Raw genomic sequence first — 115343 nt, 5'->3', positions numbered from 1 at the left:
TTTCGCTCTATGCCGACTATACCTACCGTATGTTTTGCCGATTCGCATCACGGCTATGTACCGAACTGAACATCCCGTATGCCGAACCCGACAAAGTCGGGAACAAAGCCCGTTTATATTTTCTGGATTTGGTACATCAGGCTACGGTAAACAAGCGTAAGGTTATACTTCTCATCGATTCGACCGACGCATTCCGCCCATCGGACGACGCATCCAATTACAGTTGGCTCCCCGACGAAGCCTGCTGCATACTCACTTGCAAAAAAACAGCCGAAGAGGGATACGAAAAGGAGATTACAATCTATAAACCAGAGGCTCAGGTGATGTCTCTTCCCTTTTTAACCCGGCAAGAGGCGCTATTGCTTCTTCAGGAGCAATGCCGGTTGTATCACAAGAGCATACCCGACTCCTTAATCGACCTGATTCTATCCAAAAAATACACCGGGGACGAACCTCTCGAATGGAGTCCCGACGGATATTATGCCTATTACAACCCCCTATGGATAAAACTCCTGGTCTGGTATCTGGTTTCGCTCGACGAGGCCGACTATGCCAAGGCCCGATACTCCGGCAGCGAGACCGACAACGAAAAAAGACTGGAGAACTACCTGCTCCAGTGTGTGCAGGAAGCTCCGGTCTTCCCCTCACACCTCATCATTCAATCCATCATTCCCCGCCTGCTGCACGACGTGGACAAAAATTTCTTATGGAACATCCTGTTTCTGCTCGCATTCTCCTACCGAGGCCTGAGCGAAACCGACCTCAAAGTGCTGCTGGGGCCATCGTGGAACCCGCTCGCATTCTCCAACATACACCACTATCTCAAAGACATACTTGTCCAAGACTACGAGTCGGGAACCTGGTATTTCACCTACCAGCACATATCACAAATGCTCAGCAAACTGCCCTCTCAAAGGACCAAGCAAGCCCTGTTTTTCAATCTGTCCCTATACTACCTCGGCCCGGGCAAGAACCGCCCCCACGCATCTCAAAAAGAGGTCTATTACTGTCTGATGGCCAATCTGCCCTTAACCGCCGCATACACTTGCATCGACCCCGACCTGAGTAACGAAAATCTGGAAACGACGGTTACCGAAATAACCGAAAACATCAAATCAGATGCTCCGGCAATGCTGCCCTGGGTTATCAACATGTTCTGCCTATCACGGGATCAAGCCCATCAATACAATCGAGAACGGGTTAACAACGATGATTTTTGGGAAATGATGGAATCGTACGGTTACACCCGATTATACCAGATAGCCATAGAGTACCTGTATCCGCAACTGAACTGGTGGAGAAAGGAGATTGCCTTGCAGTTTGCCCAAGGTATCGAGAACAGCGTCAAAGCGTATGCAGACCGCCACCCCGAAAACAGCGATGCCTGGAAACTGCTCAAAGAGCTTTATTACAAGATACTCGATTCGGCCGAAGCCATGGGAGATTTCCAAACGACCAAAAAGTACGCCCAGCTTATCGATTCGCTGGAGGCTGATAAAAAAGAGATACCGGACAGTATAGGCGACCAAATGAAAGGCCGGGCGGCCCTGAACGAAAAAGACTACGCACTCGCCGAAAAACTGTTTACACGTTCCTACTCGAAAGACAAGCAGAATTACCAGGCCTCACCCCACGACATTCAACTCGCATACAATATATTCTCCAGCTGCCTGCACTTGCTCGACCTGTATCGCCGCACGTCCAACCGGGACAAGCAACGGAGACTGATTGAAGAGGCTCAAACCTATATACCTCAGATTTCGGCCCGCACCGAGTTTCTTGACACCATAGCCGCTTTCTGTCACCTGGCCGGGCAAGCCTACGTCGATATGGACGACAGCAAAAAAGCTTTGCCATTCCTTATCCAAGCCATCGAGATGCGTACCGCCCTGCACGAACAGAACTTGCAAAACGACCACTACACCATCGAATTGGGCATTACCTATGAAACATTGGGCACCTACTACGAAGACCGCAACGAAAACAATCGGGCCTTGACCTGCTACCAAAAACAATTCGACCTGTTCCAGAAAGTTCTGATTGCAGACCCTCAAAACATGGAATGCCGGCACTTCTTGTTAATTGCCGCCTGCCACTTGTGGGATATACATAAAGAGGTATCGGACGAGCCTGACGAAAAGTGGGAAGAGCTGAACAACACCCTCGTACAATTAGGTATCACCACCGACTCTACGATATGGGAGCCCTATGAACTGCAACACGTCGGCCAGGCCTATTTCTTCTTATACCAGATCTGGGAAAAACAATCGCCCGAAGAGCAACTGTATACCCCGCAGGATATGTTCACCGCCCTGCTGGACGGTTGGGCCCTTCTCGAAAAATCTTTTATCCAAACCCAGATACCCCGCTTCATCGTGCTCGGCCTCTTCTGCCTGTACTACCGGTTGGAGATTGCCGTCAAATACGGCTTTGACCAGAAAGAGGTACTCGAGCTGTTGATCAACTCCTATTATACCTATCAAAGCCCGGAGGTATCTGCCGACATTCCATTGGGACAAACAATCGTTACAAGAATCGAACGAGTGCTCTCCATGTTGCAGAAAAAAAAGGCAACACCCTTGCAATCACTCTTCTCCTCGGCCTACGAAAAAGGCGACTATGCCGAAGCGATTGCCCGCTATGACGAGATACAAAACCCGTCTGTCCACGAGCAAATGGTCTATGCCCTCTGCCTGTTGAGAGCCAACCTGAAAAAGAAGGCCGAGCTCATATTCAACGACATCCGCCAACAGGCCACCGAGCGGGATGTCCGGTTGCTGGCTACCCTCAATTTAGGCACATGCCTCTTGTTGAACGGCAAAATGGATGAGTTTCAAACGCTGTTCAAAGAGCTCACCGAGGTCGAGAAACAACGGGAACAGGCGCAACTGCTGCTCCATGCTTATCGCCTATATGCCTCCTCTCTCGAAGACAATCGCCCCTGGTACAAACGCTGGTTAGGGTCACGACCAACTACAAACCGTCCCCCCTTGTCTTTGCCCAAACCTTACGGTTGGGAAAAGATATAAACCGACAAATTGCAACCCGTAGAGCAAAGCCTATGTAAAAAGATAATATCCAATATATTACAATCGGTTACAACTTCCTGCTCCATCTATTATGGAATCAGGGATATCAGGTGAATATACCCAACCGCAAACCCTGCTTGTAATTGTTTTGTAATAAATTCGTCGGGTTATTACCCAGAATTTGAAAAAAAATTGCGAAATTTGCCGATTGTATAACCCTTATGACAGAGAACAAATATGAAATTCTCAGCACAACAAATAGCAGATTTTCTGCATGGTGAGCTGGTGGGCGATGCCTCGGTCGAGGTGAGCAACCTCTCCAAAATCGAAGAAGGCACCCCTGGGACACTCACCTTCCTGGCCAATCCCAAATACACGCATTATATCTACCAGACTCATGCCAGCATTGTGTTGGTACATCGCGAGTTCGAGCCCGAGCATCCCATCGAGGCCACGCTCATCAAGGTAGACGACCCCTATGCCTGCCTGGCCATGCTGCTCAACCTGGTGAACGCTTCGCTCACGGCCAAGCAGGGAATCGAACAACCCAACTACGTAGCCGCATCGGTCACGCTCCCCGACGATATTTACCTGGGAGCCTTTGCCTACATTGGCGAGCGGGTAAAACTGGGAAAGAATGTCAAGATATACCCGCAGGTATATGTGGGCAACGACGTCACCATCGGCGACAACGTCACCCTCTACCCGGGTGTGAAAATCTATCACAGCTGCGTAATCGGCAACAACTGCACCCTGCACGCAGGCGTTGTCATCGGAGCCGACGGTTTCGGGTTCGCTCCGCAGGCCAACGGCGAATATGCCAAGATTGCCCAGATAGGCAACGTGATTCTCGAAGATAATGTCGAGGTAGGTGCCAACACCACCATCGACCGCGCCACCATGGGCTCGACCATCATCCGCAAAGGGGTGAAACTCGACAACCTCATACAGATTGCCCACAACGTAGAGGTGGGCGAACACACCGTTATTGCCGCCCAGGCCGGTATCGCAGGGTCGGCCAAGGTGGGCAGCCACGCCATGATAGGCGGCCAGGTGGGTGTGGCCGGCCACATCAGACTGGGCGACCGCATTCAGGTGGGAGCTCAGTCGGGTATCCCCAACCACGTCGACGACGATGCCGTCATCATGGGTTACCCCGCCGTCCCCTCCAAAGAGTTTGCCCGGCAGGTGGTCTACATCAAGCGTCTGCCCGAACTGACTCGCACGGTCAAGGAGCTCTCCAAAGAGATAGAGTCGTTGAAAGAACAACTGAAAAACAAATAAAACTCAATATCGATGAAACAAAAAACCCTCAAAAACAGTTTCTCGGTGAGCGGAAAAGGATTACACACCGGTTTGGAAATCACCGCAACCTTCCTCCCCGCCCCCGAACATCATGGATATAAGATACAGCGTATCGACCTCGAAGGGCAACCCATTATCGAAGCGCTGGCCGAAAACGTAGTAGAGACCAGCCGGGGCACGGTGATTGCCGAAGGCGATGCCCGTGTAGGCACTATCGAACACGCTATGGCTGCCCTGTATGCCGCCGAAATTGACAACTGCCTCATTCAGGTAAATGCCCCCGAGCTGCCTATTCTCGACGGCAGTGCCGCCGTGTATGCCGAAGAGATAGAACGCTGTGGCCTCGTAGAGCAGAATGCCGAACGGGAATACTACCTGATTAAATCGAAAATCGAGTTGCACGACGAAGAGAGCGGTTCGTCGATTGTCGTTCTGCCCGACGATGAGTTCAGCATCAATACCCTCATCTCGTTCGACTCGCCCATACTGAGCAACCAGTTTGCCAGCCTCGACGACCTGCACGACTTCAAGAAAGAGATTGCCGGTGCACGCACCTTTGTCTTTGTGAGAGAGGTAGAGCCCCTCGTAAAGCACAACCTCATCAAGGGTGGAGACCTCGACAACGCCATCGTCATCTACGACCAAAAGACCTCGCAGACCGAGCTCGACCGTCTGGCCGACCTGCTGGGCGTGCCCCACAAGCATGTAGACGAACTCGGCTACATCAACAACAAGCCGCTCGAGTTTGACAACGAGCCGGCCCGCCACAAACTGCTCGACATCCTGGGCGACATCGCTCTGGTGGGCAAACCCATCAAGGGCCGCATCATCGCTACCCGTCCGGGGCATAAAATCAACAACCAGTTTGCCCGCCTCATCCGCAAGGAGGTACGCCGTCAGGACATCCAATGCCCGGTCTACAACCCCAACAAGGCTCCGCTCATGGACATCAACCGCATCCGCCAGTTGCTGCCCCACCGCTACCCCTTCCTGCTCGTCGACAAGATTATCGAGATGGGTACACGCCACATCGTAGGTGTGAAAAACGTATCGGGCAACGAACCCTTCTTCCAGGGCCACTTCCCCGCCGAGCCCATCATGCCGGGCGTTCTGCAAGTCGAGGCCATGGCTCAGACCGGTGGTCTGCTGGTATTGAGTACCGTCGAAGAGCCCGAGCGCTACTCGACCTACTTTATGAAAATCGACAATGTCAAATTCCGTCAAAAAGTAGTTCCGGGCGACACCATCATCTTCCACCTGTCGCTCATGTCGGAGATACGCCGGGGATGTGCCTACATGAAAGGCTATGCCTTCGTAGGTGAACGCATTGTAACCGAGGCCGAATTTATGGCACAGATTATCAAGAACAAATAAATACTAAAACGAAAAAACATGAAACAACCGTTAGCATACGTCCATCCCGATGCCAAGATTGCCAATAATGTGGTAATCGAGCCGTTTGTTACGATCGATAAAAACGTAGTCATCGGCGAAGGGACTCAGATAGGCTCCAATGTAACCATTCTGGAAGGCGCACGTATCGGCAAGAACTGCAAGATATTCCCGGGAGCAGTCATTGCGGCCATTCCCCAAGACCTGAAATTCAACGGCGAAGATACCATTGTAGAGATTGGCGACAACACTACCCTGCGTGAATGTGTGACGGTAAACCGCGGTACCGCCGCCAAAGGCAAAACCGTAGTCGGCAGCAACTGCCTCATCATGGCCTATTCGCACATCGCCCACGACTGCGTCGTAGGCGACAACGTCATCATCTCGAACGCTACCCAGGTAGCCGGCGAAGTGGTTATCGACAACTATGCCGTCATCGGCGGGGGCACCCTCATCCACCAGTTCAGCCACATCGGTGCACACGTGATGATACAGGGCGGCTCGCACGTCAACAAAGACATCCCCCCCTACATCAAGGTAGGACGCAACCCCATCTCCTACGCCGGTATCAACTCCATCGGTCTGCGCCGTCGCAACTTCAGCAACGAGACCATCTGCAACATCCAGGAGATTTACCGGTACCTCTACCTGTCGGACATGAACAACAGCGACGCTATCGAACGCATCGAGGCCGAACTGCCTGCCACCAAAGAGCGTGACGAAATCGTCATGTTTGTGCGCAACTCCAAACGCGGTATCATCAAAGGCTATCTTTAACAGCCTGCACGATAAAGCAATGGCAGAGGCCGACCTCATAAAAATGTTGGGGTCGGCCTCTGTTTTTTCAGCCCTGTCGTCTATCGGCAAACGGCTCTTATCTCACCTTAAAAGGTCAATCGTACTCCCAAATCACCGGTTTGAGGAGCGACCAGACTCAAACGGCAATCATAGCTATTCCGCTTATTGATAGTGTTTTTCCCGTACCGCTACTCATAAACATCACTTCGCCCGTCTGCAAATCGACAATATCTTCCGAATAAAATTTTAAAATTCGATAATATTTTAATGAAATAATTTTACAGTTCGAAACTTTTAAATATATTTGCATATTGTAGAATAATATGATGGGGTATCCGAAAACCATTGAAAGAGTAGGAAAAACGAAAAAAAGAAACCATGAAAAAGATTTTCTTAGCGGCAGCTTTGGCAGCCCTGGTACTGACAAGTGTGAATGCACAGGAAAAGTACAAGCCCGATGCCATGACCGTATCCACCGAGTTGAGCTACTCGCCCGGCGGTGCTACCGATGGTGGCTTCAGCCTGCCCGAGTATGGTGCCAAAGTGCGTCTGCACTTGAACGAAAAGATGGCCGTGCGCTTGAAACTGGGATTGAACACATCGTCGCAAAAGACAACCGACTTTACCCCCAACGGCACAAACGACGACATAGAGACCTACCACCGCAACACGCAAACGATATTCTCTATTATGCCCGGCTTTGAGTATCACTTTACCAAATATGAAAGAATATCGCCTTATGTCGGAGGCGAAATCGGATTACTGTCCTCTACAACTAAAGAGACGACCAGCAGCTCAATCAGCGAAAATAAGACCATAATCAAGAATCCGGGACTGGGATTCGGCATCAACGTATTCACCGGTGTCGATGTGTACCTGTGCAAAGGCCTCTACCTGGGTTTCGAGCTTGGTCTGGGGTATGAATCGCTGGATACCAAACGTACCCTAACTACTACCATATCAGAGAACGGGACCACCGAAGACAAGGGAAACCAAGCTATACTGCAAACCTCGTTCGGCTTCCATGCCACCCCGTCGCTGCGCGTAGGTTGGTGCTTCTAATCGATCAGAAAGAGCTTATCGACTTGTATATCAACAGCGAGGCATATCACCACGATATGCCTCGCCTCTTTTAAATACATGTATCGCCCTACCCTCGAGGCCGACAGCTGCCGAAATATAAGTGTTGCCCCTATATTTTTACTGCCATTATTTGGTAAGCGAAAGTTTTTTACTACTTTTACATATCCAAAAAAAGAACCTAATTACACAACATCATGATCTATAAATTCAGAATTGTTTCGGACGAAGTTGACAATTTCAGACGGGAAATCTGCATAGACTCCGATGCCACCTTTCTCGATTTGCACGATGCCATACTCGACTCGGTGGGCTTCACCAAAGATCAAATGACCTCGTTTTTCATTTGTGACGACGATTGGGAGAAAAAGACCGAAATCACGCTCGTAGACATGGGCAAAGATTCCGACGAAGATACTTGGATTATGTCCTCGACCCGACTGAGCGAGCTGATCGAAGACGAGGGCCAACGGCTGGTTTTCGTATTCGACTACATGACCGACCGCATGTTCTTCATGGAGTTGAAAGAGATTGAGCCGGGCAAAGACCTCGATGCCCCCATCTGCACCCGCAAAGAGGGAAATCCCCCGCAACAGACCATGGACTTCGAGGAACTGGAGAAGAAGAATTCCGCCAACAACACATCGGACCTCGACGAAGATTTCTATGGCGACGAAACCTACGACCCGTCGGAGCTCGACGACGAAGGCTTTGCCGACCTGAACATGGACGACGATTACACGCTGTAAACGATTCACCCCCCCCGGGGCAACCGTATAAACGCATTACAGGGCTGCTTCGCTATCGCGCGAGGCGGCCCTTTCTCATACCCCACGAGAGACGAGACGCTCCGGCTCGGTCCCCCCCGCTACTCTACGATAGTGGCGGCGATGTGGCGCACCCCGCCATCGTTACGGAACTCGCACAGATAGATACCCTGCCAGGTTCCCAGGTCGGGGCGACCGTCGCGAATGGGAATCGTCAGCGACGGGCCCAGCAACGAGGCCTTGATATGGGCCGACATGTCGTCGTCGCCCTCACAAATGTGGCGGAAGTAAGGAGCACCGTCGGGGACTGCCCTGTCGAAAAACGAAGCGAAATCGCGACGCACGTCGGGGTCGGCATTCTCGTTGATGGTCAATGCCGCCGAAGTATGCTTGATAAACAGATGGAGCACACCGGCTTGCGGCAACTCGGGCAAGCGGGTAAAAATCTCTCGCGTTACCAGGTGATAGCCTCGCCCGTAGTGAGGCAATGTAATCTCTATCGTTCGAACCATAATACAATTTTTTACAAAGGTAATGAAAAGAAGAGAGAGAGAAACCGCCCCCTACCGCATGAGAGAGCAAAAACAGGAGAACAAACAGGAAAGAGACGCGACACCCCTCAGCGGCCCGTCTCGTGGAAAAACCGATACTTAATCCAATAGTAGAAACGCTTGAATACGTTCGAAGGCTCGGGTTTGAAGTGGACGGTTACATCTACCTCATCGCGATTGAAAAACAGAATATAGGTCGACGACACCAGAGCCACATGATACTCAAACTTCTCAATCCCGTAGATATTCCGCAACAGAATCGTGCGGAAGGGATTGTCGTCGCTCATCTGTGCAAATGTGATGGAATCGTCGGTCATGGTAACGCCATACAGCGTCCCGCAAAGAGTCATAAACTCATCGAGATTCAAATCGGATAAGGTTTTAGGCGGGCTCGAATACTTCTTATACAAAGCCTTAATGACACGTTTAGAAATCATAGCACCACAAGAATATGAATATAAGCACTTTTTCCTTGGATAAATATAAGAAAGAATAGGTATACGCCCTAATTCCCATTAAGAATTCTTCTTCTAATTAACATATAGATACATAACAAAACAAATATTAGCCATTCAAGCGTTAATAAATGCTTATTCTCCCTTCACTTCTTGACTCGCCAAGCGGCATAGCACCAGCACAAGACCAAATAAATAGGACCTGCACTACGAAAACAGATTGGTCACAGTTGATCGTACACCTTTCGATCGACAAAAAAGGAAGCGTGCGGATGACTATTTATTCCACACCCAAAACGAAGAGCAAAAATATTCGGTCACGACAACCGATCTTTGAGCGACTGAAAATCGTAACTGCCAGGCGACTGATAGATACGCAGCCCGAACTCACGAGTGATGCCCAGGGTATGGTCCATAAGGTCGGCGGCTATGCCTTCGTAGATTTTCCACACCTTTTCCGACGAAAAGAGATAGAGCTCTACGGGCAATCCCTTCTCGGCCATGGGCAGATAGCGCACCATGTAGAGCATATCGGGGTTCGACTTTCCCATCTGCCGGATATAGTTCTCGAGATAGACCCTGAAGAGCAGGGTATTGGTGACTCGCAACTCCTCGACCAGAAACCGGTTACCGGCCGCACGGGCATCGGCAATGGCCTGCAACCGCTGCGATACGAACTCGCCAATGAGGAAATTGGACTCGAACTGGTGCAGCTCCTCCTCATCGAGAAAGGTAATACTATTCACATCGAGCAGAATCTGCCGCGTGATGCGGCGGCCGCCACTCTCGAACATGCTGCGCCAGTTGGTGAACGAACCCGAAACCAACGCATAAGGGGGTATGGTCGTGGTCGTGTTGTCGAAGTTTCTCACCTTCACCGTGTTGAGGGTAACGTCCTGCACGATACCGTTGGCATTATGCGCCGGGGCGGTAATCCAGTCGCCCTTGTGCAGCATGTTGTTGGCCGACAGCTGTATACCGGCCACAAAGCCCAGAATCGTATCTTTGAATATCAACATGAGTACGGCTGCCGAGGCTCCCAATCCGGCAAACAACCGGGCAGGCGACTCGTCGATGATGGTACCCACGATACTGATAAATCCAATTGAGAAGAGTATCACTTGCAACGTCTGAATACCGCCCTTGATGGGGTAGTGGCGCAGCTCCTCCTTCTCGTTGAAGATGTCGAGAAAGGCATTGAGCATGCCGTTCAGGAAACGGAGTATCAGCGCAATGATATAGACCTTGCAGATGCGTTCGGTCAATACATACCAGCTACCCTCCGGCTCGAATGCCGAAGGCAAAAAGGCATAGAGGATAAAGGCCGGCGCCAAGGCTGCCAACCGGGCCACCACCTTCTTGTCGTACAGATGGTCGTCCCATTCGAACTTGGTACGGCGAATAACCGGCAACAACAGTTTGTTGATGAGCAGCTTGCAAACCACATCGCACACCACGGCAATGAGTACGATCAAAATCACATAAATCAAGGTATACCCTATCTCGGTGGTATCGAACATGAGACCGGCTACGGCATGCAACGAATTTTCGACAGACTCCAACATAACAATCACTTTTTCATTCTACAACCGGCTGGACTTCACTCTTCTTGCTCTTATCCTTCTTACCGAACGAGAAGCGATACCCTACCGTATAGGTAAACCCAAAGGGCGAACCCTCGGGACCGAAGCCCGGGATAAACCAAGGCTGAGAATCGGCATTCTTCTTGTAACTGAACATCATGCGGTAGCGCACGGTCCAACCCATATAGAAGTTCTTATAGACCTGAACACGCAAACCGCCCAACAGTTCGCCCCAGTGGGCCCACGACTTCTGCCCGGTCATGCTCAGTTGCTCGGTCTCTTCCCAGTACGACGACTCCATCGTGATGTTGTCGATGTCGTAGGTAAAGAACGAAAATCCATATCGCACACCGATGTAGAAGAAGCTCATCTCCTCCTTGTTGTAACCGAAGTTGTAGTTCATGCCTATGCGGTTGTAGAGCGATGGCTTGGTGCGATAGGTGAAATTCAGCTCCTCGGGGGTATTGTCGGCATAGCCCAACCCAATCTCCCACACCGGGAAGAATCGATTATGCAGGTCGAGCTCGGCCGCTATCTCGTAGTTGCCGTAACTCTGACCGAAGAGTTTGGTCACCCCGTCGAGTATATTTACATTCACCGTCAAGCCGTTGAAGAGAGGATAGATATACCCCTTGATTTTGGGCTCCTCGGGCTCGGGGGCCACCACACTGTCGGGTTGCGTAGTCGCAACCGTATCGCGCCGGGCCGTAGGGTCGACCGGCGTAATGCGACGTTGGGCCACCGACGTCAGGGCCACCAGCAGGAACAATATGAACAGTTTACTCCTCATCGGGTTCGGGGGTTTGAACGGTATAATACAGGCGCACGCTCTCTACGTCGTCGTTGGTAATCTCGTGCACGATTACGGCTACCGAATCGAGCACATGGCGGGTATAGCGACAAGTCTCGATGCTGAAGTTATACATGGCACCGCAGTCGATCGAAGCAAAATAGGGATAGGCTCGATAGACAAACGTGAGCGTGTCGTTGTTGCGGGGCGACGCGAGCGACTGTTGCAAATAGCGAATGACATATTGCGTGGAGTCCTGGGTAAAGCGCAACGGCAGATAGACCTGACTGACCGCGACGGCCGAGTCGAGCAGCATCGAATCGTTGGGCTGCCCAATCCCGTATATCGAAATCGAGTCGATGGCCAGGGCCTGCTCGTTGATATTGTAGGCATAGAACTGAGCCCGCGGTATGCTGTTGCGGTTTTCCACACAACCGTCGCTGCCGCAACTGCCCAACAGCAGCGCGTAACCACACAGCCACAGCCACCAGGCGGCCCGGGATCTTCTCAGAAGCGCTCCCATTTCACCACATCGTTAAACGGTTTACGCTTCCGCTCCGTTTCGGCAGCATCGGCCGGATAGCCTACGGGCAGAAGCACAACGGGTTCCCACGAGGGGGGCAGATTCAACACCTCGCGACAACGGGCCACGTCGAAGTTGCACACCCAGCAGGTGCCCAGCCCCTGCTCAACGGCAGCCAGGGCCAGATGCTCGGTAGCAATGGCGACGTCGACATCGCAGAAGTCCTTGCCGTCGGAGGCCCGTTTCCACGAAGCCTCGTGATTGCCGCACACCACGATGCAGGCCGGAGCCGCCGCAAACCATTCGCGCGGGTAGCACTCGTACAGCGCCTTCAGCTGCTCGGCCTCGCGCACCACCACAAAGCACCACGGTTGAAAATTCACGGCCGACGGTGCCAGCCGGGCGGCTTCGAGCATATATTCGAGTTTGGCACGTTCGACCTTGGCCGGAGCAAAGGCGCGCACCGACTTGCGGGCCTTCACCAACGCAAGCAAATCGGGATATTTATTTTCGTTCATACTATTCAAAGAGTTTCGACAGATTCGATTTTATTTCAGCTCGCTCTCTATCTGGTAGTTGTTGCGTTCGCTCGAGTTGCGCGAAATCAATTCGCCCACAAAACCGGCCAGGAACAACTGGGTGCCCAGAATCATGGCCGTGAGAGCCAGATAGAAATAGGGCGAGTCGGTCACCAACCGATAGGGCAACCCGCTGTACAGGCAATAGAGCTTGTTGGCCCCCACCACAATCACGGCGATAAAGCCCAACACAAACATCAGGCTGCCCAGCAACCCGAAGAAGTGCATGGGTTTCACCCCGAAACGAGAGAAGAACCACAGGGTAATGAGGTCGAGATAACCGTTTACAAACCGGTCGAGCCCGAACTTGGTCTTGCCATATTTACGGGCCTGGTGATGGACCACCTTCTCGCCTATCTTGTCATACCCGGCATTCTTGGCCAGGTAGGGTATATAGCGGTGCATGTCGCCGTAGACCTCGATATTCTTCACCACCTCCTTCTTGTAGGCCTTCAATCCGCAGTTGAAGTCGTGCAGATTCCTGATGCCCGACACCTTGCGGGCCGTGGCGTTGAAGAGTTTGGTGGGTATGGTTTTGGAGAGCGGGTCGTAGCGTTTCTTTTTCCACCCCGACACCAGGTCGTAACCGTCGACCGTAATCATGCGGTAGAGTTCGGGTATCTCGTCGGGGCTGTCCTGCAAATCGGCATCCATGGTGATGACCACATCGCCCTCGGCCCGCAGGAAACCGGTATAGAGCGCCGGCGACTTGCCGTAGTTGCGACGGAACTTCACCCCCTTGATGCAGGGGTTCTTCTCGCGCAGCGACTCGATGACCTGCCACGAGTTGTCGGTACTGCCGTCGTTGATAAACCAGATTTCGTATGAAAACTTGTTGGCGGCCATTACCCGCTCGATCCACGCTGTCAGCTCGGGCAGCGATTCGGCCTCGTTATACAAAGGTACGATTACCGAAATATCCATATTCCTATTGTTTTGTATGATTTGACTTTGCACGCAGTTTCACGAGCCACGCTATCGCAGCCGACAGCAACGACCCGAAAAACAGATTCACCCACATGCGCTCTACCACCACCGACATCGGCGTGGGCACGTTGCCCTTCTCGAGCCCCTCCTTCATCGCATCGAGCAACGAGGGGTCCTTGGCCATCAGATTCAGAGCCTCCATCAGCTCGACGGCCGACTGGAACTGAATCTTGATGTACTCGGGGTTGATATAGACATAATAGATATACTGGGCCAGACTGCTGATGAGCGACGTGAAGAAAAAGAGCATGATACCCATCATCCACAGTTGGGCGAAATAGGCCTTCGTCCCGCTCATCACGTCGTACTTGCGCATGGCATAATAAACCACTACGGGGATACACAACAGCATGAGCAGAGAGACTGCATTACAGAAAAAGGAGTCCATGCTACACACCTCGAAAACAAACTTGACCACAAAGTAGAGCCCCATATACACGCCCCACTCCATGGCAAACTGCACGATACTTTTCGGCTCTTCGTTTTTTACCATCAGAAACTCTTTTTTCGAATATTCGTTAGCGTACAAAGGTATCACTTTTGCGACAATATTCATAGACGACAGTGCCAAAAATCGTTGCACCGCATTCAAAATAGCCGGCCCCGACCGCTCCCCCGAAACCATAAGAAAACCTAAAAGCGGCGAATGACTTGGCAAATCGAGCCATTCTCACTACCTTTGTGGCCCTTTTATAAAGAGAGTATGAAGAGACGATATGTAATGATTATCACCGCCCTATGCGCCGCCTGCTTCTCGCTGATGGCCGACATGCCCCGGGACTACTACCCCAATACCCTCGAGGGGAAGAGCGGTGCCGAACTGAAGACCGAGCTGTACAACCTGCTCAAGAACCACACCCGCATCGCCTATGGCTCGCGCAACTACGACGGGGCCTGCACCTGGACCGTATTCAAGCAGAGCGACGTAAGGCCCAACGGTAAAGTGTGGGACATGTATTCCAACAACACCTACAGCTTCTCGAGCGGAGCCGCCAAAGGGATGAACATCGAGCACAGTGTGCCCAAAAGCTGGTGGGGCGACAGCAACTACGACGATACAACGCCGGGCTATCCCTACCAGTACGACGCCAGCTACGACCTGCACCACCTCACGCCGGCCGATGCCAGCGCCAATATGGCCAAAAGCAACTACGCTTTGGGCGAGGTGATTACCCCCTCGTTCGACAACGGGGTGAGCAAGATAGGCACCGGCTATGCCAACGGCAAGGCCACCAACCTGTTCGAGCCGGCCGACGAGTACAAAGGCGATTTCGCCCGCATGTATCTCTACTTTGTCACCTGCTACCAAAACTACACCTGGCAATCCCTGGCCAACACCATGTTTGCCCAGAACGCCTACCCCACCCTCAATGCCTATGGCCAAACCCTGCTGCTGAAGTGGCACCGACAGGACCCCGTGAGCCAGAAGGAGATCGACCGCAACAACGCCGTCTACAGTTTCCAGGGCAACCGCAACCCCTACATCGACTACCCCAATCTGGTGGAGTACATCTGGGGCGACTCAATCGGCTATGAGTTCAGCTTCTCGGGCGGACAGACCTCAACCCCGGCCATCACCGTATCGAGCAACCGCATCGACTTCGGCTACATTGCCGACGGCACCTCGAAACATGCCGAGGTTTACCTCAAGGGGCGCAACCTCACTTCGCCCGTCACAGCCCAGATTCTCAACGACGATCGCGGCGAATTTACCATAGCCTCGACCTCGTTTGCAGCCGATGCGCTCAACACGACGGGCATCAACCTCACCGTCACCTTCTCGCCCCAAACTACCGGGGCACACAACGCCACGCTGCGCCTCACGAGCGACGACCTCGAGTCGGCTACCGACATCGCCCTTTCGGGCTCGGTACTCTCGTCGCAAATCACCTATCTCGAGATTGTGGGGTTGAAATCGTCCTACAAAAAGAGCGACAGCCCCGTGACCCTGCAACTGAACACCGATGTGGCGGTCGAATGGACCATCGACGGACAAAAGGCCACCCAATTCAACCCCGCCAACCTTACGCCGGGGCTCCATACGGTCCAGTTCTCCACCTCGGCCTCGCGAGGCAAGATGCGTGTACAAATTGTCGAATAACCCTAAATGGAACCGATTATGAAAATAGAGCAATATATCCGTTATATCGTAGCCTCCCTGATAGCCCTGTCGCTGCTCTGCGGCTGCAAGGAGGAGAAAGAAGAGAGTCAACAAACCGCGTTCAACCTGCGGGTAGATGAGTCGGTAGCCTTCAAACTGCCCAAGTCGACCACCTATACCCTGACGACCGACAACCCCATTATCGACTACACCCGGTCGGGCAATGTGCTCACGGTCACCGCACTCAAGGAGGGCAAGGCCCTGCTCACGGTGGTACTCGACTCGGGCGAAAGCCGCAACTACACCTTTACCATCACGGCCAATGCCTACCAGATAGGCTTCACCATCAACTCTACCCCTCGCGTGGAGTCGTGGACGGGCTCCTCGCTCGAGACCGAAAAGACTGCCGGTCTGCAGGTGAGCTGCGAACCGGGTCTCGACATCACCGGCTCGACAGCCAGCGCCACCACTCGCTCCTACGCCTTCCTCTACCCCGAGACGGGCAAACTGCTGCGCTTCTCGGCCGAGGGCGACTTCACCCAAAAGGGCTCCCTGAGCAACGCCATTGTGGCCACCCGCGAAAGCCACAACGACCCGGTACAGTACGAGAGCTGCACCGCCACCATCGAAAAGGTGAACAGCGAGGGCAAAATCTGGTTCACCCTGCAATTTGCCGATCGCAGCGACATCCGCATCGTCACCGAGATATTCTAAATTTCAACTATAATCCTAAACAAGCGGCCCCGACGCCAATCGTGCGTCGGGGCCGTCTCCTTTATATAACTACCTCTCTCAAAACAAATGCTATTTCGAAACCGGCCGGTCGTTCCGTACCGTCCTGTTCAACCGTTCGACCATACGCTTCAGGTGGGCTTCGTTCTCTTCGTCGCTAATCGTGGGGTCTTTGGTGAAACGCCGGCAAGGCAATTCGGGACAACCCCCGCAATTTGCCCGCCCCTGCTCCCGGCAACAGCGGTAGACGGGGCACTCGTCGTCGCCGGTATACGACAACCAAAAGACCTGCCCCTCGATGGCCCGGCATCCCCGGCACGATGCCGGATAATTACCGCACTCGGCACATACCGCGCCACAAGGCGAAGGGTTGGCCACCTCATCTTTCCACAGCCACCATTTGCATTTGTTCCTGTCGGGGTGCTCGGTATTGACAAAATAAGATACGGCCCGGTAGAGATAAAGCTGACAACGGTCGATGGTGCAACCTCGCAAGCGGCACTCCTCGACATACAACTCCTCTCCGCTCTTCCCGCGCAACGACTCTATCGAGGTATATCCCATGGCCAAGAGCTCTTGCTCGGTCCGTTTCCCCACATTAGGTATCTGACGCAATTCGGTCATAACTGTCTATTTTTATTCTATCCGTCTATTCCACTCGTCCGAAGTGATTAGCATAAAATGTTCAGTACGCACATCGCCCAGCGGAGAGACTTTTCCCGTCTCAGTATGGTGGTAAGTAAACCCACACTTCTCCATCACCCGGCGCGACTTCATGTTATCATCGTAATAACCACACCACACCCGCCGTATCCCCAGGGTCTCGAAACAGCGGTGCAACAGAAAGCGCACTGCCTCGGGGATAAGTCCTTGTCCCCAATAGGGACGACCTATCCAGTAGCCGATTTCGGCATCAGCAGCCTCCATGGCGGCACTGTGCACTCCATCGCCAAACATGATGCCCACACTCCCCACCGGCTCACCTGTCGTCTTAAGCACTACGGCATAGGTCTCTGGAGCCGAGAGCACACTACGGATAATCTCCTGACTGTTCTCCACCGAAGTATGAGGAGGCCATCCGGCCACAGGCCCCACCTCCGGATCGCTGGCATAGCGATAGAGCGACGGAGCATCGGCTTCGCTCCAACGGCGAAGCACCAGCCGCAAGGTTTCGAAATATAGATCATTGTCCGGCATTATTTCAAGCATGTAACGTTGCACAATGGGCAAGCATGTAAAACTCACTATTCCGTCTTCCTCCCCATAACAATACAACCCGTAGTATGGACCGATTCGTACGATATGTCTCCAAACGAAGCTTCGCTCAACAGATGAACAATCTCTTTTCTGGAATATATGCGAACGTCTCCATCACGTCCAAAGCGAATAAACAGGTTCATCAACTGCCTCAATGGGAAACCGACGTGATAGTCGCTTATCAACAGACGGCCTTCAGGCCTCAGCACCCGACGGAACTCCGAAAGGGCTTTTGCCGGAGCAGGATAGTGATGAAATGAATCGTTGCATATCAACAGGTCAAAAATGCCATCATCAAATGGAAGATATTCAGCATCGCCCCAAAACAAGCTGGCCTTTTCTCCCAATTTCGAACGGGCTGTATCGAGCATCTTTTCCGATATATCAATACCATACAAATTCATGGCCGGACATCTGGAGCGAATTAAATAGAGCATCTCTCCAGTTCCACACCCTACATCCAACAAACTACTTATTCCCTGTAACGAGACTACTCGTTCCAATATCGAGCGATACAGTCTCCTCGCATGGGCTCCATATCGAGTCGTATCGTAAACGGCAGCCTGATGGTTAAACGAAATTCGGGAATTTTCCTTAGCGTTCATTAGATTATCATCGACAGAATTTTTCCCGTTACTTCTCTATCTTCACCTTGGCAATCATCTTGCGAATCTTACCCTCGCCGATAACCGGGGCATGAGCATCTTCGGGGAAGAAGACGGCCACCTGTCCGGGCACGAGGTGCAGCCACGAGGTGGGGCGGTCGGCATAGAGTGCGCAATCGCCCTCGGGGTCGTAGGGTTTCACCTCGTCGATCACATCTTCGAGCGCCTTCCACCCCATGGTTTCACGACCCTCGAGCAGAATCTGCACATCGATGTAGTCGCGGTGTACCTCCAGCACCTGCTTTTCGGCCGGCATGCACTCGGGGTTGACGTTGTTGATGAAGAGGTTGTCGCCGTCGAGTTCGATGCGGCCGCACGGTGTGTGCAGGATGTCGTGGCTCTTGACGTAGTCGAACAGCATCTTGAACCGCGGATGAAGCGCCTCGATACGGGCGGTATTCTGTAAATTGGTAAGTATCATAGCTTTTTGTTTTAATTTGAGTTTCAAGTTTCGAGACCGGCTACTCCATGTTGTCGGTCTTGGGCCGGAGGAAGTAGAGCTGCAAGGCCAGTGCCACGGCTACCACAATGGCCAGCATGGCAAAGCCGCTACCCAGGTTACCGCCGTCGGTCCATCGGCCCAGCAGGCTGGTAATGAAGGCTCCGGCAAAAACGCCCACCATATTCATAATACCGTAGGCCGTGGCCTTCTGCTTGGCCGAGACGAACTGGCAGAGGATGGGCATGTTGTTGGTATCGAACATGCCATACCCGATGCCGAAGAGGAGTCCGGCGCCCACCACGGCCACGATGCTGTGGCCATAGCCCAGCAGGAGCAGCGACGGTATGGTGAGGCCCAAACCGATGGCTCCGGTGTAGACCCGACCCCGCAGATTCTTCTGTACCCAGCGGTCGGAGAGTGTTCCACCGATAATGACACCCAGAAACGACGACACGGCTATGGTGATGGTCGAGAGCGGACCGGCCTGCGACATGGGCATATCGAGATTCTCCTCGAAGAGCGTGGGCAGCCAGTTCTTGGTAGCCCATCCCGGGAGACTGGGAGCGGCGAAATAGAGCAGAATCACCCAAAAGGCGACGCTGCTGAAGAGCGACTTCAGACTCACCCACACCGGTTCTTTGGCCGGTGCTGCCGTCTCGGGCACCGGCTTCTCCAGATTCACATCGGGCTTTTTATCCCGCAGAAAGAGGGTCAACACCACGGCATAGGCGATGCCGATGATACCGAACCAGTGGAAAGTCGTGTGCCACGAATAGGCTGCGGCCACCGTAGCACCGAAACCGCCGATAGCCTGGCCGGTATAGAGACCCGTCATGTGAATGCCCACTGCCAGCGAGCGCGATTTACCCGTGTGATAATCGGCTATGAGCGAAAGCCCCGCCGGAATATAGAGAGCCTCGCTTACCCCCATGAGGGCCCGAAGCCAGAAAATCTGATTGAAGGTAGTGGCAATACCCATGAGGTAGGTCACTGCCGACCACACGAACAGGCTGCCCACAATGAGCCATTTGCGGTTCAGCCGGTCGGCGATAATGCCCGACACGGGGCTCATGAATCCGTAAATATAGAGGAAGATGGCCATAAGCCAACCGAAGTTGGTGGCCGACTGCAGCTCGACAATATCGACCTGCATGGCATCTTTCATGGTACTCAGCATCTGCCGGTCCATATAGTTGAGCAGAGCGACACCCCACAAAAGAGCAACAACAATCCAAGGATAAATTTTTGAGGTCTTCACGATAAAGATTTATAAACAAACTATTAAAAAAAAGCTACGACCGGGAAGGACAAGTAGTCCCCTCTTGTGCTCCCGGTCGTGCTCAATTATCTATTCAGCATTTCCTGGCACAGTTCATACCCCTTGGTCATCATGCGGGGGATATGGAACGGGCCTTTGAAGAGATTCCCCTTAGCGGGCTGGGCCACACTGCCATCGCGATGCAGGTATCCAAACCACTCACCATACAGCGCGTCGGGGAAATGGGCGTATGTCCAGTCGCTTATCTGCGTGTGTAACTTCAAATATTTTTCATCGCCGGTCACCTTGTAGGCATAGAGCGTGGCGATGATAGCCTCGGTCTGGGGCCACCAGAACTTCATGTCCTGCGAGTAATCTTGCGGCGGATAGTTCTTGCAGTCGCGGAAGTTGATGATACCGCCGAACTGCTTGTCCCAACCCCACTCCCACGACCATTCGAGTATGGTGAGGGCCAGACGGGCGATTGCCTCGTCGCCACCCCGGTCGGCTGCCACGTCGAGCAGGAACCACGAGGTCTCTATGCAGTGCCCGGGATTGATTACCCGGCCGTTGATGGTATCGATAAATTCGCCACGGGGACCTACCGTCTCGAGCAGAGCCTTGAACTCGGGGTGCATGAAGTAGTGCTCCAGCGCATAAAGCGAGGTGGCAATCTGCTCGTCGAGTTCGGGATCGTCGATTACCTTCTTGATGCGCGAAGCCACGTTGATCATAATCATCGTGATAGAGTGCCCTTGCGCCTCGACCGTGGGCAGGTATTTGGGCTCGAGTATGCCGGGAGTCGAAAGGAAACGGCGCATGGCCTTGAAGAGGGCGAGAGCCTTTTCGGCATACTCCCGGTTACCGGTAGCCAGGGCATACTCGGCCATGGCTATGGCGGCGAAACTTTCGCTGAAGACGTAGCGGCGTTTCCGCAACGGAGTACCGTCGGCGGCCACCTCGAAGTACATGCGGCCGTCGCTGTCGAAACAGTGGGCCTCGATAAAGTCGAGCGTACTCTTGGCGGCATCGAGCCACTCCTGGCGTTTCTCTATATGATTGTAGGCATAACTGCACGTAAAGGCAAAGCGACCTTGAAACCACACCGACTTGGTGGTGTCGATGAGGCTGCCGTCGCGGTCGACACAAGTGTACACCCCGCCGTTTTTCCGGTCGAGGCCATACTTGAGCCAGAACGGCATGATGTTGTTCAACATGTCGTTTTTATACCGCTCGGCCCAATAGCTCAGATAAATTCGAGTATCCATTGTCATCGCCTCCTATCAAAACTTGTTGCAACGCTCGAAGAATCCGATAGCCTCCAGTTCGGCCTTCATGCGAGCCTCTTCTTCGTCGGTCATATTCTGGAACGGCGTGCGGTTCTTGCCCAGGTCGAGCCCGATCAGTTTCATAATGCGCTTACCGGCCACGATGTTGCCCCGGTAGTGACAAATCACGTTGATGACGTCCTGTGCAAAGTTCTGGAGCTCGCGGGCTTTCTCGATGTCGCCGGCGTTCCAGGCATCGATAATTCCTACCAGATTGATGCCGTTGTAGTTGGTCGTACCGCCTATACCGCCCTGTGCGCCGCCCATAGCCAGCGAGGGGAGTATGGTTTCGTCCTGCCCGTGCAGCATGTCGTATTTGCCGTTTTTGTAGAGGCGGCACTGGTTGTATTCGTAGATACTTTCGTAGGTATATTTGATACCGGCGAAGTTGGGAATGCGGCCGTCAACGGCCTCGAGAAACGAGGTCATGGGCAGATAAGCACCGTTAAAGGCCGGTATGTGGTAATAGTAGAAGGGAAGTTGAGGTGCTCCGGCAGCAATCTCCTCGCAATATTTCACCAACTCTTCGATGCGACCGATTTTCGGGAAGGGAGGCGCCATGGCTCCAATACCCCAAGCCCCAAGTTTCTGGGCATGCTCGGCCAACCGTTTACTCTCTTTCACACAGCAACTGCCTACATGTACAATCACCTTGAATCCGGCGGGGGCGACTCTCACCCACTCTTCGGCCAGTCGCATGCGCTCCTCTTCGGTGAGCATGTAGCCTTCGCCCGACGAACCGTTGATAAATACACCTTTCAGGCCGTTCTTCACCAACATGCGGGCATAAGCCTCGATGGGCTCTAAATTCACCTCTCCTTGTTCGTCAAACGGCGTAAACGGAGCATCGATCAATCCTACTATCTTTTCCATATCTTTTATTAGTAAATTATTTTATTAACTACTGGCAAATTTAGGATTTTATATTTATTAAAACAAGTAGAACGAAGAAAAAATATCTTTCATTTCAAATTTGCTCCTTCTGCTCAGAGGAGTATACCTTTCCCGCCGGTACGACAGACGTAGCGCCATCGGTATCGCGCCACTCAAAAGCGCCTATTTGTGAACTCCTTACACCAGGTTTCACCTCGCCACATACCATTATCAAGAGCGAATCGTCAAGCAACAGCACCCCTCCGGCTCGGTTCAGCCCCTCGACTGAGGGCGAGACCGACCAGTCGCCACGGGTCGTATTATAGATAAGCACCTCGTTATTAAATCGATACCATTCGATTGGTTTCTTCATGTAGTCGGCGGGAGCCCTGCCTTCCATGGCTTCTTTAAATATTTTATAATCTACGCCTCCCGTCAACAGCAGGCAATTACCGACAACAGCCCCGCTCCCTCCCGAGATGGCATACCGTCCACCGTCGGGCGCGACAGGGAAAGGCACAGGATTGCCCCACTGCCGGGTCGCCACATCGTAGGGCACCATATCGGCAGGAATCGTACAGGTGCGCGTCGACGGGTCGTAACTGAAACCTCCGGCCAGATAGAGCTTGCCGCCCGCAGCCAGCAGAACGGGTTGCACCCGATTCGGAGCCGGATAGTCGGGAAGCCGGGTCCAGACCCGACTCTTCAGGTCGAGGGCATAGAGGGCACGACCGCCATCGGACTGGTTTCCGCCCGTTACATAGACTACCCCGTCGACCGATGCGGCAGCTCCGTTGTCGATAGCCACAGGCAACGGCGGCAAATCACGAAAGCCCCACGCGGCCACGCTATCGGGCCCCGGTTGTGACTCGATGAGGAAAGCCCGCGTCACCGCCGAGTCGGCATCCATACCACCTACGCATACCAACCCCTCGTCGGTCTCGGCCGCGGCCCCGTAGGCCAATGCCTGAGGCAAATCGGGCAACACCCGCCAACCGCTGTCGGGCCGAGCCATATCCAAGGCATAGAGGCTGCTGTAAAACCGTTTCACACCCCCATCGGCCGCCGGCACATCGGGGAAATTGCAGCCGCCACCTACCACCATATAGTTGCCCACCATCCCGGCAAAGGGGGCCGAAACGCCTCCCGGCACAGGATAGTCGGGCAAACCTACAGATTCACGACTGCCGCCCGTCGAGCCGCCGCAGCTCGCCAATACGAGCCACAATCCCAGCACTACTCCACATTGTATCGTTTTCATAAACAAGCCAAATTTTCGACCGATTACTCTCATCTATAATCAAAGGAAAGGAACAACCGGAAACTCCATCCTCCCACCCTTCGACCCTGTCGGCCGTATCTTATATTTTCCCAAATATACACTTAAGCATCAATTTTTGCCACTTATTCCTAAAAAAAGTTTAGTTACTTAAGATTTAAATCCTACATTTGCATAAATGATAATCCCTTTGTTGAAACCATGAACCTGCTCTCCGAAATCGAAAAAGGCACCCGCAGTGCCGCCATGAAGAAAAAAATCATAGGATACTATCTTTATAACCAGTCGTCTACCCTGCCCGACCTGGCCAAGGAGTTGAACATAAGCGTACCCACGGCTACCAAGTTTGTCTCCGATATGCTCGACGACGGCTACATCATCAGCTACGGCAAGATGGAGACTGCCGAGGGGCGTCCTCCTACGCTCTACGGACTGAACCCCGATTCGGGTTATTTCATCGGTGTCGACATCAAAAAGTTCTCTATCAACTTTGCGCTGATGAACCTCATCGGCGGAATTATCGAAACCCGCATGGATGTGAAATGTCAGTTGGAGAATACCCCCGAAGGACTCGAACTCCTATGCGACCATATACGCGACTTTTTGCAAGCCATCAACATAGACCAGAAAAAGATACTCAACATTGGCATCAACATCTCGGGCCGGGTCAATCCCGAGTCGGGATACAGCTTCTCGCAATTCAATTTCGAGGAGCGTCCCCTGGCCGAGATTATGACCGAACGAGTAGGTGTGGCCGTAAGCATCGACAACGATACCCGGGCCATGACTTATGGCGAGATGGTCAAAGGGGTAGTCAAAGGTGAGAAAGACATCATCTTCATCAACCTCAGTTGGGGACTGGGCAGCGGACTCGTATTCGACGGCAAGCTGTACAAAGGCAAATCGGGATTCAGCGGCGAGTTCGGCCATTTCGGAGTCTTCGACAACGAACGGCTGTGCCACTGTGGCAAACGGGGATGCCTCGAGACCGAAGTCTCGGGCGAAGCGCTGTATCGGGAGTTGCTGCACTGCGTGCACGAAGGCAAACAGTCGATTCTCTCCGAACGAATCGAGCACGACGAGGCGTCGCTCACTCTGCCCGACATTGTCGAGGCAACCAACCGGGAAGACCTGCTGTGCATCGAGCTCACCGAAGAGATAGGTCAGAAACTGGGCCGGTACCTGGCCGGGCTCATCAACCTGCTCAACCCCGAGCTCGTGGTTATCGGAGGCGTACTCGCCCAGACCGGCGACTACATATTGCAACCCATCAAAAGCGCAGTACGCAAATACTCGCTCAACCTGGTCAACAAAGACTCGGCCATCGTCCTCTCCAAACTGCAGGAGAAGGCGGGTGTCGTGGGAGCCTGCATGCTGGCCCGCAGCAAAATGTTCGACTTCGGCAAGGAGTAATCTCTACCCTTTTTATTTGTCGCTTCGGTAATAAATTCCTATCTTCGTGATAAGAATATTATTACTGTACTCGATACCATGAAAAAGAAGAGGACTACCTCGGATACCCCTCACCAGAAAGAGACTATCGTATTCAAGGGAGATGAAGACAAAGAACCCATAGAGTCGGCATTGGACGATTTTTTCGACTTCGATTGGGATCCCAAAAAGGGAAAGGAGACTCACGTCAGCCCGTTGCATGCACAGATATGCGACTCGCTGGACACCCCCGTTTCGTTCGAAACGCAACGTACCCAATATGCCATAGACCGGGTGAAAGTGATAAATATCTCGACCAACGTCGTTGCCATCAACTACGACGATGACGAGGAAATCAGGTGGGACGACACCATCACGTTCGAGCTGCTCTCGCCCGAGGGAAGAACCTATGCCAAGAACCACCTGTCGTGCACCTTCTGGACCGAATTGGATACCCCGCTCCTCTCTCGATTCTCCGTAGAACTGAACGACGACCCTACCGGAGAGTGGAAAATCAGAGCCTTTTCGCCCACCTGCGAAGAGGAGTTGTCGCTCTCGTTTGTAAATCTGCCCCACCAATACGACGAAGTTTTCGAGATAAACAACTACCTGGTTTTCAAACCAAGCGAGATAGTCGACCCAGAGAGTACACCCCCTGCCAACTACATCGGCATCGCCCCGAAAGAGGACGAAAGCTACACCATAGGGCTGTGTTGCATAGGGAAGGACAAGGAACCCGCCTCCTACGAGTATGAACTGAAAATCAAGAACTCCACGGGCATCACCACCTACTATACGACCGGGTTCTTTACCAGTCAGCCCGACAACGAAAACAACCTGCTCTACATCATGCAAGAGTCGGTCGACTTCGACCAGTACGAACCGGGCGACTATACCGTGGAGATTTGGGCTTTCGGCGACAAAATCATCGATGCCCCTCTGCATATAGGCAAGGAGCAGACCGGCGAATACAACCTCTACACCATACAGACCCGCCCCCCTGTGGGCAATATCAAAGAGGCGTCGGAATCCAAACCGGGAGAACGCGATGCAATGGATGCCCTCCAAGAGATGGTCGGCCTCCGCTCGCTCAAGCAGAGTATAGCCGACCACATCAACTACGTGAAGCTGCTGACCGCCCGCAAAAAGGCGGGACTGAAAGCGACCATCCCGCCCCTGCACATGATTTTTACCGGGAACCCGGGTACCGGCAAAACGACCGTGGCCGACTTTATGGGCGAGATATTCCACAAGATGGGGCTGCTCGAGAAGGGGCATGTCGTCTGCACCAACCGCAGCAAACTGGTAGGAAAATGGATTGGCGACACCGAGCAGAAGACCGAGGCGGCCATCGAAGCGGCCAAGGGCGGCGTGCTCTTCATCGACGAGGCTTACAGCCTCTACACCAACGACAAGGATGGCGACCGGAGAGACTATGGTAACCGGGTAATCGAAACGCTGCTGCCCAAACTCTCGGACAGCAACTTCGGCACCATCGTCATTCTGGCCGGCTATCCGGCCGAGATGGAGCAGTTGATGGAATCGAATCCCGGCCTGAAATCGCGATTCCCCTTCACCTTCCATTTCGAAGATTATTCGCCCAAAGAGCTGCTCGAGATTGCCGAGCTCACCATACGCCGCGAGGGATACACCCTCACCGACGAAGCTCGCGAAGCCCTCTCCCAGCTCATCAAAGCCGAAAGCAAGAAACGCGACCGCCACTTCGGCAATGCCCGTTTCGTCAATCGGATTATCCAGTCGGAGATTTTGCCGGCCATGGCTACCCGGCTCAACAAAAGCGGAATTTACGATTCTCCCGGCGACAACCGGCAGGCACTCATCACCATCGAGCGAGACGATATACCCAAACATGTCGACGAGAAATCGCTCGTCGTCACCGAACCGTTCGACGAAACGGCCATCGACGAGGCTCTGGCCCGGCTCGACCGCATGATCGGGCTCACCCAGGTCAAGGCTGCCATTCACAACTTTGTTACGGTAGCGCGGCTGTTGCACCGGAACGGAAAGAACTTCTTCGGAGAGATTCCGCTCAAATGGAGTTTTGCCGGCAATACCGGCACCGGAAAGAGTACCGTGGCCCAGATTATGACCGATTTGCTGAAAGCGATGAATATCCTCGACAACGGCAATTTTACCGAAATCAAGGGCGAACAGCTCTACAACGTGCCCGACTACAAGGTCGACGAAGTGCTGAAAGAGGCCATGAAGCGATCGCAACAGGGGTTGCTCTTCATCGACGGCGACTCTCCCAAATTCAAAAATGCCGCCAACACCTTCGACAGCGAACAGTTGCGCATCAAACTGGCCGAGTATACCTCGACCCTGCCCGGTGCCCACGCCCTCATCATTGCCGAGAATCGGGCTCCCCGCCAAGAGCTGGTAGAGCAACTGATCGACAACGGAGCCCCCGAGGTCGACCACACCCTCATCTTCGAGGATTACACCCAGGACGAACTGTTCGAAATTCTGAAGCAGATGCTCTCCGACAAGGGATTTGCCATCGGCCCGGAGGCCGAGGCCGTCATGCGGCGCTACATCAGGCATCTGGCAGCCGACCGCCGCTCGTGCTATGCCAACGCCCGCACGATGAAAATCATCTCGCGCACCATCATGCAGAATACCTACCTGCGAATCAGCCACACACACGAAGCCCCGGCCGAGGCCACGGTACTTCGGGACGACGTGACCTGTTTCGACGTCGACGGGCAACGACCCCGCCACACCATAGGTTTCTGCTGACGGGCAAAGCTATCGGTTCAGATACGAGGGGTTACGCTTCAGCCACGCGGCGGCATACTCGCACGAGGCCCGCGGTGTGAGGTTTTGCGACAGGGCATAGTCATACGCTGCCTTTACCAGGACAGCAGCAATGCCTCTGCCTCCAATCTCGGGGGGAACGATGGTGTGCTCTATATCGAGGCAACCGTCGGTAATCACATACGACACATAGGCTCTGACGCCGTCGACCGTAGTCTCGAAAAGACATTTCGGTACATCATGTACAATCTCCATAGCTCTGTCTGTTTAGTTATACAAATATATATACCCGTTGAGATAAGTCGCAAACAAGAGCCACAAAAAATAGGGGACAAAGAGCCACGATGCCGCCTTGTCGCGCGGATAGGCCCCCACGATATAGATTAGCGCGAGCACATCGAGCAGCAGAATATCGACCAGCCCCAGCAACGGATACCTGAAGGTAAAGAAACAGAGACTCCACAAGAAGTTGAGCACCAACTGCACACCCCATATCGTGAAGAGCATGCGGTCGCGGGCCCGATCGATCAAGCGTCCCAACGAGACGCCCATACACACATACAGCAACGTCCAGGCTATGGGAAAGGCCACACCGGGAGGGGTAAGCACCGACTTGTCGAGCCACGGATACCACTCGACCATCGACCGGGCCTGAAACAGACTGCCCGCAAATCCTACCCCCAGACACACCAGTACCGGGAGCAGATAATAGACGATTCTTTTCATCTTTGCTTGTTGTTAAAGAGTTTATCTCTTCAACAAACCGGCGGGCGTAAAGTTTGGTTACAGAAACATCGTCAGCAGCGGAATGCTCACCACCGAGAGCAGCGTGGTGATGAAGGTGCCTTCGGCCATAATCACCTCGCCCCGCTTGTATTTGATGCAGAACAGCGTGCCATACGAGGCTACAGGCATAGCCGACAGTACCACATTGATGTCGGCTATGGTTTCATCGACACGGAATACACGCGAGAGGCACAGGATGAGCAACGGTATCAACATCAGACGCAAAGCCGACATCAGATAAATCGAGGGGTTGCCGAACATCCGGCGGATGGGGACTTGCGCAATCGACGAACCGATAATGAGCAGCGCAGCCGGGACCGTGATATTGCCCAACAGAAGACAAGGTGTGGTAATGACCCGCGAAGGAATCCAGCCGGTCACCACTATCAGAATCGAAAGATACGACGCAATCATGGCCGGACTGTACAGCGTACTCCAGTCGAAGCGCATCTTTCCCTGGTCGCCCGAAATGAAAAGGGTTCCGAAAACAAAAATCAGCAACGTACTGGGGAAATTGAGTATACAGGCATAAAATACGGCACTGGGACCAAAAATCGAGGCCACGATGGGGTACCCGATGAAACCCACATTGCCAAAGGCCAGCATGAAACTGTATATGCCCCGTTCCATAGGCTTGACCGGCATATAGTGCGGCAACAGAAACGCCGCCCCAATCAAGAGAATATAGGTGGCAAAACCGACAACGAGCAGAGGCAGAATCAGGGTCTTGTCGGGAAGCGTGTCGCCCATCACCGACGAGAGTATCAGACAGGGACAAGTGACATTGATTACCAAGTTGGACAACTTGCGGTCAAAATCCGCATCCATCATATTCATCTTGCTCAAAGCATAACCGACGATTACCAGAATGAACAGGATAATCATCTGTGTGATTATAGCCTCCATCGTATACTCTACCTTAAAAAATACCCTATAAAAGAAAAAGGCACCCGTTTCTGGTGCCTTATCTTTTGAGCCTCTTGTCGGATTCGAACCAACGACCCCGAGATTACAAATCACGTGCTCTGGCCAACTGAGCTAAAGAGGCAGGTGGGTAAGCTATCTACATCGCGCCGCTACAACCGGCTACCCTTGCTGCGGTCAAGCCCTGGGGGATTCACAAGGAGCTGGCCGTATAGGACTTACCCGGGCACAAAAGTAGATATTTTTTCGCAGATAGCAATAGTATTGTACAAAAAAATTTACCACTTTCTCGTATCTTCCTAAGAACAAAACATTTAACTTAGGCCTAAGTCTCTCACATTTTTCCACAGTCCATTTTATCGAGGACATTTACTCCGATTGTTCAACAAAAAAATCTACATTTGTACTCCCGAAACCCGACGATGGTTCGGGACATAAAACCGAAAAACCATGCTACAAGAGATTAAAAACCGCATATTGGCCGGTGGGGAGATTACTCCCGACGAGGCCATCGACCTGGCTCTGCATGCCGACCGCACCGAACTCTACGCCGCGGCCGACGAAATCCGCCGGAAGTTCTGCAACCGCACTCTCGACAGTTGCTCCATTATCAATGCCCGCTCGGGTCACTGCCCCGAAAACTGCAAGTGGTGTGCCCAGTCGGCCCACTACAACACCCGCATCGAGACCTACGACGCCATACCCGAAGAGGAGGCCATGACGATGGCCCGGCTCCACGAGTCGCAGGGCATCAGGCGGCTCTCGCTCGTGACCAGCGGCCGCAGCGTGCAGGGCTCCGACCTCGACTACTTCTGCAACCTGTACCGCCGCATGGGCCGCGAAACCCACCTGCAGTTGTGCGCCTCGATGGGCCTGCTCAAGCGGGAGGAGCTGCAAAAGCTGAAAGAGGCCGGCGTGAAGCGCTACCACTGCAACCTCGAGACCGCCTCGTCCTACTTTCCCGAACTCTGCACCACGCACACCTCGGAACAGAAAAAGGAGACCATCCGCGCAGCCCAGGAGGTGGGGCTCGAAATCTGCTCGGGCGGTATCATCGGCATGGGCGAGACTCTGCAGCAACGCATCGAGCTGGCCTTCGAACTGAAGGAGCTGGGCGTCTGCTCCGTACCCATGAACATCCTCAGCCCCATACCGGGCACCCCGCTCGAACACACGGCCCCCATCAGCGACGAAGATATACTGGTGACCATCGCCATCTTCCGCTTCGTGCTGCCCCGCGCCTTCATCCGCTTTGCCGGTGGCCGGGCACGCCTCTCGCGCGACACTCAGAAACAGGCCCTGCTGGCCGGGCTCAACGGTCTGCTCATGGGCGACATGCTCACCACTCTGGGGTCGGGCGTCAACGACGACAAGGCCCTGATTGCCGAGGCCGGATACGACCCGCTGTAAAAAGCGACAGACGGTCATAACAACCGGGGCTCCCCACTCTGCCCCGCACCGCATAAAAAAGGCTGTTGCCCCTCGCGAGGCAGCAGCCTTTTGCCGTTTATTCAAATTCAATCTCTCGGGGTATTCCCCCGCCGTTCAGTCGCCCGGTTCCAGCTGGAAAATCTGCTCGACCGGTTTCTGGAATACCTGGGCAATCTTCAAAGCCAAGATGGTCGAGGGGACAAACCGCCCCGTCTCGATGGCATTGATGGTCTGCCGGCTCACACCGGTAGCTTCGGCCAGTGCCTGCTGGGTCATGCGAAGCTCGGCCCGTTCGGCCCGTATCCTATTCTTCATGGCTCAACGATTTTTTAAGGCGCCACAACTTCACCTCATACACTACCAAAAAGACCAGCAAGACCGTGAATATATTCCCGATCATGACACACAGATAGTCGAGTTCATAGAAACAGAGAGCCGACACGACCACAAAGGCCGTATTCAAATAAAGCGCAACCAGCAACGAGTTGAGCCGCACCTGAGTGATGAGCTCGTCCTCAATCGGCTCGCGCGAACAGACCACAAACAGACTGCCCACGCTGATGCCTATGATGGCTATGTTGTTGAGGAGACCGATCATCACATTCGATGTCAACACCCGATACAACCCGCTGGCGGGGTCTATCCCCTTCAGCAAATAGGTGGGGAAACCGTTGCAACCGTCGACAAACATCATAAGCCCGATAATAAAGGTGGGAATGAGAATAGCCCAACCGACTTTCTTAAAGCTGTGGGGCAACAGAAAAATCTTTTTCATAAGCATGACTGATTTCGGTTTGTAAATAGATGGATTTCTCTCTCGCCACAAATGTAAAGTTTATTTTACATTTTGACAAACTTACACGACAAAATTATTATTAAAAAAATTTAACCCGGAATAGTTCCTGTGCGGGTGATGTAAAGGAAAATTCACCTCTCCCCCTGTGTTTTCTGCAAGAAAATATAGAGGAGTGACGTAGGCAGTGACGTAGGGTTTCCTCTTCTGCGCTTCCTGCAAATGCCAAGGAGTTACATTTAAACTCTCCCCCTGTGTTCTCCACAAGGGGAATATAGGGGGAGCGCCGCAGGCGAGGGGGAGCCTCTTCTGCGCTTCCTGTAAATGCCAAGAAGTTACAGTTAAACTCTCCCCCTGTGTTTCCCGCAAGGGGAATATAGGGGGGAGTGCCGTAGGCGAGGGGGTTGAGAGATACTGTGACCGAGAGATTTTCAACCCCTCCGTCACTACGTGACACCTCCCCTTTCTCGGCTATCGCCAAGCAGAGGAAGAGGAATCTATCCACTACTACCGGCAATCCAAAGGGCAGGAGAACTATCTTCATTTCTCCCCTGTGGCACGACAGTGATATAGGGGAGAAACCGAGGGGATAGCCCCGAGGAGAGGGGTTGAAAAAGTGGGAATAAAGTTTTTATATGAGTGTATTCAACCCCTCCGTCACTGCGTGACACCTCCCCTATATTCTCCTTACGGAGAACACAGGGGGAGGAGTTTTAATGTATTCCCTGTCAGCCTCCTTTTTTATTCCTTTTTTTCACCCCCTCTCGGCGTGGCACCTCTCCTCTATTGCCGATGCGACATAGAGGAGAAACTTAAAACTATCCATTTATTATTCTTATGAGAGTCTGGTAGTGAACGGAAAAATATTCTTTTGTCTATTTCCCCGCTGATTTTTACTGTTCCCATGAAAAAAGATAAAGGCGAGAAGGATTTCCCGCAAGACCTTGCACTTCCGACCAAATGCTTAACAGTCTTGCAATAACGGATAATGTCGGCGTTGTGTGTTTTTTTTGTGTTTCAGGTAGATAGATAGGATAACAAGATTGGTAGCACTCACGACGATTGCGTCACTGAGCACAATCAAACTTTGCAAAGATAGGACTTTATTCTTAATTGCAACTATTTTTATCGTTATTTTTTTTGCAAAAAAAAGATTTTTCATTCGGTTTTTATCTTCAGACTCAATGACAGAATGGATTCCATGACGATTTTACCAAACATACCGCACAACCCAAACACACGAGACCATGCCCCACCCTCCCCTTTTTCACCACCGACCGACAGAGTCATTTGCCCAATCGCTACTTTTGTCGTAAATTTGAGTCCGTTTAACATCAGACTATGATCAGTTACTTACAGATAGAGAATCTTACCAAATCGTTTGGCGACCGCATCTTGTTCGAAAACATATCGTTGGGCATCGGCGAGGGCGACCGCGTGGGACTCATTGCCAAAAACGGAGCGGGCAAAACCACTCTGCTCAATATACTGGCCGGGAAGGAGGATTACGACAACGGGCAAATCACCTGCCGCAACGGATTGCGGGTAGGCTATCTGGAACAGTCGCCCTCGTACGCTCCCGAGCTGACAGTCATCGAAGCCTGCTTCCAATCCGATAACGAAACGGTGCGCCTCATCGCCGACTACGAACGGGCCCTGCAGGCCAACGACCCCGACCGGCTGCAAGAGCTGCTCGACCGCATGGAGCATGCCAAGGCCTGGGACTATGAACAACGGGCCAAACAGATACTCTCGCAACTCAAGATTACCCACTTCGACCAACCGATACGGGAACTTTCGGGCGGCCAGTTGAAGCGCCTGGCGCTGGCCAACGTGCTTATTACCGAACCCGACCTGCTGATTCTCGACGAGCCTACCAACCACCTCGACATCGATATGACCGAGTGGCTCGAGGAGTTTCTGCGACGCTCCAACACCACACTGCTCATGGTCACCCACGACCGCTACTTCCTCGACCGGGTGTGCAACCAGATTGTCGAAATCGACGACCACACCCTGTACAGCTACAAGGGCAATTACAGCTACTACCTCGAAAAGCGCGAGGAGCGCATCGAGATACACAATGCCGAGATAGACCGCGCCCGCAACCTCATGCGCACCGAGCTGGAATGGATTCGCCGCCAGCCGCAGGCCCGGGGCACCAAAGCCAAATACCGCATCGACGCCTTTGCCGACCTGCAGGAGAAGGCCCGCCGCGAAAAAGCCGCCGGGCAGGTGCGGCTCGAGGTGAAATCGTCGTACATCGGCTCCAAGATTTTCGAGGCCAAGGGTATCACCAAGAGCTTCGGCGACCTGAAGATTATCGAGGACTTCAACTACACCTTCACCCGTTACGAAAAGATGGGTATCGTGGGCAATAACGGTACGGGCAAGTCGACCTTTATCAAGATGCTTATAGGCCAGGTACAGCCCGACCGGGGCCGGTTCGACATCGGCGAGACGGTCAAGTTCGGCTATTACAGCCAGGAGGGCATGCAGTTCAACGACCAGATGAAGGTAATCGACGCCGTGCGCGACATCGCCGAGGAGATTTCACTGGGCGACGGCCGCAAGCTCTCGGCCTCGCAGTTCCTGCAACACTTCCTCTTCACCCCCGAGACCCAGCACAACTACATCTACAAACTGAGCGGCGGCGAGCGGCGGCGACTCTACCTCTGCACGGTACTCATCAGCAACCCCAACTTTCTGGTGCTCGACGAGCCCACCAACGACCTCGACATCGTCACCCTCAACGTGCTCGAAGACTATCTGCGCAACTTCAAGGGGTGTGTGATTGTCGTCTCGCACGACCGCTATTTCATGGACAAGGTGGTCGACCACCTGCTGGTATTCCGGGGAAATGGCGTACTAAAGGATTTTCCCGGCAACTATACCGACTATCGCGAATGGCGCGAGGCTCAGGAGCAGAAGGCCCGCAACGAACAGGCCGAACGCGCCCGCCAGGAGAGCAAAAAGGCGGCCCCCGAAAAACGGACCTCTGCCGAGAACAGCCGCCGGCGCCTCTCGTTCAAGGAGAAGAAGGAGCTCGAGCAACTCGAAACAGAGATTGCCGCACTCGAGGAAGAGAAGAAGAGCATCGAGACCGCCCTCTGCAGCGGTACCCTCGGGGTAGACGAGCTGACCGAAAAATCGAAACGGCTGCCCGAGGTCAACGACCTGCTCGACGAGAAGACCCTGCGCTGGCTCGAACTGAGCGAAATCGAGGGATAACCACCTACACATACACGAAGCGGGCACGGCACCGTCTCACTGGAGAACGGCCGTGCCCGCTTGACGTATATATCCAAAGAACCTCTTATCGTTTGAAATAGATATATTTCGGCTCACTGGGCTCATAGGATTCGTCATCCCACAGGGTACTCGTAATCATCAAATCGGCGCTGTACCGGTTGCAGGCAATAGGCACATTGTGCACCCGACACTGACGCAACAGCATCTGTATATCGGCCTCGTGCGGTTGCGGGTTGAGATCGTCGATAAGGAAGATGGCCAAGTCGACCTGATGGCGCACCACCAATGCGGCTATTTCGGCATCGCCACCCAACGGACCCGAGTTCATGCAGGTCACATCGGCCGGGATATGCAACTCATCAAAAGCCTCCTTAACCAAATGTCCCGTCGTACCCGTACACACCAGATGATGGTGCGACAGCAACTCGGCATTGTGTTTCACCCACTCCACCATATCGGCTTTGCGGTTATCATGCGCAACCAGCGCAATGGTTAATCTCTTTTTCATAGCTCCTTACTTTTAAGATTGAACACTTTGATATTTTCTGTGGATAGACCGCTGGTGTATCATCAGCACCACGACGGCTATCACGAATGCAATGAAATCGGATATGGGCATGCTCCACCACACCCCGTTGGTCGACCAGTAATCGGGCAATATCAGCAGCAACGGCAGCAGGAAAAGCAACTGCCGCGACAGGGAGAGAAATATCGACACCGGCGCCCGCCCTATCGACTGGAAGAAGTTGGAAATCACAATTTGACAACCCACAAAGGGGAACATGGCACAACAGATGCGCAACCCCACCACCGACAAGTCTACCAACTCTTCGCTCGTAGTAAAGAGGGCCACGATGGCATGGGGAAACAACTCGCTCAAGATAAAGCCCACGGTCATTACCGACACTCCAGCCGTGATGCCGTAGCGCAACACCTTGCGCACCCGGTCGTACTGCTTGGCACCGAAGTTGTAACCCACGATAGGCTGCATGCCCTGAGTAATACCCATCACAATCATCACAAAGAGCATGAGCGTGCGGTTCACGATACCGTAGGCACCGATGGCCAGGTCGCCGCCCGTACGCTGCAACGCGTTGTTGATGAAGATCACCACCACGCAGGCACACACGTTCATCAGGAAGGGCGACATGCCTATCGAGAAAATCTTGCCTACCACCCGGGCCTTCAGCCGGGCATAACGGCGGTCGAAGTGAACGAAACTGTTTTTATTGGAAAAGTGCACCAGCACCCACACCATGGCTACCGTTTGCGAAGCTACCGTGGCCAGTGCAGCCCCCCGGATGCCCCAACCCAGCGAGAAGATGAAGATAGGGGCCAATATCACGTTGCACCCCACCGTAAGCAGCGACGAGAGCATGGCCTTGCGGGGATAACCCGTGGCCCGCATCACGTTGTTGAGACCGATAAAGACATAGGTAATGGGGGTACCCAGCAGAATCACCTGCATGAAGTCGCGGGCGTAGGGCAACGTGTCGTGACTGGCACCGAAGAAGAGCAGAATGGGATCGAGAAACAGGAAGGTCAACCCACCGAAGCAGATGGCATTGACAATGCACATGAACAACACATTGTGCACTACCTCGGTAGCCCGCACCTGGTCGCCCTGCCCCAGGAAGATGGAGCTGATGGTGGCACCGCCTATACCCACCAGCGTACAAAAGGCAACCACCAGGTTCATCAACGGGAAGGTAATGGCCAGACCGGCGATAGCCAACGCCCCTACTCCATGGCCGATAAAGATACTGTCGATGATGTTGTAGAGCGATGTAACAGTCATCGCGATAATAGCCGGCACCGAATACTGTACCAACAGTTTACCGATAGGCTCGGAACCGAGAATCAATGGGGAAGTACGATCTGTCATAGTTTTTCCTAATTTCGCAATTATGCCAACAAAAACAGAACCCGATGAGCAAAGCCCTGTTGCAGGCCCCGTTCTATCTTTGTCTCTCCGCGACAAAGGTACAAATTATTCGGCACCCTTGGCATGAACATAAGTATTTTATAACAAATCGGTATTTTTAATAAAACACACAGAGTGCAACAGTTGTTCGCAAACCGCACATGACACACTCGTCTACGACATTATCCCTCTCGCATACACCCCACGCACCATCGCGGTTCATTAAAAAAATTAAATTCTCCGAAAACAGAACTGTTTTTTGCAACTCCTTGTTATATTTGCGAAAGGAACAGGGAGTCTCGGTCACGTACGGCACGCGGCGACAACCCGCAAGAGCCTCCGTTCCAATCTGTTATCCAAACCGTTAATTCGAAAAGAGACAATGAAAAAGCTTTTATTATTGGTTATCATAAGTTTAGCTCTGTTCTCCTGCGAAGGTCCCATGGGTCCGCAAGGTCCGCAGGGAGTACCTGGCGAAGGCATGTACTGGAAATACTACACCTACACCGTGAAGTCGCAAGACTGGGAACTCGTCACCACCGAAGACGGGCTCAACACCTACTACATGTATGTGTTCCAAAATGCCGACATCACCGACGACCTCTACCTCAACGGCTACGTGCTGGGCTACCTGGTACAATCGCCCGGCACCAACGACGAGGTCATCACCCCCCTGCCCTACACCATACACCGGGGCAGCACCGACGCCCAGAGCGGCCAGGAGATGCTCTGGACCGAGACCTATACCTACGACTACATGCCGGGCAGCGTGGCCTTCTATGTGCAATACAGCGACTTTGCCCAACAGCGCCCCGAGGATATGGTATTCCGCCTGGTGCTCAACAATTAGGAATCCTGTAAAACAAAGACAAATAAATCTCATTTCGAGGCTGTACCCGGCAAACGAGTGCGGCCTCGAAGTGTATATGGGCCCTGCCGCTCCTTATATTACTTCCTCCCCGGCTCAATTCAAAATCAGTCTCTCGTTTTTGGCCGGCTATCGAAGCCGGACATAGAAGGACCCACACCGGCCAATAAAAAGGGGAATATCCACTCCCATCCGGCCATACGACCAAAAGGATAACCCAGATAACCAAGACAATAAACATCCACCCCAATAAAACGGCTGCAGCCACCACATTTTGAGAAACTTTGCAAATTCGCGGTCCTTTTTGGTTCTTTGTTTGCATCTGTTTGGTTTCTGTAAAGATTATTATCTATCTTCGCTATTGATATGGCAGTACAAACAGATTTACCTCAAATAGCAGCCCTGAAGATGGCTGCAGAAAAGCGTTTCGGTCACAAGATAGAGAGCCGATCCGACTTTACCCTTTTCGGTGCAGAGATTGAACGTATCACCAACGAACATCTGGCCGACAACACCCTGCGCCGCCTTTGGGGGTGCATCAAAGGGTATAGCACCACCTATACCCGCACGCTCGACGTGCTATGCCGTTACATCGGGTTCAACCACTGGGAGGCATTCTGCAGCCATCTGAAACAGGACTCCAAAACCGAATCGGACATTCTGCAAAGCCATCACTCCATCCGGGTCGAGGAACTCGCCCCGGGCGACCGGCTACGCATCGGGTGGCTGCCCGACCGCGTGTGCATCATCGAATTTCAGGGCGGTCGCACCTTCAAGGCCATCGACTGCAAAAACTCTACCTTGCAAAACGGCGACAGCTTCGAGTGCAGCATACTGATGAAACACTATCCGCTCTTTGTCGACAATCTGGTACATGGGGGCGAACTGTGCCAGCGATATGCCATGGGCCTCGACAACGGGCTGACCATTCTCGAGAAACTGTAATCCGGGTTTTCCACCCGGTAACGGCATCGCACCGCTCACCGATTATTGCCTGTCCGCCAATTTCTATTACCATATTTTTTTCAGACTCTCATTATAATCGCTATATTTACTCCCGAACTACAAATAGCGAATCATGAGGATATATTCCAAGCCTACATACCTGGAAACGGAGCCAACCGATACATCCATAACCATTCTCGGGGTAATCAGCGAAGGGCGCATGTTCCGCATCTACAAGGCGCAGAAAGGGACCAAGTATATTATCCTCAAGACACCGGTTGCCGACGATTCGATGCTGCTCGAGATTCTTCGCCGGGAATACGAGCTGTCCTGTAACCTGAATCACCCCTGCATTGTCAACACCCTGGAGTTCAACCCCAGCACCCCCGTGGGGCCGGCCATTGTCATGGAATATATCGACGGCCTGACGCTCGACGAATTTGTAGCGACCAATCCCACTCTGGATGAGCGCAAATCGGTGCTCAACGACATTCTCGACGGGATGGACTACCTGCACCACCGCGGCATCATACACAACGACCTGAAGCCCGACAACATCATTGTCAACGGCAACAAGGCGGCCCGCATCATCGATTTCGGGTTCTCGGCCAGCGCCGACAGTGCCTACAAAGGCTACATCGGCGGCTCCGACGGATACACCGCCCCCGAGATTCTCAACGGCACCGGGTCGGCCGGGACGACCTCCGACATCTTCACGCTCGGCCGCCTGATAAACCTGATTTTCGGAGGCCGCAAATATGTGCATATAGCCCGCCGGTGCAGCCAGACAGACCCGTCGGAACGGCCCCGGAACATACAGGCCCTGCGTGCCCTGATCAAACGCCGGGACCGCCAGCCGGTTATCGTCGCATCGGTCGCCGCCGTGCTCATCGTGGCCGCATCGGTCACGGCATCCCTTATCCATCGGCACAACGAAACGATGCAAATCGAGCAACGCATCACCCAAGGCATCGACTCGGTATATCAGAAAACGGCCGATGAAATCAAGGCACAGACCCTGCAGGACTCTATCCAAACCGAAAAGCAGATTGTCGAAAAAGTAGCCTCCTATACCCAGGAGACCGAGCAGGCCCGACTCGCCCAAAAGCTGCAACGCCGGGAAGTGCTCCGCAAGCGTTTCGAAAAAGAATTCGCCCCCTATTACGAACCGGCAATTGCCCAGATAAAAAAACAGAAATACAAGGAAATGGCTATCATGTACGCCGGTCCCTATTACAGATTCACGATGCCCTACCTGAAATCGATTGTGCAGAAATATCCGCCACACCCCGACGGCACAGTGGCCGAAGAGACCGATGTGGCCTTTGCGGTATACACCCGCCAACATCACACCATCGACTCGCTGTGCTCCTCGCTACCCACCGTCAACACCCTCCCACCCGCGCAGCACGACTCGCTCGTACGCATAATGGCCCGATTGGGCAAGAAGCTGGGATTCTGACCGCCCGCAAACGGAACGAGCCCCGACCTTACAGCCGGAGCCCGTCCCCTCTTTTCACGACGTTGATATTAAATTATACAACAATCCCCTGTGAATAGCAGTAAATATTTAAAAAGCGACACATTAACACCCGTAATTCTTTCATTTCACAAATGGAACAATCCATACGCTATTACATGAATTGTATCCACTTCACCAGCTTGTTATTGGCATCGAAATAGAAGTAGCAATAATCTTTGTTGTTATTGACCTCATAGTGGTAATCGCCAAAGATGTTATACTCTTTCTTCATGTCCAGGAACTTCAAGGAGTAGCATTTGAGTCCACCTTTATTACCCATAAAGACGAACCGGCTCGTACCGATTTTGGAGGCATACTCTTCCACGGCCGATTTCGGCATACCCTTATAGAAGTCGTTGAAAACCATAGACTCCGCTGTTTTGTTAATGATACATCTGGTTTTACCGTCCTTCGTAGCCAACACGGCACATATAATGGGCTTGTTCACACTTCCCCGACAAATACCATATGCATCCATGTCCTTCATACGAACCAAAAAGATTTTCCCCGAGACAAAAAAATTAAAAGACTGGAGCACATTTTGTGATTTCAAATATTGCAAGGTCTCCCCCGAAAAAGTAGGTATCAGCCGCACCGTCTTACCCAACTCGCCAAAATCATCGATTTCCCAAGTCATTCTATCGCAGAGTATCGGTTGGCCGTTAACGATAAGAGCGTCTGTGGGCAAACTGATAGGAGTTGTCCCTTCAATAATATCAAAATCGTCGTATGCGAACAGGCTTATCGAAGTTAACAGCCCCACCAGCAAAAACAAAATTTTTTTCATAACCGAATATTTAATGTGTATATATCAATCTGCATAACTCTCCGGCACCCCATCGCCCGCCGAGGCGTGAACACCCGGCATCCACGGAATTGTCTGCCGGGGCTCACTCCTCGAGATGCGATGAAAAAAGTTAGTTCATGTTTTGTGCAGCCTGAAGCATCTTCTGGTTAATCTTATTGAACCGGCTTAATTGAGCAGGAGACAATTTGCTCGTAGCATCCGCCATTTTCTGGCTGACCTCCTGAGCCTTGCTCATATAACTCGTATACTCCGACACGGCACTCAAATCGCCGGAACTGGCCTTTTTCAGTAACGAGATGTACATATCGACATACTCTTCATACGAATCCAGCAGGGAATCCCAATCTTCACCATCGCTATCGCTGGAAACTGCTGCGTCGCTGGAATCACTATCCGATACAGTGGCATTACTTTCCCCTCCCAAGACAATGCTAGTAGGAGTTTCATCAGGGGTAAACTGTACAGCATTCTTAAAGCGTTCTCGTGCTAATTCATCATTACCATAATTTACTTCAAACACGAATACGGCCGTATCGCCCATGTTTCCCGTAAGGAATTTCTTAAATTTAAGATCATCTTCACTTCTCATACTCAAAGCGTCAATTCTTGACCCACTTTCATCGACAAGATTAATATAAACCCCTCCTAAGAAAGAAGACTGAAAGTGAATATCACGGGCATCCACATCTTTAATTCCGTCTTGTATCAGCTTCAAAGTAACCTTAAGACGCAAGTATTGATAGTATTCTTTTTCCGTATAAGTCAACTCGGCAGGTTGATCTACTACTTCCACATATTTTGCCACCTCTCCAGCAGAAAACTCAGTAGTTGTTGGAGTAATGTTTTTGGGTTCTTCTCCAGATCCCGAACAAGATGCCATCATAGCCACAATAGCGGCAAGTCCAAATACAAAAAGAGTCTTTTTCATAATAATTTTGTTTAATTTGATAATTTTATTTAATACAAATAGTTATTTAGATTTTGTCTTTACTGCCTTTATATTACAGATTGGGGATAAATTACCCGTGACACGTCATCAAGCATCTCACGGTTCAAGCAGATTTCTGTTCGTCTTACCAATTCAGCAAGGTACGACCCTCTTTGTCGGTGAACTTACCAGCCAAAATCATAATCCAGTCGATGAAGGTCCAGATACCTAATCCACCGAGCGTGAACAACATCGCTATGGCCGTTCCCGTTTTCCCTACATAGAAACGGTGTGCACCCAGACTACCTAAAAAGAAACAGAAGAGGAAAGCAACCAAACGGCTCTTCTCACTGGCTCCCGACTTTACATCGCTATTGATTCCCGTAGGTGTTCCACATTTGGGGCAAGCTACCGAACCTTCTTCAAGGTTAGCTCCACATTTTTGACAATACATAGTTTTTAATATTTAAGGTGAATACTAATAAATGTTGATTTTTCTGCAAATATCTATATTCACCCTTAAAAAACCATAGCCCTTTTTGGGCCTACTTTTAGGGCTACGAATCATATCTACCTCATTTTCAACAATAAATACATCCAAATACATAGTCCTATCCCGGGAACATGCAGGACCTCCCCCCGGGTGCAGAGCCACGCATCCCCTACCGCGCGGCACAAGGCAGAAAACAAAAGCGCCCTGAAAGTGTTGTAACTTTCAGGGCGCTGCCTATTGATAAAACGATTATTTGCTTAACAAGCCTTGAAGCTCATGTCGAGCCCCTTCACCGAGTGGGTGAGCGCACCCACCGAGATGAAGTCGACGCCACACTCGGCATAGTCGCGTATGGTGTCGTAGGTGATACCGCCCGACGACTCGGTTTCATATTTGCCGCCGACAATTTTCACCGCCTCGCGAGTGAGCTCGGGCGAGAAGTTGTCGAGCATGATGCGGTCGACGCCGCCCACGCGCATCACTTCGCGCAGCTCGTCAAGATTGCGCACCTCGATTTCGATCTTCAGGTCTTTGCCTTTCTCTTTCAGATAGTGGTGACAGCGGGTAATGGCGTTTTCGATACCGCCGGCAAAATCGACATGGTTGTCTTTCAACAAAATCATGTCGAAGAGCCCGATGCGGTGGTTCACCCCGCCGCCTATCTTCACGGCAGCCTTCTCGAGCATGCGCATGCCCGGCGTGGTCTTGCGGGTGTCGAGTATGCGGGTGTGCAGCCCCTCGAGCCGTTTCACATAACGGCGGGTCATGGTAGCGATACCGCTCATGCGCTGCATCACGTTGAGCATGAGGCGCTCGGTTTGCAAAAGCGATTGCACACGTCCCTCAACAACAAAGGCGACATCGCCGGGTTTCACCTCGGCTCCATCCTCGATATAGACGGTCATCTTCAACTCGGGGTCGAAGCGGTGGAATATCTCGCGGGCTACCTCCACACCGGCCAATACACCGGGTTCCTTAATCAGCAATTTCGATTTTCCCATGGCCGTTGCGGGTATACAACACAAGGTCGTGTGGTCTCCGTCGCCTATATCCTCGGCAAATGCCAGGTCGATCAACTCGTCGACCAACTGCTCGGTAGTTTTCATATCTTTCTGTTTTTATATTTTTTAAGCAACCGCAAAGATAACACAAGGGAAAGAGCAAAACAAGTTTGATTTTACTCTTTGTTTATAGTAATTTTGCAGAAAATTTACAAAACAGCATGAAAATATCGCTACTGGTCGTGGGTAAAACGGTGGAACCGTACTTTGTCGCTGGCATCGAGGAGTACAGCAAACGGCTCGCGCACTATGTGCCGTTCGAGACGATTGTCATCCCCGAACTGCGCAACACCAAAAGCCTCAGCACCGACCAGCAAAAGGAACGGGAGGCCGACCTCATCCTGAAGGCCTTGCAGCCCGGCGACTACATCGTGCTGCTCGACGAGCACGGCAAGGAGTTCACCTCGATGCAGTTTGCCGCCTATCTCGAAAAGAAGATGGCCAACGTGGCCAGACGGCTGGTCTTCGTCGTGGGGGGCCCCTACGGATTTTCCGACCGCATCTACCAGACGGCTCACGAAAAGATTTCGCTCTCGAAGATGACCTATTCGCACCAGATGATTCGCCTCATCTTCACCGAACAACTCTACCGGGCCATGACTATTCTCAACAACGAACCTTATCATCACGAATAAGCATGAAACGGTTTTTCTACCAATCAATCCTCACCGCAGCCCTGTTGCTGGCCTGCACCGCCCCGGAGGCCCATGCCCGGGAATACAGCAGTCAGGTGGGCTCGTTGTGGAACTTCACCGTGTCGAAACAGTTCGGCCGGGTGAACCTGCAACTGCAGCAAAACGTATGGACTCTGGGCAAATACTACGAGCGCTACATGCCCATCTTCACGGTATCGTATACCGCCATACCCAAGTATTTGAAATTGAACGTGCTCTACTATTACATGAACCAGCAGACTCCCCCGGGCACCTACAAGAACCGCAACCGGTACCACCTGGGGGCTACCTTCTCCTACCCGGTGAACCGGTGGTCCATGTCGCTCAGCTCGCGATTCGAGTCGACCTACACGGTGGGCACCAGCAAACCGGTGAACAAGTGGCGGAACAAGTTGCTCTTCAGCTACGCCATCCCCGACAGTCGCTGGACCCCCTTCTTCCACGCCGACATATTCCTCATGCTCAACGGCAGCCACGCCGGTGAGTTCGACCGGGTATGGTACGACGCCGGAGTCGAATACCGCATCGACAACAAAAACGCCATCGAGTGCAAGGTGCGTGAGGAGCACCTCATCAGCACGGCTCCCCAGCAACTCAACACCTTTATTTCATTTGGCTATAAGCTGAAGCTGTAAGCAGAGAGGAAGAGACATCACCCCTTAATCGACCCAGAAGAGGTCGCTCATCACATCGTCGGAGGTGAAGATACCCTGGCGGGTAATACGCATCACACCGTTGTCGATAGCGAGCCGTCCGCCCCGCAAGTGCGGCTGTGCCTGCTCGAGACAATATTGCAGACGCTCCTCGCCGAAGTCGGCCCGCAACCGTTCCAAATCGAGCCCCCAGCAGGTGCGCAGCGAGGTAAGGATACGCTCGTTGTAGAGGCTGTCGCGGCTCTCGCACTCCTCGTCGCAGGCCGTTCGCCCCGACTCGACAGCCTCGACATACCTGCGCAACGAAGCGGGATTGATGCGCCGCACCCGACCGTCGTAGCTGTGAGCCGCCGCACCAAGCCCCAGGTAGGGCACCCCGGTCCAGTACGAGGTATTGTGCCGGGCATACCGCCGGTCGCGGGCAAAATTGGAAATCTCGTAGTGCTCATATCCGGCAGCGGCCAGCCGGTCTATCAGTTCGTCGAACATCCGCAGCGACAACTCCTCGTCACACTCCTTCACCTCGCCCCGCTCGCGCATGCGCCACAGGGCCGTGCCCACCTCATAAATAAGACTGTAAGCCGAGATATGCGACACGCCCAGCGATACCGCCTGTTGCAGATTGGCCTGCCATCCCTCGAGGGTCTGGCCCGGCAGTCCATAGATGAGGTCGATGCTGAGGTTGTCGTAGCCGGTCGCCTGGCAAAGCTCCACCGCCTCGACAGCCCCCCGGGCCGTATGGCGCCGGCGCAGGAAGGCCAGGTCGGCATCGGAGAAACTCTGCACACCCATACTCAAGCGGTTGACCGGCGTATCGGCCAGCGACGCGACAAACTCGGGAGTCACATCATCGGGATTCGCCTCGAGGGTCACCTCGCTGCACGCCCCCCAGTCGACCACCGTCGAGAGGGCGTCGAACAGTCGGGCCCGCTCGGCCACCGTGAGCGTCGAGGGTGTCCCCCCGCCCAGATAGACGGTCGACACCGGCTCTCCCCCCAGCTCGTCGCGACGCAACTGCAGTTCGCGGCACACCGCCTCGACATAGCGCCCGCGCCACGACGAGTCGGTCGACGAAAAGAAGTCGCAATAGACACAGCGACTCGTACAAAACGGAATATGTATATAGATACCAGCCATCAAGGTGCAAAAGTACAAAACTTCGATTCACAAACAATGTTTTGTAACATAGTTTGCACCGTTGCTTTTTCGGAATATAATTTCTAATTTGCGAACGCTTTGTTTCAAACGCGCCACAAGCGTTCTTGTTTTATCAAAAAACTTTAATATCATGAAAGTTTACCAATCTCACGAAATCAAAAACATCTCCCTCTTGGGAAGTAAAGGCTCGGGTAAGACCACCCTCGCAGAAGCTATGCTCTACGAGTGTGGTGTAATAAAACGCCGCGGGACCGTCGAAGGTAAGAACACCGTATCGGACTATTTCCCTGTGGAAAAAGAGTATGGATACTCGGTATTTTCCACAGTTTTTTATGCCGAATTTTTAGGAAAGAAACTAAACGTGATCGACTGCCCGGGAGCCGACGACTTCGTGGGTAGCGCCATCACCGCCCTCAATGTAACGGATACGGGAGTCATCGTCATCGACTCGCAATACGGTGTCGAGGTAGGAACTCAAAACATCTTCCGTACAGCCGAAAGCCTGAATAAACCCATTCTTTTCGCCATGAACCAACTCGACGGCGAAAAGGCCGATTACGAAAACGTAATCCACCAGATGCGCGAGACATTCGGCAACCGAATCGTTCAAGTGCAATACCCGCTCAGTTGCGGACCGTCGTTCAACGCCATGATCGACGTACTGCTTATGAAAATGTATAGCTGGTCGCCCGAAGGCGGCAAGCCCACCATATCGGACATTCCCGAAAGCGAAATGGAAAAAGCTCGGGAACTGAATCAAAAACTGGTCGAAGCCGCTGCCGAAAACGACGAGACCCTGATGGAGAAATTCTTCGAGCAAGGCTCCTTGACCGAAGACGAGATGCGCGAAGGTATCCGCAAGGGATTGGTAACGCGCAGCATCTACCCCGTATTCTGTGTGAGCGCCCTGCGCGACATGGGTGTACGCCGTATGATGGAGTTCCTCGGCAACGTGGTTCCCTTCGTATCGGAGATGCCCAAACCCGTGAACACCGCAGGCGAAGAGGTAGCCCCCGACGCCAACGGCCCCACGAGCCTCTTCTGCTTCAAGACAACAGTCGAGCCCCACATCGGCGAGGTCTCCTACTTCAAAGTCATGTCGGGTACGGTACACCAAGGCGACGACCTCGTGAACGTAGATCGTGGCGACGGCCGCGAGCGGTTGGCCCAGCTCTTCTGCGTGTGCGGCCAGATACGCACCCCGGTCGAAGAACTCCAGGCCGGCGACATAGGCGCTTCGGTCAAGCTCAAAGACGTGCGCACGGGCAACACCCTCAATGCCAAAGGCTGTGAATATCACTTCGACTTCATCAAATACCCGGCTCCCAAATACCAGCGGGCCATCAAGCCGGTCAACGAGGCCGATGCCGAGAAGCTGAGCGAAATCCTCACCCGCATGCACGAAGAGGACCCCACCTGGCAAATCGAGCAATCGAAAGAGCTGAAACAGACCATCGTCTCGGGACAGGGCGAATTCCACCTGCGCACCCTCAAATGGCGTATCGAAAACAACGACAAACTCGCTGTCGAATTCATCGAGCCGCGCATCCCCTATCGCGAAACCATTACCAAGGCAGCCCGTGCCGACTACCGCCACAAGAAACAGTCGGGTGGTGCCGGACAGTTCGGCGAGGTTCACCTCATCGTCGAGCCCTACTACGAAGGTATGCCGGCTCCCGACACCTACAAGTTCAACAACCAGGAGTACCGCATGAACGTGCGCGACACCCAGACCATCGACCTCGAGTGGGGCGGCAAGCTGGTGGTTTGCAACTGTATCGTGGGCGGTGCCATCGATGCCCGCTTTATCCCGGCCATCGTCAAGGGATTGATGGACCGCATGGAGCAAGGCCCCCTCACCGGCTCGTATGCCCGCGACGTGCGTGTTTGTATCTACGACGGTAAGATGCACCCGGTAGACTCGAATGAAATCTCCTTCCGCCTGGCCGGCCGCAACGCCTTCAGCGAAGCCTTCCGCAACGCCGGGCCCAAGATTCTCGAGCCCGTTTACGACGTAGAGGTGCTCACCCCGTCGGATGTCATGGGCGATGTGATGAGCGACCTGCAAGGGCGCCGCGCCATCATCATGGGTATGGCCAGCGAAAAGGGTTTCGAAAAGATTACCGCCAAGGTACCCTTGAAAGAGATGTCGTCCTACTCGACCGCACTCAGCTCGATTACCGGCGGCCGCTCGTCGTTCTCGATGAAATTCGCCTCGTACGAACTCGTTCCTTCCGACGTTCAAGAGAAGCTGCTCAAGGCCTACGAAGCTGAACAAACCGACGAATAAAGCCCCGTTTTGTTAAATAATTAAAAAGCCACTGGTTTTTCCCAGTGGCTTTTTTGCATATAAACACTTATTTGTTAAATTTGCGGGAAAGTGTTAAACAATAAGCTTTTATAGGTTTTCATAAAATAAAACAAAAATAGCGGATTCGGTGTTTATGTAATAAATTTGTGCAAATGATGTAAAAAACACAAGCACCGCACCCGTTCAACCGGAAAAAACAAAGAGGCAAACGCAATGAAAAAGTCAACAATCTGGCTACTGGCCATCATTATGGCACTCACGTTTATCGGGTTGCTCTATATACAAATCATGTATATGGAGAACATGATAAAAATGAGGAACGAGCAATTTACCGAAGCCGTTAAACGGAGCCTGTATGCGGTATCGACAAGCCTCGAACTGGACGAAACGCAACGCTATCTGGACGAGTACCTGGAAGAAGAGGAAAAGAAAATGCTCTCCTCTTACGAACAGAGAAACGACCAGCAAGACATCACTACGCACCATCAGTTCTCCATCGTGTCGCCCGACGGTTCGGTGGCGAGCTTCTCTTTCCGCGAGCAGACGAGCACCATCATCACCCCGGCAGCTCCGCAGCCCAAGGACCACAACACCCTCATCAGCACCTACCGCAACATGCAAGAGGCCCGCAAGGGACAATACCTCTACCAGAAGGGACTGCTCAACGAGGTGATACTCAACATGCTCAGCAAGGCCAGCACGCGGCCCGTGATGGAGCGTATCGACATCAAGAAACTCGAGACCTACCTGAAATCGGAGTTTGAGAACAACGGGCTCAACCTGCCGTTCCAGTTTGCCATCTACAACAAGAACGAAAAGATTCTTTACAGTTCCAACCAGTACGATCCCAAGATCGAAGGGAACCTCTTCACCCAGGCCATCTTCCCCAACGATCCGCCGGCCCGTATCAACTACCTGAAGGTCTACTTCCCCACCAAGCGGAACTACATATCGAGCTCGGTCAAGTTCATGATACCCTCGTTTGCCTTCACCTTCATCCTGTTGGTAACCTTCCTGTTTACCATCATCGTAGCCTTCCGCCAGAAGAAGCTCACCGAGATGAAAAACGACTTTATCAACAACATGACCCACGAGTTCAAGACCCCTATCTCGACCATATCGCTGGCGGCCCAGATGCTCAACGACCCCTCGGTGGCCAAGAGCCCGGCCCTGTTCCAGCACATCTCGGGCGTCATCAACGACGAGACCAAGCGGCTGCGCTTCCAGGTCGAGAAGGTGCTGCAGATGTCGATGTTTGACCGGCAGAAGACGCTGATGAAACTGCACAACGTCGACGTGAACGACATCGTGACCAGCGTAATGAGCACCTTCAAACTGAAGGTCGAGAAGTATGGCGGCGTAATCGACGCCGACCTCGAAGCCGAAGATGCCATCGTATCGGTCGATGAGATGCACTTTACCAACGTCATCTTCAACCTGCTCGACAACGCCGTGAAATACCGCCGCGAAGAGGAGCCCCTCTCGCTCTTCATCCGCACCCGCACCATCGGCGACAAGGTCGAGATTTCGATTCGCGACAACGGTATAGGCATCAAACGGGAAGACCTGAAAAAGATATTCGACAAGTTCTATCGCGTATCTACCGGCAACCGCCACGACGTGAAAGGTTTCGGACTGGGCCTCGCCTACGTCCACAAAATCATCACCGACCTCAAGGGCGACATCCGCGTAGAGAGCGAGATTAACCAAGGTTCGACATTTATAATTACACTACCACTAATAAAAAACAAATGATTATGGAAGAAAGATTGCGTATTCTACTCTGCGAAGATGATGAGAATCTGGGCATGCTGTTAAGAGAGTATCTGCAAGCCAAAGGCTATGCCGCCGACCTCTTCTCCGACGGTGAAAGCGGATACAAGGCATTCCTCAAAGGCAAATACGACCTGTGCGTGCTCGACGTGATGATGCCTAAAAAAGACGGATTCACACTGGCCCAAGAGATTCGTACCGTAAACAGCGAAGTCCCCATCATATTCTTGACTGCCAAGTCGCTTAAAGAAGACATCCTCGAAGGTTTCAAAATCGGTGCCGACGACTATATCACCAAGCCCTTCAGCATGGAAGAGCTCGTGTTCCGTATCGAAGCCATCCTGCGCCGCGTAAAGGGCAAGAAGGGCAAAGAGGTGACCATGTACAAGATCGGACGCTTCACCTTCGATACCCAGAAACAGGTTCTCGCCATCGACGACAAAAGCACCAAACTCACCACCAAGGAGTCGGAGCTGCTCAGCCTCCTGTGCGCTCACGTCAACGAGATTCTCGAGCGGAACTTCGCCCTCAAGACCATCTGGATCGACGACAACTACTTCAACGCACGAAGCATGGATGTTTACATCACCAAACTGCGTAAACACCTCAAAGACGACCCGTCGATCGAAATCATCAACATCCACGGCAAGGGCTACAAACTCATTGCCCCCGATGTAGAAGCCAAAACGAAATAAACCTCGTCTGCACAAACTCCTGAAAAGGCGGCCCGCAAAGCCGCCTTTTCTTATGTCCGACAACCTGGTCCGGAGCCGACACGACACACCCCGGCCATCAATTCATCGTCTTAAAATTTGTTTCTACCTCGGGGGTACACTATCTTTGCAACCAAACCACATCAAACGAAAAAGAAACAGTCCATGTTACGTATCCTTACATTCCTATACCAGTGGCTCATCGCCATGCCTATCCTGCTCGTACTCACCCTGCTCACCGCCATCATCACCCTCATCGGGTGCCGCCTGGGCAAAGGCAACGTCTGGGGCTACTACCCCGCCCACATCTGGTCGCGGCTCTTCTGCATCTTCTCGCTGGTACGTATCGAAGTACGCGGGCGCGAAAACATCGACAAAAATACCTCCTATGTATTCGTGGCCAACCACCAGGGAGCCTACGACATATTTCTCATCTACGGCTACCTCAACCACAATTTCAAGTGGATGATGAAAAAGAGCCTGCGCCACATCCCCTTCGTGGGGAGCGCCTGCGCCGCCGCCGGCCATATCTTTGTCGACAACTCCACCCCCAGCGGTGTGAAAGAGACCCTGCAACAGGCCGAAGCCACCCTGCAGGGCGGCATGTCGCTCGTCGTATTCCCCGAGGGAGCCCGCACCTGGACCGGTGCCATGCGTCCCTTCAAACGCGGAGCCTTCCAGCTGGCCGTAGAGTTTTCGCTCCCCGTGGTACCCCTCACCATCGACGGAGCCTTCGCCGTGATGCCCCGCACCACCTACAACTTCAAACCGGGAAAAATCATCCTCACCATACATCCGCCCATCTATCCCGATAAGAATCAAGGACATGACCTCGACCGGCTGATGAAAGAGTCGTATCAGGTAATCGAATCGGCTCTCCCGTTGAGAGGATGAAGTGTAAAAAAATATTAAACACGAGAAAATTTGTGCCTCTAATGATGGCCATATAAAAATAAAATTGCAACTTTGCAGTCGCAAAACAAAAACAAAGCTTGTCCGGTGGTGTAATGGTAGCACTTCGGATTCTGGTTCCGCCTGTGAGGGTTCGAATCCTTCCCGGACAACAAAAAGCCACCTTCTTTCACGAAGGTGGTTTTTTTGTATACTCCCCTTTTGTTATAAATCGAAGATTTTTCCGTATGTTTGTAAGTAGAATATGATTTCAAAATCTTTTCGTCATGCGACAAATCATCACCCACTTTACCGACGATGACCTGTATAAGTTTACCATGTGCTGTGCCGTAATCGACAACTTCCCGCGAGCACAGGTGAAATATACCTTTACCGACCGCGACAACACCGTCTATCCGGCCGGATTTGCCCAGGCTCTGAGCGAACAGATAGAGATGCTCGACTCGGTCATCATCACCGACGAAGAAATCGAGTTTATGAAACGGCAGTGCCGCTATATCCCCACCTGGTTCTACACCTACCTGAAGGGCTTCCGCTACAACCACGAGTGGGTGAAGGTGCGTCAGGACGAGGAGGGGCACCTGCATGTCGACATCGAAGGCAGTTGGGCCAACACCATTCTGCTGGAGGTAAAACTGCTGGCCATCATCTCGGAACTCTACTACGCCATGACCGGCCAGAACCAACACTTCGACTACGACGCGTACTACACGAAAACCAGCGAAAAAGGCAAACGGCTATTGGAGGCCGGGTGCGTATTCAGCGACTTCGGTACCCGCCGCCGGGCCTCGTTCGAGAGCGAAGATACCGTGGTGCGTGCCTTGAAAGCGTGCGACCACAGCCAGCAATGGCCCGGCCGGTTTGTCGGCACCAGCAACGTATACCTGGCCATGAAGCACGACCTGCTGCCGGTGGGCACCATGGCTCACGAATTTATCTGTGCCATAGGGGGCATGTTCGGCCCGCAGATGGCCAACCACATGGCCATGGACTACTGGCGCAACACCTTCCGCGGTGCGTTGGGTACCTTCCTCTACGACAGCTTCGGGTGGAACATATTCAGCATGAACTTCTCGGAAGACTTTGCCAACCTCTTCAAAGGACTGCGCATCGACAGCGGCGACAACTACGAGCAGCTGATGAAGATTGTGGAGAAATACCGCTCGCTGGGCATCGACCCCAAGAGCAAGCAAATCATCTTCAGCAACGCCCTGAATACCCAGCAGGCCATCGAGATACAACAGTATGCCCGGGACTACTGCCAACCCTCGTTCGGGATAGGCACCCACTTTACCAACGACTTCGACGGCATAAAACCGATGAACATCGTCATCAAGCTCATTGCGGCCAAAATCACCGAATCGTGGTCGTTCTACAACGACACCTGCAAGATAAGCGAAGACGACGGCAAGCACACGGGTAATGCCGAGGTGATTGCCCGGTTCATGGAGGCGCTGCATATGAAATAATTTGGGGAGAATCGGATTCCCCCCTGTTATCCCAGATAGCGCAGAATAGATACAACGAGGGGTTGTGTACGTGAACTTGCGTTCCGTCACAACCCCTCGTGCCACACTATCTTCTTACTTACTCTCTGTCTATCGTACCGAGGTGGCGGTCAGACTTCGCTCGCTGGTCCCGGTGGTTGTAGAGCCGGAACCTACGGTATAGTCGAAGTCGCAGGTGTAGTCGCGGGTACCGTCATGCAGCGTGCGAACCTCGATTTTCAACCCCTTTATGTCGGGGAACTCACGCTTTATATCGTCCATGCGGAACGAAGCTACCCCCCACAGGAAATGGTCCAGGTCGGGATCGTCCATGCGGTTGTGCCGCAAGTTGAGGTGCAGGTAGCCCTCCTCGTCGAGCGCGGCGGCTTCGGAATAGTCGCGCACCAGATTGATCATGTGCTTCTCCCTACCGAGACCGCGCGTTTCGAACTGTACCGTCAGGTACTTTTCGCTCGTCCACATGCTCAATATGTTCATCGGGTCGTTGCCTATGCTGTCGGTCGTTTCGGGAGTAATAGGTATCACATTCTTCACCAATACCGAGTCGATGTCGTTAACCACAATGTAGTAGTCGTACCCCTCGCGCTGCCCGTCGAGAAAGGTGAAGTTGACAATCACCCGCTTGCCGTTCTTGGTCAGGTAACTCGGCAACCGGTCGCCGTTCGAGGGGAACATGGTCTTTTTATCATCGAGCAGGATATAGGGCGAGTGTCCCTCCTCGACCACCATATCGCCCACGGCATAGGAATAGGGCACGTAATAACCATCTTCGTCATCGCCGCAGGAGGTCAACCCGCACGACAGGATTACACCCAGCAATCCGGTCCACAGCATGTGTTTCATTTTCATATCTTCTTGTATTTAATTTTATTCGCTTTTATGGGATAAACGGGCACGACCTCCAAATACTGCACCGGCTACTGTTAAAAAGTGAAAAACAATTTTTCTATCGCCTGCCATGCAGTATTTTTACATCATTGCATTTATTCAATAACAGGATTCACCCCATGAACGAAGCAGAGCTGGTAGCGCGTTGCAAGCAGAAGGAGCCCTCGGCGCAAGCCGAACTCTACCGACGGTATGCCGGCGAGTTGTTTGCCCTCTGTATCCGATACGCCGGCAACCGCGAGACGGCCAAAGACCTGCTTCACGACGGATTCCTCAAGGCGTTCACCTCGCTCGACAAGTTCGACTACCGGGGCGAGGGTTCTTTGAAAGCGTGGTTGAGCCGCATCATGGTAAACACGGCGCTGGAAGAGGCGCGGAAACAGGCGCAGCATTTCGATGTCGACCTCGACGAGGCTCCCGAGGTGGCCGATCCCGACTCGACCGACGACGGCCTGGTGCAACAAATCGCCCCCGAGGTCTTGCTCCGCTTCATTGCCGAGCTGCCCGACGGTTACCGCACGGTATTCAACCTCTACACGTTCGAGAACAAGTCGCACAAGGAGATTGCCCGCCTGCTGCATATCAACGAGAAAAGCTCCTCGTCGCAGCTATACCGGGCACGCACCTTATTGATGAGTCGAATAAAAAGATATTTGGCACAACATGGAGACGAATAAAAACAGTAACGACTGGCGAAAGAGCTGGCAAAAACAGCTCGACCACTATTCGGTCACGCCCCCGCCCGAGGTGTGGGAGGGGCTGAGCGAAGAGCTGGCCCCCCGGGTGCGCGTGGGCCGGCGGGCCGTGCTGTGGGCTGCCGCGGCCTGTGCAGCCATTCTGATAGGATGCTTCGTCGGGCTGCAATATCTCTCGCCGGGAATACCCGCCCACGAGACTCCGCTGCAAACGGCTCAAGCCGACCGTCCAACAACGGGCCAACCCACCCCCGCCCTCTCCAACGAGCCCTCTGCCTCCAACCCGGCAACACCGCTCTATACCCAAGCCCAATCGCCGGCAAACGGCCACACGGCTCGGGCAGCCTGTCGGCCTGTCACTCCCGCCGCTTCCCTGCCGACAGCGGAGAGCGAACCGATAGCCGAATTACAACGGGTCATACCCGACACCACCTCCACAACCGGCCAACCGGGCTACGAGGCAGAAGCCCATGAACAAACGGCACAACCGGCAACACCATCGCCGCGTACGCGCAAAGGCTACTCGCTCTACCCCCGCTCGAGCGAGAGCGAACAGACCGCCTACCGCCCGGCCCGCACACAGACCCGCACACAGACCCGCACAAGCGGAAGCTGGACCGTAGGGCTCTCGCTGGGCAACAGCCTCATTACCGCCGCCGACAACCGCAGCGGATTCGGTAACCTGGCCCCCTACGCTACGGCCGAGATGGCCAGCCTTCCTTCGCCCGAAACGGGCGTGACGCCCAACGGCAAGGAGGCATCGGCATCACCCTACCAGCAAATCATGCTGCAAAATATCAACGCCCAACCTACCACCGACGTGAAGCACCACTTCCCCATCTCGGTAGGCGTCACGGTGCAAAAGTCGCTCAACCCGGCTCTCGCTCTCGAAACGGGACTGGTATATACCTACCTCGCCTCCGACCTCATGGCCGGCGATGCCGCCTACTACACCCAGAAACAGCAGTTGCACTACCTGGGTATCCCCCTGAAGCTGCAATGGAATTTTCTGCGCAAGCGCTATTTCAACCTCTATGTCATCGGGGGCGGCATGGCCGAGAAGTGCATCTATGGCAGCCTGTCGTCGCACTACGAAGCCAACGACCGCCCGTCGCTCAATCAGGACGAGCGGCTGAGCATTGACCCGCTGCAATGGTCGGTATCGGCAGCCGTCGGCATCACCCTCAAGCTGGCGCCTCACGTCAACCTCTACGCCGAACCGGGCGTGGCCTACTACTTCGACGACGGGTCGCAGGTCTCGACCATCCGCAAAGAGAAACCCTTCAACCTCAATCTGCAGGCCGGTCTGCGATTCGACTTCTAACCAACTGTTCGTCAACGGCGAACCTCTATCCGGCGTCATAGCGCCCGACCCCGTTGTGCCCTGTCATCGCCCGACCGATAAAAATTTTTCCGCTTTTTCTGTTACAAAGCCGATTGCCGTTCGTTACATTTACAGAAAACAAAAAGAGAAACCCAAGTCGTTCAAACCCCGACAATGAAACAGGAACCGCTGCTATCGGCTTTCACGCGTTTGCGAGACAATCTGCTGTCGATGTCGCGCCGCATTCTTCAAGACGAAGACGACGCCTCCGATGCCATACAGGATGCCTTTTGCCGCCTGTGGCCCCTGCGGGACAAGATTCGGGACGAACAGGAGGCCTCGGCCCTGACGGTCACCACCACCCGCAACCTCTGCATCGACCGGGCCCGGCAAAAGTCCCGTTTCACCGAGTACGACCCCGACCAGTGCGATAGCTGCGACGACGAAACGACTGCCGAGAGCGACGCCGTATCCGAGCGGTTCAAGGCGGTACGGCAACTCATCGACAGTACCCTGACCGAGAACCAGCGGACCATACTCGAGATGCGCGACTTCCGCGGACTCGAAATCGAAGAGATTGCCCAAGAGCTGCAGATGCAACCGACAGCCGTACGCATGAATCTGTCGAGAGCCCGCAAGACCATACGCGAACAATATAAAAAACAATACGACCATGACCGGTAAATCATCGACACACAGCACCCGCACCCCTCACGACTGGGAGCAGCTCATCGAGCGATACTACGCCGGCGAAACCTCGCTGCACGAAGAGAAGGAGTTGCGAAAGTTCCTCTTCTCGGGAGAGGCCGACGACCGCTACGACGACACCCGGGCCGTACTCGCCTACACCCAGATGGGCCGGCGTCAGACGGCTCCCCGCGTGCATGCCACCCGGCACCACGCGCTGCGGGTCTGGGCGGCTGCCGCCTGCATAGCCCTGATGCTGGGAGGCGGAATCGTCTACTACACCACGGCACCACGCGATACCTGTGTAGCCTATGTCTATGGCGAAAAACAGACCGACCCCGAAGCGGTAATCTCGCAGATGCAACAGTCGGTATCGCAGTTTGCCTCGACCGATGTCGCCGTAGAGAGTCAGCTCGACGCCATCTTCTCACCCCTCGAATCCATACCTTAAACATGCTCGTTATGAAACGGTTATACAAAATACTCATCACTTGTCTACTGCTCGTCGGCACATCGGTTGCACAGGCTCAGGAAGGTCTGGCCATCGCCCCCCTCTTCGCGGGGCAGTACAACCACGACAAGCAGGCGGTTGTCGTCCTCATCAAGGGGGATAAACTGAAGGAGTACCACCTCTCGCTCTTCCGCAGCATCGCCATTACCGACCGCCCCGACGACGTGGCCCTCTTCGAAGCGGCCGTGCGAGCCGACAGCTCCAAGGCCAACAACAGCGAAACGGTGAAATCGGGCAACAACACCATAGCCGGCTACTACCAACTGCCCCCGGCCTCACCGGGCGAAGAGAACCGGTTTATCCTCTTCCGCAAGCTGTCGCCCGACGATGCCACCCTCATCTACCTCGAGGGCCACACGCAGCTCGACCGACTCATCAAACTCTTTATCAACAAGAAACAATAAAAAAAACAATATCGATATGAAACCTATTCTTACGCTCTTGCCTGCGCTCCTGCTCGCCCTGCCTGTCGTGGCGGCCGACATCGAACGCGACACCACCGTCTACTTCAACCAAAAAGAGATTCAAATCAAAGACTCGGCCGACATCGTATCGGTCAAGGTTTTCGAAGGGGATACACCCTACCAGAAATTCTACGAGTCGCGCTACGCCGACGGCAAACGGCAAACCTCGTGGGAACTCTCCGAGTCGGTAGCGTTCCCCTTCTCCGACCTCATCACAGGCAACAAGGCGAAGAAACGCAAGCGCTTCGACCCGCACTGGTCGGGCGTAGGCTTCGGCTTCTGCAACGGCATGGGTAACGGCATGCGTTTCCTCAACAACCCCAACGGCATCTCGCTCGACTTCTCGGGTTCGTTCGAAATTTTCTGGAACTTCATCACCGTCTATACTCCCATCAGCGGCAACAACTGGGGATTCGTCACCGGCTTGGGTATCGACTGGCGCAACTACGTCATGAACGAAAACCGCTACTTCGTCAAACAGGAGGGGAAAATAAGCGTCGTGCCCTGCCCCGAGGGTGCCGACCTCGACTTCTCGCGATTGAAGACCGTCGACCTCACCGTGCCTCTGCTCTTCGAGTGGCAAACCCACAAATTCCTGCACGGCCCCATCTTCTTCTCGCTGGGTCCCGTCATTGGCATCAAGACTTACAGCAGCACCAAAACCAAATATACCACCGCCGACGGCCAGAAGATACAACTCTTCGAAAAGGGCATCAAGCCCAACCCCATCAATCTCGACATCATGGCCCAGGGCGGATACGGTACCTTCGGCTTCTACGTGAAGCTCTCGCCCTTCAACGTCTTGCAGCAGAGCCGTGGTCCCCAGATGCGCAGCTTCTCAGCCGGCGTGATGCTCCACTTCTGATACACGACATTCATACTCATACGACCCCGACCGGATAGAAACCGTCAGTTTCTGTTCGGTCTTTTTTCTACATATAAATGTATATTTATTATATAATACGATAAAAATACGTGTATATATTCAAATATTCCCGAAAAACAGCCGCTAATATTTGCATTATTATTACATTTGCAAACGAAATCAGAATAAAACCGACATGAACGAGAAAACCAAAATACCTGCGCCCCTCATCGCTATCATCCCGCTGGTTGTACTGGTGGCCCTGCTGGCCATGGTCATCCCCATCTTCGGGAGCGATGCCCTGATGGGCGGCAGCCAAGTGTCGCTGCTCGTCGCCTCGGCCGTATGCGTGGCCCTGGCCATGGGACTGTATAACTACAAATGGAGCGTACTCGAGGAGGGCATGGCCAAAAACATCAAGAAGGTGACCCCGGCCATCATCATCCTGCTGCTCATCGGGGCCATCTCGGGCACCTGGATGCTCAGCGGCGTGGTGCCTACGCTCATCTCCTACGGCCTGCACATCCTCTCGCCGCGCTTCTTCCTGGCTTCGTGCTGCATCATCTGCGCCATAGTCTCGGTCATCACGGGCAGCTCCTGGACCACCATCGCCACCATAGGTGTGGCTCTGCTGGGCATAGGCAAGGCCATGGGATTCGACACCGGATGGATTGCCGGCGCCATCATCTCGGGGGCCTACTTCGGCGACAAGATTTCGCCGCTCTCCGACACCACCGTGCTCGCCTCGTCGACCACGGGTACCAAACTCTTCACCCACATACGCTACATGCTGGTTACCACCGTGCCGTCGATAGTCATTACCCTCGTTATCTTCACGGTGGCCGGACTGACGATGAGCCACACCGACAGCGCCCAGAGTGCCCTCTTTGCCGACACACTGGCCCAGAAGTTCAACCTCTCGCCCTGGCTGTTGCTGGTGCCTCTCATCACCGGAATCCTGATCGTAGTCAAGCTACCGACCATCATCACCCTCTTCATCTCGTCGGTTGTGGCCGGTATCTGCATACTCATTTTCCAGCCCCACGTTCTGCTGCAAATCGCCCAGAGCGATACCCTCGACTTCGCCACCGGCTTCAAAGGTCTGATGACGTCGGTCTTCGGCAGCACCGCCCTCTCGACGGGCCACCCCGAAATCGACGCGCTGGTGGCTACCCGGGGCATGCGGGGCATGATGGACACCATCTGGCTCATCATCTGCGCCATGTGCTTCGGGGGAGTGATGTCGGCCAGCCACATGATAAGCAGCATCACCAACCTCTTCGTGCGGTTCGTACACAAGCCCAAGAGCGCCGTATGCTCGACCGTTGGGGCCGGCCTCTTCTTCAACGCCTGCACGGCCGACCAGTATCTGTCGATTATCCTCACGGGCAATCTGTTCAAGGATCTGTATCACAACCGCGGGCTGGAGAGCCGGCTGCTCAGCCGCACGGTGGAAGACTCGGTGACGGTCACCTCGGTGCTCATCCCCTGGAACTCGTGCGGCATGACCCAGGCTACCGTGCTGGGTGTAGGCACGCTCACCTACCTGCCCTACTGTTTCTTCAACCTGCTGAGCCCCCTCATGTCGATACTCGTAGCAATCACCGGCTTCAAGATAAAACAGGGTATTGCGGCCCAATTCGCCCCCAAAGCGAGCGAAACGGTCAAGGGTGCACCCGATGCCGGCCATGTGCTCGTGGGGTAAGCACGCGGCGTCCAAAACAAGCAGAAAGAATTCGGGAAAAAACAGTTACTCTTTACTCTCGGGGAGTGTCGTGCTGCTCAAAATCATGTCGGCCTTGTCCACATCTTCGGCAAAGACATTGAGCCGGATGGCCCCCACCGACGAATTGGTCAGCGGCAGCACACTCGAGAAAATCTCGTTCGACAGGAAACAGGGCACACCGTTTGTCTCCAACACATCCTTCACGATATTCGCTTCGACCGACGAGTCGAACGTACGATACAACACAATCTCTTTTTCCATAATGGAGCGTTTTAGGTAGTGTTACAAATAGGCGGCATACAAAGCGACAAGCCCAAACGGCTTCCTTTTTGGCTAAGATAGTGAAAGAAAAACGCAAAAGCAAATAAAAGCCGGGAATTTCGCCGGAACAACGCCTCGACACCTGCCTGATGATTTTGAAGATATAACGCCCCTCCGCACAAAAATCCCTACCCGCCTACCGGTTTTCTTCCAACGAGTGCCACAGATTCTGCACCGCCCCGGTATACTCCTCGACCGACCGCGCCTTCAACACCCGCTTCTTCAACCGCCGGTCCACGTCGGGCAACAGATACTCCCAAAACGTAGCCATGCGGGCGAGCAACTGATGCACCCCCTGCAACACCCCGGCATAGCGGGTGAACACCTGGTCGTGCAGCCGGGCCACCCGGGCGTAACCATCGGGCGGCATTGCTCCGTCGCCGGCATAGGCCTCGGCCAACCAGGGACGAGCCAGCAATCCCCGCCCCACCATCAGGCCAGAGAGCCGGGGGAAGCGCTGCTCGATGCTCCTCATCGCCTCGACCGTAGTCAAGTCGCCATTATAGACCAGCGGAAGGTGACACGCCTCGTAGAACCAGGCAAAGCCGTCGAGGTCGGGCTCGCCCTTATACTGCTGCCGCCCCACCCGGGCGTGGAGCGTAATCTGTCGCACCGGCGAGCTCTCGAGCAGCGGCAACAGGCGCAACGACTCGTCGGGGCTCTCCCACCCCAGCCGCATCTTCACCGAGAAATCTATCCCGCCATACCCCTCGAGCGGGCGCAACAGCCGCTCCACCTCGTCGGGGAAAGGCAAGATGCCCGACCCTTTGTGCCGCTTCGCCAGGATGGGAAACGGGCACCCCAGATTGAGGTCGATACGCCGATACCCGCAGGCCGCTATACCGTCGACCAACCGGCACAACTCGTCGGGCTGCGAGGCTATCAACTGCGGCACCACCGTCATACCCCGGTTATTTTCGGGAGCAATATCGCGCAAATCCTTCCGGCGAAAATCATCTTTCTCGATGCGGACAAACGGCGTGTAAAAGGCAGCCACCCCACCGAAAAGCGAGGCATGAGCACAACGGTACACCGCATCGGTATACCCTTGCAACGGGGCAAAACAGACGGGCAATGACATGATGGACAAAAGTAGTACAAGCCGAATAGAAATCAAAATTATACGGCACACTTATCGAGCGGCCCGCTCACATCTCCCGCCCCATGCACCCGGATACAAAAAGAGAGGGCTGCATCGTCTACGACGACACAGCCCCCGCTTGGACTTTATGGCCTTATCCCGCGGCAACCCGGCTCCGAAGCCAGGACACCCGTCGGGGAAAAGGCATTATCGGCTTAGCGATTCAGCACCTTAACCGTGCGAACCACTTTACCCTCTTTCATCACCTTAACCACGTAAACGCCCTTGGCCCCGAGCGTAATGCTCATGTGCTGGCCGGCAGCTACCGTAGCCTCTTCCTGAGCCACAAGCATACCCGAAACATTGTATACGCCTACTTGATAAGCACCGGCTTCGGCAAACTCTACAAAGAGGAGATCTTCAACCGTATAGGTGCGCATCTCATCGGCTACGCCATCTTCTACGGCATCTTTCTGATCGACCAGGAATACCGGATAGGACTTCGTGTCTGAGCCGAGCGTATTCTCAAGCGTCAAGGTAACGGTATAATCACCGCTCTTGCTGTAAGTCAGCTTCGTAGAACCTTCGGTATCGGTACCGGTCGATTCGGAGAGCTCGCCACGTTTGGCAGTCCACGTCGGGAGAGTTTCTACCTGGAAAGCAGTACCGGCAATAAACGGACAACCCGAGATGTAGAGCGGTCTTTGCGGAGTTTGCACACCCGAACCTTGAGCCGTCGAAGCTACCAGTTTGAACGAGCAGGCTTTTGCACCCTCTTTCGAACCTTTCGACAAGAAATAATTCTGGTCGTTGGCATCGGTTTCAAAATCCCAGTAAGCGATTACCTTGTCGGGCAGGTCAGAAGCATCGAGACCGGCTTTCACTTGATTCACCTCTTCTTGAGTCATGCCACCGTCCCAAATCAACAGGTCGTCAACGATACCGTTGTTGGTAACCGGTTGTTCACCACGACCACCGGCGAAGCAGAACCAGTCGGAAGCCGAAACATCGTAACTTGCCTTGGGAACCCAATCCTCGGTTTTTCCACTTGCAGAAGAACCGTAGGTCCAGGTAGACTCTTGCAGAACACCATTCAGGTAGAAGAGCGAGCGGAATTGACCTTGATCGTTATACTCGAAGGTAAGAACTACATGGTTCCAAGCATTGGGCGATACAATCGTATTGGGGAAGGTATAGTTCACGGCAACCGGAGAAGCATTACCGTCGCCACGAACCGTATAGGCGGTAACCCGGCCTTCGCTGGTAATGTTAGACCACATCCAGCCCCAGTTGTTTACAGGCCATCCACCCGCACGGTTCTCGATGCTGAAGAAGGCAGAAGACTCGGGCAACGTAGTAAAGCGAACCCAAGCCGATACCGAGAAGGATTTACCACCTACGATACCTGCTTCATTCAGGTTACCGCCAATCCAGCTGTCGTTGATTTCGATACCGCGCGACGAGGCACCATCGGCTTTTCTACCGGTATAACCCAGTGTGAGCGTTTGGTCGAGGTCTACCTTCACTTCGGCGGCCGAAGTCTCTTCGCCGTCAACCGTCAGCGTATAGATTTCGGGCAGAGCACCTACGGACTCGCTCGTAATCTGTACATAGTAGCCGAAAGTAGATGTTTGACCGTTGCAAGTTACCTGCAGGTCATAACCACCAATCTCAGAGATACCGTCTTCTACCGAGAATACCGTCGTATTGGTAGCTTGTTTTACAGTCTCGCCGTCGCTGTTGAGCAGTTTCCAGTCGGCAGGATCGTGACGAGGATCGACGTAAGAGATTTCGAAGCTCTCGTTCGGTTTGATTGTCGTCTTGTCGATTTGAATGTCGTCGGTCGTCGTGTACTCACCCATATCCATATACTCGCTCCAGGAGATTTCGGAATCGCTCTTCATGTCGACCGAAACGGCAGCAACACCCAGACGGATGCGGTCAGAACCCTGCAAGTTGGTAGGAATCGAATAGTACATACCGGCCCACGACGTAGTGATACCCATAAAGATAGGCTCTTCATTCTCTTGTTGAGCATAGAGCTTGAACATCGAAGCGTTTACATCGAGGTTGTAAACCGGCTCGCCCAGAGGCTTGGTATTGTTCATTTCGAAGATGACCTTGGCATCTACGCCCTTGTAGTGAGAAGCCAGCACTTTGGCTATCTTGATGACAGGAGCGGCAGGAGTAGTCATCTCGTTACGCGTAATCGAGAATTCGCCCAAGTAGAGTTCCAGATTCTCGGCGTTCTCAAAGTGGAGAGCAACCATGGCAATATTCCGGTTGGCCAGCGAAGCCAAAGTACCACTGATTGTAAAGGTCTTCTCTACCCACATTTCGTCGTCGGCCTCGCTATCGGCAACCGTCAATACCTTGAAACCAGACTCACGCAGAATTGTGGTCTCGTCACCAACGGCAGAGAGAGCCAGATTGATGTCGGCCTGACCACGGATCAATTTGTAACGAACCGTAATCTTATCGCCCGAAGCCAGCGTGAAAGCCGTCTTGAAGAGGTGCAGATATTCATCGGCTGCCGAACCGAAGATGCGCAGACACGAACCGCCTACATAAGCATCGTCGAAGGTAAACTTGGCATCCAGGCCATTGGCAACCACCTTGTCGGCCGTTTTGCCCAAGAACTCGGAAGCAAACCAGAAACGCCAGGTAGGCAGATAGTCTTGTACACCAATGTTGTACCACTCGTTGTCGTTCTGACGTTCGCCCATCCAGTTGAAGAACTGACCGTTACCCAGGTTGAAATAGGTGATGAACGGCTCGGTGGCCAAATCCCAGCTGAGCGAGCTGCGAGCGGTCATAAAGGCCGACATACCGAACCAGCCTTCGTTGGGGTGGTGGCTGCCACGATCGAATACCGCAATCTTGTCAATCGGGTTACGACGGCCGTTCGAGAAGAACTGCTCGATTACATTTTGATAACCCAACTGTTTCGACATATCGGTACTGCCATAGTTGGCACGGTCGGCCCACAACATGTTGAAATCGTGAGCGCCCCACAAACCGATAGAGACATTGTAGTCTTCGAGCAACGTCCAAGTCGAGGGGTCACCACCTTGCATGTTGAAACCGGCATACAAGTCGAGCAAGCTACGGCCGGGAGCCTGGCTATTGATTGTAGCCTCATTGAACGTGCTCAACGGAGTTCCCCACCAGTTGTAGTTCAAGAACAGTGACGTACGGATGTGCTCTCCATCGCCAAAGGTTTCGTTGTTGTGAGAACCGAGACCCTGGTCAAAATTGATCTGACCATTATCGTTCGTACCATCATACCAGAAGTTCTCGGCTACGGGGTTTCCTTGTTCGGTCAAATATTTGTGTACCTCTTCGTTCAGAGCGCGCACATTAGACAGCATCGTCGTATTCGAAGTGTTGAACTCCGAGTTGTAACCGAGACCATCTACACCGTGATAGTGAAGGAATTTGGCTACCTTCTCACGAATGGTCGCATTCTTGGACATGTTATCCAAAGCGGTAGCCCAATCGGAAGACAAACTGCCCCAGGGAATAGAGGCCACACCCGATACTCCTACACCGTTTTTATGGGCGGCATCGGCAAAACCACCGGGCACCCAGCCTTGCGGAGCGGTCCAGTTGCCATAGTGGGTAACATACGACCACATACTGAATACTTCGGAATCGAACTTGCCGTTAGGCCGTGCATTCGGGTTACCTCCCGAAGCGGTACCTATGGGAACCCAGAACACCAGGTTCTTGTCGGTCTCTTCGGTCAATGTTTCGTTAATCTGCGTGTTGGCATTGCGGAAACGAGCTTTGGGTTTCACACGCGAGATGTAAAAGTTTTCATCTTCAAACAGGTATTCTCCCGGAGTCCATTGGGAAGCATACTCTCCAAGACCTTGGCTATTGGGCCATGTCATGTACTCCTCTTTCAACTCTTGTGCATTGGCCGTGAGCGAAAGAGCCAAGATTCCGGAAAACAAAAATAGATTTCTTTTCATGGAAATTGTTTTTAGGTTAATAATGAATTATGTAATCTCAGTTTTCTTTTTCTTTGATACCAAGAGATTTGAGAAGGAGGAGAGTATAAGTTCATACTCCCTTCCCTCCCAAACCTTTTTTACTTAGAGCAATACCGGTATATCAACGACCTCGATCGAGAACACCTTACCGCCTACATTACCCGAAAGGTTGTAGGATACGGTCGTCTGTCCGGCCGACGTGGCAACAGTCAAACTACCCGACGTCACTTCAACTTCAGCGCCATCGATGTTAAGGGTAGCACCGGCAAGCGAGTATTGACCATCGTAGCTTCCTCCATTATAAGGAAGGGTCAGCGTAATCAGGCTGTATCCCGATGTAGGAGCTACAAGCACTACCAGATTACCCGATTCGTCATAGATAGCCGAGTTCTGTTGATCGATATCGGCAGCCGTCAGATTCAGATCTACCGGCAATGCAATCACCTGTACCGTAGCGACATCAGACGTTACTCCGGCAACCTCGGCCGTCACATCGGACGAACCAACGGCAAGACCCGTAATTGTACCATGCTTGTTATCGCTGCCGGTCTGTTCGGCCTTAACTACTTCGGGATTCGTCGATTTCCACGTGACATCATAGGGGTTGTCGCCACCCGAGAGGGTCTTCGCGTCGATAGCCCATTGTACCGATTGGCCGGCAAAGATAGTACGGGCATTACCCGAAACCCACAGTACCGAGTGGATGCCCTCGGTAACGGTTACCGGAACTCGTTTTTCCTTACCGTTGGAGGTAAGAATCAGTTCGGTTTCACCCAGGGCAAGGCCTCGCAAGGTAATCATATTGCCATCGTATGCCCCTACGGAAACTTTGGTAGGATCGGCAGCCTTGACCACCGGTTTATGATAGGCATAAGAAGTAGCCGGTATTACACCCGTTGTCAACAGCACGGTACCCCCCACAGGCATGGAGATGGGATCTTTGTCGACGGTAATTTCGTCGACCGGATAACGGGTCTTGAAATCTTTCACCCGGAAGGTGGCAACGAATACCGTATCGGGAGTTATGCAATGAATCTCGGTATCACCCTCTTCTACACCGGCACGCACCGAAAGCACGGCATCGAAACCTTCGTTTTCCACATATTCGTTGGTCTTGCTGGTAATCACAACCGAGCTGCCCGAAGCGATTTCCCAACGGTAGGCACTGTAGGCATTCTCGATGTCTTCCTTCAAACCCGACTGCACGTTCATGGCAATGCGAATCGTGTCAGACGTATTTATATCCATCTCCTTCTCGTAGGTATAGGCAAAATACATCGGCAGGATTTCCTTACCGGGACGAGTCTCCAGGTAAGGCATATTGGCATAGGCTTCGCCGTAGAATGTGGCGAATATTTGAGGAGCTATCGTAATTGTACAAGAGCCCGACTTCGCCGTCGAGGCGTCACCCAGCGTGACGGTTACTTTTCCCTCACCCGACTCACGAGGCGAAACGAAGTGAACCGTTACAATACCTTTCTCGTAATTGATGGTAGTCATGGGGTCATAAGCCGTAACACCCTCGAGTGTAACCTGGGGCTCATAATCATACAGCAAGGTCTTGGGCGAAACGGCAAACATAACCGAGTCGTGCAGCATGTTGTAACTTTGTTTAGTGGTCATCTCGGGCATAGTGCTGTCGTTGGCGACACAAGTCACCCCTTCGGGCAGGTTGCGCAAGACGGTAACCGAGGTAATGGCATACTTGCCATTTTCCAACGTAGCTTTCAGAGTCGTCTCTCTCTCCTGTCCACCATTAACGGCTACAATAGCGCTATCGCCCAACAGCTTGGCTACAGTCTCGTCGGCAAGCGACCAAGCGATGGGGGTATTGATGATTTTTCCGCTCACATTGGTAACCTTGGCCGAAATCTTCACCGTATCGCCTACCCGCAAAGAGATGTCCATGGGATTGAGGGTGATATACACCTCGGTCGCACCATCGAGCGTGGCCTCCTCTTCACAGGCAGAGAAAATGGTAACGCCAAAGAAGAGAGCCAAAAATAATATAATGCTATATCGTTTCATTGTTCCTAAAGATTTATAGATTAAAAGTTGTGCGGTACTACCAATAAATATTCGTTATCGGGACTCTGATCGCCACGAGTTTCGTTAGCAATATCCCAGAAGACACGTGAACCACCCCAGTTGGGCTGACCAAGAGCCTGTACGAGCGAAGCGATTTCCAACGTATTGTTCGTAGTTTCTACAATAGGGATACGACGCAACTGCAACTCGGTATCGACATTCTGGTCTTTCAAGTTGTTCACCTTGACCGGGAACAGACGGGGATAACCCGTACGGCGGAAGGTCGTCCACGCCTCGGCACTCATGGGGAAGTTGGCGATATATTTTTGCGTAATGATTTTTTCGAGTTTCACCTCATTGTCATCGCTTTCGTTCCACTTTACGCACACGTTCACACGACCGGCGATATTGTTCTCTCCATTATAGGGATCGACGTAATCCACATCGTTCACTTCGGTTTGCTCCAGATACTGGGTGATTACCGACTCGTCGGTGATGCCGTTTTCCTGGAAGCAAAGGCGTATACCGGCTTCGTAAAGTTCCTGAGCCGTACGGCCTCTCGTATTCCAACCTCTCAGAGCGCCCTCGGCCATCAGGAACAGGCTCTCAGTACGTTTGAAGAAAGGCTGGTGCATATATTGGAACTCACCCGTAAGAGTGGCAAAAGGACCGTAACCGCCCTTGTCCTTACCGGTGGTATTGTTGTTACGCATGTTGATGCCGGCACGAACTCCATACACATCGATGGGAGCGGCAATACCCGACGACTTGTCTTTAATCGTATAGGCGTTGGTATCGAACCAGCGGGTAAGCAAGGGGTGATTGCAGCGTTTGAGAATGTTCTCCAACGAGGCACCCAGGCGAATATCGTTCCACGAGTTGCCAAGTACATACCACGAACAGGCATTTTGCTCTTGATAGTAGGCGATGTCACGGGCATCGGTCTCGCTGAGGACTCCGATATCGTCGGTTACAGCCTGTTCAAATTTCTGCTGTGCCGTACCGGCATCGTATTTCACGATGTTCATGGCCATACGCATCTTGATGCTGTTGGCAAACTTCACCCACATGCGCCAGTCGCCATTAGACAGGGTTCTGATGGTCAAGTCTTCGATCTTGGCAATCTCATCACGCGAGGGCTGACGCTCCTTCAAAATACGGATAGCCTCGTCGAGGTCGTTGAAGATTTGTGCGTAAATATCCTCACCTTTTTCATAGGTCAACGGCGGATTACGTTGCAGGTTACGCCAATCGTTAAACGGTGCGGCACCATAGAAATCGACGATTTCATGACCTTGATAGGCTTGAATAATCAGGGCAACGGCACGCCATTCGGGTTTGCCCAACTCGGTGGCATGGTGAATGGCATTGTACGACTGTGTAAAAATCGAGTTATCCATCGGGCCACCCAGATAGTCGTTGGGATAGGTGTAAAGCGTAGGCAGAGCGCCACCGAAGGCGAAGGTACCTTTGGTCGTCGTCCAATATCCGGCGTAGTTGTCGATATTGTTGGACCGTTGGTATTGATAGGCATGAGGTTGCCAGCTACCGCCCTTGGTGTAGCTGATCATATAGGGGATGGCTCCACGAAGCTCTTGTTCGAGCACAGTAATATCGGTGGCACCCGCACCCTCTTCATTAGCGTTGTCCATGTCTTCCTGACGTCCGATCATCCAGGGATACTCCTCCTGAAAGCGGTCGCCGCAAGAAGTGAAAAGACCGACTGAAAATACGGATTCAACCACGAAGAATCCGATTGCATATATTGTTTTTCTCATCTTGATATTATTTAAACCCAAATTCATTATAAATCAAACTTCAAAGTCAAAGCGAAACTGCGCGTCGTAGGCAACGTGTAGCAGTCGATACCCGAGTAACCGTTGGCAGCCGATACCGATATGTCGGGATCGACGGGCGAATTCTTATAGATAAAGAAGGCGTTCTTTACCGAGAATTGCACCGTCATGCCTTGTCGCTTGCCGAAGAGGTTAGGCATGTCGTAGCTCAACGAGATATCGCGCATGCGCACGCTGGTTGCATCGTAAACGTGGTCTTCCATGGGGAATGCACCGATAGTCATGTAGTAGTTCTCTACCGACACTTTGCGACCCGAACCGTCGGGCAACTCCTTGAGGACATACTCCTTGCCGTTTTGCATCACGCGCTCGCCATTCAGACGATCTTGCGCCGAACGCTCGGAGAGGCCGTACAAGTCGTAATCGGCCTCGGTCAGCGACATCACCTTACCTCCGATACGTCCCTCGAGCAAGAAATAGAGGCTCAGGTTCTTCCAGGTGAAGGTGTTGTTCCAACCGAAGTTGATGGGCGAAGTCATGTTACCTACATAGGTTTCATATTTGCCCGAGGTCATCACGGGAACGGCATTGGCATAGTCGCCTTCGTCGTTGACCTTGATATAACCGTTTTCGTCACGAGCGAAAGAGTTTACATAAATATCGCCATAACGGCCGCCTTCTACATATTTAATCTTGAAGGCATTGGGGCCCATCTGTACTTCATAGGGAGCACCCGTTTCCGTTTTGTAAGTTTCCAGGATGCGGTTATCGTTCCAAGCGATGTTGAATCCGGTTTCCCAACGCCAGTCGCGGTTGATGTTCCACCGGTAAGCGGCCTGGAATTCCAAACCGTAGTTGCGAATCACACCCGTATTGACAGGCTTGGACTCACCATTGGCCGTAGTCACATACAGGAACTGATTGCGAAGTGTAGAGTTGTAATAGGTCAGGTCGAAATTGAATTTGTTTTCAAACATCCATACATCGAAACCCGTCTCGAACGAAGTGGTCGTTTCGGGCAGAGGATTGTCGAACAACGGCGGACGAGTACCTACGGTTCCCGTACCGAAGTCAATAGACTGACGGGCAAACAGGGTATTGGGAATGGGGTTACCCACAACCGACCAGCTGCCACGCCATTTCAACTGGTTGAGCCAGTCTCGGCGAGGCAAGAACTTGTCGAGAAGCACGTTGACACCGGCCGAATAGTAGTCGAACGATTTGTAACCGCTGCCTTGCGTAAATTGCTGGAACGACTGGGCCCACTCCAAACGATAGCTACCATCGAGGTAAACCTTGTCGAACAAACCGAGAGATGCCGTAGCGAAAACGGCCGTACTCCAATCGTTGTTGTTCCAGCTGTCGTAGGCCGAAGTGGCACTACCGTTGGGGTTGTTGGGACGGCTGTGCTTGCTGTTCTGAGGAACGAAGGCATTGGGGACACCGCACGTATCGATAGCGGTAGTAATGTTCGTATTCCGATTATAATGACGGGTAAAGCTGGTACCCACGGCAGCATTGATGTCGATCTTATCGGCGAAACGGTCGTTCCAGGTAAGCATGTGATCGTTATAGATATCGCTCGAGCGAGAATTGCTGGAGTAATATTTACCGCCCACATAGTCAAATGCGGTTCGGAACATACCGGCATACTCTTCGTTCAAGTTGTTGTTTATCACATAGTCGACACTGAAACGGGTCTGATATTTAATGTTTTGCCAAATCTTGGCATCCAAAGTGACATTGGCCAGCAAACGATCCCGTTTGGCCACATCGTTATTCATGTTGGTCACCCAATAGGGGTTATTCAGATACTGGTCGTACCAGTACCAGGTTTGCACCGGCTGTCCGGCCAGTTTGGGGTTACCGGTCTGGGGATTGCTCACGATATCATCGGCGGCCGTACCCGTGTGTTGGTAATTGTGTTTGAAATAGCGCATATCGATGTCGGCCGGCGTACGATACAGAGCATAGAGGGCACTCAACGCCTTACCTACAACCGGGCCGTTATCGGTTTTCTGGTGAATCCAGTTCAAGCTGGTATTGATGTTGATTCGCTTGTCGAACAGGGAGAAAGTCTCCTTGAACATCACATTGTGACGGCTGAACTTGTTTCCGGGAAGCAGACCGGTTTGATAGGTATTGTTGTACGAGAAGTAAGTACGGAAGTTTTCGGTACCACCACTCAACGTCAAACCGTTATTGGTCGTCAGACCCATGTTGAAGAAGTCCTTCACGGCACTGCGAGCCGTATTCATCAGATAGGGAGCCGAGGCGATTTCATCGGCCGAACGGGTTCCGATTTTCGGGCCCCAAGCCGACCATTGATTGTTGTCGCTGATACCATAGATCTGTTGTACCTTGGGATACATGGCGATGGTCTCGACCGAAGTGGAACTCGAGATATTTATCTTCACGGCACCCGCAGCACCCGACTTGGTGGTAATCACGATTACACCGTTGTTGGCGGCACTACCGTAAAGGGCGGCAGCATTCGGGCCTTTCAGAATGGTCATGCTCTCCACATCCTCGGGGTTGATGGTCGACAGCAGGTCGTCGCCGCTGCGGTTACCACCCAGAATCATGTTGTCGGTAGCCTGCGTACCCATACCGTCTTGCATAGGCACACCGTCGATCACAATCAACGGCTGGTTGGTACCCAGAATCGAGGTGGAACCACGCAGTACAATCTTAGAAGCACCACCACCGGCACCGGTGTTATTAGGAACGATGGTCAGACCGGCACTCTTACCTTTGAGTGAATTGATGAAGTTCGTCTCCTTGATACGAGTCACCTCTTCGCTTTTGATCGTTTGAGTGGCATACGTCAGGGTCTTGGACTCTCTCGATATACCCATGGCGGTTACAACCACCTCGTCCAATACGCGATTCTCCTCCTTCATAACTACATTGTACGAAGAAGCTCCCGCCAACGAGAGTGATGTTTTCTGATAACCCACATAACTAAAATCGAGAACAGCGTTGTCGTTCGGGACCTCGATTGTATAGACACCGTCGATATTCGTAGAGGCACCTGTTGACGTTCCTCTCACCAATACGCTCACGCCTATTAAAGGTTCGCCCGACTCATCGGAGACTACACCCTTGATCTGATGCTTGCCCGACTGAGTTGTCTTCGCTGTTGCCACTCCTGCCCCCTGGGTCATCACACTGGCAACAACCGGGAAAAAAAGAGACAAGAAGAGCACCAAAAGCCCAAATTTACACTTGTGATTTTTTTTCATGTTTTTTAGATTTAAATACTTAATTGATTCTATATTCCACTATTTTCTTCTTTTCTGGGTTTCTTTGTTCATGGTATTTGCTTTTCCATAGTATCATTATGCAAAAGGTTATTTCCAGTATAGTTTTTCACATACTACACTATATTATTAACCCTAAACAGACTCTTTTCCCTAGTGTTATTTGTTTAATTTCCTTCCGTACTTTTAATATTCATCAATTTTACAGGTAGTAAAAGCAAGAATAATTTACTGATATTCATATAATTTATACTATTGAAAATATCTAAAAAAAAATCACACTTATATACTTTAATGTACCAACACTAAAATCATTGCCTTGATACATATACAAAGATATTAAACTTTGATACAATGGCAACAGATAACTTTCTGACAACGAAATCTGTTCTCGGTTTGGCGGAGCGAGTAGTGAAATGTCCCCCCCCGAGATATTAGTTCTTAATCCAATTGATGGTCAATGGGGTGGAGGTGGTAGTGGAGGGAAATGGGGTGCCTATGTTGACCACATGACAACCAATGACCTCCAAAATTACCAATTGATACCTAAACTTTCTGTTGGTCAGTCAATACTATTCCAATTTACCGCCCAAGATATTGGTGAAACCATTACAATTCCCATTACTCTGTTCTGCATTGACAACTATAATTATATGTTGAGACACATGTTTTATTGGAATGGTGATATGGTTAATGCCGAACTGGATTATAATCCAAATGGCCAAATATCATTTAGCCTTGGTGGTACAAGTTTTCAATAAACGCCTCCTTTGCCATATTTCTAATAAACCCAAATCCAAGAATTAAATCCTTGATACTTCTTGTTTCCCCTCGTGGCGGGAATGGTACCAAATAATGGTATTTATTATCCCAATATCCTCCCGTTACGAGGATTAAATCCTGAAAACTGAAAATTTCTGAAAATTTTTTCTTGAAATTGATAACATTTCGCCGTTTTCTTGTATAATTAGCAACATCGTAACAGATACGCCAATGGCTGCCCGAACAAGGCAGCCATTTTTAGTATAGACTCAATGAAAAAATAATTTGAAAATGTTATCAAATTATAACTCATTGATAGTTAATATGTTAAATAAAAGTATTATATTTATATAACAAAATAATGTTATCAAATTACAATTTCAAAGGCGAAGACTATAGAATGAAGATTTACAAATCATTCGATGATATGAGAGATGCTCTAAAAGATGAGACTGGATTTAGAGAGTATCTTGAACAGGCAAAATGGAGAGGCACACCAGTATGTCCTCATTGCGGCTGCATATCAGCAGAGCATTACAAGTTTGAAGACCAATGGAGAATTCAAAGGTCTATACAAATGCAAGCATTGCCGAGAGCGTTTCACAGTCACAACCAAGACAATGTTTGACGGAACACATATTCCTTTGAGAAAATGGTTTGAGGTAATCTTTATGTTCCTCACAAATAAAGTTGGTTTGAGCAGTATGTACATTCATAGGCATATTGGTGTAACACAGAAAACCGCTTGGTTCATGCTCAACAGAATACGACAGAACATGAACAAGATAATAAAGTTCAAGGACATAGTACAGATTGACGAAACCTATGTGAGTGTCAAACGCAAGAAAGGTCAGCACTCGCAAGGACGAAGCCTTAAAACCAAAGTGCCGGTAGTCGGATTCCGTTCCGGTTCAATGGTAAACACCTTCATAACAAAGGATGCCACAAAGAAAACCTTGCTACCTCTGATAAAGGAGATTGTAGAGAAAGGTTCAACCGTCGTTACTGACGAATGGGGTGCATACAATGGCTTGAACAAGCACGGATATACACATGAAAGAGTCAATCACTCTCACGGTCAGTATGTGAACAAGTCAGGATTCTCAACCAATGGCATTGAAAACTTCTGGTCACACTTGAAACGAATGATATTCGGAATATATCGTAAAGTGTCGGCAAAACATCTGTACTGGTATTGTGCTGAATGTGCATACCGATACAACACAAGAAGCCTTAAAGACGGCGAAAGGCTTATACTATTTGTATCCGAAGCAATAACCACATTGACATACAAGGAGACCACACATCAAGAGATGTTTGCTTTCTAATTCGTACTTTTGTTCTCGCAACAGCCCTGCCCATATTTGCGTGGGTGAGAAATAAGGTATATATTTGTACCGAAATATTGGATAGAACACGAAAGTGTTTGAACCTTATTCCTTTCAGACGAATCTGGTAAATTTTTCTTGGACGGGAATAAGTGCCACCTCTCACTATGCTATATGGTGCAGAGGCTGTTGCTTATTTAGTCCAAAGGCTTTACCAGAGCCTGTCTGAAGAAATAGCAATGGCTCTCTGCACTTTCTTTTGTTCCCCAATCAGCCACAAGGGGAAGCCGAAAACCTTATCAAAGAGTAGGCAAAAATAATAACATAAGTATTATGGCGTATCTGTTCAGATGTACCGCAAAACAGAGTGTTTGTGGAGGTAAAGTTCCAAAGGGAACAACCGTTCAAGTTGTAAAGCAATATAGCACAACTCCCAATACGGAAGAAATTCGTGCTGCAATAAAGCAACAGCTTGGAATTGAAACAAAAGAAATGTTCTCTCCGAGCTATTTCAATATTGAAAAGATAAAGTAAAAGCCTATGCGAGACCAATTCTGTAACGAATGCGGTCTGTCCTATGATATTCCACACCTTGTTGCTGAAAGGTTGCTTGGTGTGGAATATCTGCATAGGATAGAAAACCGCTACGAACAAATGCGCAAGTCTTATGACTGTACTTGTGCAGAATGGCAAGGCGTGTTCACAGAGGATTTGAAACCATTTGGTGGATATGATGACACCACCTCCGTGACCATTCCGATTGGCAACTCCCAATCAGGTGCTGACATCAAGGCATTGCATAAGGGGGCTATCGGTGTAGACTTGCCCACTTGGTTCAATGTTAAAGACAACAAGCATATAATGATTGTTGCACAAGACCCATTGAGGAACAACAAGTATTATGGAGAATGTTATGATGCAGTTATTTCAAGCCCATTTGGCTTGCACTCATTGGAGCATAGACAGAATGCGAGGGGTGGCAAAATGATGGACTTGCTCGTAAAGAGACTGGTAACCAATGAATATGGCATTTATTTGACTGATGCCAACAAGTTCTTTATCTATGACCACAAGACAACCGATGAGTTCTCCGATGCTCATATAGACAAGTATGCAGAAATTATTAGACAAGAGATAGAGATTGTCAAACCTACTGTAATCGTGTGCCTTGGCAGAAGTGCTGAAAGGATGTGCAAGAAAATGGGACTGCGGAACATCTTGGCATTGCCACATTTATCTGGAACTGCTCGTGGTGCGATTGTGAGAAAATTCCCAAGATTAGAAGAGATTGGAGCCACAGCGGAGAACATTGCAGAGGAATATGCAAGAGAAATTATTAGAAAAATCCAATGACTTGAACGGAAAATCCCACAAACCATTTGCATGGAATGTGGGAGAATACTTATAACTTTGAACTGATTTTTAGTGTTGGTACATTAAAGTATATAAGTGTGAAAAAAATTTGCTTTTCATCTTCAAAAAAGACAGAACTCCCATAATACAGACACCCCCGCTCTTCCTCCCGCGACACCCGTTTGCCCGACGACAGGCAAAAAGTTCGGCCTCAACCGCCGCTGTGGTATTAAAAATTCCATCGCCTGCTTTTGTTAAATATGGCTAACCCACCCCCAGTGACAGGCGAGTTTGACCTATCTTTATGCCTCTCAATAATCGATACCGCTTCATGTTCAAAAAAACTGTAATTCTCATCACAACAGCAGCCCTCTGGAGTGCCGGAGTATCGGCCCGAACCTTCTCGCCCGAGGCGGCTACGGCTGCCCGGCAACAAATAGAAACGCTCTTGCAAGACAAAAAGGCGACGGTGGGTGTAGCCTGCTCAATCGACGGAGACGACTTTGCCCTCAACGACACGGTGCGCTACCCGCTCATGAGTGTATTCAAACTGCATGTGGCCGTGGCTGCCCTGCAACGCATGGAGACCGAGGGGACCCGGCTCGACGAAGCTTTGACCATCGACTCTACCCAAATGCACCGCGACACCTACAGCCCGCTGCTCGGACTCTATCCCTCGGGCAACTTTCGCATCTCGTATACCGACCTGTTGCACTATGCCCTAGCCTTGAGCGACAACAATGCCTGCGACATCCTCATCGACTATGCCGGCGGCATCGGGGCGATAAAGCATTGTATCGACCGGGCGGGCATCACAGGGTACGACCTCGCCGAGACCGAGGCCTCGATGCACGCCGATATACCCGCCTGCTATCGCAACTGGGCCCACCCCTCGTCGGTGGTACAACTGCTGCAAAAGATTCTCGACGGCTCGTTGCTGAACGAGGAGCATACCCGCTTCATGCGCACGACCCTCGTCGAGACCTCGACAGGGCTCAATAAAATCAGGGCAGGCCTTCCCCCGGAGATTGTTCTGGGGCACAAGACCGGCAGCTCGGGACAGTTGCCCAATGGCCTGACGATTGCCGACAACGACGCCAGCTTCTTCTGCCTGCCCGACGGCCGCCTCTGTTTCCTGGTCGTCTTGGTGAAGGACTCCCGCGAAAGCGAAACCACCAACGCCGCCCTCATTGCCCGAATTGCCCGCATCGTCTACGACACCGCCACCGCGAATCAACTCTCCCGATAAAGCCCCATCACAAAACACAAAGGGCCTGCCGACAATCGGCAGGCCCTTTGCCATATCTCAATCTCGGATGATTACCAGATGATTACCCGATCGGCAGGAGCCAGATACATGGGATCGCCCTCTTTGATATTGAATGCCTTGAAGAAGGTATCGATATTACGCAGGGCAGCGTTTACACGCCAGCGGCCCAGCGAGTGGGGGTCGATTTTGGTCAGACGCAGAATCTCGGCATCGCGAATGTTGCCGGCCCACAGGTTGGCATACGACAGGTAGAAGCGTTGGTCGGCAGTGAAGCCATCGATCAAGGCAGGCTCTACCCCGTTGAGCGAATTGCGGAATGCCGTGTAGGCTACACGCAGACCACCGTGGTCGGCGATATTCTCGCCCAGCGTGAAGTGACCGTTGGCATGAACCGTATCGAGCACGATGATATTGTCGTACTGTTTGGCCAGAATCTCGGCCCGTTGGTTGAACTGCTCGGCATCTTCGGGCGTCCACCAGTCGTTCAGGTTACCATCCTTGTCGTATTGACGGCCCTGGTCGTCGAATCCGTGAGTCATCTCGTGACCGATAACCACACCGATAGCACCGTAGTTCACGGCATCGTCGGCATCGAAGTTAAAGAAGGGCGGTTGCAGAATACCGGCGGGGAAGCAAATCTCGTTCGAGGTGGGGTTGTAGTAGGCATTCACCGTTTGCGGGCTCATGTACCACTTGGTCTTGTCGACAGGTTTGCCCTCGTCTTTGAGCGAGTAGAGCGTTTCAAACTCGGCAGCACGACGCACGTTGGCGTAGTAGCTCTCTTTCGGGTCGATGGTCAGGCCGCTGTAATCGCGCCATTTGTCGGGGTAACCGATTTTTACGTAGAAGGTATTCAGTTTCTCGTGAGCCTTGGCTTTGGTGGCATCGCTCATCCATTCGAGGCTGTCGATGTGCTGGCCCAGAGCCGTCTGCAAGTTGGCTACGAGCTGTACCATGCGCTCTTTGGCTTCGGGGGGGAAGTATTTGGCTACATACATTTCGCCGACGGCTTCGGAGAGCAGGCTGTTGGGCACGTTGAGAGCCCGTTTCCAGCGGGGTTCGATCTGCTCTTTACCCGACAGCGTCTTGGAATAGAAGTCGAAGCGGGCGTTTACGAAATCGTCGCTCAGGTAGGGAGCGGCACCGTCGATGCAGTTGAAGGCCAGATAGTCGCGCATCTCCTGCTCGCTCAGCGTCTTGAGCAGTTCGTTCACGGCCTTGAGCGTACGGGGCTGGCCGATGTTGATTTTCTGGATGCTGTCGAGACCTACGGTCTTGAAGTAAACATCCCAGTCGAGACCGTCGTACTGTTTCTTCAGGTCGGCAACCGTCATCACGTTGTAACCGGCTTGGGGGTCACGCAGCTCTTCACGCGTGAAAGCGGCCTTGGCAATAGCCGTCTCGACCTTCAGCACCGTAGCGGCAGCCTGCTCGGCAGCCTCTTGCGTATAACCCGAAAGGGTGAAGAGGGTCTTGATATAGTTGGTGTAACTGTCGCGAATCTTGCGGCTGTTCTCGTCGTCGGATACGTAGTAGTCGCGGTCGCCCATGTTCATACCGGCCTGGTACCAACCGGCGATATTCATCGAACTGTTCTTGGCATCGGCATCGACATAGATGGCGAAGAACGGAGCCGACATGGTACGGTGCATCTCACCGATCATGGCACTCACGGCCTCTTTGCCCGAAAGCGACTGGATGCGTTTGAGCTCGTCGGCAATAGGAGCGGCCCCCTCTTGGTTCAGGCGCACGCTGTCGAGCCCCATGTTGTAGAGGTCGCCAATCTTCTGGGCCACGCTGCCCGGCTCGGCTTTCTGTTTGCCCAACTCATCGAAGAGCAGACGGATTTGCTCCTGGTTGTTCTCCCGCAGTTGGTCGAAAGAGCCATAGCGGGCATACTCGGGTTTCAACGGATTTTTCTGCATCCATCCGCCGCACGCATACTCATAGAAATCGTCGCCGCAAGCCACCGTCGTATCGAGGTTGGTCAGGTCGATACCCGGAGTCTTGGTGACCGATTTGTTTGTACAGCCTGTGGCTATCAAAGCTGCTGCAAACGATAAAATCATTACTCTTTTCATTTTACAATATATATTTATGTGTTTCATTTACCCTGTTTTTGCAGATGCTCCAGCATCTCCGAAGCCTCGGACCACTGCCACATGGCATCGTCGAGCTGCTTTTTCAACTGCCCGTGCTGCTCGTAGAGCGAGGTATCGGCAGCCCCTTCGGGAGTAGAGAGTTTCTCCTCGAGCGAAGCAATCTGCGCCTCGAGGTCGGCCACCCGCTTTTCGGTGTCGGCCACCTCCTTCTCTGCTTTCCGCAAACGCCGTGCCAATTCCTTTTGCTCCTCATACGAGAGTTTCGACCCTTCGGGGGCGGCCGAAATGGCAGGTGCGGACTCGGCCTTCGGCGAAGCTACCTTCTTATCGGTCACCGCCGTAGCCGGGTTGCGCTGCTCGAGCTCCCGCAGCGATTCGAGCTTGCGGCTCTCGAGGAAGTCGTAGATGCCGCCCAGATGCTCGCGCACCCGTCCGCCACCGAACTCGTAAACCTTCGACACCAGCCCGTCGAGAAACTCGCGGTCGTGCGACACGACGATGACCGTACCGTTGAAGTCGCGGATGGCCTGTTTCAGTACATCCTTGGTGCGCATGTCGAGGTGGTTGGTAGGCTCGTCGAGGATGAGCAGATTGACCGGCTCGAGCAACAGCCGTATCATGGCCAACCGCGTGCGCTCGCCACCCGAGAGCACCTTCACCTTCTTGTCAGACGCTTCGCCGCCAAACATGAAGGCACCCAGGATGTCGCGTATCTTGGTGCGGATATCGCCCACCGCCACGCGGTCTATCGTCTCGAACACGGTGAGCGACTCGTCGAGCAGGCTCGCCTGGTTCTGGGCAAAGTAGCCGATCTTCACATTGTGCCCTATCTTGAGGGTACCGGTGTGGGAAATCTCGCCCATGATACACTTGACCATGGTCGACTTACCCTCGCCGTTCTTTCCCACAAAGGCCACCTTCTCGCCCCGCTTGATGGTAAAGGTGGCATCGGCAAAGACCAGATGGTCGCCGTAGCTCTTGCCCACCCCCTCGGCAATGACGGGATAGTCGCCCGACCGGGGAGCCGGCGGGAACTTCAGGTTCAGGTGCGAGGTATCCACCTCGTCGACCTCGACCCGCTCGAGCTTGGCCAGTTGCTTGATGCGCGACTGCACCTGCACCGACTTGGTGGCCTTGTAGCGGAACCGCTCGATGAAGGCCTCGGTATCCTGTATCTGTTTCTGCTGGTTTTCATAGGCCCGCCGCTGTTGCTCCAGACGCTCTTGCCGCAGCACCACATAGTGCGAGTAGTTGACCTGATAGTCGTAGATGCGACCCATCGAAATCTCGATGGTGCGGGTCGTCACGTTGTCGATAAAGGCGCGGTCGTGCGAGACCAGCACCACGGCATTGGCCCGCGTGGCCAGAAAGTTCTCGAGCCACTGTATCGACTCGATGTCGAGGTGGTTGGTGGGCTCGTCGAGCAGCAGCACGTCGGGACGCTGCAACAGCAGTTTGGCCAGCTCGATACGCATGCGCCAGCCGCCGCTGAACTCCGACGTGTCGCGATTGAAATCGTCGCGGGTAAAGCCCAGACCTATCAAAGTCTTCTCAATCTCAGCCTGATAGTTGGAGGCCCCGATGAGCGAGAGTTGCTCGTTGGCGTTGGAGACCCGCTCGATGAGCTCCTGATAGTCGGCCGACTCGTAGTCGGTACGCTCGGCCAGCTCGTTGTTCATGCGCTCGATGCGCGCCTGCAGCTCAAAGATGTGCGAGAAAGCCTGCTCGGCCTCCTGCATCACCGTGCGGGTATCGGTCAGGTTCATCTGCTGAGGCAGATAACCTATGGTGAGGTCCTTCGGCATATTCACGCTGCCCGAGGTAGGCGCCTGCAACCCGGCTATGATTTTCAGCATAGTCGATTTGCCCGCCCCGTTCTTCCCGACCAGAGCAATGCGGTCCCTCTTGTTGATGACATAAGTAATGTTGTCGAACAGCGTATTTCCACCAAATGCAACCGAAAGTCCTTCTATCGATATCATATTTCTCGTTTTATCGGTCGGCAAATATAAGCAAAAAAGCCCAGCTTACTTGAGTTTTTTTGTTAATCCTTTAACATCACCATCCATCGGACACGATGAAAATGCCGAAATCAATCTCATTTTACCGCCCAGATTTCGGAATCTGGATAAAAAGCCGTAAACTTGTAAGCGTAAATCGCACTTTCCTTTATGACTCCTTTTCTATACCGCATAGCCCAAGCCTTCTACGAGCGTTACGGGCACGACATTTCGCAACTGGCCTTCGTCTTTCCCAACCGGCGGAGCGGCATCTTCTTCCAGAAGTATCTGGCCGAGGTGGCAGGCAAACCGCTCTTCTCGCCCCGGGTAACGACCATCAACGACCTCATGGCCGAGCTCTCGCCCTACACGACCATCGACCGCATCAGCCTGCTGGTGATGCTCTACAAACGGTACATCGAGCTGCGGCAGAGCGACGAGACCTTCGACAACTTTGTCTTTTGGGGCGACATGCTGCTGGGCGACTTCGACGACGTGGACAAGTACATGGTCGATGCCCGACAGCTCTATACCAACATCCACGACCTGAAAGAAATCGACGAGTTTTACCTCACCGACGAACAGATTGCCATCATCAAACGCTTCTGGGGGCACCTCTTCTTCCCCTCGACCGAGAGCGAGAACAAGCAGCAGTTCATCCAGTTGTGGCAGATTCTTTTCGACCTCTACACCCGACTGCGAGACGACCTGGCCAGCCAGAACAAGGCCTACGAGGGGATGATTTTCCGCGACGTGGCCGAGCGTTGCCGCCGCAAGGAGGAGCTCGACCTGCCCTATACGCAGGTGGTTTTCGTGGGATTCAACGCCATCACCGAGGCCGAACGGGTATTCATGGAGTACCTGCGCGACACGGGGCTGGGCGATTTCTATTGGGACTACTACGCCCCTACCCTGCACGACCCATACAACAAGGCGGCTTTCTTCCTCAACGACAACAAACGGCGATTCCCCTCGAAAATCGACCTCGACGAACGCATCGAGCAGGTGCCCAGCATCGAGCTCATCTCGGTGCCCTCGGCCGTGGGGCAGGCCAAGCAGGCGACCGACATTCTGCAACGGCTCATCGACGAAAAGCAGCTGTCGCCCGAGCGGGCCATCGACACGGCCATCGTCCTCCCCGACGAGGAGCTGCTGCTACCCATGCTCTACTCCATACCGCCCGAAATCTCGACGGTCAACATTACCATGGGCTACACGTTGCAACACACGACCGTGGCGGCTCTCATGGATTCGATATTCCAGATGCAGCGGCACGTGCGCTTCTCGAAGGGCGAACCGCGTTTCTACCACATCGACGTGAAGCAACTGCTGGGGCACCGCTTCATCGCCGCCCGTCTGGGCGACGAAGGGCAACGCATCACCGCCTTCATCAACGGCAACAACCGGGCTTTCGTTTCGCCCGGCGAGCTGGGCCGTCACCCGCTGGTCGAGCTGCTGTTCCGCATCCCGGCTACGGCCGACGAGGCAGCCGACTACCTGACCCGCCTGCTCGAATATCTGCAACAGGATACCGCTGCCGACGAACCGGCCGAGGCGACCGACGAGGAGAACTCGCCCGTAGGATTCTCGGCCGTGGAGCGGGAGTTCATGTATCACTACTACATCACCATCAAGCGGTTGCGCGACGTGATGACCGAGCAACGTATCGCCATGGGGGTCGACACCTTCTTCCGCCTGCTGGGCAAGATGGCGGCCTCGATTTCGATTCCCTTCCGGGGCGAACCGCTCTCGGGATTGCAGGTGATGGGTGTGCTCGAGACGCGGGCTCTCGACTTCGAGAACCTCATCATCCTGTCGATGAACGAGGGCATCTTCCCCGTAAAGAAGGTGGCCCCCTCTTTCATCCCCTATAACCTGCGGCGGGGATTCGGCATGGCCACTACCGAACATCAGGACAGCATCTATGCCTACTACTTCTACCGCATGATAAGCCGGGCCAAACGGGTATTCCTGCTCTACGACAGCCGTACCGACGGCCTCAAGAGCGGCGAGGTGAGCCGCTATGTCTATCAGCTGAAATACCACTATCGCCTGCCCATCCAGGAGATTCAGATCAACTGCGACATCGCCACCTTCTCGCCCACGACCATCACGGTCGACAAGCACCGTTACGGCATCGACCGCAAGCTGGCGGCCTTCCTATCGGGCGGCGACAGTGCCCTCTCGGCCAGTGCCATCAACCGCTACCTGAACTGCCCCTTGCAGTTCTACCTGCAATATATCGAGGGGCTCGAACGTCCCGACGAGGTGGCCGAGAGTGTCGACAGCGGTACCTTCGGCAGCATCTACCACGGCATGATGCAGCACATCTACGAACGCATCGAGGGCGACCGCGAGCAGGTGACCGTCACGGCCGACCACATCGACGCCATCCGCAAAGACAAGCCGCTGCTCACCCACTACCTCGAGGAGTGCTTTGCCCGCGACTACTACAAAACACCGCAACACCCCCGGCCGCTCACCGGATACGACTACCTCACGGGCGAAATCATTCTCAAGCTCATCGACAAGACCCTCGAGAAGGACCGCTCGCTCACCCCGTTTGTCTACCGGGCTTCCGAGTTGCGCATCACGGGCGAAGCTCCCATCAGCGGCCAACGCGCCGTGCAACTGAAGGGGTTCATCGACCGGGTGGACGAGTGCAACGGCCGCATCCGCATCGTCGACTACAAGACCGGCAAGGAGCGGCTCGACTTCAAATCGGTCGAAGAGCTCTTCGACAGCTCGGCCACCGAACGCCGCAAAGCCATCCTGCAGGTGCTGCTCTACTGCAAACTGTACAAGATGAACTATCGGCCGGCCTCGCCCATCTACCCGGCCATCTACATCATACGCAACCTGTTCGACAAATTCGAATGGAACATCCGCTACGAGAAGGATCTGTTCACCGACTTCGCTCGCGTAGAAGAGGAGTTCGACCGGTGCCTCACGGCCTGCCTCGACGAAATCTTCGACCTCGACCGCCCCTTCACCCAGACGACCGAAGAGTCGCACTGCCAATATTGCGACTTCAAGTTGCTGTGCAAGCGATAAGCCGGAAGGAAGCAGGCTCATAACATTGATTATCAAACTAATATATAAGCATTACAGAACCGAAAAATAATTCTTTACCCAACCGGAAGAGTAAAAAGAGAATTTATTTTTATCGAAAAACGATAATTTTTTATTGATTTTCTTTGCAAATTCAATTTTTATATCTATGTTTGCATAGAATAAACGACGAAGATAAACGACTCATGAGCTTTTTCTTCCGAAAAAGAGTTTATCTTTGTCAAATCGAATGAAACAAAAACATTAAACAAAGCGATAAGACAATGAAAAAATTTTTCACTACAACCTTCGCCTGTGTGCTGGGCGTATTGATTGCAGGCATCTTGCTGATGTTCCTTTCGATTGCAGCACTCACCGGTATGGTGGCTACGACCGAAACGACATATACTCCCCAACCGCATACCATCCTGAAGCTCGACCTGGGGAGCGTGACCGAACGCAGCCAGGAAGACATCATGGGTCTTTTGCTGGGCAACCAACAGAAGAGCGACGGTCTCGACAACATACTCAAAGCCATCGAAACGGCCAAGGAGAACAAGAATATCGACGGTATCTACATCGATGCCGGCGGCTTGAACGTAGGCATCGCTACCCTCGACCGCATACACCGTGCACTGGTCGACTTCAAAGAGAGCGGCAAGTTTGTCTATGCCTATGCCGACACCTACTCGCAACGCGAATACCTGTTGAGCGCCGCTGCCGACAGCGTGATGCTGAACCCCGTAGGGGCCATCGACTTCAGAGGTCTGGCCAGCCAGGTGATGTTCCTGAAAGGTCTCTACGACAAACTGGGCATTGAGATGCAGGTATTGAAAGTAGGTACCTACAAATCGGCCGTAGAACCCTACATCAACACCCAGATGAGCGACGCCAACCGCGAGCAGACCATGGCCTACATGACCCCCATCTGGAACCACCTGCTCGAGAACCTGTCGAAAGACCGCAACCTCACCGTCGAGCAACTGAACAACCTGGCCGACACACTGCTGATTACGGTCGACGCCAAAACGCTGGTGGCCAAAGGACTGGTCGACACCCTCATGTATCGCCCCCAGATGGACAGCTTCCTCAAGAACAAAGTGGGGATAGATGCCGACGACGACCTCATCTTTGCTTCGGCCAACGAGGTAGCCACAATCAAACAGAAAAAGAACAAGGCCAAAGACGAAATCGCCATCGTTTATGCCGAGGGCGGTATCGACCTCGACCCGACTACCGGCATCCACTCGGATGAACTGGTAGAGGAGCTCACCAAGATACAAAAGGACGAAAACATAAAAGCCGTGGTACTGCGGGTGAACTCGCCGGGCGGTAGCGCCTACGGATCGGAACAGATATGGGCCGCCATCGAAGAGATCAAGGCTGCCGGCAAACCGGTTGTCGTATCGATGGGCGACCTGGCTGCCTCGGGCGGATACTACATCTCGTGCAACGCCGACCGCATCTTTGCCAACCCCACGACCCTCACCGGCTCGATTGGCATTTACGGCATGATTCCCAACTTCGGCGAACTGGTTACCGGTAAACTGGGTGTCACCTTCGACGGTGTGCAGACCAACCGCTACGGCAACTTCGGTGCCTTCAACCGTGCCATGACCCCCGACGAGCGCAACCAGATGCAACGCTACATCGAACGGGGCTACGAACTCTTCACCTCGCGTTGTGCCGAGGGCCGCGGCATGAGTCTCGAGGCCATCAAGAAGATTGCCGAAGGTCGGGTTTGGGACGGACAGACGGCCCTCAAGATAGGATTGGTCGACGAGTTGGGCGACCTCGATGCAGCCATTGCCTGGGCTGCCCAAAAGGCCAACCTCGACAAATACAAGACCAACGCCTACCCGGCTCAAAAGACGGCCATGGAGCAGTTGCTCTCGGAACTCAACACCAACGTGCGGACTCGCATAGCCGCCTCGTACCTGGGTGAAAACTACAAGTATATACAAGCTCTGGAACAATGCAAGAATATCGACCCCATACAGTATCGTATGGAAGATATTGAACTCTATTGATACCGATTCTCATGTATGGCAAATCGATTAAAATAAATCGTTGGCTCATCCCGCTCAGCTGGTTGTACGGCTTCGGGGTCGGTCTCAGGAACAAACTCTTCGACTGGGGTATTCTCCCGGTCGAAGAGTTCGACATTCCTGTCATATCCGTGGGGAATCTGGCGGTGGGTGGCACCGGCAAGACTCCCCATATCGAATATTTAATCGAGTTGCTGCAACCCAAATACCGGGTGGCCGTGCTCAGCCGGGGCTACAAACGCAAGAGCCGGGGCTTCGTACTGGCCGACGCCTCGTCGACCGCCCGCGAAATAGGCGACGAGCCTTACCAGATAAAACGGAAATTCCCCGGCATCGCAGTAGCCGTCGATGCCAATCGCCGACGCGGTATCAAGCGACTGAAAGAGCTGCAACCCGACCTCGACGTGATTCTGCTCGACGATGCTTTCCAGCACCGCTATGTATCGCCGCTGGCCTCGATTGTGCTCACCGACTACAACCGGGCCCTACACCTCGACAAACTGTTGCCGGCCGGTCGGCTGCGCGAGTCGCGCCACGAACTTTCGCGGGCCGACATCGTGATTGTGACCAAATGCCCCGCCGACATGAAGCCCATCGAATACAACATCATCTCGCGGTGGCTGCACCTCTTCCCCTATCAGCACCTCTACTTCACCACACTCGACTACGGCAAGTTGCAGGCGGTATTCCCCGAGAAGGCCCCGGCTCTCGAACTGACTCTGAAAGATCTGCCCGCTACGGCCGGACTGATGGTCCTCACCGGCATAGCCAACCCGCGGCCCATGCTGCAATATCTGGCTCGATACCATGCCCCGCAAGAGGAGCTGCAATACCCCGACCACCACGACTTCTCGAGCAGCGACCTGGCTCATATAGCCCAACGGTTCGAGTCGATGAAAGGAACGAAAAAATACATCGTTACAACCGAAAAGGATGCCGCCCGATTACGCTCGGCCGCTCTCGACGACTCCGTGAAACAGGTCCTCTACTACCTGCCCATCCGGGTACGGTTCATGCAGCATGCCGGCATCTCGTTCGACGAGAAGATAACCGATACCATCTACAAAAACCGCCGCATCAAGCGTCCCCGCAAATAGTCAGAACTCCACCGTAATGCCCAAGGTAGGCAATATGGTTCCGCTCTGCTGGGCGATATACTTCGTGCGGTAACGCTCCGTGCCGTTGTCGTCGACATAGGTTTCGCCCGTACTGATCAGGAGCGGCTGATTGTCGTACTTGAAGTTGAGTACATTCTGCAAATCGATATAGAATCCCAGCATCACCCCTTTGAAATAGAACGACTTGTCTACCCGCAGGTCTACCTCGTAGAAGGTCTTGAGCCGCCCCGTATTGTAGCGGCTGTAATCGTAATAGGGCCGGGCCGTGGCATCCCAGGCCGGGATGAGCGACGAGACATATTCGTCGTAAGGTGTATAGGGAGCTCCGCCCATCAGCCTCACCTTCATGCCAATATCCCAGTTCTTGGGCAGTTTATAGGTACCCGATAGCGTGAAGAGGTGCCGGTAGTCCCAGGCCGAGGGCAGGTAACGCCCCGTAGCGGGATTCTGAAACTGGCTGCGGTACCAGGTGTACGAAGCCAGGGCCGTGAAGCGTCCCAGCCCCAACCAGCGAAGCATCACCTCCACGCCATAGGCCCGCCCCCGGGCGGTCGAGGCGGCCGCCTCGTTGCCCGAAACACCGTAGTCGGTACCCTTGCAGGCCAGCGGGATGCTGTCGGTGAGCGAAAGCGGCGAGTGAGTATACTTCTTGTAAAAGCCCTCGACCGTAAGGCGGGCCCACCGGTTGATATAATACTCCAGTCCCACGACCGCCTGGTCGGAACGGATGTAGGTGAGCCGCGAGCGGTTCACCAGCACATCGTCCTCCTGATAGCCCATGGTCGTATAGGCCGGCAACTGATAGTAGCGCCCTATGCTGCCGTTCAGGTAAATGTTACCCGCCACATTGTAGGAGAGAGCCAGCCGAGGCGAAAACTGGTTAAGCGGATTGGACATCGACGACGAGTAGTCGCAGGCATCGAGACGAAAGCCGAGCGAAGCCGTGAACCGTTCGCCGGCCGACTTGTAGCCCGCCGTGGCAAAAAGCCCCCAGCGGAACAACCCCAGGTCGGTCGAGTAGCGAATCTCGCGAGGCACCTCGGCAAAAGCCCGCTGAAAAGTGCGGTTGGTATAGACGGCATAGTCGGCGTTGAGACCGGCCGTCACGTCGAACGGGCCCAGCAACGAGCGATTCTCGAGCCGCAGGTGGTTCTCGGTCTCGACCGACTTCAGGCGCAAGGTCAGGTTCTCGTCGGTCGACTCGTCGTTGTCGCGATACTTCACGTTGCTGTTGCTCATGTAGCTGCGGCTCAACACCACCGTCTGAGTGTGGTTTCCCGCATAGTGCTTGTAGACTGCCCCCAGCGTATAAGTGTTCTGCTTGATGGTCGGCAGGTAGTTGAGCAGGTACTGTTTCGACTCGTCGGCCGGGTCGGTCTCGGTATTCAGCTTCATGTCGTCAATGGCCCCCAGCCCCAGCACGGTGAGCTCGTGCGCCTGCGAGAAACGGGTCTTTATCTTGAACTGCGCATCGGTATACCGGGGCAAAAACGGCATGTCGAGCAACGAGAAGAGCAGTTGCAGATAAGATTGCCGCACCGACACCACATAGGTAGTGCGGCTGCCGATGTGCCCCTTCGAGCCCACCGCCAGCTCCGACGCCCCCACCGTACCCTTGAAGGTATAACGGTCGGGCGTACCGTCGAGCAACTTGAAGTCGAAGACCGAGCTCAGCGCATTACCCCGGTTCACCGGGAAAGCCCCCGTATAGAAATTGACCTCGCGAATGAGGTCGGCATCGATAATCCCCACCGGTCCGCCCGAAGCCCCCTGCGTACTGAAGTGGTTGATGTTGGGAATCTCCACCCCGTCGAGATAAAACTTGTTTTCGGCCGGACCGCCGCCCCGTATCATCAGGTCGTTGCGATAGCCGCCCCCCGCCACCGTAGCCACCCCGGGGAAGGAGTTGACCACCTTCGAAATGTCGCGATTGGCCCCCGGGCTCTTCTCAATCTCCTGCACCCCGATGACCCGCCGGGCAATGGGACTCTCGACCGAACTGCGAAACGGAGCCGCCACCACACTCACCTCGCCCAGTGCCACCTGCGACTCCTCCAGCCCGATGTCGAGCGTATAGTCATACGAAGTAATACGGAACTCGGGCGACACATAGGTCTTGTACCCCACCGACGACACCTGCACCCGATAAGCCCCCGGCGGCAGATTGCCGATGCGATAGCCGCCCACCGAGTCGGTCGTCGTCCCCCGCGAGGAGTTCCAGATACCCACACTCACGAAGGGTACCCCCTCACCCGTTTCGCGCGAAACCACTCGACCCTTTACCGAATAGGTCTGTGCACACCAGGCACACACCACGACACACAGACTACAACCCAACAATAGATACCGTTGCCACATACTTTTCAATTCCTTTCCAAAGCCCTCGATCCAAATACAGAGAGCCACAGGCTATATACAACCGGCTCTCCGATTTTGTTCAGAACAGTCATAAATCCTCAATTCAAGATGAGAATAACAGCCCAACCGTTTCATGTCACAATCTTTCTGTGTATTTTTGGATTTTCAACCGGGAAGGCCGGCATGTTCCGACCCTCCGCCGAGTATTCTGGCTCTCCCGCTCATTTGTCACGACCATGAAACACCATGTAAAACGCCCTGCACTTCTGCTGCTTTGTGCCGCCGCACTCTTCTCGATTCTACCCTCCTGGAGTAACGAAAGCTACCAACCGCTGTTCTCTACGGCCGGTTTCTTTGCGCTGCCCGAAACGGGACGCGAGGTCTACAACATGAACCCGGCCTGGCGATTTTACAAAGGGCCGGTCGAAGGTGCCGAACGCAACGACTTCGACGACCGCTCCTGGCGACTGGTCTCGCTCCCCGATGGAATGGAATATCTGCCTACCGAGGCCAGCGGCTGCATCAACTATCAGGGCGAGGTGTGGTATCGCAAGCACTTTACTCCCGACGAGGCCTGGAGAGGGAGACGGCAGTTTCTCCACTTCGAGGCTATCATGGGCAAATCGAAAGTGTGGCTCAATGGCGTGCTGCTGCAAAGTCACTACGGCGGATACCTGCCGGTCATCGTCGATATTACACCTTATCTGAAATATGGTCAAGACAACGTGATTGCTGTGTGGGCCGACAATAGCGACGACCCCGCCTATCCTCCCGGCAAAGAACAGGCGATGCTCGACTTTGCCTACTTCGGCGGCATCTACCGCGATTGCTGGCTCGTAGTGCACAACCCCGTATTCATCACCGACCCCAACTACGAAGACGAGAAGGCTTCGGGCGGACTGTTTGTCTCGTACGATCGGGTATCGGAGCAATCGGCCGTGGTCCATATCGATACGCACATACGCAACGCGTCGAACCGGATATTCCGCGGGAGGGTCGTATGGCAGCTGTATGACCGCGACGGCAAACTCATCTTCAACCTTGAGAAAAAGCTGTCGTTGGCCGCAGGGAAAGCCCACCGGGTATCGGGCCAAAGTCAAGTTCTGCAGCCCCGCCTGTGGTCGCCCGACTCGCCCCACCTCTACAAACTGCACGTGTATGTACAGGATACCAACGGCAAGACTGTCGACGGCTACTATCGCCGCATAGGTATCCGCAGTATCGAGTTCAAGGGAGAGGATGGCTTCTGGCTGAACGGCAAGCCCTACCCCGAACCCTTAATCGGCGCCAACCGCCACCAGGATTTTGCCGTCATCGGCAACGCCCTCTCCAACAGCCTGCACTGGCGCGACGCCAAGAAGCTGCGCGATGCCGGCCTGCGGGTCATCCGCAACGCCCACTATCCGCAAGACCCCGCCTTTATGGATGCCTGCGACGAGCTGGGGCTCTTCGTGATTGTCAACACGCCGGGATGGCAATTCTGGAATCAGGAGCCGGTCTTTGCACAACGCGTGTACAGCGACGTTCGCAACATGGTGCGGCGTGACCGCAACCACCCGTCGGTATGGCTGTGGGAACCTATCCTCAACGAAACCTGGTACCCCGACGACTTTGCCCTGAATGTCGTGAACATCCTGCACGAAGAGTATCCCTATCCCTACTGTTATGCAGGATGCGACGTGACGGCTCTCGGCCATCAATATTTCCCCGTACACTTCACTCACCCGCTGAACGGCAAGGGCGGGGCCTTCAACACCGATACGCTGGACCCCAAAATCAGCTATTTCACACGCGAATGGGGCGACAACGTCGACGACTGGAATTCGCACAACTCGCCCAGCCGGGTCAACCGGGCCTGGGGCGAGGCTCCCATGCTCAAACAGGCTCAAGGCTATGCCAAAACCGACTATCGGTATACCTGCTACGACGTGCTCTACCGCAATCCCCGACAACATGTGGGGGGCTGCCTGTGGCACTCGTTCGACCACCAGCGGGGCTACCATCCCGACCCCTTCTACGGGGGTATCATGGATGCCTTCAGACAACCCAAACTGTCGTATTACATGTTCTGTGCCCAGCGCCCGGCCAAAATCGACCTCGACCGACTGCGAAAGGCGCATCGAAGAGTTGCAACAAGAGCTCAACCGACTGAAACTGAAAGAGGTGGAACAACAGCAAAGCGACTTTGAATAGCCATCGCCCTGCATAGACAAGTCTCTCCATGGCACAAAAAAAACCGCGCGACACATCTCGACGACGTATCGCGCGGTTCGTTTATCATATCCTATGTGTATTATTCAAACATGTGGCGCAACTTGCTGAATATACGCTGCTTGGTCGTGAGCGTAGGTTGCATGTTGGACGAGTTTTTCATCTCTTCGAATTGTTTCTTCTCGGCCGCATTCAGGTTCTCAGGGATGTAGACCGATACGTTCACTATCAAATCGCCCACGCCGTAACGGTTGACCGAGGGCAGACCTTTGCCCCGCAAGCGGAATATCTTGCCCGGTTGCGTACCCGGCTCTACCTTGATACGGGCTTTGCCGTCGAGCGTAGGTACATCGACCGAACCACCCAACACAGCCGTAGGCAGGTCGAGCAGCAGGTTGTATATCAGGTCGTTCTCGTCACGAACCAAATCGGGGTGCGGCTCCTCTTCAATGAGGATAAGCAGGTCGCCGTTCACACCGCCATGACGGGCAGCGTTACCCTTGCCGGCCATCGAGAGCTGCATGCCTTCGGAAACACCGGCGGGGATGTTGAGGGTGATGACCTCCTCCTCGCGCACGATGCCTTCGCCGGCACAGTGGGGGCACTTCTTGGTGATGATGCGTCCCTCGCCACCGCAATCGGGACAGGTCGTCGTCGACTGCATGGCCCCGAGGAATGTCTGCTGAACCCGAGTCACTACACCCGAACCGTTACATTTCGTACACGTGGTATAGGCGGTTCCGTTCTCGGCACCCGTTCCCTTACAGTAGGTACAGCTTACATATTTGGGCACCTTGATTTTCTTCTCGACACCGGTGGCAATCTCCTTGAGGGTGAGTTTTACCTTCACACGCAGGTCCGACCCTTTGTTCACATGCCGACGGCCGCCACGTGAACTGCTGCCGCCGCCAAAGCCTTCGAATCCGCCGAAACCTCCGCCGAATATATCGCCGAAGTGCGAGAATATATCCTCCATGGACATACCGCCGCCACTGAATCCACCACCGGCAGCACCGCCCACACCCTGATGCCCGAACTGGTCGTAACGAGCCCGCTTGTCGGGGTCGCTCAACACCTCGTAGGCTTCGGCGGCCTCCTTGAATTTCTCTTCGGCCTCCTTGTTACCGGGGTTCTTGTCGGGGTGATATTGAATAGCTTTCTTACGATATGCCTTCTTTATCTCTTCGGGCGTCGCATTTTTGGCGACTCCCAGCACTTCATAATAATCTCTTTTTTCCATTGCTCTCTATCCCTCCAAATCGTTATTCACCCACTACTACCTTGGCAAAACGAATTACCTTGTCGTTAAGCGTATAGCCTTTCTGCACGGTATCGATTACCTTGCCTTTCTGGGCAGGGTCGGGAGCCGGGAATGTAGTCACGGCCTCGTGATACTCGGTATCGAAATCGGCACCTTGAGTGGGAATCTCTTTCACGCCGTTTTGTTCGAGATAGGTTTTGAATTTGTTATATATCAAATTCATACCCTCTTTCACGGCTTCCAGATCGTTACTGTTTTCCACAGCGGCCAATCCACGTTCGAAGTCGTCGATTACGGGCAGGATAGCCTTCATGCAGTTCTCGCCGCCATTCTTAATCAAATCGGCTTTCTCGCGCAAGGTCCGTTTACGGAAATTATCAAACTCGGCCATCAACAGCAGATAATCTTTCTGCATCTTTTCGATGGTCGCTTTCAACGTGTCCAGCTCGGCTGACAATTTGGCAGCCTCATCTACCTCGCCCTCTTCGGCAGCGGCTTCGGTTTCGCCCTTCTCCGCATCCTGGGGCTGTTGCTCACAAGCCTCCTCTTTGTTCTTTTCAGGAACCTCGTCCTCAATTACTTGCGATTTTTCGCGGTCTTTCTCTTCAGCCATATTTTTAGTTTTTCTTTTTTTACGATTCATATTCTGCCTCCTCGAAGAATTATCTTCAACAAGCATTTATATAGTATCAAAAACACTGCCAAACCGATAGCGACTGTATTTTTGTCACGCCCGGCCTACCCGACTGTCAGCCTCACGCTCGTGCCCGATAAAACACCAAGGGGCAGCCCCACCGGGCCGCCCCTCGTATATCTGCGACAGCGTGTCGTCGGCCTATTTCCGGGTCGGTACGATTTCGAATATCTCGGCATCGCCCGTGAGCTGTACGGACGCAACACCGGGCTGCAAAACCACTTGACAGAAGGGTTCGGTTGCCGTCACCTCGGCCAGAGCAGAACCGTCGGCGGCCAACTGCTTCACCGTTACGGACAGCGGCTTGCCATCCTTCCGGCTGTTCATCAACAGAGCATAAGCCTCCACACCGGGTTTCACCCCGAAGGTGATGGTACCCTCGTTGCGATAGCTCGTGCCCAGCTGGCCGTCGAACAAGTAGAGAGCCTGCTGCATGTCGTCGGCCTTCAGGTCAAAGCCCAACCGCTCGAGACGAGGCGGATTCACCTCGAACGAACGTATCGAGGCATAGTTGGTGCGGGCCGACTCGAGCCGTTTCAAACGAATGTATCGGGCCTGTACCGGCTCGCCCTGCCAGTCGATGACATACTGCTGCTTCAACTCGCCGGTGAGGGGCGTCCACGTCTTTCCGTCGGCCGAATATTCTACCACGGCGTGGTCGAAGTAGTCGACATCGTCGACCGAATTGCGGCCCTGACGAATAGAAACCTCGGTCACCGGCTCAATCTTGCCCAGGTCGAGGCCCATCCAGTCGCCGGCCTTCTGAGCGATACCCGACGTGTAATAGGTTGCCGTGTCGTGGTCCAGCATCAGTTTCGCCTGCGGAGTCTTGATTGTGCTGAAGGTACCGATGCCCTTGTAATAGATGGGCGTCTCGCCCCACACGCGAGCCAGGAAACCGTGGGCCATATCGTCCATGGTATTTTCGTAGAAGGGTTGCAACTTCATGGTTCCGCTCTTGTGAGCCTCGTAGGCGGCGCGGTCGTCGCTACTCATCAGGTTTTGCACATAGAGGTTCCAGAAGGCGGCATGGTCGCCATCCGTGCGATAGAGGCGGGCCAGCTCGATGGTCCGTTTGCCGCGCGCACCCAGCTTTTCAAACTCGACGAGCCAGGGGGTCAACTCTTTGACCAGGCCCCGGTTGGCACAGTTGCGCTCTATGGTAGCGGGGGCTTTCTCTACCCGGTCGAACTCCTGCCAGAGGGCATCGGCCGCAGCGTCGTCCCAATCGGCCAGACGGAAGGTACGGGTCTCCCACGACTCGTCGCGGCGATAGCCGTTCTCGGTATCGCACGAGTGGATGGCAAAAGTGCGGTATGCCTCGCGAGCCTCGGGCATCAGTTCGCCCAAGCCCCGCTCCCAGTTGTCGATGGGGTTGTAGTCGGCCACGTTCCAGGTATAATCGGCCACGCCGTAAAGGGCCAGCTTCGAAGCCTCGCCATGCTCCATGGGATTGCTGGCGATACCGCAGAGGTCGTCGGACGTCAAGGTGGTATCGAGCCCGTAAACCGGGCCTTGCAGAATGACGTGACGCACATAGTCGTTCACGGGATAGTTCCACCAGAAGTAAGCCGGCCGTTTGATGCGGCTGTTGACCCACTCCATCGTCTCGGGCGTGAGGTCGCTGCACACCACGTCGCCGGTCCAGAATACCTCGACCGAGGGGTCGAGCGTGTTGCCATAAATGGCCAGAGGTCCCTGCGGTGTGGGGTTGGCCCACAGCTTGGAGTAGTCGGTAGGACAAACCGTGAGGTAAGCCACGTCGCCCTTGGCCTTGACAAAGTCGGCCGTCAGGCGGTTGAGCAGTTCGGTCTGTTTCACGGGGTTGGTACCCTCGCCCGATATGTCGTCGAAGAAGAGGGCAAAGGCACGCACGCCCAGGTCGTACATCCAGTTAAACTTATTCACCAGATTCTGATAATCCTCCTCGTTCCATTTAATATCCTGTCCCGGGTGAATGGCCCACACGAAATCGACCCGGTTGCGGCGGCAGGCCTCGATGAGCTCCTTAATCTGCTCGGCCTCCTTCTCGGGATAGGGCAACCGCCAGTTGGGGCAGCTGTGATAGGGGTCGTCTTTGGGACCGTAGAGGTAGCTGTTCATCTTGAACTTGCCGTAGAAGTCGATGAGCGACATGCGTACCTCGTGCGACCAGGGAGTGCCGTAGAAGCCCTCGACCACACCACGATATTTCAAATCGGGGTAATCGTTAACCTCGACATAGGGCAAACGGCCGTCGGCTGCCGCCGGACTCTCGAGCAACTGCCGCAACGTCTGCAAGCCGTAGAAGGCACCCCGTTCGTCGTAACCCACAATATCGATACCCTTCTGATTCACACACAGCCAGTAGGCTCCCGATATGGCTTTCACGCCTTTGCGTTCGGCCTGTTTCTCGCCATAGTCGACGGTGAGTTTCACCCCCTTCTTGTTCTGGGTCAGGAACGGCACATCGGCCGAGAAACGGCCCTGACAGTCCTTGAGGTTCACCCCCTTCGACAAATCCAGCACATGCGCCCGGTCGAGGGTCATCTGCTGCGGCGTAGGGTTCACCACAATACCGCCGTGATCGAGCTTCTTGCCCGGAACGGCCAACACATCTTGCGACTCGGAACGCTGACTCGACAAATCGAATTCGGCCTCCTGAGCCCACACACTACCGCAGGCCAACATCGCGACAGCCCATGCGGTCAATACTTTGCTACACTTCATCATATTTTTTGGTTTCTGTTGTTTTCCATTGGTCAAGACGGCACCAGCACGAGACCGCTCCCCTCTTCCGGGTTCAAAAATAGCAATTATTTGCCTTTCTTCAAAAATTTCCGACTCAACCAACGACGCACCGGTTCGTCATAGAGTTTCAGGCAAAGGTAGGCCACCGCCACATTCCACACATACACGCACAGGGCCACCTGCCAAGTTTCGCCAAAGGTGAAGTAACCCTTCTCGATGAGCCAGGCATAAAACAGATACATGAAGGCATAGTGGGTGATATAGAGCGGATAGGAGATGTCGCCCAGAAACTTGCACACCCGGGTCGAAAAGGCATCGGTAGTAGCCCCCGAAGCCCCCAGAACAATCAATACCGGGAATACGGCGACGATGCAAACGGTCTCGAACAGTCCGTTCAGGCTGAAGCTTTCGGTCCCGGGCAGATAGGGCACATGAAACAGCACCAGCAAGACGAGTGAGCAAATCCAAAAGGCACCCCGCACCCGCACCGGTTTGAAGCGACGCGAGAGCAACAGCCCCATCGAGAAGGGGAAGAGCATGCGCAACAGACCGCCCACGAAGTTGACCGTGTCGAGCGTCCACCCTACCCCGATGTTGCCGTAACCCGACACGTCGAAGGTGGCAAAGCCGGCCAACGCCAGCCCCAGCACCACCACGACGCCGGTCAGGACCCGGGTCGAGAGCCGGTGAAGCACCAGCGCATAGAGCAGGTTACCGATATATTCGAAGAAGAGCGACCAGCTGGGGCCGTTCAACGGGAACATCTCGCCATTGCCCCGCACCTCGTAACCGGCACCGGGGACGGCCGGGATGAAAAACATGGCACATAGCAGGGCCAGCATCACCATCGAGGTGGCCACATGGGTACCGTCCCACTGCACCCGCCCCTGCAGGCAAAAGGTGATGGCTCCCAGCACCGCCCCCATCACCACCATGGGGTGCAGGCGGATAAGCCGGCGTTTGAAAAAGTTTTTCAGCGTCAGGCTCCGGCCCCAACGGTCGTCGTAGGCATACCCGATGACGAATCCCGACAGGATAAAAAAGAAGTCGACAGCCAGGTATCCGTGATTGATACCTTCGATAAGGGTTCCCCCGGCAAAGGCATAGCCTTCGAACACGTGGTACCACACGACCAGGAGGGCCGCCACGCCCCGCAACCCGTCGAGCAGTTCGTAATGGGGTTTGGTATCGGAGAAGGCGGCAGAAGAGATGTTTTGCATGATGATGAATTTTTCTACTGGATGAATTTCTGTTTTTCGTAGCAGCGTGCTACGACTGCAAAATTACAGCAGTTGCCGCACTTGAAATTTGACCTACATCAAAAACGGCCGGGACTCCCCCACTATTTTTTGGCCCGGCGCAACCGGCTGAGTGTCGAGAGCGTGATGCCCAGATACGAGGCGATGTAACCCAGTTGGGCCCGTTGGCACACCTGCGGAAACTGTTGCTGAAACGCCTCGTACCGCTCGCGGGCCGAGAGGGTGAGTCGCTCCTTGTGCGAACGGTGCAACCGCCGGTATTCGTTCTGGTGAATGATGCGCCCCCAGTTGGCCAGCTCGAGATTGGTCTCAAACAGTTCGCGCAGCCGCGATAGCGCAATGCGATAGGCCACCACCTCCTCGAGGGTCTCGACATACTCCTCGCTCACCTTGTCGTAATAGAGTTCGTCCATGCTGAAAACGATGCCCCCCTCGCACGAAAACGAGGTGGTTATCTCCTCGCCGTTGACCAGCCAGAACGAGCGCGTCATGCCCTGCTCGATAAAGTAGGCATACTTGCAGTAGATGCCGGCCCGCACCAACTGATACCGCCGGGGGAAGCGGCACTCGGTCACGCTCTCCTTCAAGGCCTGCACCGTCTCGGGCGAGAGCGGATACAACGCATTTATCGTTTCAATCACTACATCCATCATAGACTTGTTCTCCTCTCCCATCAAGGCTCTACACCTCGCACATACCGCTCCATACGAAGCAGTTGCGATAGCAATCGGCCAGGTCGACCTCCCGGTCGAACAGTCCGAAGACCGACGACCCCGACCCCGACATCGAGGCGTAGACCGCACCGGCCTCGTAGAGGCTCTCCTTGATAGCCCCCACCTCGGGGAAGCGGGCAAAGACACTCTTCTCGAAATCGTTGACCAGCCGGTCGCGCCACTCGGCCACCGGCCGCGCAATGGTCACGCTCACCGGTTCATCGGGCTCGGCAGGAGTCACCAGCGAATAGGCCACCGCCGTAGGCACCGCCACGGCCGGCTTCACCAGTACCAGACGGTACCCTTTCAGCGAGAGAGCTACCGGTTCGAACTCGTCGCCTATCCCCTTGGCCAGCAACGGCTTGTTGTGCAGAAAGAAAGGACAGTCGGCACCCAAAGCGGCCGCCTCGCGGTCGAGCTCCTCGTCGCTCAGCGGCAGGTGGAAATAGTCGCACGCCATCGCCAGCAGAAAGGCAGCATCGGCCGACCCACCGCCCAGTCCGGCCCCGAAGGGTATCGCCTTGTGCAGGTGTATCGACACCGGCGGCAGGTCGAATCGCTCGCTCAACCGCCGCCACGCCTTCATCACCAGATTGTCGCGGCTGTCGCCGTCGATGACTATCCCCGACAGCGTAAGGCTCGTAGCCGGGTCGGATGTCGGCACCAACTCCAGCGCATCTTGCAGCTGTATGGGATAAAACACCGTTTCGAGATTGTGATACCCGTCGGGGCGACGCGAAACGATGCGCAGCCCCAGGTTGATTTTTGCATTGGGAAACCGTATCATGGTTTTGTCTGTTTTTCGAGTTTCTCGGCGAAATTAACCATTCTCCCCCACATGGACAACCTTCTCCTAAAAAAGAAATGAAGAAGGCATTTGTATATCCCCGATTTCAATCTTCCGTGTTCCCATGAGTCCAATGGTTTAGTCGTCAAAATAAGGTGTACTTATGTAGTATAGATAAAAATCTACCGGGATATTCAGCTTGGCGATTCTTTGCCACATGTCGGGCCGTATTCTGAACTGGAAGTTATAATGTCCCATACTGCAATGGAGTATCAATCCGCTGTTTTTGAAACGGCGGAAAACTTTTCGGAACGACTCTAAACGGCTTTCTACCAAGTCCAATATTTCGGTGGATTGATATACCAGATCGAAATATTTCGATGCTTTTCGGTTGTCGAACGTATCGTAAAACCAGACGTTTTTCTCATCGAAGACCGGGTGAGTGCCGAGCTCGGTGTAGGGTATGTCGGGGTATCCTTTCCGCTTGATACGGGTGGGGGATACTCCGGTCATCTCGGTAACGATGCCCGGGTCATTCTTCCCGGTCTCGATATAGAGTGTGCAGCCCATCTCGGTTCCGGCCTTGATTCGGTTAATGTTATTTTTCTTGCTTTTACTGAACAGGTACAGGTCGAAGTCGACCAACAATCCGTACGGTGCGATACGCTTCCACAGTTCCGGTGGAATGCGGAATTGAAGTTTATGCCGGTTGACATAACAGAAATGAAGGAGGCATTTGTATTTGTAGTTTCTAAAAATCTTTTGGAAAGAGCTTTTCTGTTTCTCTATCATTTCGAGCATATCGATCGATTTGAAAGGTATCAGATGGTCGTCTTTTTCAAAATAGGTAGTACCGGATAATTCCCACAGGTTTTGTTTAAAGAACTTCCCGGGTATTTCCTTACTGGGTATTGTATTGTGGGGTCTTGTTCTGAATATTTCGCCTTTTGTAGTGGCCCACGAGGGTTGGATACCGGTCATACGGGTTACGACCGAGGGAGCATCTTCTTCGGTATCGATCCAAAAATCGCATCCCATTTCTATTATTCTATTTTTTAATAAGCCCATAATAATTATATCATTTATATTTGAAGGCAGGACTACTTATCGTCTTCAAACGGTATTGATTGTGCAATGAAAGCATAAAATATCAGCAGGGTATTTCGATAGAATTTCATGGTACGCAAGTTGGGGTGTTTCTTTTCTCAAAGAAAGGGAATATTTATTAAAAAACAAAATATTCTCAAAGGAATGAAAGGCGATTACTTCATTAAAGTTAATCGCCTGTAAACGTATATATTTATACTCTTTCGTCTTCCCAAGTTTCCGGGTTCCAGTTTTTTTCAATGCGGTCTATTAAAAATTCTATACCCCAGATTCCGCTGGGCGGATATTTTTTTTGCTTTTTTGTCAGTTTTTTTACTAATCTCCATTCATTATTTTGAATATTGGTAATTTCCCACCCTTTGAACTCTCCGCAAACTTTTTCTACTTCTTTGAAATATTTAGGGACTTTGAACTTTTTGACTTCGGAAAAACCAACTTTGCGAATGTATTTTCTCCGTAAAGCTATTCCCAACGGAACGAAACAGATATATCGTTCTTTCTGCTGGACTAATTTTTCCAAATCGACGGGTTCATGATATACCCCCGGAAGCAAGCGTATCAATGTCACTTGATTCACTTCGGCCATGTATTGGATATATGCATTTCCTATTGCCGTAGGGACTTCAAAAATATCCCCGATTTCAATCTTTTTCCTTGTCATAAACTATAAATTTTTAATATAACTATTTCCCACTTTTATAGCTTCTTCGTATATCGGATTTTTACGGGACATGGATTAAAGTCACCAATGCAGCTATAAATGCAAAGAAGCAAAAAATACTCTTACAAGACAATCAAACCGAAGTTTTTCTCAGGAAAAGAGACAAAAAATACATTTTGAACTGAAACCGAAAAGAAAATGGAACCGTTTCCACATTCTAAAAATGAATAAAAAATTTTAGTATCGGCAGAATTTATTCTAAATTTACCCGCATAACTCAAAAAGTGCTTAGATGAACAAAAGAATTCTCACGGCAGGCGCTCTCCTGCTCGCCCTATCGTCATTCGCATACGGGCAAACCTCGACCCGCGATTTCCTGCATCGCAACCCGCAGTTCTTCGGCAGTACGGGTACCCCCTACTACTGCAACGACACCACCGACACGCCGGCTCCCGAAGGGTTCGTCCCCTTCCATGTCGACCACATAGCCCGGCACGGTTCCCGCACACACGACTCGAAAACACTGGTGCCCAACCTTTACAAACTCATGAACCGGGCCGACTCGCTCAGCATGCTCACCTCGCAAGGCAAACTGCTGAAAAGCCAAATCGACTCGATATACCACCGCATGAATCACCGCTGGGGCGACCTCACTCCCCTCGGGGCCCAACAACACCGTGATATGGCCCGCCGCATGTACAACCGCTTCCGCCCGGCATTTACCCCGCAAGACGGCCGTGTGAACCTCATCGCCCAATCGACTACCGTACCCCGCTCCATGGCCAGCATGGCGGCCTTCGTGGCCGAGATGCGGGGCTACACCCCGGAGGCCGATTTCTCCATGGACCCCAGCAACGGCTACGACAACACCTTGCGCCCTTTCAACAGCAAGGACTACAAGCAATACCTGGCCAAAGGGCCGTGGAAATCGGTACTCAAGGAGTATCAAACGCGGCACACCCCCACCCGGCTCATCGACCAGACCTTCAAAAAAGGGTGGGAAGAGCTGATTCCCAACCCCGTCACCTTTATGACGCACCTCTATGCCCTGGCCATGATTCTGCCCAATACCGACTACGACATCGACCTCTTCCCCTGGTTTACCGAGGATGAGAAGTACGACTTGTGGAGCGTGAACAACCTCTCGCAATACCTGCGCAAAGCCAACTACCCCGACGGCCAAGGACTGCCCGTGGCCATAGCCAAGCCGCTGCTGGCCGACATGCTGGCTACCTCGCAGGCGGCTGTCGACGGCAACGGCATCGAGGCCAACCTGCGATTTGCCCACGGCGAAAACACCATCCCGCTGCTGGCTCTGCTCGGCATCGAGAATGCCGCCGTGGCCGAGTCTGACCCCGAGAAGGTGGCCGACTGCTGGCAGGATTTCAAATACAACCCCATGGCCACCAACATCCAGTGGATTCTCTACCGCAACCCGGCCGGCCGGGTGCTGGTCAAGGTACTCTTCAACGAGCAGGAGGTGAAGTTGCCCATCGCTTCGGACCACGCTCCCTACTACGACTGGGAGGCGTTCAAAGCCTACTGTGCCGACCGGATGGAGAGCTTCCCCAACGTAGCCCCCGCCCTGCCCTAAAAGCCGAGACCTGCAACCTCACTATTTCACTGCCGATATACCTACTTGGGCCTGAATGCGAGACGAATCGTCCCCTTCAGGCCCAAGCCTGTCACTCCCTCTTGTTGAAAACTTCTTCATAAGATTTGGCCCGCCCTGTACTGCGGCACACAAAGATTATATACCTTTGCATCTCGAAAGAAAGCGATATATGGAAACTCGAAGAAACTATACCCCCCGTCAGAAGAAAACCTATGCCCCGAAAGTCTCGGAACAGGGCAAGATACAACCCCAGGACACCGAGCTCGAAGAGGCCGTGTTGGGTGCCCTCATGCTCGAGAAGGATGCCTACACCACCGTGTGCGACATCCTGAAACCCGAGTGCTTCTACGACCCCAACAACCAGACCATTTACAGCGCCATTGCCAAACTGGGTGCCCAGCAACGCCCTATCGACATGCTCACCGTCACCGAGCAATTGCGCCTCGACGGCAAACTCGACGAGGTAGGCGGTGCCCTGCGCATCTCGGAGCTGACCGGCCGGGTGGCCTCGGCGGCACACATCGAGTATCACGCCCGCATCGTGGCCCAGAAATACCTAGCCCGCGAGCTGATCGAGTTTTCGAGCGAAATCCTGAACAAGGCATTCGACGAGACCAACGACGTCGACGACCTCATGCAAGAGGCCGAGGGGAAACTCTTCGAGATTTCGCAACGCAACCTGAAAAAGGATGTGGTGCAAATTGCCCCCGTCGTGAGCGAAGCCATCAAACAGATACAGGTGGCAGCCAACCGTACCGACGGTTTGAGCGGTCTGCAAACCGGATTCCACGATATCGACAAAATCACCTCGGGGTGGCAGAACTCCGACCTGATTATCATCGCCGCCCGCCCCGCCATGGGTAAGACCGCCTTCGTCCTCTCCATGGCCAAGAACATGGCGGTCAACTACAACACCCCGGTGGCCATCTTCTCGCTCGAGATGTCGAACATCCAGCTGGTGAACCGTCTTATCATCAACACCTGCGATATTCCGGGCGACAAAATCAAGAGCGGACAGCTGAGCCCCTTTGAATGGGAGCGCCTCATGTCGCGCATCGAGATTCTGCAAAATGCCCCCATCTACATCGACGAGACCCCCAGCCTGTCGGTATTCGAGTTGCGAACCAAGGCCCGCCGGCTGGTACGCGAGCACGGCATCAAAATCATCATCATCGACTACCTGCAGCTGATGAACGCCAGCGGCATGTCGTTCGGCAGCCGTGAGCAGGAGGTGAGCACCATATCGCGGTCGCTCAAGCAGTTGGCCAAGGAGTTGCAGATACCCATCATCGCCCTGTCGCAGCTGAACCGTAGCGTCGAGTCGCGTGGCAACGACAAGGACAGCAAGGAAGCCAAGCGGCCGCAGCTCTCCGACCTGCGTGAGTCGGGAGCCATCGAGCAAGATGCCGATATGGTCTGCTTCATCCACCGTCCCGAATACTACACCCGCTCCAAGGAAGACGGCAACGGCAACAACATCGAGGGTTTGGCCGAGTTCATCATCGCCAAGCACCGTAACGGTGCCACCGACATCGTCAACCTCAAGTTCGTCTCCTACCTGGCCCGCTTCCAGAACTACGACGAGGATACCCGCCTCTCCGACCTCAGCGCGCCGGTCACCTCGAAATTCAACGCCGCACCTGTCGGACAGATGGCAGGCGGTCTGCCCGGCGACCCGCTGCCCGGTAGCGCACCCCTGCCGGGGAACACCGACTTTCTGAATCCCGGGAAAGACGAAAAATTACCCTTCTAAGGGTCCGAACTTTATTTCCTCGACGATGTTACTCTACCAAAATAATCGAAGTAACATCGACGTATGGAAAACAAACGACAAAAAATCTGGATGGCCATCGGCGTAGCCCTGGCCATTGTCCTGCTATTGTTCTGGCTCACCCTGGCTATCTGGATAGACGATGAGCCCGAAGCAGCCATCGTACCTCATACCGAACAGATTGCCGATAGTTAACGCACGTTAAAATCGACAACCGCCGAAACCTTTCTCCCCCCAGCGTTGTTTTATTATCGAAAACGGCCCCCACAGAGCCCCTCCCACTCGGGAAGCGAAGCGTCGCCCCGCCGGAGACAGGCCGGGAGCCCGATTCAAAAGAGTTTGATTTATACGATAATATTCTTGTTTTTTGTGTGTTTCATTGGTATTATATTATCCTTTGTTTATCCTGTATAAACATTATCCTCTTTCTTGTTTTTGATATATTTCAAGTAGTAAAGCCCCGTCGTGAGACGAGGCTTTGCTATTTTAAATCCTTGCCGATTTCAATCCATACGTACCCAGAAGCAACCCGGCGGTCAGCGTATGCCCCGCCGGTTCAACTCGCGCTGATAGCGCACGGCGTTGCGCTGGTGCTCGGCCAGCGTCGTGGCAAAATTGTGATACCCCGAAAAATCCTCCCGGGCACACATATACAGATAGTCGTTGGGCCGGTGGTTCAGCACGGCGTCGATAGCCTGCTTCGAGGCGATGCGTATGGGACCCGGCGGCAGCCCCGTCACCCGATAGGTATTGTAGGGCGACTCAATAGCCAGATGCTTCTTGAGGATACGCCGCAAGGCAAAGTCGCCGCAGGCAAACTTCACCGTGGGGTCGGCCTGCAACGGCATATTCTTGTGCAGACGGTTCATATAGAGACCGGTCACCGTACCCATCTCGTCGGGTTTGTTGGTCTCTTCCTCGACAATCGAGGCCAGCGTAGCCACCTCGACGGGGGTCAAGCCCCAGGCCTCGGCCTGCTTCTCGCGCTTGCCGTTCCAGTAGCGTCGATACTCCCGCGCCATCTTCTTCAAGAAATCTTCGGGAGAGACGGTCCAGTAAAACTCATAGGTGTCGGGCAGGAAGAGGGCCGGCAGCGTAGCCTGCGTGAACCCCAGCTCGGCACACACGCTGTCGCTTTGCAACAGAGCCGACAGCTCCTCTTTCGAGAAACAGAGCTGGTCGGCAATCTTCCCGGTCAGCTGGTCGAGGGTACGCACATTGTTGAAGGTCACCCGCACCGGTGTCTGACTGCCCCGCGACAGCTTCAGAGCCACCCGCCAGGCACTCATGCCGGGCTCTACGGCATAGGCCCCTTCGCGCTCGGCCGCATCGAAGCCGCACAGCGAAAGCATACGCCCCACCCGAGCCACCGCCCGGTCGTCGCCCAAGGCGGCATACAGGGCACTGTCGAGTTGGGCCGCACTCCACGACCCGCGCACATACACCATGGCCCGCGTGTGCACCACCGCGTCGTAGCCATAACTCTTACCCAGCCACAAGACGGCACACACAATCACGGCCGCTACGGCTGTCAGCGACACGATCCATATCCTTATCCCTCTCGTTTTCTTTACATTTGCCATAAACAATCGATACTACTACGTGATTCATTTATATAGGAGCGACAAAAATACGGAATATTCGCGAAATAAAATAGGCCAAAAAAATTTGCAGATTCAAATATTCGCCTTATCTTTGCGCTGCGTTTGGAAAAACGCCGTTCAACAACGGCACTATCTCTGGAAGGATGGGTGAGTGGCTGAAACCACCAGTTTGCTAAACTGACGTACTCGAATGGGTACCGGGGGTTCGAATCCCCCTCCTTCCGCCAACGCTTCAAAAAGCCTGCATCGTCGAAGCGAAGCAGGCTTTTTTCTTTCTTCCATCCCGCAAAATTAGCCCCGCAACTTTGGAATATTGCCGCTTTGGTTGTATTTTTGACCCGAATAAAAGACAGGAGACAAAGGAGTATAGAGTCTTGCACAAAACGAACTCCCCGAGAGACCCCACAACAGGAATCGGGGTGAATTTATGCGCCACTCTATCCCGAACAAAATTTTGTAACATTTCAATTTAAATTCAAAATTAGACCTCATTTTTGCTGCATGAAAATTTACTCATGAAAAAAATTCAAAACATTATGACTCATCGAAAATTCTTTTTATCGGTATTGGTTTTCATGCTTCTTTCGTGGTCGGCGGCCGCCAAAACTCCGGCTTTCAAAAACGACTCGCTCAATATCACTCTCCCCGATACCGACTACTCCGACGAGCTGAGACTGATACGCATGCACATGCCCGACATCGAGGTCGGCAACGGTATCTCGTTCCAGCCCAAAAACAAAAGCTACAAGCTCACCATGCGGATACGAATGCAAAACATGGTCGACGTCGATTTCAACGAAAAATTCGAAGCTCAGGAACTCGACGCGCGCGTGAAACGGTTGCGTCTGCGATTCGACGGATATATCTATACTCCCAAGCTCACTTATCTCGTACAACTGGGATTCTCGCCATACGACACGAAAACCCTGCCCAACGGCAACAGCAACATCGTGCGCGACGCCATGATTTACTATGTGCCCAATGCGACATGGAACATCGGTTTCGGACAGACCAAAATCCGGGCCAACCGGGCACGCGTCAACTCGTCGAGCGCCTTGCAGTTTGTAGACCGATCGATTGTCAACTCCGAGTTCAACCTCGACCGTGATTTCGGTGTCTTCGGCGAGTACAACCAGCACCTGTTCGGCTCATTCGATTTGGCAGCCAAAGCCTCGATTACTACGGGCGAAGGGCGCAACTGGGGCAACAACAAGGGCAGCGGACTCGCCTATACGGGCCGCATAGAGTTCTTCCCCCTGGGCCGCTTTACCGGCAAAGGCGATGCCATGGAGGGCGACTATGAACGCGAGCAGACGCCCAAGATACTCCTGGCCGGAGCATACAGCTACAACGACCGGGCCTTGCGAGCCCAAGGTTCCAACGGCGACCTGCTCCGCTTCGACCAGGCACGCAACCTCTCGTCCTATTTCGTCGATTTCATCTTCAAATACCGAGGCTTTGCCTTCTATACCGATTTCATGGGACGCACATGCACCTCATCGCCCCTCATCAAATCGGGCGAAACCGTCGAGCAATATATCCTCACCGGCATGGGTCTCAACGTGCAGGCCAGCTACCTGTTCCCCTCCAACTGGGAAATAGCTCTGCGCAACTCGACCATCAAGCCCGACAAAGAGGTACAGCCCTACACCAATTACCGCTGTTACAACCAGTCGACCCTGGGCGTAACCAAATACCTCATCGACCACCGGCTCAAAGTACAGGCCGACCTCTCCTACAACTACAAGGACGAGTTCACCGCCTCGGATTACAGCCGCTGGCAGTTGCGGTTCCAGGTAGAGCTGGGATTCTGACCCGCTCTGTCCATTCGACGAAACCTAATACCTAAACAATATAGATCATGGCCATTCAGTACGATTTTGACACAATTATCGACCGCCACCACACCGGCGCAATGAAGACCGATGTGCTGGGCGAACGATACGGTCGCGAAGACCTCATTCCCCTGTGGATTGCCGACATGGACTTCGCCGTAGCTCCCCCGATTACCGAAGCCCTCGTGCGACGTCTGCAACACCCCGTCTACGGCTATGCCGAAGCTCCAGCCAGCTACTGGCAATCGATTATCGACTGGCTCAAATACCTGCACGGATGGGAGGTGAAACGCGAGTGGATTACCTACATTCCCGGCATTGTCAAAGGCATCGGCCTGGCCGTGAACGTATTCAGCAACCCCGGCGACAAAATCATCATACAGACTCCCGTCTATACTCCCTTTATGGCCGTGCCCGAGGGCAACGGCCGGCAAGTGGTGCACAACCCCCTCAAGTGGAACGGCACCCACTACGAGATGGACTTCGACCACCTCGAGTCGATTATCGACCCGCAGTGCAAGATACTGATACTCTGCAATCCCCACAACCCGGGCGGTGTGGTGTGGCCGCTCGCCACGCTGCAACGTGTGGCCGACATCTGTGCCCGCCACCATATCCTCATCATTGCCGACGAAATCCATGCCGACATGCCCATCTTCGGCTCCAAGCATCACCCCTTCGCCTCGGTATCGGAGACGGCCGCCCAGAACAGCATCTCGTTCGGCGCCCCCTCCAAGACCTTCAACATCGCCGGGCTGGTGAGTTCCTATGCCATCGTGCCCAACGAGACCATCCGCAAGCGGTTCTTCGACTGGCTCACGGCCAACGAACTGAACGAACCCACCTTCATGGCCACCATCGCCACCGAAGCCGCCTATAACCACTGCCGCGACTGGCGCGAGCAGATGCTCGCCTATGTCGAGCAGAACATCCTCTTTGTCGAGGAGTTCCTCCAGCAACATATCCCCCAGATCAAGGCCATCAGACCGCAGGCCTCGTTTATCGTCTGGCTCGACTGCACCCGGCTGGGGCTCGACCACGACGCCCTCATCGACCTCTTCGTCGACAAGGCTCGGCTCGCCCTCAACGACGGCGAGATGTTCGGTCCCGAAGGCAAAGGCCACATGCGGCTCAACGTGGGTACACCGCGGGCCGTACTGCAAAAAGCACTCGAGCAACTGGAGGAGGCCGTGAACCATCTCGACCGATAGAGAGGTTACGGGCCACTTTGCCGCCAAAGAAGTATCGTTTTCGGAAAATATTTTATACTTTTGCACCCAATTGGTACAAGAGACCGATACCTCTGTACCTCACCACAATAATAAGAAAATCTGAAAGAATCGCTTTATGAACGAACTTGCCACAAAGTACAATCCCGCCGACGTAGAGGAGAAATGGTATGCTTACTGGTTGAAAAACGGGCTCTTCAAGTCGAAGCCCGATGGTCGCGAACCCTACACCGTAGTCATCCCGCCCCCCAACGTCACCGGTATTCTGCACATGGGGCACATGTTGAACAACACGATACAAGACATTCTCGTACGCCGGGCCCGCATGGAGGGCAAAAACGCCTGCTGGGTACCCGGCACCGACCACGCCTCGATTGCCACCGAAGCCAAAGTGGTGAACAAACTCGCCGCCCAGGGTATCAAGAAGAGCGACCTCACCCGCGAGGAGTTCCTCAAATATGCCTGGGAGTGGAAAGAGGAGCACGGCGGCATCATCCTCAAGCAGCTGCAGAAGCTGGGAGCCTCGTGCGACTGGGACCGCACCGCCTTCACCATGGACGAGGTTCGCTCCAAGAGCGTGCTGAAGGTATTTGTCGACCTCTACAACAAGGGGCTCATCTACCGCGGCGTGCGCATGGTCAACTGGGACCCCAAGGCCCTCACCGCCCTCTCCGACGAAGAGGTTATCTACAAGGAGGAGCACAGCAAACTCTACTACCTGCGCTACTACATCGAGGGTGAGGACAAATATATTGTCGTGGCCACCACCCGTCCCGAAACCATTCTGGGCGATACGGCCGTGTGCGTAAACCCCAACGACCCCCGCTACACCTACCTCAAAGGCAAGAAGGTAATCGTGCCGCTGGTCAACCGGGCCGTGCCCATCATCATGGACGACTACGTAGACATCGAGTTCGGTACCGGCTGTCTGAAAGTGACTCCGGCTCACGACGTAAACGACTATATGCTGGGCGAGAAATACAACCTGCCCACCATCGATATCTTCAACGACAACGGTACCATCAGCGAGGCCGGCGGCCTCTATATCGGCATGGACCGCTTCGACGTGCGCAAGCAGATTGCCAAAGACCTGCAGGCTGCCGGGCTGCTCGAAAAGGTCGAGGACTATAACAACAAGGTAGGTTTCTCGGAGCGTACCAACGTAGTCATCGAGCCGAAACTCTCGATGCAGTGGTTCGTCAAGATGGACAAACTCGCCGAGCCGGCCCTCAAAGCCGTGATGAACGACGACATCAAGTTCCACCCCGACAAGTTCAAGAACACCTACCGCCACTGGATGGAAAATATCAAAGACTGGTGTATCTCGCGCCAGTTGTGGTGGGGACACCGCATCCCGGCCTACTACCTGCCCCAGGGCGGATTTGTCGTAGCCGAGACTCCCGAAGAGGCCTTGAAACTGGCCCGCGAAAAGAGCGGCGACGATTCGCTGCAACTGAGCGACCTGCGTCAGGACGAGGATTGCCTCGACACCTGGTTCTCGTCGTGGCTGTGGCCCATCTCGCTCTTCGACGGTATCAACCACCCCGGCAACGAAGAGATAAACTACTACTATCCCACGAGCGACCTGGTGACAGGCCCCGACATCATCTTCTTCTGGGTAGCCCGCATGATCATGGCCGGCTACGAATACACCGGCGAAAAACCGTTCAAGAACGTATACTTCACGGGTATCGTGCGCGACAAGATAGGCCGGAAGATGTCGAAGTCGCTCGGCAACTCGCCCGACGCCCTCGAACTGATAAAGACCTACGGCGCCGACGGTGTGCGCATGGGCCTCATGCTGGCCGCACCTGCCGGTAACGACATTCTCTACGACGATGCCCTGTGCGAGCAAGGCCGTAACTTCAACAACAAAATCTGGAACGCCTTCCGTCTGGTGAAAGGATGGAACGTCGACGAGAGTCTGGAGCAGCCGCAAACGGCACAAATCGCCGTCAAGTGGTTCGACGCCCAGCTCAGCCGCACGCTGGCCGAGGTAAAAGACCTCTTCGGCAAATACCGCCTCTCCGAGGCCCTCATGGCTGTATACCGCCTCTTCTGGGACGAGTTCTCGTCGTGGTACCTCGAGATGATCAAGCCCGGCTACCAGCAGCCTATCGACCGCGCCACCTACGACGCCACACTCACCTACTTCGATGCCCTGCTGCGCATGCTGCACCCCTTCATGCCCTTCATTACCGAAGAGTTGTGGCAACACCTCTACGAGCGTAAAGAGGGCGAGAGCATCATGTATGCCCGCATGCCCGAAGCTCACCCCGTCGACGACACCATCATCGACCGCTTCGAGACCACCAAGCAGATTGTGGCCGGTGTGCGCACCATACGTCTGCAAAAGGGTATCGCCAACAAAGAGCCCCTCACGCTGCAAATCATCGGAGCCCACGACCACGCCAACGATTGCATACTCACCAAGATGACCAACCTCGAGGCCATCGAAGCCATCGACGAGAAAGACCCCGCCGCCGCTTCGTTCCGCGTACACGCCACCGAGTATGCCATACCGCTGGGCAACAACATCGACGTAGAGGCCGAGCTGAAGAAACTCGAAGGCGAGTTGCAACACGCCCAAGGATTCCTCAAAACCGTCATGGGCAAACTCAACAACGAGCGTTTCGTACAAAACGCCCCCGAGGCTGTCGTAGCTCTGGAACGCAAGAAAAAAGCCGACGCCGAAGAGAAGATAAAATCGCTCGAAGAGAGCATCGCCGCCCTCAAGAAATAACCGGGACCGTAATCGGTCGCACACCATACAGAAGAGTGTGGTTCCTCTCCATCGGGAACCACACTCTTCTTTTTATATTCCTCGATGATAGAGATCCGTAATCTAATGAGATACTCCTATCCAAACAAGACCGGCTCGGCCTGCCCCGGCCACTACTCCGCAACCCAGAGACCGAGGGAAGTTTCCAGACCGGCAGACACAAAAAAAGTGCCCGGCACAACCGGGCACTCCATATGATTCACGAAATAGAATATCAGAATTTATAGTAGAGACTGAAACTCAAGTCGTTGCCGCTCAGCGACAGACCCGAAACGCTGTTGCCGTTGTATTTGTCGCGATAACCCAGGAAGCCATAGTGAGCTACCAACGAGAAGTTCTCGGTCAGGTTGAAGGCCAAGCCCGGTTTAAAACCGATTTCAAAACCAGTCTCCGAATCGAAACCTTTGTGTTTCCCGGTAGAGATACCAAATCCACCATCGACCAACAGCCCTATGATACCTTGGTTGAAGAAGGTCCAACGAGCATAAGGAGCAATGTAAAACGAATTGTAGTTGTCCATGTGTGTATAGCCGATAGATCCGGCAACGGTCCACGCATCGTTAAACGCATAGCCAAACTCGGGGGCAATACGGAATGTCGTGTTTTCGGTATCACCGTCGTAAGTCAAACCAAACTGGCCACCCACAAAAAATTGTGCATTGGCTGTCAACATGCCAAACACAAGCACTAAGGTTAAAACTAATTTTTTCATTTTACGTGTTTTTTAGTTTAAATTGTAAGAACAAATATAAGAATTTGTTTCCAACAATCCTATTTTTAACCTCTCTTTTTTCACAGAGCTGTTAAAATAGATAAACCGCAGAGTCAAATCGATACGGTTCCTGCCGACCGATATGCCGGATGCGCTACTGCTTTGTCAGTTCAAATCCCATCAACACGCCATCGTATTCCGACAACAGGTTACTGATGGTCTGCAGTGTAGAGCTCTGTGTCTTCGAGGCAATCGAAACCAGCACATCGACCAGTTTGTCGACATTGAAAAGTATCTCCATCGTATTGCCGCTCTTGGTAATATCGGCATCCATTACCATCACCGGGATATGCCCGCCTACCAGCGTAAAGGTCACCACAAACTTGCCGCTCGGCTCATCCTTCACGATATAGCCGTTCAGTTTGGCACTGCCGTAGTTCATCACCATAGTCGTATCGGCAAACGAGAAGGAGACGCGCGACGAGGTAATGCCGGCCTTCTCGTAATAGGTAGCCAGTTTGTCTTTCAGGCTCGAAGCTACTACCTCGCCTCCGGCCGACTTCAACAGATCGTCGCTCTCAAACTTGCAGGCCGGAGCCGAATAACGCCACGTACCGGCCAAATCGGCTACCGTGAGTGTAGCATCTTTGTCGGTCAGTGCACCTACCACTTTGTTGACCGTCGACGAATTTAACAAATCGCCCAGCGAAAATTGCGCGTGGGCACTGCTCCCGAATAAACATAGCCCGCACAGGGCCAAAATCCATCTTTTCATAATCCAATCCTATTTTCTGTTATTTGTTTCTTTTATATGGTATTACTTCTGCAAATATACAATTTTATCGGGAAATATGAACCGTGTGCCCTACACCTTCTCGAGGCGAAAGGGTGTGAGCAGATAGTCTCCTCGTCTCTTTTTTTCTATAAAAAAGCATCGGCTTTGAACCAAAATCGGCAAACGATGTTATTATAGACAGAAAGGGCGCCCGGGAGGGAGGTTCTCCACAACGTAACGGTAAAAGGAGGAGCAGCCATTGCGAGTGGACGAATATCGCTCCAGCCCCTTTCACTACCAAAAAGGCAGACATCCGTCCCGGGATAGGACGCATGTCTGCCTTACCTTTTTTTACACTTCTGCTATCGACAAAAAACTCAATGCAAGGGGCGACCTATGCTGCGATAGACAAAACCCAACTCCTTCATCTCGGCCGGGTCGTAAATATTACGACCGTCGAATATGACGGGCGACTTCATGGCACGAAGCACGGCAGTCCAGTCGGGCATGCGGAACTCTTTCCACTCGGTAACGATAAGCAAGGCGTCGACGTCGGCTACCGCCCCGTAAATATTTTCGGCATACTCTACCCGGTCGCCTATGCGACGACGGCACTCGGGCATGGCTACCGGGTCGTACACCCGCACGCTGGCCCCGGCGGCACACAACCTATCGATCAGAATCAGGGCCGGAGCCTCGCGCATGTCGTCGGTCTCGGGTTTGAACGAGAGCCCCCACACGGCAAACTTGCGGCCCGCCAGATCGCCCCCGAAGTAGTCGTGCAACCGATGGTAGAGCAGCTCCTTCTGCGACTCGTTCACCCGCTCCACGGCCTCCAGTATCTGCATGTGGCAGCCATTCTCTTCGGCGGTCCTGATGAGAGCCTTCACATCCTTGGGGAAACACGAGCCCCCGTAGCCACACCCGGCATAGAGGAAACGGCTGCCTATGCGATCGTCAGCACCGATGCCTTTGCGCACCGCAACCACATCGGCACCCACTTCATCGCACAACAAGGCAATTTCGTTCATGAAGCTGATACGGGTTGCCAGCATGGCATTGGCAGCATACTTAATCATCTCGGCCGAAGGTATATCGGTGATGATAATGCGGTATTTGTTAATCATAAACGGCTTGTAGA

Annotated in this window: 93 protein-coding genes, 3 tRNA genes and 2 pseudogenes (2 of these 98 cut by a window edge); 46 read left to right on the top strand and 52 right to left on the bottom strand. The window is 53.3% G+C overall.

Translation table 11 applies throughout. The annotated features are described in order from the left end of the window. The 6 genes from NW211_RS07155 to NW211_RS07130 form a co-directional block, all read left to right on the top strand. Nucleotides 1-3029 carry the 3' portion of a DUF4062 domain-containing protein gene (locus tag NW211_RS07155; protein ID WP_258327402.1) on the top strand. 946 nt of this gene lie to the left of the window's left edge, so only the last 3029 of its 3975 coding nucleotides appear in the window; its start codon lies beyond the left edge, outside the window; it ends in the stop codon at nt 3027-3029. Between the two features lie 237 nt (nt 3030-3266). Continuing rightward, nucleotides 3267-4313 carry a UDP-3-O-(3-hydroxymyristoyl)glucosamine N-acyltransferase gene (gene lpxD / locus NW211_RS07150; protein ID WP_087409190.1) on the top strand — a complete coding sequence of 349 codons (1047 nt, stop codon included), beginning with the start codon at nt 3267-3269 and terminating at the stop codon, nt 4311-4313. 12 nt (nt 4314-4325) lie between these two features. Beyond that, nucleotides 4326-5708, top strand: coding sequence for a bifunctional UDP-3-O-[3-hydroxymyristoyl] N-acetylglucosamine deacetylase/3-hydroxyacyl-ACP dehydratase (locus NW211_RS07145; RefSeq protein WP_087409191.1), 1383 nt, complete (start codon nt 4326-4328; stop codon nt 5706-5708). 18 nt (nt 5709-5726) lie between these two features. Next, nucleotides 5727-6503 (top strand): acyl-ACP--UDP-N-acetylglucosamine O-acyltransferase, encoded by a 777-nt coding sequence (lpxA, locus tag NW211_RS07140; RefSeq protein WP_087409192.1) that lies wholly within the window; start codon nt 5727-5729, stop codon nt 6501-6503. A 399-nt stretch (nt 6504-6902) separates the two neighbouring features. Beyond that, entirely contained in the window at nt 6903-7586 is a 684-nt protein-coding gene (locus NW211_RS07135; RefSeq protein ID WP_258327401.1) for an outer membrane beta-barrel protein, read from the top strand. A 215-nt stretch (nt 7587-7801) separates the two neighbouring features. Beyond that, on the top strand, nt 7802-8353 hold the full coding sequence (locus NW211_RS07130; RefSeq protein WP_087409194.1) for a hypothetical protein: 552 nt from the start codon (nt 7802-7804) through the stop codon (nt 8351-8353). 119 nt (nt 8354-8472) lie between these two features. On the opposite strand, the gene NW211_RS07125 is transcribed toward NW211_RS07130, so the two are convergent. The 8 genes from NW211_RS07125 to NW211_RS07090 form a co-directional block, all read right to left on the bottom strand. Then, complete coding sequence (locus NW211_RS07125; RefSeq protein ID WP_258327400.1) at nt 8473-8883, bottom strand: secondary thiamine-phosphate synthase enzyme YjbQ; 411 nt, start codon at nt 8881-8883, stop codon at nt 8473-8475. 107 nt (nt 8884-8990) lie between these two features. Next, nucleotides 8991-9290 carry a hypothetical protein gene (locus tag NW211_RS07120; protein WP_258327399.1) on the bottom strand — a complete coding sequence of 100 codons (300 nt, stop codon included), beginning with the start codon at nt 9288-9290 and terminating at the stop codon, nt 8991-8993. Between the two features lie 404 nt (nt 9291-9694). Beyond that, complete coding sequence (locus NW211_RS07115; protein WP_087409198.1) at nt 9695-10942, bottom strand: mechanosensitive ion channel family protein; 1248 nt, start codon at nt 10940-10942, stop codon at nt 9695-9697. A gap of 13 nt (nt 10943-10955) precedes the next feature. Further along, complete coding sequence (locus NW211_RS07110) at nt 10956-11750, bottom strand: DUF6048 family protein (RefSeq protein WP_258327398.1); 795 nt, start codon at nt 11748-11750, stop codon at nt 10956-10958. Beyond that, entirely contained in the window at nt 11740-12273 is a 534-nt protein-coding gene (locus NW211_RS07105; RefSeq protein ID WP_258327397.1) for a DUF6452 family protein, read from the bottom strand. The genes NW211_RS07110 and NW211_RS07105 overlap by 11 nt, the downstream gene beginning before the upstream one ends. After that, nucleotides 12258-12791: a nitroreductase family protein gene (locus NW211_RS07100; RefSeq protein ID WP_258327396.1), complete on the bottom strand. Its 534-nt coding sequence runs from the start codon at nt 12789-12791 to the stop codon at nt 12258-12260. The genes NW211_RS07105 and NW211_RS07100 overlap by 16 nt, the downstream gene beginning before the upstream one ends. Nucleotides 12792-12821: 30 nt before the next feature. After that, nucleotides 12822-13775, bottom strand: coding sequence for a glycosyltransferase family 2 protein (locus NW211_RS07095; RefSeq protein WP_087409202.1), 954 nt, complete (start codon nt 13773-13775; stop codon nt 12822-12824). A gap of 4 nt (nt 13776-13779) precedes the next feature. After that, nucleotides 13780-14331 (bottom strand): DUF4199 domain-containing protein, encoded by a 552-nt coding sequence (locus NW211_RS07090; protein WP_087409222.1) that lies wholly within the window; start codon nt 14329-14331, stop codon nt 13780-13782. Between the two features lie 210 nt (nt 14332-14541). Here NW211_RS07090 and NW211_RS07085 point away from each other — a divergent pair, with 210 nt between their 5' ends. Beyond that, nucleotides 14542-15939 (top strand): endonuclease, encoded by a 1398-nt coding sequence (locus NW211_RS07085; protein ID WP_258327395.1) that lies wholly within the window; start codon nt 14542-14544, stop codon nt 15937-15939. Between the two features lie 18 nt (nt 15940-15957). Next, nucleotides 15958-16653: a hypothetical protein gene (locus tag NW211_RS07080; RefSeq protein ID WP_258327394.1), complete on the top strand. Its 696-nt coding sequence runs from the start codon at nt 15958-15960 to the stop codon at nt 16651-16653. 90 nt (nt 16654-16743) lie between these two features. On the opposite strand, the gene NW211_RS07075 is transcribed toward NW211_RS07080, so the two are convergent. The 8 genes from NW211_RS07075 to NW211_RS07040 form a co-directional block, all read right to left on the bottom strand. After that, entirely contained in the window at nt 16744-17295 is a 552-nt protein-coding gene (locus NW211_RS07075) for a helix-hairpin-helix domain-containing protein (protein ID WP_258327393.1), read from the bottom strand. A gap of 12 nt (nt 17296-17307) precedes the next feature. Next, entirely contained in the window at nt 17308-17868 is a 561-nt protein-coding gene (locus tag NW211_RS07070; protein ID WP_258327392.1) for a GNAT family N-acetyltransferase, read from the bottom strand. A gap of 47 nt (nt 17869-17915) precedes the next feature. After that, a complete protein-coding gene (locus tag NW211_RS07065) occupies nt 17916-18533 on the bottom strand; it encodes a class I SAM-dependent methyltransferase (RefSeq protein WP_258327391.1) in 618 nt (205 codons plus the stop codon). Nucleotides 18534-18561: 28 nt separating this feature from the next. After that, nucleotides 18562-19014: a YhcH/YjgK/YiaL family protein gene (locus NW211_RS07060; protein WP_087409207.1), complete on the bottom strand. Its 453-nt coding sequence runs from the start codon at nt 19012-19014 to the stop codon at nt 18562-18564. A 40-nt stretch (nt 19015-19054) separates the two neighbouring features. Continuing rightward, the gene (locus tag NW211_RS07055) at nt 19055-20293 is read right to left on the bottom strand and encodes an MFS transporter (protein WP_087409208.1); all 1239 of its coding nucleotides are present in this window, start codon (nt 20291-20293) and stop codon (nt 19055-19057) included. A gap of 86 nt (nt 20294-20379) precedes the next feature. Continuing rightward, entirely contained in the window at nt 20380-21561 is a 1182-nt protein-coding gene (locus tag NW211_RS07050; protein WP_087409209.1) for an AGE family epimerase/isomerase, read from the bottom strand. Between the two features lie 15 nt (nt 21562-21576). Next, the gene (locus tag NW211_RS07045; RefSeq protein WP_258327390.1) at nt 21577-22494 is read right to left on the bottom strand and encodes a dihydrodipicolinate synthase family protein; all 918 of its coding nucleotides are present in this window, start codon (nt 22492-22494) and stop codon (nt 21577-21579) included. Nucleotides 22495-22588: 94 nt separating this feature from the next. Further along, nucleotides 22589-23755: a cyclically-permuted mutarotase family protein gene (locus NW211_RS07040; RefSeq protein ID WP_158096874.1), complete on the bottom strand. Its 1167-nt coding sequence runs from the start codon at nt 23753-23755 to the stop codon at nt 22589-22591. A gap of 219 nt (nt 23756-23974) precedes the next feature. On the opposite strand from NW211_RS07040, the gene NW211_RS07035 reads away from it, so the two are divergent. Both NW211_RS07035 and NW211_RS07030 read left to right on the top strand, forming a co-directional pair. Next, nucleotides 23975-25186, top strand: a complete 1212-nt coding sequence (locus tag NW211_RS07035) for an ROK family transcriptional regulator (RefSeq protein WP_258327389.1) — start codon at nt 23975-23977, stop codon at nt 25184-25186. A 78-nt stretch (nt 25187-25264) separates the two neighbouring features. Continuing rightward, entirely contained in the window at nt 25265-27964 is a 2700-nt protein-coding gene (locus NW211_RS07030) for an AAA family ATPase (protein ID WP_258327388.1), read from the top strand. Nucleotides 27965-27973: 9 nt separating this feature from the next. Here the strand turns inward: NW211_RS07030 and NW211_RS07025 are convergent, their stop codons facing one another. The 4 genes from NW211_RS07025 to NW211_RS07010 all read right to left on the bottom strand — a co-directional run bounded on the left by NW211_RS07025 (nt 27974) and on the right by NW211_RS07010 (nt 29816). Further along, complete coding sequence (locus NW211_RS07025; RefSeq protein WP_258327387.1) at nt 27974-28237, bottom strand: GNAT family N-acetyltransferase; 264 nt, start codon at nt 28235-28237, stop codon at nt 27974-27976. 12 nt (nt 28238-28249) lie between these two features. Further along, nucleotides 28250-28708, bottom strand: a complete 459-nt coding sequence (locus NW211_RS07020; protein ID WP_258327386.1) for a TspO/MBR family protein — start codon at nt 28706-28708, stop codon at nt 28250-28252. 57 nt (nt 28709-28765) lie between these two features. Next, entirely contained in the window at nt 28766-29674 is a 909-nt protein-coding gene (locus tag NW211_RS07015; RefSeq protein ID WP_087408527.1) for an AEC family transporter, read from the bottom strand. A gap of 68 nt (nt 29675-29742) precedes the next feature. Next, nucleotides 29743-29816, bottom strand: a tRNA-Thr gene (locus NW211_RS07010). Nucleotides 29817-30142: 326 nt separating this feature from the next. Between NW211_RS07010 and bioB the strand changes: the two genes are divergently transcribed. Beyond that, complete coding sequence (bioB, locus tag NW211_RS07005) at nt 30143-31102, top strand: biotin synthase BioB (RefSeq protein WP_258327385.1); 960 nt, start codon at nt 30143-30145, stop codon at nt 31100-31102. Nucleotides 31103-31237: 135 nt separating this feature from the next. Here bioB and NW211_RS07000 read toward each other — a convergent pair whose 3' ends face one another. From NW211_RS07000 to NW211_RS06990, 3 genes are all read right to left on the bottom strand, one after another. Next, on the bottom strand, nt 31238-31438 hold the full coding sequence (locus NW211_RS07000) for a helix-turn-helix transcriptional regulator (protein ID WP_087408530.1): 201 nt from the start codon (nt 31436-31438) through the stop codon (nt 31238-31240). Further along, nucleotides 31428-31898, bottom strand: a complete 471-nt coding sequence (locus tag NW211_RS06995; protein WP_258327384.1) for a hypothetical protein — start codon at nt 31896-31898, stop codon at nt 31428-31430. The genes NW211_RS07000 and NW211_RS06995 overlap by 11 nt, the downstream gene beginning before the upstream one ends. Nucleotides 31899-31998: 100 nt before the next feature. Further along, nucleotides 31999-32460, bottom strand: a complete 462-nt coding sequence (locus NW211_RS06990; RefSeq protein WP_258327383.1) for a hypothetical protein — start codon at nt 32458-32460, stop codon at nt 31999-32001. Nucleotides 32461-33257: 797 nt separating this feature from the next. Between NW211_RS06990 and NW211_RS06985 the strand changes: the two genes are divergently transcribed. Then, on the top strand, nt 33258-35147 hold the full coding sequence (locus tag NW211_RS06985) for an ABC-F family ATP-binding cassette domain-containing protein (RefSeq protein ID WP_258327382.1): 1890 nt from the start codon (nt 33258-33260) through the stop codon (nt 35145-35147). Between the two features lie 85 nt (nt 35148-35232). Here NW211_RS06985 and NW211_RS06980 read toward each other — a convergent pair whose 3' ends face one another. Together NW211_RS06980 and NW211_RS06975 are read right to left on the bottom strand one after the other, a co-directional pair. After that, complete coding sequence (locus NW211_RS06980) at nt 35233-35676, bottom strand: methylglyoxal synthase (RefSeq protein ID WP_258327381.1); 444 nt, start codon at nt 35674-35676, stop codon at nt 35233-35235. A gap of 12 nt (nt 35677-35688) precedes the next feature. Continuing rightward, on the bottom strand, nt 35689-37053 hold the full coding sequence (locus NW211_RS06975) for an MATE family efflux transporter (RefSeq protein WP_087408535.1): 1365 nt from the start codon (nt 37051-37053) through the stop codon (nt 35689-35691). 421 nt (nt 37054-37474) lie between these two features. On the opposite strand from NW211_RS06975, the gene NW211_RS06970 reads away from it, so the two are divergent. The 3 genes from NW211_RS06970 (at nt 37475) to NW211_RS06960 (ending at nt 40367) form a co-directional block, all read left to right on the top strand. Next, a complete protein-coding gene (locus tag NW211_RS06970; protein ID WP_258327380.1) occupies nt 37475-37942 on the top strand; it encodes a hypothetical protein in 468 nt (155 codons plus the stop codon). A gap of 426 nt (nt 37943-38368) precedes the next feature. Then, nucleotides 38369-38905 (top strand): hypothetical protein, encoded by a 537-nt coding sequence (locus NW211_RS06965; protein WP_258327379.1) that lies wholly within the window; start codon nt 38369-38371, stop codon nt 38903-38905. A 133-nt stretch (nt 38906-39038) separates the two neighbouring features. Continuing rightward, nucleotides 39039-40367 (top strand): protein kinase, encoded by a 1329-nt coding sequence (locus NW211_RS06960; RefSeq protein WP_258327378.1) that lies wholly within the window; start codon nt 39039-39041, stop codon nt 40365-40367. 172 nt (nt 40368-40539) lie between these two features. On the opposite strand, the gene NW211_RS06955 is transcribed toward NW211_RS06960, so the two are convergent. The 4 genes from NW211_RS06955 to nadC all read right to left on the bottom strand — a co-directional run bounded on the left by NW211_RS06955 (nt 40540) and on the right by nadC (nt 43762). Then, a complete protein-coding gene (locus NW211_RS06955; protein ID WP_143240927.1) occupies nt 40540-40794 on the bottom strand; it encodes a hypothetical protein in 255 nt (84 codons plus the stop codon). A 550-nt stretch (nt 40795-41344) separates the two neighbouring features. After that, nucleotides 41345-42163, bottom strand: coding sequence for a DUF6591 domain-containing protein (locus tag NW211_RS06950; RefSeq protein WP_258327377.1), 819 nt, complete (start codon nt 42161-42163; stop codon nt 41345-41347). Nucleotides 42164-42308: 145 nt separating this feature from the next. Continuing rightward, on the bottom strand, nt 42309-42617 hold the full coding sequence (locus tag NW211_RS06945; RefSeq protein ID WP_087408541.1) for a TM2 domain-containing protein: 309 nt from the start codon (nt 42615-42617) through the stop codon (nt 42309-42311). 296 nt (nt 42618-42913) lie between these two features. Continuing rightward, complete coding sequence (gene nadC / locus NW211_RS06940; RefSeq protein ID WP_258327376.1) at nt 42914-43762, bottom strand: carboxylating nicotinate-nucleotide diphosphorylase; 849 nt, start codon at nt 43760-43762, stop codon at nt 42914-42916. Nucleotides 43763-43878: 116 nt separating this feature from the next. Between nadC and rlmH the strand changes: the two genes are divergently transcribed. Both rlmH and NW211_RS06930 read left to right on the top strand, forming a co-directional pair. Beyond that, complete coding sequence (gene rlmH / locus NW211_RS06935; RefSeq protein WP_087408543.1) at nt 43879-44352, top strand: 23S rRNA (pseudouridine(1915)-N(3))-methyltransferase RlmH; 474 nt, start codon at nt 43879-43881, stop codon at nt 44350-44352. Nucleotides 44353-44354: 2 nt separating this feature from the next. Next, entirely contained in the window at nt 44355-45026 is a 672-nt protein-coding gene (locus tag NW211_RS06930) for a DUF2490 domain-containing protein (RefSeq protein WP_087408544.1), read from the top strand. Between the two features lie 24 nt (nt 45027-45050). Here NW211_RS06930 and hemW read toward each other — a convergent pair whose 3' ends face one another. After that, nucleotides 45051-46181, bottom strand: a complete 1131-nt coding sequence (hemW, locus tag NW211_RS06925) for a radical SAM family heme chaperone HemW (RefSeq protein WP_258327375.1) — start codon at nt 46179-46181, stop codon at nt 45051-45053. 151 nt (nt 46182-46332) lie between these two features. Between hemW and NW211_RS06920 the strand changes: the two genes are divergently transcribed. The 6 genes from NW211_RS06920 (at nt 46333) to pncB (ending at nt 53380) form a co-directional block, all read left to right on the top strand. After that, on the top strand, nt 46333-48492 hold the full coding sequence (locus NW211_RS06920; RefSeq protein ID WP_087408545.1) for a translation factor GTPase family protein: 2160 nt from the start codon (nt 46333-46335) through the stop codon (nt 48490-48492). A 234-nt stretch (nt 48493-48726) separates the two neighbouring features. After that, nucleotides 48727-50268, top strand: coding sequence for a sensor histidine kinase KdpD (locus NW211_RS06915; protein WP_087408546.1), 1542 nt, complete (start codon nt 48727-48729; stop codon nt 50266-50268). Nucleotides 50269-50270: 2 nt separating this feature from the next. After that, nucleotides 50271-50981 (top strand): response regulator transcription factor, encoded by a 711-nt coding sequence (locus NW211_RS06910; protein ID WP_087408547.1) that lies wholly within the window; start codon nt 50271-50273, stop codon nt 50979-50981. 183 nt (nt 50982-51164) lie between these two features. After that, the gene (locus tag NW211_RS06905; protein WP_087408548.1) at nt 51165-51893 is read left to right on the top strand and encodes a 1-acyl-sn-glycerol-3-phosphate acyltransferase; all 729 of its coding nucleotides are present in this window, start codon (nt 51165-51167) and stop codon (nt 51891-51893) included. 99 nt (nt 51894-51992) lie between these two features. After that, nucleotides 51993-52063: transfer RNA gene (locus NW211_RS06900), tRNA-Gln, on the top strand. A 114-nt stretch (nt 52064-52177) separates the two neighbouring features. Then, entirely contained in the window at nt 52178-53380 is a 1203-nt protein-coding gene (gene pncB / locus NW211_RS06895; protein WP_258327374.1) for a nicotinate phosphoribosyltransferase, read from the top strand. 129 nt (nt 53381-53509) lie between these two features. Here the strand turns inward: pncB and NW211_RS06890 are convergent, their stop codons facing one another. After that, complete coding sequence (locus tag NW211_RS06890) at nt 53510-54268, bottom strand: NigD-like protein (RefSeq protein ID WP_258327373.1); 759 nt, start codon at nt 54266-54268, stop codon at nt 53510-53512. Nucleotides 54269-54426: 158 nt separating this feature from the next. On the opposite strand from NW211_RS06890, the gene NW211_RS06885 reads away from it, so the two are divergent. The 7 genes from NW211_RS06885 (at nt 54427) to NW211_RS06855 (ending at nt 60558) form a co-directional block, all read left to right on the top strand. Further along, the gene (locus tag NW211_RS06885) at nt 54427-54984 is read left to right on the top strand and encodes an RNA polymerase sigma factor (RefSeq protein WP_258327372.1); all 558 of its coding nucleotides are present in this window, start codon (nt 54427-54429) and stop codon (nt 54982-54984) included. Beyond that, a complete protein-coding gene (locus tag NW211_RS06880) occupies nt 54971-56326 on the top strand; it encodes an outer membrane beta-barrel protein (RefSeq protein ID WP_258327371.1) in 1356 nt (451 codons plus the stop codon). The genes NW211_RS06885 and NW211_RS06880 overlap by 14 nt, the downstream gene beginning before the upstream one ends. 174 nt (nt 56327-56500) lie before the next feature. Further along, the gene (locus NW211_RS06875) at nt 56501-57010 is read left to right on the top strand and encodes an RNA polymerase sigma factor (protein WP_258327370.1); all 510 of its coding nucleotides are present in this window, start codon (nt 56501-56503) and stop codon (nt 57008-57010) included. Next, the gene (locus NW211_RS06870) at nt 57000-57464 is read left to right on the top strand and encodes a hypothetical protein (protein ID WP_258327369.1); all 465 of its coding nucleotides are present in this window, start codon (nt 57000-57002) and stop codon (nt 57462-57464) included. Before NW211_RS06875 ends, NW211_RS06870 begins: the two co-directional genes overlap by 11 nt. A gap of 11 nt (nt 57465-57475) precedes the next feature. Further along, nucleotides 57476-57928 carry a DUF6108 family protein gene (locus NW211_RS06865; RefSeq protein WP_258327368.1) on the top strand — a complete coding sequence of 151 codons (453 nt, stop codon included), beginning with the start codon at nt 57476-57478 and terminating at the stop codon, nt 57926-57928. A gap of 16 nt (nt 57929-57944) precedes the next feature. Further along, complete coding sequence (locus tag NW211_RS06860; RefSeq protein WP_087408558.1) at nt 57945-58853, top strand: hypothetical protein; 909 nt, start codon at nt 57945-57947, stop codon at nt 58851-58853. A 196-nt stretch (nt 58854-59049) separates the two neighbouring features. Continuing rightward, a complete protein-coding gene (locus NW211_RS06855) occupies nt 59050-60558 on the top strand; it encodes a Na+/H+ antiporter NhaC family protein (protein ID WP_375379578.1) in 1509 nt (502 codons plus the stop codon). A gap of 45 nt (nt 60559-60603) precedes the next feature. Here the strand turns inward: NW211_RS06855 and NW211_RS06850 are convergent, their stop codons facing one another. The 6 genes from NW211_RS06850 to NW211_RS06825 all read right to left on the bottom strand — a co-directional run bounded on the left by NW211_RS06850 (nt 60604) and on the right by NW211_RS06825 (nt 73048). Beyond that, a complete protein-coding gene (locus NW211_RS06850) occupies nt 60604-60840 on the bottom strand; it encodes a DUF2007 domain-containing protein (protein ID WP_087408559.1) in 237 nt (78 codons plus the stop codon). Between the two features lie 196 nt (nt 60841-61036). Further along, nucleotides 61037-61975, bottom strand: a complete 939-nt coding sequence (locus NW211_RS06845) for a tRNA-dihydrouridine synthase (RefSeq protein WP_375379580.1) — start codon at nt 61973-61975, stop codon at nt 61037-61039. Nucleotides 61976-62196: 221 nt separating this feature from the next. Next, nucleotides 62197-65958, bottom strand: coding sequence for a LamG-like jellyroll fold domain-containing protein (locus tag NW211_RS06840; protein ID WP_258327366.1), 3762 nt, complete (start codon nt 65956-65958; stop codon nt 62197-62199). Between the two features lie 123 nt (nt 65959-66081). Continuing rightward, nucleotides 66082-68007, bottom strand: coding sequence for an Ig-like domain-containing protein (locus NW211_RS06835; RefSeq protein WP_258327365.1), 1926 nt, complete (start codon nt 68005-68007; stop codon nt 66082-66084). 20 nt (nt 68008-68027) lie between these two features. Beyond that, the gene (locus NW211_RS06830; protein ID WP_258327364.1) at nt 68028-69785 is read right to left on the bottom strand and encodes a SusD/RagB family nutrient-binding outer membrane lipoprotein; all 1758 of its coding nucleotides are present in this window, start codon (nt 69783-69785) and stop codon (nt 68028-68030) included. A 26-nt stretch (nt 69786-69811) separates the two neighbouring features. Further along, nucleotides 69812-73048: a SusC/RagA family TonB-linked outer membrane protein gene (locus NW211_RS06825; protein ID WP_258327363.1), complete on the bottom strand. Its 3237-nt coding sequence runs from the start codon at nt 73046-73048 to the stop codon at nt 69812-69814. Nucleotides 73049-73482: 434 nt separating this feature from the next. Here NW211_RS06825 and NW211_RS06820 point away from each other — a divergent pair, with 434 nt between their 5' ends. The 5 genes and pseudogenes from NW211_RS06820 to bla all read left to right on the top strand — a co-directional run bounded on the left by NW211_RS06820 (nt 73483) and on the right by bla (nt 77758). Further along, the gene (locus NW211_RS06820; protein WP_087408561.1) at nt 73483-73827 is read left to right on the top strand and encodes a hypothetical protein; all 345 of its coding nucleotides are present in this window, start codon (nt 73483-73485) and stop codon (nt 73825-73827) included. A 362-nt stretch (nt 73828-74189) separates the two neighbouring features. Continuing rightward, a pseudogene (locus NW211_RS06810) lies at nt 74190-75156 on the top strand (IS1595 family transposase). 333 nt (nt 75157-75489) lie between these two features. Next, on the top strand, nt 75490-75690 hold the full coding sequence (locus NW211_RS06805; RefSeq protein ID WP_258327361.1) for a hypothetical protein: 201 nt from the start codon (nt 75490-75492) through the stop codon (nt 75688-75690). Between the two features lie 6 nt (nt 75691-75696). Beyond that, the gene (locus NW211_RS06800) at nt 75697-76509 is read left to right on the top strand and encodes a uracil-DNA glycosylase family protein (protein ID WP_258327360.1); all 813 of its coding nucleotides are present in this window, start codon (nt 75697-75699) and stop codon (nt 76507-76509) included. 331 nt (nt 76510-76840) lie between these two features. Continuing rightward, the gene (bla, locus tag NW211_RS06795; protein ID WP_258327359.1) at nt 76841-77758 is read left to right on the top strand and encodes a class A beta-lactamase; all 918 of its coding nucleotides are present in this window, start codon (nt 76841-76843) and stop codon (nt 77756-77758) included. A 71-nt stretch (nt 77759-77829) separates the two neighbouring features. Here the strand turns inward: bla and NW211_RS06790 are convergent, their stop codons facing one another. Next, nucleotides 77830-79860, bottom strand: coding sequence for a M13 family metallopeptidase (locus NW211_RS06790; RefSeq protein ID WP_087408565.1), 2031 nt, complete (start codon nt 79858-79860; stop codon nt 77830-77832). A 23-nt stretch (nt 79861-79883) separates the two neighbouring features. Further along, nucleotides 79884-81863 (bottom strand): ABC-F family ATP-binding cassette domain-containing protein, encoded by a 1980-nt coding sequence (locus NW211_RS06785; RefSeq protein ID WP_258327358.1) that lies wholly within the window; start codon nt 81861-81863, stop codon nt 79884-79886. A 189-nt stretch (nt 81864-82052) separates the two neighbouring features. Between NW211_RS06785 and NW211_RS06780 the strand changes: the two genes are divergently transcribed. The 3 genes from NW211_RS06780 to lpxK all read left to right on the top strand — a co-directional run bounded on the left by NW211_RS06780 (nt 82053) and on the right by lpxK (nt 88077). Beyond that, nucleotides 82053-84935 carry a PD-(D/E)XK nuclease family protein gene (locus tag NW211_RS06780; protein ID WP_258327357.1) on the top strand — a complete coding sequence of 961 codons (2883 nt, stop codon included), beginning with the start codon at nt 82053-82055 and terminating at the stop codon, nt 84933-84935. Nucleotides 84936-85216: 281 nt separating this feature from the next. Further along, nucleotides 85217-86962: a signal peptide peptidase SppA gene (gene sppA / locus NW211_RS06775; RefSeq protein WP_258327356.1), complete on the top strand. Its 1746-nt coding sequence runs from the start codon at nt 85217-85219 to the stop codon at nt 86960-86962. An 11-nt stretch (nt 86963-86973) separates the two neighbouring features. Then, nucleotides 86974-88077, top strand: a complete 1104-nt coding sequence (lpxK, locus tag NW211_RS06770; protein ID WP_258327406.1) for a tetraacyldisaccharide 4'-kinase — start codon at nt 86974-86976, stop codon at nt 88075-88077. Here the strand turns inward: lpxK and NW211_RS06765 are convergent, their stop codons facing one another. After that, complete coding sequence (locus tag NW211_RS06765; RefSeq protein ID WP_258327355.1) at nt 88078-90456, bottom strand: TonB-dependent receptor; 2379 nt, start codon at nt 90454-90456, stop codon at nt 88078-88080. It abuts the gene before it with no gap. Between the two features lie 236 nt (nt 90457-90692). Here NW211_RS06765 and NW211_RS06760 point away from each other — a divergent pair. Continuing rightward, nucleotides 90693-92546 (top strand): annotated as a pseudogene (locus NW211_RS06760) (glycoside hydrolase family 2 protein); the annotation flags it as partial. A 203-nt stretch (nt 92547-92749) separates the two neighbouring features. On the opposite strand, the gene dnaJ reads toward NW211_RS06760, so the two are convergent. From dnaJ to NW211_RS06720, 8 genes are all read right to left on the bottom strand, one after another. After that, nucleotides 92750-93907: a molecular chaperone DnaJ gene (dnaJ, locus tag NW211_RS06755; protein ID WP_258327354.1), complete on the bottom strand. Its 1158-nt coding sequence runs from the start codon at nt 93905-93907 to the stop codon at nt 92750-92752. A gap of 22 nt (nt 93908-93929) precedes the next feature. After that, complete coding sequence (locus tag NW211_RS06750; RefSeq protein ID WP_087408582.1) at nt 93930-94541, bottom strand: nucleotide exchange factor GrpE; 612 nt, start codon at nt 94539-94541, stop codon at nt 93930-93932. A 222-nt stretch (nt 94542-94763) separates the two neighbouring features. After that, on the bottom strand, nt 94764-97334 hold the full coding sequence (locus NW211_RS06745) for a beta-N-acetylglucosaminidase domain-containing protein (RefSeq protein WP_258327353.1): 2571 nt from the start codon (nt 97332-97334) through the stop codon (nt 94764-94766). 83 nt (nt 97335-97417) lie between these two features. Then, nucleotides 97418-98572, bottom strand: coding sequence for an acyltransferase (locus NW211_RS06740; RefSeq protein ID WP_258327352.1), 1155 nt, complete (start codon nt 98570-98572; stop codon nt 97418-97420). Nucleotides 98573-98694: 122 nt separating this feature from the next. Next, on the bottom strand, nt 98695-99261 hold the full coding sequence (locus tag NW211_RS06735) for a Crp/Fnr family transcriptional regulator (protein ID WP_206422484.1): 567 nt from the start codon (nt 99259-99261) through the stop codon (nt 98695-98697). A gap of 31 nt (nt 99262-99292) precedes the next feature. After that, on the bottom strand, nt 99293-100111 hold the full coding sequence (ispE, locus tag NW211_RS06730; RefSeq protein ID WP_258327351.1) for a 4-(cytidine 5'-diphospho)-2-C-methyl-D-erythritol kinase: 819 nt from the start codon (nt 100109-100111) through the stop codon (nt 99293-99295). Nucleotides 100112-100249: 138 nt separating this feature from the next. Next, nucleotides 100250-101149 (bottom strand): DUF4279 domain-containing protein, encoded by a 900-nt coding sequence (locus NW211_RS06725; protein WP_258327350.1) that lies wholly within the window; start codon nt 101147-101149, stop codon nt 100250-100252. 262 nt (nt 101150-101411) lie between these two features. Then, nucleotides 101412-101879, bottom strand: a complete 468-nt coding sequence (locus NW211_RS06720) for a hypothetical protein (RefSeq protein ID WP_258327349.1) — start codon at nt 101877-101879, stop codon at nt 101412-101414. Between the two features lie 292 nt (nt 101880-102171). Between NW211_RS06720 and NW211_RS06715 the strand changes: the two genes are divergently transcribed. The 3 genes from NW211_RS06715 to NW211_RS06705 all read left to right on the top strand — a co-directional run bounded on the left by NW211_RS06715 (nt 102172) and on the right by NW211_RS06705 (nt 105460). Further along, the gene (locus tag NW211_RS06715; RefSeq protein WP_258327348.1) at nt 102172-103473 is read left to right on the top strand and encodes a histidine phosphatase family protein; all 1302 of its coding nucleotides are present in this window, start codon (nt 102172-102174) and stop codon (nt 103471-103473) included. Nucleotides 103474-103663: 190 nt separating this feature from the next. Beyond that, complete coding sequence (gene dnaB / locus NW211_RS06710) at nt 103664-105247, top strand: replicative DNA helicase (RefSeq protein WP_087408590.1); 1584 nt, start codon at nt 103664-103666, stop codon at nt 105245-105247. 63 nt (nt 105248-105310) lie between these two features. Beyond that, nucleotides 105311-105460 carry a hypothetical protein gene (locus NW211_RS06705; protein WP_258327347.1) on the top strand — a complete coding sequence of 50 codons (150 nt, stop codon included), beginning with the start codon at nt 105311-105313 and terminating at the stop codon, nt 105458-105460. A 341-nt stretch (nt 105461-105801) separates the two neighbouring features. Here the strand turns inward: NW211_RS06705 and mltG are convergent, their stop codons facing one another. Next, nucleotides 105802-106848 carry an endolytic transglycosylase MltG gene (mltG, locus tag NW211_RS06700; protein ID WP_258327346.1) on the bottom strand — a complete coding sequence of 349 codons (1047 nt, stop codon included), beginning with the start codon at nt 106846-106848 and terminating at the stop codon, nt 105802-105804. Between the two features lie 158 nt (nt 106849-107006). On the opposite strand from mltG, the gene NW211_RS06695 reads away from it, so the two are divergent. The 4 genes from NW211_RS06695 to NW211_RS06680 all read left to right on the top strand — a co-directional run bounded on the left by NW211_RS06695 (nt 107007) and on the right by NW211_RS06680 (nt 112676). Continuing rightward, nucleotides 107007-107096, top strand: a tRNA-Ser gene (locus NW211_RS06695). Between the two features lie 309 nt (nt 107097-107405). Continuing rightward, nucleotides 107406-108683 carry an OprO/OprP family phosphate-selective porin gene (locus tag NW211_RS06690; protein ID WP_258327345.1) on the top strand — a complete coding sequence of 426 codons (1278 nt, stop codon included), beginning with the start codon at nt 107406-107408 and terminating at the stop codon, nt 108681-108683. A gap of 47 nt (nt 108684-108730) precedes the next feature. Beyond that, the gene (locus NW211_RS06685) at nt 108731-109915 is read left to right on the top strand and encodes a MalY/PatB family protein (protein WP_087408593.1); all 1185 of its coding nucleotides are present in this window, start codon (nt 108731-108733) and stop codon (nt 109913-109915) included. A 136-nt stretch (nt 109916-110051) separates the two neighbouring features. Next, nucleotides 110052-112676 carry a valine--tRNA ligase gene (locus tag NW211_RS06680; protein ID WP_258327344.1) on the top strand — a complete coding sequence of 875 codons (2625 nt, stop codon included), beginning with the start codon at nt 110052-110054 and terminating at the stop codon, nt 112674-112676. A 253-nt stretch (nt 112677-112929) separates the two neighbouring features. On the opposite strand, the gene NW211_RS06675 is transcribed toward NW211_RS06680, so the two are convergent. From NW211_RS06675 to NW211_RS06665, 3 genes are all read right to left on the bottom strand, one after another. After that, a complete protein-coding gene (locus NW211_RS06675; protein WP_087408595.1) occupies nt 112930-113427 on the bottom strand; it encodes an outer membrane beta-barrel protein in 498 nt (165 codons plus the stop codon). Between the two features lie 154 nt (nt 113428-113581). Then, nucleotides 113582-114202 carry a DUF4923 family protein gene (locus NW211_RS06670; protein ID WP_087408596.1) on the bottom strand — a complete coding sequence of 207 codons (621 nt, stop codon included), beginning with the start codon at nt 114200-114202 and terminating at the stop codon, nt 113582-113584. A gap of 377 nt (nt 114203-114579) precedes the next feature. Then, nucleotides 114580-115343: the 3' portion of a UDP-glucose/GDP-mannose dehydrogenase family protein gene (locus NW211_RS06665; RefSeq protein ID WP_087408597.1), read on the bottom strand. It continues 559 nt past the right edge of the window; only the last 764 of its 1323 coding nucleotides appear in the window; its start codon lies beyond the right edge, outside the window; the stop codon is at nt 114580-114582.

The organism is Barnesiella sp. ET7 (genome assembly GCF_024733785.1).
Taxonomy (GTDB): domain Bacteria; phylum Bacteroidota; class Bacteroidia; order Bacteroidales; family Barnesiellaceae; genus Barnesiella; species Barnesiella merdigallinarum.
The sequence above is the reverse complement of the archived record's forward strand: the minus strand, read 5'-3'. Positions and strand labels throughout refer to the sequence as shown.

What these genes read in the sequence shown, in the direction of transcription:
- dnaJ (WP_258327354.1), bottom strand. Translation starts at nt 93,907, where the DNA reads ATGGAAAAAAGAGATTATTATGAAGTGCTGGGAGTCGCCAAAAATGCG.
- pncB (WP_258327374.1), top strand. Translation starts at nt 52,178, where the DNA reads ATGCGACAAATCATCACCCACTTTACCGACGATGACCTGTATAAGTTT.
- NW211_RS07060 (WP_087409207.1), bottom strand. Translation starts at nt 19,014, where the DNA reads ATGATACTTACCAATTTACAGAATACCGCCCGTATCGAGGCGCTTCAT.
- NW211_RS06910 (WP_087408547.1), top strand. Translation starts at nt 50,271, where the DNA reads ATGGAAGAAAGATTGCGTATTCTACTCTGCGAAGATGATGAGAATCTG.
- NW211_RS06920 (WP_087408545.1), top strand. Translation starts at nt 46,333, where the DNA reads ATGAAAGTTTACCAATCTCACGAAATCAAAAACATCTCCCTCTTGGGA.
- NW211_RS07110 (WP_258327398.1), bottom strand. Translation starts at nt 11,750, where the DNA reads ATGAGGAGTAAACTGTTCATATTGTTCCTGCTGGTGGCCCTGACGTCG.
- NW211_RS07025 (WP_258327387.1), bottom strand. Translation starts at nt 28,237, where the DNA reads ATGGAGATTGTACATGATGTACCGAAATGTCTTTTCGAGACTACGGTC.
- NW211_RS07095 (WP_087409202.1), bottom strand. Translation starts at nt 13,775, where the DNA reads ATGGATATTTCGGTAATCGTACCTTTGTATAACGAGGCCGAATCGCTG.
- NW211_RS07020 (WP_258327386.1), bottom strand. Translation starts at nt 28,708, where the DNA reads ATGAAAAGAATCGTCTATTATCTGCTCCCGGTACTGGTGTGTCTGGGG.
- NW211_RS06720 (WP_258327349.1), bottom strand. Translation starts at nt 101,879, where the DNA reads ATGACAAGGAAAAAGATTGAAATCGGGGATATTTTTGAAGTCCCTACG.
- NW211_RS06685 (WP_087408593.1), top strand. Translation starts at nt 108,731, where the DNA reads ATGGCCATTCAGTACGATTTTGACACAATTATCGACCGCCACCACACC.
- NW211_RS06975 (WP_087408535.1), bottom strand. Translation starts at nt 37,053, where the DNA reads ATGACAGATCGTACTTCCCCATTGATTCTCGGTTCCGAGCCTATCGGT.
- NW211_RS06850 (WP_087408559.1), bottom strand. Translation starts at nt 60,840, where the DNA reads ATGGAAAAAGAGATTGTGTTGTATCGTACGTTCGACTCGTCGGTCGAA.
- NW211_RS06740 (WP_258327352.1), bottom strand. Translation starts at nt 98,572, where the DNA reads ATGCAAAACATCTCTTCTGCCGCCTTCTCCGATACCAAACCCCATTAC.
- NW211_RS07080 (WP_258327394.1), top strand. Translation starts at nt 15,958, where the DNA reads ATGAAAATAGAGCAATATATCCGTTATATCGTAGCCTCCCTGATAGCC.
- NW211_RS06785 (WP_258327358.1), bottom strand. Translation starts at nt 81,863, where the DNA reads ATGATATCGATAGAAGGACTTTCGGTTGCATTTGGTGGAAATACGCTG.
- NW211_RS06835 (WP_258327365.1), bottom strand. Translation starts at nt 68,007, where the DNA reads ATGAAACGATATAGCATTATATTATTTTTGGCTCTCTTCTTTGGCGTT.
- NW211_RS06875 (WP_258327370.1), top strand. Translation starts at nt 56,501, where the DNA reads ATGAAACAGGAACCGCTGCTATCGGCTTTCACGCGTTTGCGAGACAAT.
- hemW (WP_258327375.1), bottom strand. Translation starts at nt 46,181, where the DNA reads ATGGCTGGTATCTATATACATATTCCGTTTTGTACGAGTCGCTGTGTC.
- NW211_RS06790 (WP_087408565.1), bottom strand. Translation starts at nt 79,860, where the DNA reads ATGAAAAGAGTAATGATTTTATCGTTTGCAGCAGCTTTGATAGCCACA.
- nadC (WP_258327376.1), bottom strand. Translation starts at nt 43,762, where the DNA reads ATGAAAACTACCGAGCAGTTGGTCGACGAGTTGATCGACCTGGCATTT.
- NW211_RS06885 (WP_258327372.1), top strand. Translation starts at nt 54,427, where the DNA reads ATGAACGAAGCAGAGCTGGTAGCGCGTTGCAAGCAGAAGGAGCCCTCG.
- NW211_RS06865 (WP_258327368.1), top strand. Translation starts at nt 57,476, where the DNA reads ATGAAACGGTTATACAAAATACTCATCACTTGTCTACTGCTCGTCGGC.
- NW211_RS07030 (WP_258327388.1), top strand. Translation starts at nt 25,265, where the DNA reads ATGAAAAAGAAGAGGACTACCTCGGATACCCCTCACCAGAAAGAGACT.
- NW211_RS06830 (WP_258327364.1), bottom strand. Translation starts at nt 69,785, where the DNA reads ATGAGAAAAACAATATATGCAATCGGATTCTTCGTGGTTGAATCCGTA.
- NW211_RS07000 (WP_087408530.1), bottom strand. Translation starts at nt 31,438, where the DNA reads ATGAAGAATAGGATACGGGCCGAACGGGCCGAGCTTCGCATGACCCAG.
- NW211_RS06995 (WP_258327384.1), bottom strand. Translation starts at nt 31,898, where the DNA reads ATGAAAAAGATTTTTCTGTTGCCCCACAGCTTTAAGAAAGTCGGTTGG.
- NW211_RS06915 (WP_087408546.1), top strand. Translation starts at nt 48,727, where the DNA reads ATGAAAAAGTCAACAATCTGGCTACTGGCCATCATTATGGCACTCACG.
- NW211_RS07015 (WP_087408527.1), bottom strand. Translation starts at nt 29,674, where the DNA reads ATGGAGGCTATAATCACACAGATGATTATCCTGTTCATTCTGGTAATC.
- dnaB (WP_087408590.1), top strand. Translation starts at nt 103,664, where the DNA reads ATGGAAACTCGAAGAAACTATACCCCCCGTCAGAAGAAAACCTATGCC.
- NW211_RS07125 (WP_258327400.1), bottom strand. Translation starts at nt 8,883, where the DNA reads ATGGTTCGAACGATAGAGATTACATTGCCTCACTACGGGCGAGGCTAT.
- NW211_RS07145 (WP_087409191.1), top strand. Translation starts at nt 4,326, where the DNA reads ATGAAACAAAAAACCCTCAAAAACAGTTTCTCGGTGAGCGGAAAAGGA.
- NW211_RS06745 (WP_258327353.1), bottom strand. Translation starts at nt 97,334, where the DNA reads ATGATGAAGTGTAGCAAAGTATTGACCGCATGGGCTGTCGCGATGTTG.
- lpxD (WP_087409190.1), top strand. Translation starts at nt 3,267, where the DNA reads ATGAAATTCTCAGCACAACAAATAGCAGATTTTCTGCATGGTGAGCTG.
- NW211_RS06960 (WP_258327378.1), top strand. Translation starts at nt 39,039, where the DNA reads ATGAGGATATATTCCAAGCCTACATACCTGGAAACGGAGCCAACCGAT.
- NW211_RS06735 (WP_206422484.1), bottom strand. Translation starts at nt 99,261, where the DNA reads ATGGATGTAGTGATTGAAACGATAAATGCGTTGTATCCGCTCTCGCCC.
- NW211_RS06825 (WP_258327363.1), bottom strand. Translation starts at nt 73,048, where the DNA reads ATGAAAAAAAATCACAAGTGTAAATTTGGGCTTTTGGTGCTCTTCTTG.
- NW211_RS06880 (WP_258327371.1), top strand. Translation starts at nt 54,971, where the DNA reads ATGGAGACGAATAAAAACAGTAACGACTGGCGAAAGAGCTGGCAAAAA.
- NW211_RS06765 (WP_258327355.1), bottom strand. Translation starts at nt 90,456, where the DNA reads ATGTGGCAACGGTATCTATTGTTGGGTTGTAGTCTGTGTGTCGTGGTG.
- NW211_RS06905 (WP_087408548.1), top strand. Translation starts at nt 51,165, where the DNA reads ATGTTACGTATCCTTACATTCCTATACCAGTGGCTCATCGCCATGCCT.
- NW211_RS06715 (WP_258327348.1), top strand. Translation starts at nt 102,172, where the DNA reads ATGAACAAAAGAATTCTCACGGCAGGCGCTCTCCTGCTCGCCCTATCG.
- NW211_RS06725 (WP_258327350.1), bottom strand. Translation starts at nt 101,149, where the DNA reads ATGGGATGCGATTTTTGGATCGATACCGAAGAAGATGCTCCCTCGGTC.
- ispE (WP_258327351.1), bottom strand. Translation starts at nt 100,111, where the DNA reads ATGATACGGTTTCCCAATGCAAAAATCAACCTGGGGCTGCGCATCGTT.
- NW211_RS07070 (WP_258327392.1), bottom strand. Translation starts at nt 17,868, where the DNA reads ATGCCGGACAATGATCTATATTTCGAAACCTTGCGGCTGGTGCTTCGC.
- lpxK (WP_258327406.1), top strand. Translation starts at nt 86,974, where the DNA reads ATGTATGGCAAATCGATTAAAATAAATCGTTGGCTCATCCCGCTCAGC.
- NW211_RS06705 (WP_258327347.1), top strand. Translation starts at nt 105,311, where the DNA reads ATGGAAAACAAACGACAAAAAATCTGGATGGCCATCGGCGTAGCCCTG.
- NW211_RS06800 (WP_258327360.1), top strand. Translation starts at nt 75,697, where the DNA reads ATGCGAGACCAATTCTGTAACGAATGCGGTCTGTCCTATGATATTCCA.
- NW211_RS07045 (WP_258327390.1), bottom strand. Translation starts at nt 22,494, where the DNA reads ATGGAAAAGATAGTAGGATTGATCGATGCTCCGTTTACGCCGTTTGAC.
- NW211_RS06680 (WP_258327344.1), top strand. Translation starts at nt 110,052, where the DNA reads ATGAACGAACTTGCCACAAAGTACAATCCCGCCGACGTAGAGGAGAAA.
- bla (WP_258327359.1), top strand. Translation starts at nt 76,841, where the DNA reads ATGTTCAAAAAAACTGTAATTCTCATCACAACAGCAGCCCTCTGGAGT.
- NW211_RS06985 (WP_258327382.1), top strand. Translation starts at nt 33,258, where the DNA reads ATGATCAGTTACTTACAGATAGAGAATCTTACCAAATCGTTTGGCGAC.
- NW211_RS06855 (WP_375379578.1), top strand. Translation starts at nt 59,050, where the DNA reads ATGAACGAGAAAACCAAAATACCTGCGCCCCTCATCGCTATCATCCCG.
- NW211_RS06670 (WP_087408596.1), bottom strand. Translation starts at nt 114,202, where the DNA reads ATGAAAAGATGGATTTTGGCCCTGTGCGGGCTATGTTTATTCGGGAGC.
- NW211_RS06890 (WP_258327373.1), bottom strand. Translation starts at nt 54,268, where the DNA reads ATGAAAATGAAACACATGCTGTGGACCGGATTGCTGGGTGTAATCCTG.
- NW211_RS06945 (WP_087408541.1), bottom strand. Translation starts at nt 42,617, where the DNA reads ATGTATTGTCAAAAATGTGGAGCTAACCTTGAAGAAGGTTCGGTAGCT.
- NW211_RS06980 (WP_258327381.1), bottom strand. Translation starts at nt 35,676, where the DNA reads ATGAAAAAGAGATTAACCATTGCGCTGGTTGCGCATGATAACCGCAAA.
- sppA (WP_258327356.1), top strand. Translation starts at nt 85,217, where the DNA reads ATGAAAAAATTTTTCACTACAACCTTCGCCTGTGTGCTGGGCGTATTG.
- NW211_RS06690 (WP_258327345.1), top strand. Translation starts at nt 107,406, where the DNA reads ATGACTCATCGAAAATTCTTTTTATCGGTATTGGTTTTCATGCTTCTT.
- NW211_RS06950 (WP_258327377.1), bottom strand. Translation starts at nt 42,163, where the DNA reads ATGAAAAAGACTCTTTTTGTATTTGGACTTGCCGCTATTGTGGCTATG.
- NW211_RS06965 (WP_258327379.1), top strand. Translation starts at nt 38,369, where the DNA reads ATGGCTGCAGAAAAGCGTTTCGGTCACAAGATAGAGAGCCGATCCGAC.
- NW211_RS07115 (WP_087409198.1), bottom strand. Translation starts at nt 10,942, where the DNA reads ATGTTGGAGTCTGTCGAAAATTCGTTGCATGCCGTAGCCGGTCTCATG.
- NW211_RS07075 (WP_258327393.1), bottom strand. Translation starts at nt 17,295, where the DNA reads ATGACCGAATTGCGTCAGATACCTAATGTGGGGAAACGGACCGAGCAA.
- NW211_RS07050 (WP_087409209.1), bottom strand. Translation starts at nt 21,561, where the DNA reads ATGGATACTCGAATTTATCTGAGCTATTGGGCCGAGCGGTATAAAAAC.
- NW211_RS06820 (WP_087408561.1), top strand. Translation starts at nt 73,483, where the DNA reads ATGTCCCCCCCCGAGATATTAGTTCTTAATCCAATTGATGGTCAATGG.
- NW211_RS06860 (WP_087408558.1), top strand. Translation starts at nt 57,945, where the DNA reads ATGAAACCTATTCTTACGCTCTTGCCTGCGCTCCTGCTCGCCCTGCCT.
- NW211_RS06840 (WP_258327366.1), bottom strand. Translation starts at nt 65,958, where the DNA reads ATGAAAAGAAATCTATTTTTGTTTTCCGGAATCTTGGCTCTTTCGCTC.
- lpxA (WP_087409192.1), top strand. Translation starts at nt 5,727, where the DNA reads ATGAAACAACCGTTAGCATACGTCCATCCCGATGCCAAGATTGCCAAT.
- NW211_RS07065 (WP_258327391.1), bottom strand. Translation starts at nt 18,533, where the DNA reads ATGAACGCTAAGGAAAATTCCCGAATTTCGTTTAACCATCAGGCTGCC.
- NW211_RS06675 (WP_087408595.1), bottom strand. Translation starts at nt 113,427, where the DNA reads ATGAAAAAATTAGTTTTAACCTTAGTGCTTGTGTTTGGCATGTTGACA.
- rlmH (WP_087408543.1), top strand. Translation starts at nt 43,879, where the DNA reads ATGAAAATATCGCTACTGGTCGTGGGTAAAACGGTGGAACCGTACTTT.
- NW211_RS07100 (WP_258327396.1), bottom strand. Translation starts at nt 12,791, where the DNA reads ATGAACGAAAATAAATATCCCGATTTGCTTGCGTTGGTGAAGGCCCGC.
- NW211_RS07135 (WP_258327401.1), top strand. Translation starts at nt 6,903, where the DNA reads ATGAAAAAGATTTTCTTAGCGGCAGCTTTGGCAGCCCTGGTACTGACA.
- mltG (WP_258327346.1), bottom strand. Translation starts at nt 106,848, where the DNA reads ATGGCAAATGTAAAGAAAACGAGAGGGATAAGGATATGGATCGTGTCG.
- NW211_RS07040 (WP_158096874.1), bottom strand. Translation starts at nt 23,755, where the DNA reads ATGAAAACGATACAATGTGGAGTAGTGCTGGGATTGTGGCTCGTATTG.
- NW211_RS06805 (WP_258327361.1), top strand. Translation starts at nt 75,490, where the DNA reads ATGGCGTATCTGTTCAGATGTACCGCAAAACAGAGTGTTTGTGGAGGT.
- NW211_RS07085 (WP_258327395.1), top strand. Translation starts at nt 14,542, where the DNA reads ATGAAGAGACGATATGTAATGATTATCACCGCCCTATGCGCCGCCTGC.
- NW211_RS06970 (WP_258327380.1), top strand. Translation starts at nt 37,475, where the DNA reads ATGAAAAAGCTTTTATTATTGGTTATCATAAGTTTAGCTCTGTTCTCC.
- NW211_RS06780 (WP_258327357.1), top strand. Translation starts at nt 82,053, where the DNA reads ATGACTCCTTTTCTATACCGCATAGCCCAAGCCTTCTACGAGCGTTAC.
- NW211_RS06750 (WP_087408582.1), bottom strand. Translation starts at nt 94,541, where the DNA reads ATGGCTGAAGAGAAAGACCGCGAAAAATCGCAAGTAATTGAGGACGAG.
- NW211_RS07035 (WP_258327389.1), top strand. Translation starts at nt 23,975, where the DNA reads ATGAACCTGCTCTCCGAAATCGAAAAAGGCACCCGCAGTGCCGCCATG.
- NW211_RS07090 (WP_087409222.1), bottom strand. Translation starts at nt 14,331, where the DNA reads ATGGTAAAAAACGAAGAGCCGAAAAGTATCGTGCAGTTTGCCATGGAG.
- NW211_RS07130 (WP_087409194.1), top strand. Translation starts at nt 7,802, where the DNA reads ATGATCTATAAATTCAGAATTGTTTCGGACGAAGTTGACAATTTCAGA.
- bioB (WP_258327385.1), top strand. Translation starts at nt 30,143, where the DNA reads ATGCTACAAGAGATTAAAAACCGCATATTGGCCGGTGGGGAGATTACT.
- NW211_RS06930 (WP_087408544.1), top strand. Translation starts at nt 44,355, where the DNA reads ATGAAACGGTTTTTCTACCAATCAATCCTCACCGCAGCCCTGTTGCTG.
- NW211_RS06990 (WP_258327383.1), bottom strand. Translation starts at nt 32,460, where the DNA reads ATGAAGATAGTTCTCCTGCCCTTTGGATTGCCGGTAGTAGTGGATAGA.
- NW211_RS06955 (WP_143240927.1), bottom strand. Translation starts at nt 40,794, where the DNA reads ATGGTTTTCAACGACTTCTATAAGGGTATGCCGAAATCGGCCGTGGAA.
- NW211_RS06870 (WP_258327369.1), top strand. Translation starts at nt 57,000, where the DNA reads ATGACCGGTAAATCATCGACACACAGCACCCGCACCCCTCACGACTGG.
- NW211_RS07105 (WP_258327397.1), bottom strand. Translation starts at nt 12,273, where the DNA reads ATGGGAGCGCTTCTGAGAAGATCCCGGGCCGCCTGGTGGCTGTGGCTG.